Genomic DNA, 111,139 nt, shown 5'->3' on the forward strand with positions numbered 1-111,139 from the left:
GTCAGGGTGGTGATGCGCCCGGCCGCCGTGGCCAGGTAGAGGCGGCTGTGCAGTTCCGGCTGATTGATCAGGCGGATGTGATAGCGCTCCGGGTGGGCGGTGGTCAGCACCGCGTGCTCGGTCAGGATGGCGTAGCCGATGCCGTCGGCCACCAGATCCAGAATGGCGGGCACGCCGTCGATTTCCAGGCGGATATTGGGGCGGCAGCCGATCTGAGCCATATGGGATTCCAGCAGCATGCGCACCGTGTGCGGCCGGTTGGGGATGACCAGGGGGATGCCCGCCAGGGCTTGCAGGGAGATCGGCTGGGTGGCGGGATGGGGCCCCCGGGGGCCCACCAGGTACAGCAGCTCGTTGGTCAGCGGGCCGAGATCCAGATCCGCCGAGGTGGACGGGTTGTACAGCAGGGCGATGTCCAGGCGGCCCGCCAGCAGGGATTCCTGCATCATCAGCGACAGGCCTTCGCTGATGGACAGGGTGGCGTTGGGCAGTTGCTTGCGAAAAGCCCGGGTCAGCGGCACGGTCAGCATCTTCGAGGCGCTGGGGGCGATCCCCAGGGCCACCCGGCCCGCCAGCGCCCCCTGCACCCTGGACATGTCTTCCTTGGCGCGCTCGATCTGGTGCAGTATCCCTCGGCAGTGTTCCAGCAGCAGCTTGCCGGCTTCTGTGGTGGTGACCCCCCGGCCATTGCGGTTCAGCAGGTTCTGGCGCAGTTCGACCTCCAGCAGCCGAACCTGGCGGCTGATGGCCGGCTGGGCCACGTCCAGCGCGTGCGAGGCCTGGGTGAAGCTGCCCAGTTCGGCCACCCGGGCGAAGTATTCCAGCTGTTTGAGGTCCATATTAGGGTTTACCCTTAAAACTGATATACGAGTCTTTTTATTATATCAATCTGGCATAACTGCTAGTGCCGTCTTTCGCTTATTCGCAGGCTCGCCCACGGCCATAATGGCTGCAATACAGCCCTGGGGTGATGAGATGCAAACACCTGTCCCAACTTTATTCATGCGCGGCGGCACGTCGCGTGGTCCGTTTTTCCTGGAATCCGACCTGCCCGCGGAGACAGCGGCCCGCGACCGGGTTCTGCTGGCCGCCCTGGGGTCGCCCGATCCGCGCCAGATTGACGGTCTGGGCGGCGCGCATCCCTTGACCAGCAAGGCGGGCATCGTCCGGGCGGGAACCGCCGCCGGGGTGGATCTTGAATTCCTCTTTGCCCAGCTGCAGCCGGCCAACGACACCGTGGACACCACGGCCAACTGCGGCAACATGCTGGCGGCCGTGGTGCCCTTCGCCCTGGAGCGCGGGCTGATCCAGGCCCAAGGGGATGAAACCACGGCGCGTGTGCTCACCCGCAACACCGGCATGCTGTGCGACATCACGGTGCGGACGCCCCGGACGCCCGAGGGCCGCCGGGTCAGCTACGACGGCGCGGCGCGCATCGACGGGGTGCCCGGCACGTCCGCCCCGATCACCATCAATTTTCTGGATACGGCCGGCTCGGTGTGCAGCGGCCTGCTGCCGACGGGCCGGGTGCTGGACCGGCTGCGCGTGGAACCCCCGGCAACGGCGGATTTCGCCGCTTTCGACATCGAGGTCACCTGCATCGACAACGGCATGCCGCTGGTGCTGTTCCGCGCCGAGGATCTGGGCTGCACCGGCCGGGAGACCCCCGCCCAACTGAACGCGGACGCGGCGCTGAAGGCCCGGATCGAGGCCCTGCGTCTGGTGGCCGCCGAACGCATGGGCCTGGGCGACGTCAGCGGCCGCAATTATCCCAAGATGACGCTGGTATCCGCCCCGGAGGCGGGGGGGGCGATCAACACGCGCTGCTTCATTCCGCATGTCTGCCACGAAGCCATCGGCGTGCTGGCCGCAGTGACGGTGGGGACGGCCTGCGTGCTGGAAGGCAGCGTGCCGCACGCTCTGGCCCGCTTGCCGGACGGCCCGCGCAAGGCCGTTTCCATCGAACACCCCAGCGGTGAATTCACCGTCGAACTCGAACTCGACCCGCGCGATCCGCAGAAAGTCGTCCGCGCCGCCCTGTTGCGCACGGCGCGCCTGATCATGCGCGGCGAGGTCATGGTGCCCGCGGCGGCCTGGCCCGCCGATGCCGCCCCGGCCAACCGCTGATGCGGACAACTTACTAGGAGAATCTGTTTCCATGACTCGAAACCCCCTGATCATTGATTGCCATGGGCATTACACGACGGCCCCGCAGGCCCTGGCCGATTGGCGCGAGCGCCAGATCGCCGGCATCCAGGATCCCGGCCAGCGTCCGCAGGTGTCCGACCTGAAGATCAGCGATGATGATTTGCGCGAAAGCATCGAGACCAACCAATTGCGCCTGATGCGCGAGCGCGGGTCGGATCTGACGATTTTTTCGCCCCGGGCCAGCTTCATGGCGCACCACATCGGCGACTTCCAGGTCTCCAGCACCTGGGCGGCTCTGTGCAACGAACTTTGCCACCGCGTGGCCACCTTGTTTCCCGAACACTTCGCCATGGCGGCGATGCTGCCGCAGTCGCCCGGGGTCGATCCCGCCACCTGCCTGCCCGAGCTGCGGCGCAGCGTCGAGGAATACGGCGCCGTGGGCATCAACCTGAACCCGGATCCCTCCGGCGGCCACTGGACGGCGCCGCCGCTGTCGGATCATTCCTGGTATCCGATCTACGAGAAGATGGTGGAATACGACATCCCCGCCATGATTCATGTCTCGACCAGCTGCAATCCGTGCTTTCACACCACCGGCGCGCACTATCTGAATGCCGACACCACGGCGTTCATGCAGTGCCTGACTTCCGACCTGTTCAAGGATTTTCCCACCCTGCGCTTCATCATCCCGCACGGCGGCGGCGCGGCGCCCTACCACTGGGGGCGGTTTCGCGGCCTGGCCCAGGCGCTCAAGAAGCCCCTGCTGGACGAGCACCTGCTGAACAATATCTTTTTCGATACCTGCGTCTATCACCAGCCCGGCATCGACTTGCTGACGCGGGTCATCCCGGTGAAAAACGTGCTGTTTGCGTCCGAGATGATCGGCGCCGTGCGCGGTATCGACCCGGAGACCGGTCATTATTTCGACGACACCAAGCGCTACATCGAAGCCGCCGGCGTGCTGTCGGATGCCGACCGCTTCCAGATTTACGAAGGCAATGCCCGGCGCGTCTTCCCGCGCCTGGATGCCGCTTTGAAGGCCCGGGGCCTTTGAACCAGAGAGGATAATGGAAATGAGCAATCCCTTGAATCAGCTGGGTGTGGTGCACCGCAACATCCAACGCGCGGATGCCGCGGCGGTTCAGCACTTGTCGCAGTTCGGCGTCGCCACCATCCATGAAGCCATGGGGCGGGTGGGCCTGATGAAACCGGTCATGCGGCCGGTCTGGCGCGGGGCCAAGCTGTGCGGCACCGCCGTGACGGTGCTGCTGCAGCCGGGCGACAACTGGATGCTGCACGTGGCGGCCGAGCAAATCCAGCCGGGCGACGTGGTGGTGGCCGCCTGCACCGCCGACAGCACGGACGGGTTCTTTGGCGATCTGCTGGCCACGTCCTTCAAGGCGCGCGGCGCGGCGGGCCTGATCATCGACGGCGGGGTGCGCGACATCGACACGCTGGAATCCATGAATTTCCCCGTGTTCGCAAAGGCCATCAGCGCCCGCGGCACCATCAAGGCCACGCTGGGCTCGGTGAATATCCCGGTGGTGTGCGCCAGTGCGGCCGTGTCGCCCGGCGATGTGGTCGTCGCGGACACCGACGGCGTGGTCGTGGTGCCGGCCGCCCTGGCGGCGGCCGTGGCCGCCAAGGCCCAGGCCCGTGAAGACAACGAAGTCAGCAAGCGCGAGATTTTCGCGTCGGGCGTGCTGGGCCTTGATTACTACAAAATGCGCGAGGGCCTGCAGAAGGCGGGCCTGCAGTACCTGGATTGAGGATCGCCATGAGCGCCGTTCAAGATTTCGTGAAAACGCCGGGCTGGCTGGATTATTACGCCGACCCCAGCCGGCCCCGCTTTGGCCTGCCGCCCGATGCCGTGGATGCGCATTGCCATGTCTTTGGGCCCGGGGCCCTGTTCCCCTACGCGCCGCAACGCAAGTACACCCCGTGCGATGCGCCCAAGGAAGCCCTGTTCGCCTTGCGCGACCACCTGGGCTTTGCCAAAAATGTGATTGTGCAGGCCACCTGCCATGGCACGGACAACCGCGCCCTGGTGGATGCCTTGCAGGCGTCCGGCGGCCGCGCGCGCGGGGTGGCCACCGTCGCGCAGGACATCAGCGATGCCGAGTTGCAGGCGCTGCATGCCGCCGGCGTGCGCGGCACGCGCTTCAATTTCGTCAAGCGCCTGGCGGATTTCACGCCGCGCGAAGTGCTGGCCGATATCGCGGCGCGCATCGCGCCGCTGGGCTGGCACGTGGTGGTGTATTTCGAAGCCAAGGATTTGCCCGAGCTGTATGATTTCTTCACGGCTTTGCCCACGATCGTGGTGGTGGATCACATGGGCCGTCCCGATGTCACCCAGCCGGTGGACGGCCCCGAGTTCCAGCGCTTTGTCCAGTTGATGCGCGAACATCCCAATATCTGGTCCAAGGTCAGCTGCCCGGAACGCCTGAGCCAATCCGGCCCGCCGGCCCTGGACGGCCAGCGGCACGCCTACCAGGATGTCGTGCCGTTCGCCCGGCATCTGGTCGAGACCTTCCCCGACCGCGTGCTGTGGGGGACGGACTGGCCGCATCCCAACCTGAAATCCCACATGCCCGACGATGGCCTGCTGGTGGATTTCATTCCGCAGATTGCCCCGACCGCCGCGCTGCAGCGCCAGTTGCTGGTCGACAATCCCAACCGCTTGTACTGGAGTTGAGCCATGTCCTTGAACAAGCCCTATGCCGATATTCCCGGCACGACGATCTTCGATGCCGATCAGTCGCGCCTGGGCTATCACCTGAACCAATTTTGCATGTCCTTGATGAAGGCCGAGAATCGCCAGCGCTTCCTGGCCGACGAGCGGGCCTATCTGGACGAATGGCCCATGAGCGAGGCGCAGAAGCAGGCCGTGCTGGATCGTGACCTGAACCGCTGCCTCTCCCTGGGGGGGAATATTTATTTCCTGGCCAAGATCGGGGCCACGGACGGCCATTCGTTCCAGTACATGGCCGCCAGCATGACGGGCATGAGCCAGGAAGAATATGCCGCCATGATGCTGGCCGGCGGGCGTTCGGTTCAGGGTAATCGCAAAACCGGAGAACACTCATGAGCAATCCCCACGCCCGCATTACCGCCAGCGTGTATACGTCCCACGTGCCGGCCATCGGCGCCGCCCTGGATCTCGGCAAGTCGGGCAATGAATACTGGGCGCCGCTGTTCAAGGGCTATGAGTTTTCCAAGCAATGGCTGCGGGACAATACGCCCGACGTGATCTTCCTGGTCTATAACGACCATGCCACGGCCTTCAGCCTGGACATGATCCCGACTTTCGCCATAGGCTGCGCCGACGCCTTCCAGCCCGCCGACGAGGGCTGGGGCGCCCGTCCGGTGCCCACGGTGGTCGGGCACCCGGAACTTGCCGCCCATATCGCCCAGTCGGTGATCCAGCAGGATTTCGACCTGACCATCGTCAACAAGATGGATGTGGATCACGGCCTGACCGTGCCCTTGTCGCTGATGTGCGGCCAGCCGCAGGCCTGGCCCTGCCCGGTGATCCCGTTCGCGGTCAATGTGGTGCAGTATCCCGTGCCATCCGGCCAGCGCTGCTTTCAGCTGGGCCAGGCCATACGCCGGGCCATCGAGACCTTCGATCGCCCCTTGAACGTGCAAATCTGGGGCACGGGCGGCATGAGCCACCAGCTGCAGGGCCCGCGCGCCGGCCTGATCAACCGCGAATTCGACACCGCGTTCCTGGATCGCCTGATCGCCGATCCGGCGGGCCTGGCGGCCGTCCCCCATGTGGACTATGTACGCGAGGCGGGCTCGGAAGGCATCGAGCTGGTGATGTGGCTGATCGCCCGGGGCGCCATGGCCGACGTGGCCGGCGGGCCGGCCCCCCGTGTCGCCCATCGTTTCTACCATGTGCCGGCTTCCAATACGGCCGTGGGCCATTTGATCCTGGAGGAACAATCATGACGCAAGACGTGAAAGTCGCACTGGTCGGGGCAGGGGCCTTCGGCATCAAGCATCTGGACGGCATCGCCCGGATCGACGGCGTCGAGGTGGTCGCCCTGGTCAGCCGCGATCTGGACAAGACGCAGGCCATCGCCGACAAATACGGGATCGGGCAGGCGAGCACCGAACTGGACGACGTCCTGCGGCGCCCGGACGTCGATGCGGTGATTCTGTGCACGCCCACCCAGATGCACGCGGCCCAGGCCATGGCCTGCCTGCGGGCGGGCAAGCACGTGCAGGTCGAGATCCCGATGGCCGATACGCTGGCGGATGCCCAGGCGCTGGTGGCCTTGGCCCATGAAAGCGGGAAAATCGCCATGTGCGGCCACACGCGCCGCTTCAACCCCAGCCACCAGTACGTGCACCAGCGTATCCAGCGGGGCGAATTCCAGATCCAGCAGATGGATGTGCAGACGTATTTCTTTCGTCGCAGCAACATGAATGCGCTGGGCGAGCCGCGCAGCTGGACCGACCATCTGCTGTGGCACCACGCGGCCCATACCGTCGACCTGTTCGCCTACCAGTGCGGCAGTCCGGTGGTCAAGGCCAATGCCCTCCAGGGGCCGATCCATCCCACGTTGGGGATCGCCATGGACATGTCCATCCAGCTGCAGGCGGCCAACGGGGCGATCTGCACCCTGTCGCTCAGTTTCAACAACGACGGCCCGCTGGGCACGTTCTTTCGCTACATCGGCGACAGCGCCACCTACATCGCCCGCTACGACGACCTCGTCACGGGCCGCGACGAAGTCATCGACGTCAGCCAGGTGGCGGTGTCGATGAACGGCATCGAACTGCAGGATCGGGAATTCTTCGCCGCGATCCGCGAGGGGCGCGAGCCCAACGCCAGCGTGGCGCAAGTGCTGCCGTGCTACCGGGTTCTGCACGATCTTGAGCAACAACTGTCCAGCTGAAATGGCTGGTTATCCGACAACACCAGGAGAGAGACCATGAAAGTCATCAAGACCCTCGGCGCCGTGGCATTGGCCATCGGTGCCATGACATTGACCCCCGCCCACGCCAAAGACTTGAAAATCGGCGTCGTCATGCCCATGTCCGGCCCCTTCGCCGCCCATGGCAAGCAGCTGCAACACGGCATCGACCTGTATCTGGCCGAGCATGGCGATGAAGTGGCCGGCCGTAAGGTGAAAGTCCTGATCAAGGACGACACCGGGATTTCGCCCGCCGTGGCCAAGCGCCAGGCCCAGGAGCTCCTGATCAAGGACAAGGTCGATATTCTGGCCGGTTTCACCCTGACGCCCAATGCGTTCTCGGTCGCGCCGCTGGCCACCGAGGCCAAGGTGCCGATGGTGGTGCTCAACGCCGCCACCTCGTCCATCACCGAGAAATCCCCCAACATCGTGCGGGTGTCCATGACCCTGCCGCAGGTGACGGCTCCGATGGCGCAATGGGCGTATGACAACGGCGTCCGTTCCGTCTACACGCTGGTGTCCGACTACGGCCCGGGGCACGACGCGGAGAAGCAGTTCCAGAAAAGCTTTACCGCGCTGGGCGGCAAGATCATCGGCGAAGTCCGCACCCCGGTGGCCACGCCCGATTACGCACCGTACCTGCAGCGCATCAAGGACGCCAAGCCCGACGCCGTGTTCCTGTTCGTGCCCAATGGCGAACAGGGCGTCGCCCTGGCCAAAGGCTTCAAGGAACGCGGCCTGGATCAGGCCGGCATCAAAGAACTGGCCACGGGCGACGTGACCGACGAAGACGTGCTGGACGCCATGGGCGAGGCCGCCGTGGGCATGATTACGTCGTTCCATTATTCGGCGGTGCATGATTCCCCCGAAAATAAGGCCTTCACCGCCGCCTATGCCAAAGCCTATCCCAATGACCGGCCCAACTTCATGGCCGCGGCGGGCTACGACGGCATGCACCTGATCTACGAAGCCCTGGAAAAAACCAAGGGCGATGCCGGTGCGGATGCCTTTATCGCCGCCGCCAAGGGCATGCAGTGGAACAGCCCGCGCGGCCCCGTGCAGATCGACCCCGAGACACGCGATATCGTCCAGGACGTCTACATCCGCAAGGTCGAAAAGGTCGACGGGGTGCTGCAAAACGTGGAATTCGACAAGATCGAAGCGGTCAAAGACCCGGGCAAGCAGGGTTGATCCCCAGGCCGGCGGCCGTCGCGCACCCCGCGCCGGCCGCCGGCCGGATTCCTGCCGGGGCGGCTTCACCCGAGGGCGCCGCCCGTCCCCCTCACCAGGATAAATCATGACTATATTGTTCGATGGGCTCGCCTACGGGATGCTGTTGTTCCTCATCAGCGTCGGCTTGTCCGTGACGCTGGGTTTGATGAACTTCGTCAACTTGGCGCATGGCGCGTTCGCCATGCTGGGCGGTTATGCCTGTGTCATTTTGCTGAATGACTACGGCGTGCCTTTTTTGGCCACGCTGCCGGCGGCGATCTTGGTGCCCGCCCTGGTCGGCATGGTGCTGGAACGCTTTCTGTACCGCCGCCTGTATGCGGCCTCGGAGCTCGACCAGGTGCTGTTTTCCATCGGCCTGGTGTTCATGGCCGTGGCCTCGGCGCACTTTTTCTTCGGCGCGCGCCAGCAGCCCTTGCATTTGCCCGAGTTTCTGTCGGGCCAGGTGCAGGTGATGCAGGGGCTCGATGTCGGCGTGTATCGCCTGTTCTTGATCATCGCCGGCCTGCTGGTGGCGGCCTTGCTGCAATTTACCGTGATCCGCACCTCGTTCGGCGCGCGTCTGCGGGCCGCGGTGGACAACCAGCGGGTGGCGCGCGGCATGGGGGTGGACGTCAATCGCGTCTTCAGCCTGACCTTCGCCCTGGGCTCGGCCCTGGCGGGGCTGGGCGGCGCCCTGGGGGTGGAAATGCTGGGTCTGGACCCGGAATTCCCCGTGAAATACCTGGTGTATTTTCTGATCGTGGTGTCGGTGGGGGGCAGCGGCAATATCCTGGGATCCCTGTACGCCGCGATATTGCTGGGCGTGGCCGATGTGGCGGGCAAGTATTACATCCCGCAAGTCGGCGCCTTCATTATCTATGCCGTGATGGTCGTGACGCTGATTTACCGCCCGCATGGCCTGTTTGGCCGCCCTCACCGATAGGAATCTGACATGAAAAGCGCTTTTCCAAGCGGGGCCGGCCGCGGCCAAGGGGAAAACCGGGCCGCCGTGCTGGCCGCCTATCGCCGCACGGCGCATTGGAAGCCCCTGGAATACCTCTTCTGGTGTTTGCCCGTCCTGGCTTATTTTGTATTTCCCGACAATTATCTGCTGCTCAGTCAGATTGTCATCACGGCCTTGTTCGCCCTGTCGCTGGATTTGATCTTCGGCTATGCCGGGGTCATTTCCCTGGGCCATGCCGCCTTTTTCGGCATCGGGGCCTATACCGTGGGCCTGCTGGGCTCGCACGGCCTGGGCGACCCCCTGCTGGGCCTGGTGCTGGCCGCCTTTTTCGCTGCCGTCATCGGGTTTTTCAGCAGTTTCCTGCTGCTGCGCGGCAATGATCTGTCGCGCCTCATGGTGACGCTGGGCGTCGCCTTGATGCTGTACGAGCTGGCCAATAAATTCACCGACATCACCGGCGGCGTGGATGGCATGCCGGGCATCGAGATCAAGCCGATTCTGGGCTTCCTGGATTTCGATATGTTTGGCCGCGTGGGCTATGTGTATTCCACGGTCGTGCTGTTTGTGCTGTTCTGGCTGGCGCGCCGCCTGGTGTATTCGCCGTTCGGTCAGAGTCTGCGCGGCATCCACATGAATGCCCTGCGCATGCCGGCCCTGGGGGTTCCGGTGAACAACCGGCTGGTGCGGGTGTACACCATCGGCGCGGCCTATGCCGGGGTGGCGGGGGCCTTGCTGGCCCAGACCAATCAATTCGTGTCCCTGGACGTGCTGGGCTTCCAGCGTTCGGCCGACTTGCTGCTGATCCTGATCCTGGGCGGCGCGGGCCATCTGTACGGCGGCCTGGTCGGCGCCATCGTTTTCGTCATGATCAACTATTTCCTGTCTGATATGAATCCGCAATATTGGCAGTTCTGGCTGGGTCTGATCCTGGTGCTGGTCGTGTTGTTCGCCCGGGGCGGCATTCTGGGCACCGCGCAGCAATGGATTCGGGCCTCCCGGCATCGGGCCAGGGCGCAGGCCGACAAGGCGGGCGCCGGCAAGCGTTCGGAGGCCGCATCATGAATCCCGTTTTGCAAACGCATGATCTGGTGCGGAACTTCGGCGGCTTCGTGGCCACGGACAAGGTCAACCTGGCGGTCGCGCCCGGCGCCCGGCACGCCCTGATCGGCCCCAACGGGGCCGGCAAGACCACGCTGATCAATCTGCTGACGGGGTATCTGGAACCCACGTCGGGCCGGGTCAGCCTGCTGGGGCAGGACGTCACGCAGATGCCGCAGCATGCGCGCTGCCGTCAAGGGCTGGTGCGCACGTTCCAGATCAACCAGTTGTTCATGGGCATGACCGTTCTGGAATCCGTGGCGCTGGCGGTGGCGGAGCACCAAGGCATCGGCACCCAGTGGTGGAAACCGCTGGCGTCCCATGGCGAAGTCCTGGACGAGGCCGCCGCCATTCTGGAGCAGCTGCACTTGCTGGACGATGCCTACGAACTGACGCGCGATCTGGCCTATGGCCGCCAGCGCCTGATCGAGATCGCGCTGGCCCTGGCCCTGCGCCCCAAGGTGCTGCTGCTGGACGAACCCGCCGCCGGGGTGCCCACGGGCGAATCCCGCGAGCTGTTCGAAACCATTGCGCAACTGCCGGCGGACGTCAGCATCCTGTTGATCGAGCACGATATGAACCTGGTTTTCAGTTTCGCGCAGCGCATCTCCGTGCTGGTGTCCGGCGCCCTGCTGCTGGAAGACACCCCGGAGGTCATCGCCCGCCACCCGAAGGTCAAAGAAGTCTATCTCGGAGAATCCCATGGCTGAAATGCTGCGTATGGAACACGTCTGGGCCGGTTATGGCGACGCGGTCATCCTCGAAGATGTGTCGTTTTCCCTGGCGGCGGGCGGCAGTCTGGCCTTGCTGGGGCGCAACGGCATGGGGAAAACCACGCTGCTGGCCACCTTGATGGGGGCCACGCGCCTGCGCCAGGGGCAGATCGTTTTCGAAGGCGCCGACATCGCCCGCGTGCCCAGCCATTTGCGGGCGCGCCGGGGCCTGGGCTGGGTGCCCCAGGAGCGCGACATCTTCCGCTCGTTGACGGTAGAGGAAAACCTGACCGTGGTGGCCCGGCCCGGAGAATGGACGCTGGCGCGTGTCTACGAGATGTTCCCCAGGCTGCACGACCGCCGCCAGAACCTGGGCAACCAGCTTTCGGGCGGCGAACAGCAGATGCTGGCCATGGGCCGGGCGCTGATGCTGAACCCCAAGGTGCTGCTGCTGGACGAGCCGCTGGAAGGCCTGGCCCCCCTGATTGCCCAGGAATTGCTGCATATCATCAATCGCATGGTGTCCGAAGGCCGCCTCGCGGTGATTCTGGTCGAGCAGCACGCCCGGCAGATTCTGCCGATCACCCACCATGCGCTGGTGCTGGAACGCGGCAGGGTGGTGTATTCCGGCGAGAGCGCCGCGCTGCTGCGGGATGCGGAGCAACTGGATCGTTTGCTGGGGGCCGGCTCCACCGAAACGTCGGCCCCGAAGCCCCAGCGGGAGATGATCCCGGCCATTGCGGCCATCCAGGAGGAGCATCGCGCCATCGCCGCGCTCCTGAGCGCCTTGACCCATATTCTGGCCGGCATCGAATCGGGACGGCTCCAGCCGGACTTCACCCTGCTGTCCAGCATGATCGAATACATTGCCGAAATGCCCGATAAGCTGCACCATCCCAAGGAAGATCGGATTTTCGCCCTGTTGCGCGGCAAGACCCGCGAGGTCGACGCCCAACTCGACATGCTGGAGGCCGAGCACCGCGATACCATTGCCGCCACCAGCCGCCTGGATCGGGCCCTGGTGCATTACATGCAGGGCGGCGCGCCGGCCTTTGCCAGTTTCCGGGATGCCGTGCGCCTGTACATCGCCGACGAATGGCGCCACCTGAACACCGAGGAATCCAGCATCCTGCCCGTGGCGCGGCGCTTGTTCACCCCGGAGGACTGGCAGGACATCAATGCGGACTTCGCCCGCAACGGCGACCCCTGGTCCGGGCCGGACAACCGCTATGCATCGCTGTTCAAACGGATCACCAACCTGGCGCCCGCCCCGGTCGGGGTGGGGCCGGCCGCCGGGGCGGATTGAAAAACAGGGCTCGTATTTGCGCGATAATGAGCGCCATGGATACGACTTTGATTTCTGTTTTGGTGGCCGGCAAGACAACCGTGGCCCGGGACACGGTTTGCTTTGAGTTCACCCCCATGAGCGGGACGGCGTTGCCCGCCTATGCGCCCGGGGCGCACATCGACGTGCACTTGCCCGGCGGGCTGATCCGCCCTTATTCCCTGCTGGACGCCGGCGCCGAGGCGCCGCCGGCCCGCTATCGCATCGCGGTGCTGCGCGAGACCGCTTCGCGTGGCGGGTCGGTGGCCCTGCACGACCGCGTGCGGGTGGGGGACATCCTGCAGGTCACGGCCCCGCGCAACCGCTTTCCGCTGGTGCCCGCCGCCCACAGCGTGCTGTTCGCCGGGGGCATCGGGGTCACGCCCCTGTGGTGCATGGGGCAGCGGCTGCTGGCCCAGGGGGCCAGCTTCGCCTTGCACTACAGCAGCCGCACCGCCGCGCGGGCGGCGTTCCTGGCGGACATCCGCCAGGGGTTCGCGGGTCATGCGCACTGCTACTTCGACGATCAGCCCGACCGGGCGCTGGACGTCGCCGCCATTCTGGCCGGCTGTCCCGCCGATACCCAGGCCTATATCTGCGGCCCGGCGGGCTATATCGATGCGGTGCAGTCGCGGGTGCGGGCGGCGGGGCTGGCGGCCGACCGCATCCACATCGAGCAATTCGCCCTGGATGCGGCCGACCGGCCCGCGATCACCGCCACGGACGTGGCGTTTCAAGTGCAGTTGGACAGCACGGGCGAAATCTTCGATATCCCGGCGGACGAATCCATTACCTCGGCCCTCGACCGGCAAGGGGTGTTCATCCCGGTTTCCTGCGAAGAAGGCATTTGCGGCACCTGCCTGACCGGCCTGAAAGGCGGCATCCCCGACCACCGCGACACCTACCTGACCGACGAGGAACACGCGGCCAACGACCAGTTCATGCCCTGTTGTTCGCGTGCAAAAACCCCACTGCTGATCCTGGATCTTTAACCTGGGTCAAGTTTTGGTCAAGTCCCTATTGGCAGTGTGGTTTTGTTCGATTATAAGTTTTCTCTTGTGCTTGAAAACAAGGGAAAATCCATGCGAAATTTGCGTGTCAGTACACGGTTGATCATCGGGTTCGGGTTCATCCTGACGCTGATGCTGTTGATGTCGGGCATCGGCGCCTGGAAAATGCTCGACATCAAAAGCGGCAGCGAATTCCTGCAAACGCGCCAGGCCGTCAATGCGCTCATCGGCGATTGGGCGCGGCAGGTCGAAGTCAATGTCAATCAGGCCCAGGCCCTCAACCTGGTGCCCGACGAAAAAGCCAAGGCCCTGTTTCGCCATGGGATGGAAGCCTCGTCCGCCCGGGCCAGCCAGATTCAGCGCGATTTGCAGGCCCAGCTGATCCTGCCTGCGGGCCAGGCCCTGTTCGATGAGGTCGTGGCCGCCCGGCAGGCGTACCTGGCGGGCCGGGGCCAGGCCCTGGCGGCGCAGCAGGCGGGCGACCTGGCGGCGGCCACCACCTTGTTCTTTACGACGCTGCCCCAGCTGGCGGCCGATTATCAAACCCGCATCGCCAAGCTTGCCAAATACCAGGATGAATACAGCAGCGGGGTCTTTGCCGACAACCAGCACAGCATCCAGATGGGGCTGACCGCCTTGGCGCTGGCGACCGGGCTGGCCCTGATCCTGGGGCCGCTGCTGGCCTGGTTCATCGCGCGCGGCCTGGTGCGTCAACTGGGGGGCGAGCCCGCCGCCGCAGCCGCCGTGGCCCGGCGGATTGCCGCCGGCGACTTGTCCGCCGTGATTCAAACCCGCCCCGGCGATCACGACAGCCTGCTGTTCGCCATGCGCCAGATGCAGGATAATCTGGCCGCCGTGGTGGCCGACGTGCGCCACGGCGCCCAGTCGGTGGCTTCGGCCTCCACCCAGATCACTGCGGGCAACCTGGATCTTTCCGCCCGCACCGAGCAGCAGGCCAGTTCATTGGCGGAAACCGCCGCCACCATGGAAGAACTGACCGCCACGGTGCGCCAGAACGCGGACAATGCCGTCCTGGCCAACGAGCTGGCCGATACGGCGTCGCGGGCGGCGGCGCAGGGGGGCGTCATCGTCGGTGAACTGGTCGGCACCATGGCCGAAATAGACACCCGCTCCGGCCAGGTGGCCGACATCATCGGGGTGATCGACACCATTGCTTTCCAGACCAATATCCTGGCCCTGAATGCGGCGGTGGAAGCCGCCCGGGCGGGTCAGCAGGGGCGCGGCTTCGCCGTGGTGGCGGCCGAAGTGCGGGCGCTGGCGCAGCGTTCGGCCTCGGCGGCCCGGGAGATCAAAGCGCTCATCGAGACCTCGGCGGATTCCACCCACCGGGGCAACCAGCAGGCCGCCCTGGCCGGCCAGGCCATGCAGAAAATCGTCGACAGCATCCATCGGGTCACGGACATCATGGGCGAGATCAGCGCGGCCAGCCGCGAGCAATCCTCGGGCATCCAGGAAGTCAGCACCACGGTGATGCAAATGGACGACGTGACCCGCCAGAACGCCAGCCTGGTCGAGGAATCCGCCGCAGCGGCCACCAGCCTGAACGATCAGGCGACCAGCCTGGCCCAGCTGGTCACGCATTTCCGCCTGGGCGACCTGCTGGAAATGCCCGCTGCGGCTCACGGGGCCGCGGTGCGTATGATCGCCGGCGACCAGCCGATGGTGCGGGCGGCCTGAGGCTTTCGAGGGGCGGCCGGGCCTCAGTGGCGCGGCTTCAGGGCGGCATGGCAGATGCCGCCCAGCACCAGCCCCCAGAACGCGCTGCCGATGCCCAGCAGGCTCATGCCGGAGGCCGTGGCCAGGAAGGTCACCAGCGCCGCTTCGCGGTGGGCCGGCGCCTGCAGGGATTCGTGGATGCTGGCGCCCAGGGTGCCCAGCAGCGCCAGGCCCGCGATGGCGGCCACCAATTCTTGGGGGAAAGCGGCGAACAGGGCCACCACGGTGGCGCCGAAAATCCCGGTCAGCAGATAGAACAGGCCGGCCCATACCGACGCCTTGTAGCGTTCCCGGGCGTCCGGGTCGGCGTCCGGGCTCATGCAGATCGCGGCCGTGATGGCGGCCAGGTTATAGGCGTAGCCCCCGAACGGGGCCAGGATCAGGCCCGTGACGCCGGTCCAGGAGATCACGGGCGACGCGGGCACGTGGACGTAGCCATTGGCCCGCAGCACAGCCAGGCCGGGGACGTTTTGCGAGGTCATGGTCACGATGAACAGCGGCAGGGCCACCCCGATGAGGGCGGGCCAGGAAAACGCCGGCGGCATCCAGACCGGGTGGGCCGGAGTCCAGTCCAGCCCGCTGAGATCGAGGCTGCCCTGCAGGACGGCCACCACGATGCCGGCCAGCAGCGCCAGCGGCACGCTGTAGCGGGGCAGCAGGCGGCGGGCCAGCAGGAAGCAGGCGAACATGGCCAGAACCAGCAGCGGCCGGCCCTGCATCGAGCCGAAAAGATCTGTGCCGAAGCGCAGCAGAATGCCCGCCAGCATGGCGGAGGCCAGGTGGCGCGGCACCCAGTCCATGATTTTCTGAAACCAGCCGGTCAGCCCGCACAGGGTGATCAACGCAGAGCTGGCGATGAAGGCCCCGATGGCCTGGGCCAGACCGATGTCGCCCAGGCTGGTGGCCAGCAGGGCGGCCCCCGGCGTGGACCAGGCCGTCAGCACCGGCGCGCGCCAGGCGAGCGACAGGCCGATGCAGGTGACCCCCATGCCGATGCCCAGCGCCCACATCCAGGAGGCCAGCTGGGCGTCTTGCGCCCCGGCGGCGTTGGCCGCCTGGAAGACGATGGCCACCGAACTGGTGTAGCCCACCAGGACGGCGATGAAGCCGGCGGAAATGTGTGAAATGCGCAGCCAGCCGGCCAGGCCGGCGCGAGCGGAGGGGCTTGTCATGGGGTGGTTGGGCTAAGGAGGGCGGCGGCCGCGTGCGTCATGGCGCAGCCCGGGTAATGCCGTGTGCCCAGGCGAACGCGGCCTGGATCAGGGGTTCGATTTGCCCGGCGTCCAGCCCGACGGCCCGCAGCAGGGGGGCGGGGTCTTCGGCCTGGTCGCGGTCCGAGGGGAAGATCAGGGTGGCCAGGCGCAGGTCGGGCCCCAGGGGGCCTTCGCGGCGCAACAGGGCGTCGCGCACCGGCACGTCCACCTGCACCTGGCCCAGCAGGTCGGCCATGCTGCTGCCGAACAGCTGATCCATGATGGACAGCATGCCCGTGGTGAATGCGGTTTCGGCCCGCACGGATTTATCCGGGTGGCTGAGTTTGGACAGGTTTTCCATCAAGTGGGCGCGGGCGCTGGCCTGGATCAGGATGGGGGACAGATACCCCGCCGGGCGGCCCGACTCGGTGTACATCAAGATCTGAATCCAGCGTTGCAGCTGGCGGCGCCCCAGCAACATGATGGCCTGGTTCAGGGAGGCGACTTCCTGGCTGAGTCCGTAGGCCGGGGTATTGACCATGTCGAGCAGGGTCTTGACCAGCTCGGCGTCTTGTTGCAGGCAGGCTTGGATTTCCGGGGCCTCGCCCTCGCCCATGATCAGGGTGACCAGGCGCAGCAGCGTCTTTTGGCGCAGGGTCAGGGCCACCGATGCGGCCTGGTCTCTGGGCCACTGCCCCCGAATCAGGCTGAAGCCCAGCAGCAGGAAATTGTCCAGGCTGATTTTGTCGGGCGGATTGAGGGCCAGCAGCAGGCGGGAGGCCTGTTTGTGCTGGAAGCTTTGCTTGAAGATTTCGGCCTTGGTGCTGTGGGCGAGATCGAACCCCACGATCTTGACGAAAGGCAGCAGCTGGCTGCGTTCGGGCTGGGCGGCCAGATCGCCGCGCAGGGAGAACTTGATGCCGCCGTGGGCCAGCTGCTGCAGGGATTTGACGAGTTCGGGGGTGATGTCGAGCGCCTCGGGAAATTCGAGGTGGCAGCGGTTGCGCGGCAGGGTGGCGGCGAAGGCGTTGTTCAGCAGGTTGGGCGTGGCATCCACCCAGTGGGGGACGTAGGCCAGGAATGCATTGACGCCGTGGGTGCGCGCGGACTGTATGAAGGCATCGGCGGGGTCGGCCGATTCGTCCCCGGCCCACAGGATTTTCAGGCGGTATCCGGCCAGGCCCCGGTTGGCGTCGAAAATGGGCTCTCGGCGGATGAGATACGGCGGGATGATGACGGGTGTTTCATCAGCCGCTTCGGTGTTGCCTGGTTCGGCTGCTGGATTTGACTGCATAAGGGCTCCTTTGTGTGGTGCCATTGGGGGCCGCCGAAGCGTCCGCATGGCTTATTTTGTGTTTTATGTCACGCGCAGCGGGCTGAAGCCGCCTGCGCGCATGACATTATAGGGAAGTCTACAATCAGAAAGTCCTTTAAACCGGAGAAAGTTATGCCAGGCTTGCTACCCCAGGTCGACCCCGACGGCCTGCTGGAATACTCCGTGGTCTATACCGACCGCGCCTTGAACCATATGTCCCAATCTTTCCAGACCGTCATGCGGGACATTTCGCGCACGCTGAAAGCCGTTTATGGCGCGCAATCCGCCATTGTGATCCCGGGCAGCGGCACCTTCGGCATGGAAGCGGTGGCGCGCCAGTTCGCCACGGGCAAGCGCTGCCTGGTCATCCGCAATGGCTGGTTCAGCTATCGCTGGACGCAGATCTTCGAGACCGGCAATATCCCGTCCGAGGCCCGGGTGCTCAAGGCGCAGCCGACAGAGCCCGGGCCGCAGCCCCATTTCGCCCCGCCGCCGCTCGATGACGTGCTGGCTGCCATCCGTGAATTCAAGCCCGAGGTCGTCTTTGCCGCGCACGTCGAGACCGCGTCGGGCATTCTGTTGCCCGACGACTACATCCGCCGGGTCGCCGATGCCGTGCATGCCGAAGGCGGCTTGTTCGTGCTGGATTGCATCGCCTCGGGCACGCTTTGGGTCGATATGCGCGACGTGCGCGTCGATGTGCTGATCTCGGCGCCGCAAAAGGGCTGGACGTCGTCCGCCTGCTGCGGCCTGGTCATGCTGGGCGAAACCGCGCGCCAGCGCATCGAGTCCACGCAAAGCACCAGTTTCGCCTGCGACCTGCGCAAATGGCTGGGCATCATGGAAGCCTACGAAAAGGGCGGCCACGCCTATTACACGACGCTGCCCACGGATTCGCTGGCCGTGCTGCGCGACGTCATGCTGGAAACCGATACCTACGGCTACGACAAGGTCAAGGCCGAGCAGCGGCAGTTGGGCGATGCGGTGCGGGCGTTGCTGCGCGAACGCGGCTTCAAGAGCGTGGCGGCCCCGGGGTTCGAGGCCCCCGGCGTCGTCGTCAGCTATACCGTCGACGACGGCATCCAGTCCACCCGGAAATTCGCCCAGGCGGGCTTGCAGGCCGCCGCCGGGGTGCCGCTGGCCTGCGACGAGCCCGAAGGCTTCAAGACCTTCCGCATTGGCTTGTTCGGGCTGGATAAACTGCATAACCCGCAGCGCACCGTCGAAACCCTGGCCCGGGCCCTGGACAAAATCGGCGCCGACGCCTGAGGCCCGCCTTGCGTTCCAGTATTGCGTTCAAGCTGTTCCTGACCATCCTGGCCAGCTGCATCGTGGTGGCGCTGGCCATGGGGATGGCGGTTCGCTTCAGCTTCGACAGCGGCTTTGACGACTACGTCGAAAAGCGCGAACAGCAGCAACTGGACACCCTGTCCCAGTTGCTGGCCGCCGATTATGCCGAAGCTGGCCATTGGGGGTTTCTGGCGGATCGCCGCGATCGCTGGTGGCGCAGCCTGCGCCTGGCGCGCCGCGACCTGCCCAGCGAGCGCCGTCATGGCGAACCGCCTTTGCGCGTCACGCTGGTGGATCAACAGGGCCGCTGGCTGGCTGGCCCGCCGTTGCGGCCGGGCGCCGAAGTGCGCCGCCTGCCGGTCATGGTGGACGGCCGGCCCGTGGGCTGGCTGTTGAGCCCGCCGTTCTTTCCCCAGGTGGTCAGCGACGACATCGACCAGCAGTTCCAGGCCCGGCAACTGCGGGCCACCTGGGTGATCGTCGGTCTGTCGGTGCTGCTGGCGGCCCTGGTCAGCCTGCTGTTGGCCCGGGTTTTGCTGGTGCCCGTGCGCCGGCTGGCGCAGGCCACCCACCGCCTGGCGGGCGGGGATTACCAGGCTCGGGTGCGGGTGGGCGCCCCGGACGAACTCGGCCGCCTGGCGCAGGATTTCAACCGGCTGGCCCACAGCCTGCAGCGCCACGAACAATGGCGCCGGGAATTGCTGGCCGATGTCTCGCACGAGCTGCGCACGCCACTGGCCGTTTTGCGCGGCGAGATCGAAGCCCTGGAAGACGGCCTGCGGCCGCTGGACGCGGCGGCACTGGCTTCGCTGGCCCATGAGGTCGCGCGACTCAGCAGCCTGATCGACGACCTGTACGAACTCTCCCTGGCCGACGTGGGCGCGCTGGACTACCACATGACGGCGCTGGATCTGGCCGATATCGTGGCCCAGGCCAGCGCGGCGGTGCGCGAACGTTTCGAGCGGCATGGCCTGTCGCTGCGGGTCCAGGCCGCGCCCGGTCTGGCACTGCGGGGGGATCGGCAGCGCCTGCTGCAGCTGGCGGGCAATCTGCTGGAAAACAGCCTGCGTTATACCGATGCCCCGGGGCGCGTCGAAGTGCGCGCCCTGCGCCAGGGCGACGACGTGGTGCTGCAGGTCGCCGACAGCGCGCCCGGGGTCTCCGCGGACCAACTGCCGCGCCTGTTCCAGCGGCTTTACCGGGTCGAGGCGTCGCGCAGCCGCCAACATGGCGGCGCGGGCCTGGGCCTGGCCATCTGCCTGCGGATCGTGCAGGCCCATGGCGGCCAGCTGCTTGCGCAGGCGTCCTCCCTGGGCGGCCTGCTGATCGAGGCGCGTTTCCCCCGGGCACAGAAAGCAAGCAAGGATCGACATGAACATACTGGTGGTTGAGGACGAGGCCAAGCTGGCGGAGATTCTGCGCGCCTACCTGGAGGCGGCCGGGTATGCCGTGCGTTGCGTGGACAACGGCTTGGCGGTCATGCCGGCGGTGCGCGACTGGCGGCCCGACCTGATCCTGCTGGATTTGATGCTGCCCGGGCGCGATGGCCTGGATGTCTGCCGCGACATCCGGGCGCAGACCGCCATTCCGGTCATCATGGTGACGGCGCGCACGGACGAGATCGACCGCCTGCTGGGCCTGGAGCTGGGGGCGGACGACTACATCTGCAAGCCCTACAGCCCGCGTGAGGTCGTCGCCCGGGTCAAGGCTGTCTTGCGGCGTCTGCAGGGGCCGGCCTTGGCGCCGGATCAGCCGGAGCCGGCGGGCCTGGTGATCCGGGCCGAGGCCTGGCAGGCCAGCCTGGATGGCAAGCCACTGGATCTCACCCCGGTGGAATTTCGCCTGCTGACCTTGCTGGCCAGCCAGCCAGGGCGGATATTCAGCCGGGATCAGCTGCTCGATGGCCTGTATGATGACCATCGGGTGGTCACGGACCGCACGGTGGACAGTCACATCAAAAACCTGCGCCGCAAATTGGCCGATATCCGGCCCGGCCAGGATTTGATCCGGTCGGTGTATGGCGTAGGCTATCGGCTGGAAGCCCCTTAGCGCCCTGGGTGTCCGGCCCCGGGAGGATGCATGCGATTCGTTTATCTACTGGTTTGTTGTCTGTTGCTGGCGGCGTGCGCGGGCCCCGGCGGGCCGCCGCAATCCGGGCGCGCCGGGCCGCGGATCGACCCGGCCCAGCGCGCGGAGGTCGTCATGACGGCGCTGAGTCTGCTGGAAACCCAATACCGCTACGGCGGTTCGCGCCCGGCGCAGGGCTTTGACTGCAGCGGCCTGGTTCAGTATGTCTTCAGCCAAGCCACGCGGACGGCGCTGCCGCACAACACCGGCCAGATCGCCCGACTCAGCCGTCCGGTGGCCCGCAGCCGCCTGCAGCCGGGCGACCTGGTGTTCTTCGATACCCTGGGCCGGCCCAATTCCCACATGGGGATCTACCTGGGGGAGGGGCGCTTCATCAACGCGCCCTCCACGGGCGGGCGGGTGCGGGTGGATTCCCTGGAAAATCCCTACTATCGCAAGCATTTCCAGTCGGTGGGCACCTTGTTCGGCGGATGAGGCGGGCTTGAAAACGGGGTTGCGTGCTAAAAGGTGCCCCCAAAAGCGGGACGTCGTCCTGGCTTTTGGGGTGTTTTTCAGCGCGCCGCGTGCTTAGGACTTGGCCTTGGGCGTGCCTTTTTTGCCGTGCCGCTCGGCCAGTTTCTTTTGCTGCTCGGGGGTCAGCACCGCGTGGATTTGGGCCATGGATTGGGCTTGCAGCAGGGCCAGCTGGCCTTTGGCCTGACCCAGGGACTCGGCGGCTTGCTTGGCCTTGTCCTGATCGAAAGGCTGCGCGCGCTGGGCGTCGCGCAGCGCGGCGGCCGCGCTGCCCAGCGCCTTTTTCTGCTCGTATGCCGCTTTTTCCTGGTCGTGGCGGATTTTGAAGATCTGGTCTTTTTGATCCTGGCTGAGATCCAGCCCGCGCAGCCAGTGGTCGCCATGGTGTTTGCCGTGGTGCTGTTCGGCTTTCTGGTGATGGCGCGGGCCGTTGTCCGGGCCCGTCCCCGGGGCGGCCGACGCCGCCAGCGGCGCCGCCGCGAAGGCGGCGGCCAGGGCCAGGGCGGACAGGGTGCGAGTCGTTTTGAGGGCGGTCATGATGGGATTCCTATGTGGTTGGCCTGCCCCGGGATGTCCGGGAGGTCGGCATAGGGGTCAGATTACGCACCGACTGCGGCGGAAAAATGGATGGAATATGAATAAATTGTGGACGCCGCTTATTTGGGCTGGCCGCCTTCGGGCCAGTAGTAGCTGTCGGGCAGGGCGCGCGACCCGAAAATAGCCTGGCCGACCCGCACCGTGGTGGCGCCTTCTTCTATCGCCCATTCAAAGTCTCCCGACATCCCCATGGAGAGCTCGGCGAAGGCTTCGCCCTGGGGCGCGTCCTGGCGCAGTTGGTCGCGCAGCGTGCGCAGCAGCACGAAGCAGGGCCGCACATGGCTTTCGTCGGAAGAAAACAAGGCCAGCGTCATCAGGCCGCGCACGCGCAGGGCGCTGAAGGCGGACAGGGCGCGGGCGAATGCCAGCACCTGGCTGGGGGGCAGGCCAAACTTGCTGTCTTCCTGGGACGTGTTGACCTGCACGAACACATCCAGGCTGCGGCCGGCCGCTTGCAGGCGGCGATCCAGGGCCTCGGCCACCCGCAGATTGTCCAGCGCCTGGAATTCCTGCGCGAAGCGCGCCACGAATTTCGCCTTGTTGGTCTGCAGGTGGCCGATGACCGCCCAGTGCAGGTCGGACAGATCGGCCATGGTTTCCCATTTGCCATAGGCTTCCTGCACCTTGTTTTCGCCCAGCAGGCGGCAGCCCGCCGCGTAGGCCATGCGGATGCGGGCTTCGTCCACGGTCTTGCTGACGGGCAGCAGGCGCACCTCGGCGGGGCTGCGCCCGGCGCGCCGGCAGGCGGCGTCGATGCGCTGCTGGATGTCGACCAGGTTGGCCTGGATTTCCGCCTGCGAAGCCGCAGTGTCGTAGGCGGGGCGAAGGGGAGGGGTGGTGCGCATGGACAGCCTCGGGTCAAGCAATATGGATCGCTAAAGGATAGCGCGAATCGGGGCGGCGCGAATCGTGTCCGCCGCCTTGCGGACGCCTCGGCCCGGGCCCGTCGTGGCGTCCGGGCCGCCTTGCCCGGCGCGTGAATCCCGTATCATTCAAGCTTGGATACGGAGGGCAGGGATGCGGGATGACGCCATGGAATTGACGCCGGGCCTGGTGCTGGTGCATGGCAATCGGGCCGAACAGTTGCGGGATGTGCTGGTGGCCTGGATGCGGCATCAACCGCTGGCCCCCCTGGAAAACGAATGCCTGCTGGTGCAAAGCAATGGCATTGCCCAATGGCTGCGCCTGGCCCTGGCCCAGGACGCGTGCGGCGGGGTGGCGGCGGCGCTGGATTTTCTCCTGCCGTCGCGGTTCATGTGGCAGGCTTATCGCAGCGTGCTGGGGGCGGCGGCCGTGCCGGAGGACTCCCCCCTGGACAAAGACGCGCTGGTGTGGCGTCTGGTGCGCCTGCTGCCCGCCTTGCTGGATCAGCCCGCCTATGCCGTGCTGCGCCGGTTTCTGGCCGGCGATGACGATGCGCGCAAGCGCTATCAGCTGGCAAGCCGCCTGGCCGATCTGTTCGATCAGTATCAGGTGTATCGCGCCGATTGGCTGCAGGCCTGGGCCGAGGGCCGGACGGGGCTGCCCGACGACCGGGGCGGGCTGCGGGAAATGCCGCCCACCCAGGCCTGGCAGGCCCATTTGTGGCGGGCTTTGCTGGCGGATTTGCAGGCCGGCCGGCCGTCGGGGCAGGCCGCGGCCCAGGCCATTGGCCGGGCGGCCATCCACGAGGCGTTCATGGCCCGGGTCGCCGCCGGCCCCGACGGGCCCAGGCCCGCGGGGCTGCCGCGCCGCATCCTGGTGTTTGGCGTTTCGGCCATGCCCCGGCAGACCTTCGAAGCGCTGGCCGGCCTGTCGCGCTGGGTGCAGGTGCTGGTCTGCGTGCATAATCCGTGCGCCCATTACTGGGCCGATATTCAGGGGGATCGGGACGTTCTGCGCGCCCGGTTCCGCCGCCAGGCGCGCCGCCCCGGCATGCCGGATTTCCTGGATGAGGCCGCCCTGCACCAGCAGACCCATCCCCTTCTGGCGGCCTGGGGGCGTCAGGGACGGGATTACATCGGCCTGCTGGATGAATTCGACGATCCGGCCGCGCGCGGCCATTGGGCGACGCGGCTGGCGGCCTTGCACCAGCGTATCGACGCGTTTGAAACGCTACCCGGCGACAGCCTGTTGCAGCAATTGCAGGAAGACATCCGCGACCTGCGGCCTCTGGCCGAAACGCGTGCGCAGTGGCCGGCGGTCGATCCCCTCCGGGACGATTCCATCCGCTTCCAGGTGGCGCACAGCCCCCAGCGCGAGGTCGAAATCCTGCAGGATCAGCTGCTGGCCGCCTTCGAGGCCGATCCCGCCCTGCAGCCGCGCGATGTGATCGTCATGGTGCCCGACATCGAAGCCTATGCGCCGCACATCCAGGCGGTGTTCGGCCTGTACGGCAAAAACGATGCGCGGCACATCCCCTACACCCTGGCCGATCGCAGCGTGCGCCATGCCGATCCCCTGGCCGTTGTCCTGGAACAATTGCTGACCCTGCCGCAGCGTCGCCTGGGGATCAACGAAGTCCTGGAATGGCTGGCCTTGCCCGCCTTGCGCCAGCGCTTCGACATCGACGCGGACGATGTGCCGGCGCTGCAGGCCTGGGCGCGGGAATCCCAGGTTCGCTGGGGGCTGCATGCGGATCACCGAGCCGGCTTCCAGCTGGATCAGGACCCGCGGGCCGCCCATGCGCATACATGGCGGTTCGGTCTGCAGCGCATGTTGCTGGGGTACGCGGCGGGCCCGGATGCGCCGGCCTGGCATGGGATCGAACCCTATGCCGAACCGGCCGGGCTGCAGGCGGCGGCCCTGGGGGGGCTGGCGCGCCTGCTGGACGCGCTGGATCATTACTGGCGGGCCTTGTCCCAGCCGGCCTCGCCGGCCCAATGGGGGGCGCGGCTGCAGGCCCTGCTGGATGATTTTTTCCTGGTGCGGGCCGACCAGTCCGTGCCCCTGAATCAGTTTCGGGAACGTCTGCAGGACTGGCTGCGGGATTGCGAAGCGGCTGGCCTGCGGGAACCCCTGCCTTCGGCCATCGTGGTCGAGCATTGCCTGGCGGGCCTGGATCAGGGCGGCCTGTCGCAGCGTTTCTTTGCCGGGGCGGTCACTTTCGCCACCCTGATGCCGATGCGCGCCATCCCCTTCCGGCAGGTCTGCCTGCTGGGGATGCACGATGGCGCGTTTCCCCGGGTGCGGCCGCCTTCGGACATGGACTTGATGGCCTTGCACCCCCGCTCGGGCGACCGCTCCCGCCGCGAGGATGATCGCTATCTGTTCCTGGAAGCCGTGCTGTCGGCGCGGGATCGGCTGTTGATCTCCTGGGTGGGGCACAGCGTCCTGGACAACGCCGAGCAGCCCCCTTCGGTGCTGGTCGCGCAGTTGCGCGACCACCTGGATCGCGGCTGGCGTCTGGCCGGCGGCGCGGGCTCGCTGGCGCAGGCGCTGACGTGCCATCATCCGCTGCAGCCCTTCAGCCCGCGCTATTTTCCCTTGCAAGCGGCCGAGGGGCCTCAGGGGCTGTTCACCTATGCCGCCGAGTGGCGCGCGGCGCATGGCGCGCGCCATGCGCCCGGCGCGGCCGCCGATCTGCCGCCGATGGCGCCATCGGACACCCCCCTGACGCTGCAGGCCCTGGCCGCGTTCCTGGCCCAGCCTGTGCGGGCGTTCTACCAGCAACGCCTGCGCGTCGATTTTCATGAAACCGAGCGGGCGTTCGCGGACAGCGAACCCTATGTGCACGATGGGCTGGAACAATGGCAACTGAAAGATGCGCTGCTGGCGGCGGCGGCCCGGGCGCTGGGGCGGCTGCCTGCCGGGGCGGCGGGGCCGCAGGCCATGCTGGACTGCGCCGACCAGACCGTGCAGCATCACTTGGATCGTCTGCAGGGGGGCGGATCCCTGGTGTCCGGCGCCTTGGGGGGCCTGAGCCGGCAGGACTTGACCGCGCAGTTGCAAAAACCGTTGCGGGATTACATCCAGGCGTGTCAGGACTGGCCCGTGGCCGTGGCTGGCCCGCAGCGTCTGGCGGATCGGATCGCCGACCCCTGGGGCGGGCAGTGGCTATTCCAGGATGATTTGTCCGGCTGGCGCCAGGACAGCGCCGGCCGGCGCTGTCGCCTGCTGTTGCAGGCCGCGCACTTGCTGGATGACAAAAATCATTACCGCTTCAAGAACTTGCTGGCGGCCTGGCTGGAACACGTGGCGGCGCATGCCCAGGGGCTGGTGCTGACGACCTTGCTCTGGACCCCCAAGGGCGGCCAGGTGTTCGAGCCGCTGGATCGGGACGCGGCCCGGGCGCTTTGGCAGACGTGGTGGCAGGCTTATTTTCAAGGCCTGCGCGGCCCCTTGCCGATGGATATCGGCGCGGCGGGGGCGTGGTTGCGCAGCGGTGGCCGGCCGGCCGATGCGCCCGCCAGCCCCGGGGCAGTGCAGGCCGCCCGGGACGCCTATGAAAAATCCCTGCAATACGACCCGTACCTGGCCCGCAGCTACCCGGATTTCCAGGCGCTGCTGGCGGATCAGCGGTTTTATGCGCTGGCCGATGCCTGGTACGGCGGTTTGAACCAGCAGTTGCCCGCGAAAAAAACCGCTCGAAAGGCCGACGCATGACCGACTCCCCGCAAGCCCTGCCGATCCCCGAGGTCGATCCGCTGGCTTTTTCGCTGCCCGGCAGCCACCTGATCGAAGCCAGCGCCGGCACCGGCAAGACCTGGACGATTGCCGCCCTGTATGTCCGCCTGGTGCTGGGGCATGGCGAATTGCCCGCCTTGCTGCCCGGGCAGATTCTGGTGCTGACCTTTACCGAGGCCGCCGCCCAGGAACTGCGCGACCGCATCCGCAGTCGCCTGTCCGAGGCCGCCGCCGGGTTCGCGGCGGGCCTGACGGCGGACGATCCGCTGGACGACCCGTATCTGCACGCCTTGCGCGCCGCATACCCGCCCGCGCAGTGGGCGGCCTGCGCCCGTTTGCTGGACTTGGCCGCGCAAGCCATGGACGAAGCCGCGATTTCCACGATCCACGCCTGGTGCATGCGGGTATTGAAAGAGCATGCCTTTGACAGCGCCATGCTGTTCGAGCAGGACATGCTGACCGATCTGACGGATCTGAGCCGCGAACTGGCCTGGGACTACTGGCGCGGCTGCGTGGCGGGGCTGGATATCGCCGTTTTGCCGGAAGTGCTGGCCATCTGGCGCGACCCCGACGCCCTGGCCCGGGATTACGGCGGGATTCTGACGCAGGAAGGCTTGCCCGAGCAGCCCGAGCAGCCGCTGGCGGCGCTGTGCGCGCAGGCCTTGCGGCAACGGGCGCAGGCCCTGGCCGACCTCAAGGCTGACTGGCGGCCGCGGATCGACGCCCTGGCGGCGTGGGTCGAAGCGCACGGCGCCGGGCTGAAGCGCCTGAATGACGTGAAGCGGTGGCTTCAGGCCCTGCAGGACTGGTTGGCGGCCCCTGACCAGACCTGGCCGGCGATGAGCGATACCGCTTGGGCGGGCCTGTCCGGCGCCGGCTTGGCCGCGCGCTGGAAAGACGCGCGCCCCCGGCCGGATCTGCCCGAGGCCGAGTTTGCCCTGGATCCGTTGCGCCAGGCGCTGAACGCGCTGCCGCAACTGGCGTCGGTGGTGCGCCCGCATGCCCTGGGCTGGCTGGCGGCCCGGCTGCAACAGGCGTTCGCCCGCCGCGGCGCGCTGGGGTTCGACGGCTTGCTGAGTGGGCTGGCGCAGGCGCTGGAAGGGCCGCAGGGCGAGACACTGGCGTTGCGGCTGCGCCAGCAGTTTCCCGTCGTGCTGGTGGATGAATTCCAGGATACCGATCCGGTGCAGTACCGGATTTTTGACCGCATCTACCAGGTGGCGCAGCCCGGTGCGGAAACCGCTTTGATTTTCATCGGCGATCCCAAGCAGGCCATCTATCGGTTTCGCGGGGGGGATGTGCAAACCTATCTGCGGGCGGCGCGGGCCTGTCGGGGCCGGGTGCAGACCCTGGCGCGCAACTACCGATCCGCCCGGGCGCTGGTGCAGGCGGTCAATCATGTCTTCGAGCGCGAGGACGGCGAACCGGCCTTTCCCACCGGCCTGGCGGGCCAGTCGATTGCCTTCCATCCGGTTCAGGCGCGGGGGCGGGATGAATCCTGGTGCGTCGAGGGGCGGGCGCCCGCCGCCCTGGTGGCCTGCCGGATCGCCGACGCGGACAAGGACACCATCGGGGTCGAAGCGCTGCGGGCACGGGCGGCGCAGGCCTGCGCCCGCGCCGTGGCCGACCTGTTGCGGCAAGGCGGCCAGGGCCGGGCCGGGTTTGCCTCGCCCCAGGGGTTTCGCCCCGTGCGCGCCGCCGATATGGCGGTGCTGGTCAATCAGCGCAAAGAGGCCGCGCTGGTGCGCGAGGCCTTGGCCGCGCACGGGGTGCGCAGTGTGTACTTGTCCGAACAAGGCACCGTGTTCGACGCCCCGGTGGCCCAGGATCTGGGCTTCATCCTGGCCGCCTGCGCCCACCCGGACGACGAGCGGGCCATCCGGGCGGCCTTGGCGACGCCTTTGCTGGGGCTGGAAATCGCCCGCCTGGCCGACCTGGCGGACAATGAATGGGCCTGGGACGACCAGGTCGAGCGTTTCCAGCGCTATCGGCAGCGCTGGCGCTGGCGGGGCGTGTTGCCCATGCTGCGCCAGCTGCTGCACGATTTCTCCGTGCCGGCGCGTCTGCTGGCCCAGGGGGCGGAAGGCGAGCGGCAACTGACCGACTGCCTGCATCTGGCCGAGCTGTTGCAGCAGGCCAGCGGGCAGCTGGATGGGGAAGACGCGCTGCTGCATTACCTGGCCCGCCAGCGGGATTTCCATTTGGCGGACGTGGATGCCGAAGGCAGCCGGCGGCTGCGCCTGGAAAGCGACGAAGCCCTGGTGCGCGTGGTGACCGTGCATAAGTCCAAGGGGCTGGAATATCCCTTGGTGTTTCTGCCGTTTGTGTCGTGCGGTCTGTGGGAAAAACCCCCGGCCGGCCCCCAGACCCTGCAGCTTGATGGCCGGCGGCAGTGGCTGCTGCAACTGGACGAGGCCCAACAGGCGCAGTTGCGGGCCGAACTGCTGGGCGAGGAAGTGCGCAAACTCTATGTGGCGCTGACCCGCGCCCGGCACGCCGTCTGGCTGGCGCTGGCGGATACGGGGCGTCCCAGTGGCATTGCCCATGTCCTGGCGGATGCGCGGGCGCGGACGGCCGCGCGGGACGCGCCGGCTGGCGTGCCGACTGGCGTGTCGGCCGCCGATCCGGCCCCGGGGGCGGCGCTCTTTGCCGCCTGGGCGGCGCGTTGCCGGATGTATCCAGATCAGTTCGCCTGGGCGCCGGAGGACGCCGTCGCCGCTGGCCCCACCGGCGTCACCAGCACCACCGGCACCACCGGTGTGGCGGCGACGGTGTCCGGCCCGGCATCCGACTCGGCGGGCGGGGTGGCGGCCGCCGACGAAGCCGATCGGGCCGCTGACCTGCCCGCGCTGGGGCCGGCCCGGCGCCTGGCCGGCCCTTTGTTCCCCCGGCCTTGGGGCATCGCCAGTTATTCCAGCCTGCAGCTGCGCGAGGCTTGGCCGGGCGGCCCGGTGCGCGCGGCCGCGCCGCCCGAGACAGCCGCCGAGGACGTCCTGCGCGAGGATGCGCCGCTCTGGGCCCCCGCGCCCGAGGACGGCCCGGACGATTCGCCGGCCGCCGACCTGGCGGATTTTCCCCGGGGCAGCCAAGCGGGGACGTTTCTGCACGGCCTGCTGGAATGGGCCGCCCGGCGCGGGTTTTGTCATCTGGAAGATGCCCGCGACATGATTGCCCGGCGCTGTGCGGTGCGCGGCTGGGAAACCCATATCGACGGGCTGCATCAATGGCTGCTGACCATGGCCGCCACCGCGTGGCGCCCCCAGCTGCCGGGCGCGCCGGTCTTCCGGCTGGCCGACGTGCCGGCCTGCCTGGCCGAAATGGAATTCTGGCTGCCGGCCACGCAGGTGTCCGTGGCGGCGCTGGATCGCTGCATCACGGATCAGACCTTCGACGCGGCGTCCCGGCCCGCCTTGGCCGACGATTGCCTGGATGGCCTGTTCAAGGGCTTCATCGACCTCACCCTGCGGCTGGACGATGGCCGCTACTATGTGGTGGACTATAAATCCAATGACCTGGGGCCGACCCTGGCGCACTATCGGCCCGCCGCCCTGCGGGCGGCCCTGTGCGCGGCCCGCTATGATGTGCAGATGCTGATGTATGTCCTGGCCCTGCATCGCCAGCTCCGGGCGCGCCTGCCGGATTATGCGTATGCGCGTCACATGGGCGGGGCGATCTACATGTTTTTGCGCGGCCGGGAGGCCCCGGGGCAGGGGCTGTTGTCCCTGCGGCCCCCGCAGTCCCTGATCGACACCCTGGATGCGTTGTTTGCCGGAGCCCCCGAACCATGAATGCGCCTGTCGAACCCACCAGTCTGGCCGTGGCGTTTGGCCGCTTTCTGGCGCGGCAAAGCCCCCAGGCGGCGCCGTTGGCCGCGCATCTGGCCGGCCTGTGCAGCGATGCCCTGGCCCAGGGCCATACGCGCCTCGATCTGGCCGATCCCGGCCTTGCGTTGCCATGCCCGCTGCCGGAGGCCTTGAGCGTCCTGGCGGCGGCCGATTTTGTGGGCGACGGCACGGGCCCCGAGCCGCTGGTGCTGCGGGGGGCGGATCTTTATCTGGCGCGGTATTGGCGCGCCAGCCAGCGTATCCGGCAGGCCATCGAGTACCGCCTGGTGTCTCCCACGGAAGCCCTGGGCCAGCCTGAGCTGGCCCGCCAGTGGCTGGATCGCGTGTTTCCCCCCGAGACAGAGGATGCCGCCCTGGACTGGCAGAAGCTGGCGTGCGCGGTGGCCTTGCGCCAGCGCTTCAGCATCATGACGGGGGGGCCGGGCACGGGCAAGACCACGACGGTGGTGCGTCTGCTGGCGGTGCTGCAGGGGCTGGCCCAGGCGCGTGGGCTGGATCAGGGCCTGCGCATCCGCCTGGCCGCGCCCACCGGCAAGGCCGCCGCGCGGCTCAATGAGTCCATCGCCGGCCGCCTGCAATCCCTGGCGCAGCCGGGGGATGCGCCGCTGCGGGCCGCGCTGGCCTGCGTGCCGACGCGGGTCGTCACCTTGCATCGTCTGCTGGGCAGCCGCCCAGGCACGCGGCGCATGGCCTATCACGCCGAGCGCCCCCTGGATCTGGACGTGCTGGTCATTGACGAGGCGTCGATGATGGACGTCGAGATGATGGACGCCGTGCTCGCGGCCCTGCCGTTGTCGGCGCAACTGATCCTGCTGGGCGACAAGGATCAGCTGGCTTCGGTCGAAGCCGGGGCCGTCCTGGGCGAACTGTGCGCGCGCGCCGAGGCCGGGCACTACACCCCGGACACTTGCCGGCAACTGCGGGCACTGAGCGGCCAGGATCTGCTGGCGGCCGCGGGGCGGCCCGACCGCGGCGGCGTGGCGGCGGCGCTGGCGCGCTGGCCCGATCCCGCCGGCACGCCGTTGGATCAGGCCGTGGTCATGCTGCGCCGCAGCCGGCGCTTTGGCGCGCACAGCGGGATCGGGCGTTTCGCCGAAGCCGTCAACCAGGGCGATGTGTCGCGGGTGCGCCGCCTGCTGGCGGCCGGCTTGCCGGATTTGGTCTGCCTGGTGCGCGGGGACGATTTTCTGCGGCAGGCCGGCATCCTGGCCAATGACGGCTACCCCGCCTTGTTCGCGGCCCTGCAGGCCCAGCGCCCCGCCGAGGACGCGGCGCGGGCCGACTGGGATGTCTGGGCCTGGGGCCTGCTGCAGCGCCAGGTCCAATTCCAGGTCTTGTGCGCGCTGCGCCAGGGCGCGTGCGGGGTCGAGGGCCTGAACCGCCTGATCGAGGCCGGCTTGCGGGCGCGGGGCGTCATCCCCGGCCTCCCCGGCGCGTGGTATCCCGGCCAGCCGGTGCTGGTGCGGCGCAATCAGCCCGGCCTGGGCCTGGCCAACGGAGACATGGGCCTGGTCTTGCCCGTGCCGGCGCCGGGCCGGCCGGCGGGGCGCTTGCGGGTGGCGTTCGCCGGCGCGCAGCCGGGCCAGGTGCGCTGGGTGTCGCCCGCCCGCCTGGCCGCCGTGGAAACCGCCTATGCCCTGACGGTGCATAAATCGCAAGGGTCGGAGTTCGACCGGGTGGTGCTGGTGCTGCCCGACCAGCCCGGGCCGTTGATGACGCGTGAATTGCTGTATACCGGCGCGACCCGGGCGCGCCGGGTTCTGACGCTGGTTCAACCGGCCGATCGTCGTATGATTGAGCAGGCGGCGCGCCGTCCGACGCGGCGCGCGGGCAGTATCTGGACGCCGCCCGTGCCGGCGGCGCCTGGAAACGGCTACCCGGCCGGGCCTGGGTAAAGGCCGTCCTGGCGTTGAAAACCTTATCGTGCCGCCGCCTTCGCACGGCGCGGCTGGCCTCATGGAATGATGAACGAAGACACTGATTGCGCGAATCCGCATGTTTTGCTGGATCCCGTCCAAATGGGGCGGGCCGATCGCGCCGCGATGGCCTTGGGGGTGTCGGGCTCCCGCTTGATGGAAGCCGCCGGCCAGGCCGTGGCCCGGGCCATCATGTCCCGCTGGCGGCCCATGCCGGTGCTGGTGCTGTGCGGGCCGGGCAACAACGGCGGCGATGGCTTCGTGATCGCCCGCTGCTTGCAGGCGGCCGCTTGGCCGGTGCGCGTGGCCTTGTGGGGGGACGCCGCTGCCTTGCGCGGCGATGCGGCGTGGGCGGCCGGCACTTGGCCCGGGCCGGTCGAGTCCGCTCGGGCGGTTTCTTTGCGCGGTGCGCGCCTGGTGGTGGATGCGCTGCTGGGCGCGGGCCTGAACCGGCCGCCCGGCGCCGACATGGCCGGCTTGATCCAGGCCGTCAATGCCGCCCGGCAGGCGGGCCGTGTGGCAGACGAGGCGCAGGCTGGGGGCCGGCCCGCCGCCGTCGCCGGCCGGGCCGCTCAGGCGGGCCTTCCGGCGACGGCAAGCCGGTGGGGCGGGCCGCATGGGTCGTTGGGCGGCACGGGGCCGACGGATCATGCGGCGGTGGACGGCTTGCTGGGGGTTTGCGCCGTCGATGTGCCCACCGGCCTGGATGGGGCCACCGGACAGTGCCCGGGGGCCGCGATCCAGGCCGACCTGACCGTCACGTTCTTTCGCTGCAAGCCGGGCCATGTGCTGTGGCCCGGACGGCGGTATTGCGGCGTGACGCAGTGCGCGGCCATCGGCATTCCCGACCAGGTGCTGGCGGAAATCGCGCCCCGGGCATGGGTCAACCATCCCGATCTGTGGCGGGCCGGGTTTCCCTGGCCGCAGCCGGGCGGGCACAAGTATCGCCGGGGCCATGCGCTGGTGGTCGGTGGCGACACCATGCTGGGGGCCAGCCGCCTGGCCTGTCTGGCCGCCGCCCGCGTCGGAGCGGGTTTGGTCACGCTGGCGACGCCGCCGGCGGCCTGGCCGGTGCAGGCGGGCGCGCTGACGTCCGTTCTGGTCGAGGCCTTGCCCGCCGATGGCGGCCTGGATCCGGCCCTGGCCGATGCGCGGCGCAATGCGCTGCTGATCGGCCCGGGGCTGGGGCGCACCGACCGCGCCCGGCGGCAGGTTCTGGCGGCGTTGGCCACGGGGCGGCCCTGCGTCCTGGATGCCGATGCGCTCAGTGCCTTTGCCGATGCGCCCGCCGATTTGCTGGATGCGCTGCATGCCCGATGCGTGCTGACGCCGCACGACGGTGAATTTGCGCGGGTGTTCCAGACCGATGGCGACAAGTGCCGCCGCGCGCGCGCGGCGGCGGCCCGCAGCGGGGCGGTCATCGTCCTGAAAGGGCCGGATACCGTGATCGCCGCCCCCGACGGGCGTTGCGTCATCAATGACAATGCGCCGCCCACCCTGGCCACGGCCGGCACGGGCGACGTGCTGGCCGGCTGCCTCGTCGGCCTGTTGGCGGCGGGCATGCCGGTTTTCCAGGCGGCGTGCGCGGCGGTCTGGCTGCATGGCCAGGCCGCCGGCCAGCTGGGCTGGGGCCTGCTGGCCGAAGATCTGCCGGCGGTGCTGCCGGGCGCGCTGGCGGCGCTGGCGGCGCAGGCCGGGCCGGGGGTGTCCTGTGGATGATGCCGCCGCCATGGCCCTGGCGCTGCAGCAGGCCCGCCTGGCCGCCCAATTGGGCGAAGTGCCTGTTGGTGCCGTGGTGCTGGACGCCGCCGGGCAGCTGTTGGCCGTGGGCCACAACCGCACCATCCTGGATGCCGATCCCACCGCCCACGCCGAGATCGTGGCCTTGCGGGCCGCCGCCCGATCCCTGGATAATTACCGTTTGCCGGGCGCGCGCCTGTATGTCACGCTGGAACCCTGCACCATGTGTCTGGGGGCCTTGTTCCATGCCCGCCTGGCCGAGATCGTTTTCGGGGCGCCGGACCCCAAGACCGGGGCCTGCGGCGGTCTGCTGGATTTACGCCGCCAGCCCGGCCTGAACCACCACGCCACGGTGCGCGGCGGGGTCTGCGCCGACCCCTGCGGCGACTTGTTGCGCAGCTTCTTTCGGGCCAGACGCCAGGCCGCCCGCCGGCAAAGAGCGGCGGCCAACCCGGATTCCACTCTTTCACACTCAGACACTATGCCGACTCTCTCATCCCCTTCGACGCCGCCCGCCGGGCAGTCCGCCGGTCACGACGGCCACGACGGCCACAGCCATTGGGCCTGCCCCGGGGGCGAACACCACCATCACCACCAGGCCCCGTCCGGGATTTATCTGATTTCCCCATCGGGGGCCGTGCCGGATCCGGCCGTTTTGGATTTGTCCGTCGAGCGCCTGAAAGCCATGGGCTTCAAAGTGACGGTCGACCGCACCGTCCGCGCCGTGCACGAACGCTTTGCCGGCACCGACAAACAGCGCCTGGCCGGCATCCAGCGCGCCATCAAGCAAAGACACCCCGTGGTGATGGCCACCCGGGGCGGCTATGGCCTCAGCCGCCTGCTGCCTTTCATCGACTGGCGGGCCGTGGCCGACAGCGGCAAGACCTTCATCGGCCAAAGCGACTTCACCGCCTTCAGCCTGGCCCTGCTGGCCAGAACCGGCGCCGTCAGCCTGGCCGGCCCGACCGCATTGCACGACTTCGGCGCCAAGAAAGTCGACGATCTGACCCAGGCCCTGTTTCAGGAAACCCTGTCGGGCGAACTGGAAATCCTGAGCTTTGAATCCCCCGGCGCCGATCCCGTCGATGCCCGGGGCATTCTGTGGGGCGGCAATCTGGCCATGGTGGCCTCGCTGGCGGGCACCCCCTACCTGCCCGACATCCAAGGCGGCATCCTGTTTCTGGAAGATGTCGCCGAGCATCCTTTTCGCATCGAGCGCATGCTGACCCAGTTGTGGCATGCCGGCATCCTGGAAAAACAGCATGCCATTGTTCTGGGCCATTTCACCGACTACCGCCTGGCCGCGCACGATAACGGCTACACCCTGGATTCCGTGGTTCGCTGGCTGCGCGGCACCGTCAAAGTGCCCGTGATCACCGGCCTGCCCTATGGTCATGTCAAGGTCAAGGCCACCCTGCCTATCGGCGCCCCGGTGGGCATTGCCACCGAAGACGGGATGGCCCATCTGGTCTTGCAGGAGCATACGCACTGAGTCCCGGCCTGTGCGCCCGGGCGCACAGCCGGTTCTTTACGCCGAAGGGCAGTGTCCCTCCCAGGTGATCCGCTCGTAGCTCGCGGGGTCGGTATTGCCTTCGGTGTTGATGATCAGGACGCGGGCCTGGTCATCCAGCCGCAGGCGTTGCCGCAGCGCGGCGTGTTCGGGTTTTTGCATCAACGCCATCAGCACACCGAGGCCGACGGCGCCCGATTCGCCCGCAATGATGCGGGGGTCGCCCACCAGGGGCGCGCCCAGAACTCTGACGCCTGTCGCGGCGATGCTGTCGTCGCATGTGATGAATGTATCGCCGATCTGTTTCAGAACTTGCAAGCCGATGGTGCTGGGTTGTCCGCATGCCAATCCCGCCATGACGGTATTCAAATCGCCGGTGACTACTGCCGGGGCGTTTTGCCGGATGGATTGGAAAATGCAATCGGCGGCATCCGGCTCGACGATGATGAAGGTCATGTCGTGCCCTTGGTACTGCTGAGACAAGCTTGCGCCCACGCCGCCGGCAAACGAGCCGACGCCGGCTTGAAGAATCACATGCGTGGGGGGCGCTTCCCGGGCTTCACCCAGGGCTTCCCGGATTTCTTGGGCAATCGTGCCGTAGCCTTGCATGATCCAGAGCGGGATTTCTTCGTAGCCGCGCCAGGCCGTGTCCTGCATCAAAACCCACTGATGCGCGGCAGCCATATCCGAGGCATGGCGCACTGTCTCATCGTAGTTTTGATCTGTGACGGCGCATTCCGCGCCTTCCTGCCGGATGCGTTCCACCCGGATGGCCGCGGAGCCTTGCGGCATGTAGACCACTGCCCGCTGCCCCAGCAGGCGGGCCGCCCGGGCGACGGCGCGCCCGTGGTTTCCATCCGTGGCCGTGACGAAAGTCTTGGGCGCGAACGCCCCCGAGCGCAGGCCGTCCATGAGGGTCGAAAACAGCGTCCCGTCCTCGGCCAGCCCATATTCGCGTGCCAGATATTTTGATATTGCGTAGATGCAGCCGAGAATCTTGAACGCGTTCAGGCCCAGCCGTTCGGACTCGTCTTTGACCAGCACGGCGCCGACTTTCAGTTTGGCCGCCAGCTTGGGCAGGCGGTGCAGGGGGGGTCTGTCGTAGTTTTCCAGACTGCTGTGAAAGGCATGGACGGCGTGGATTTTCTCTTTGGAAAATTCGTTCATCCATGGCGTGATCCGGCTGGCGCGCGGTTGACTGTTGTCGGTGATGCTGATGCCCATTTTGCTTCTCTCTATGGTCAATTCTGCCGTTTCAGGCTGATTTTCAGGATTTCATGAAACATGCGCGCGCCGATGATCAGATTCGAGTCGACATAATCGAACCGGGCATGGTGCAGAGGAAAGAATTCTTCGTTGGATGGCCTGCCGCCGAACTGAAACGCATTGCCTGCGAATGGCATGCTGAAAAAAGCGGATAATATCGACATGAGTTCTGGTCTCCTGTTTTTGAATGTCTGAATATCCAAAATATGATATAGACCGGCGGCAAAAAGGAATTGCAATGAACCCAAGGCTTTTGCAAGAATCTTGCAATCACAGGCAAAGCATGTACTGGAGCAATTGGAAATGAGTGATTTGGACATGACGGATCGTCGGTTGCTGGATTTGCTTCAGTCCGATACCCGGCAATCCCTGGAAGTGCTCGCGGGGAAAGTTCATTTGTCCGGGCCCGCAGTACAAAGACGCATCAGCCGTTTGCGCGCGGACAACGTCATCAGCCGAGAGGTCGCCGTGGTTGATGCGAAGGCGGTCGGGTTGCCCATGACGTTCATCATCAGCGTCGAGCTGATGCAAGAACGGGCGGATCAGGTGGATGCGTTCAGCCAGTCGGTCGCTGCGGAGCCCCTTGTACAGCAGTGCTATTACGTGACCGGGGAGACTGATTTCATCATCATTGCCGTCGCGCCCGACATGGAAGCCTTCGAGGGCATGACGCGCCGTCTTTTCTTTGAAAACCACAATGTGCGGCGGTTCACAACGTCGGTTGTAATGGGGGCTTCGCACAGGACGCTGTCCGTCCCTGCGACCTATGTGCTGGAACAGGGCTGATTGCCCCCTGTCTTCAAACGGCTTTGGCAAGGCGGCGCTGTACGACGTCGAGCAATACTTGTGCGCCCTGGATAAGCTGGTCGTCGTCGGTGTGCTCGCGCGGGTTGTGGCTGATGCCTTCGCGGCTGGGCACAAAGATCATGGCGGCCGGCGCGATGCGCGCAATCATTTGAGCATCGTGACCGGCGCCTGATGTCATGCGCCGGTGCGCGAAGCCGAAGCGTTTGGCGGATGCCTGGATCTCGTCCGCCAGCCCAGCGTCGAATGTCACGGGTTTGAAGCGTACCAGACGCTCGGTTTCGACCTGCACGCCTTCACGTTCGGCTATCTCCGAGAGAAAGTCGGCCAGGCGCTTTTCGGCGGCCTGTAGACGGCCTTCGTCGGGGTCGCGCAAATCCACGGTGAATGTCGCCTTGCGCGGGATGACGTTGACGACGTCCGGCTCGAAGCGCAGCGTCCCTGTGGTCGCCAGCGTGGTTTCCGGCGCGGCGGCGACGACGCCTTCGCGCAAAAAGGCAATGATGGCGGCCGCCGCATAGCCGGCGTCATGGCGCAGCCGCGTGGGTGTGGTGCCGGCGTGGTTTGCGGTGCCGTGAATGGTCAGCCGCTGCCAGGAAATGCCTTGCAGGTTCTCTACCACACCGATCAACTGGCCTTCGGCTTCCAGCACCGGGCCTTGTTCGATGTGCAGTTCCAGATATTCGTGCGGCACGATGCTGCCGGGTTCCATGTCGCCGGCATAGCCGATGCGCGCCAGTTCATCGCCCAGGCGCGCGCCATCCGTGCCGGTGGCGTCCAGCGCTTCCTCCACGGACAGGCCGCCCGCGTAGACGAGCGATCCCATCATATCGGGCTGAAAGCGCACCCCTTCTTCGTTGGTGAAGGCGCCAATCATGATGGCGCGGGCCGGCAGCACGCCGGCGGCCCGGTAGGCACGAACCACGGCCAGGCCCGCAAGCACGCCATAGCATCCATCCAGTGCGCCGGCATTGCGCACGGTGTCGATGTGCGAACCGATCATCAGCGGCCGCTCGTCGCCCGCCGCTGTGGCGGCGTGCAGGATGCCAAAGAGATTGCCGATGCGGTTCACCCGCACGTCGAGCTGCAGATCGCGCATCCATTGCGCGACCTGATCGCGGCCCGCTTTTTCGTCATCGCTCAGGGCGATGCGGGTGCGTCCGCCGGCGGCGGGATCGGCGCCGATGGCGCCGAGTGTCTGGATTTGTTCAAGCAGTTTGGTGGTGTCCAGGGAAAGAGATGCGGTGTGCATGGCGTGTCATGTGAGGGTCGATAAACTGTCATCGTACTTTCCCAGGCGGTTGTTTTTTTCTCATAATTTCAGCTTGAAGCTGAAGAATTGCTCGTTTTCAGTATCATTCAGCATCAAAGCGTCATGTGGCCCGGCTGTCCCGCATACGAGAGGCCGGCCGCCCTCCCTGTCGTGCGGGGCGGGCCGGGTGGATGCCAATGAATCACCTGCTAAACTAGCAGGTTGTTTTGACTTCCCTCTATCAAGCCCACCACCGTGATCTCCACCAATAACCTCACCATCCAGTTCGGCGCCAAACCTCTGTTTGAAAACGTCAGCGTCAAATTCGGCGACGGCAACCGCTATGGCCTGATCGGCGCCAACGGATCCGGCAAATCCACTCTGATGAAGATCATTGGCGGCGACCTGGAAGCCTCGGCCGGCAACGTGGCCCTGGATCCCGGCGTGCGGTTGGGCAAACTGCGCCAGGATCAATTCGCCTTTGAAGATCAGCGCGTGCTGGACGTCGTCATGATGGGGCACGTCGAAATGTGGCAGGCCATGAGCGAACGCGACGCCATCTACGCCAACCTGGACGCCACCGAAGACGACTACATGCGCGCCGCCGAGCTGGAAGGCAAATTCGCCGAATACGACGGCTATACCGCCGAATCCCGCGCCGGCGAGCTGCTGCTGGGCCTGGAAATCCCCGTGGAACAACACGAGCTGCCCATGCGCGAAATCGCCCCGGGCTGGAAACTGCGCGTGCTGCTGGCCCAGGCCCTGTTCTCCAATCCCGACGTCCTGCTGCTGGATGAACCCACCAACAACCTGGACATCAACACCATCCGCTGGCTGGAAAACGTGCTGAACGGCTACGACAGCACCATGATCATCATCAGCCATGACCGCCATTTCCTGAACCAGGTCTGCACCCACATGGCCGACCTGGATTACGGCGAGCTGCGCGTCTACCCCGGCAACTACGACGACTACATGCTGGCCTCCACCCAGGCGCGTGAGCGCCAGGTGGCCGCCAACGCGCGCGCCAAAGAGCGCGTCAGCGAGCTGCAGGATTTCGTGCGCCGCTTCGCCGCCAACAAGTCCAAATCGCGCCAGGCCACCTCGCGCCTGAAGCAGATCGACCGCATCAAGTCGGAGACCGTCCAGGTCAAGCCGTCGTCGCGCCAGAATCCCTATATCCGCTTCGAGGTCAACAAGATCCTGCACCGCCAGGCCGCGCACATCGAAGACCTGTCCAAGGCCTACGACCGGCCCATCATTCAGGGCCTGACCACCATGATCGAGGCTGGCCAGAAGGTCGCCATCATCGGCGCCAACGGGGTCGGCAAAACGACACTGCTGCGCCTGCTGGCCGGTAACCTGCCGCCCGACGACGGCGCGGTGCGCTGGTCGGAAAACGCCGACGTCGGCTATATGGCGCAGGACGTATCCGACCAGTTCGATTCCGACCGCGATCTGTTCGACTGGCTGACCGACTACCGCCAGCCGGGCGATGAAGACCAGTCGATCCGCTCGGTGCTGGGCCGGCTGCTGTTTTCGGGCGACGAAATCGGCAAGGCCGTGCGGGTGCTGTCGGGGGGCGAAAAAAACCGCATGAGCTTTGGCCGCCTGATGCTGGGCCGGCATAATGTGATGCTGATGGACGAGCCCACCAACCACCTGGACATGGAATCCATCGAATCCCTGCAGTACGCGCTGGAGCAATACCAGGGCACGCTGGTGTTTGTCTCGCACGACCGCCAGTTCGTTTCGGGCGTGGCCACCCGCATCATCGAAATCCTGCCGGATGGCCGCTTGAACGACTATCCCGGCACATATGACGATTACCTGGCCGCGCAGGGGATCGAGGTCTAGTTTCAAGTGACCGAACCAACCAGGCAGGACACCAGGCCGACGCCCGCTTCCCGGCCGCCGTGGGCCGGGGCCGTCCTATGTCCAGCACCCTGATTGCACTGAGCCGCCACGAGGCGGAGATCCGTAAAAGCCGTTTCGTGGCCCTGGCCGCGCCCATCGCCGATGCCCGGGCCGCCCAGGATTTCCTGGCCGCGCAGCACGACCCCCAGGCGACGCACAATTGCTGGGCCTGGCAATATGGGGATCAGTATCGTTTTCATGACGACGGCGAGCCCGGCGGCACGGCGGGGCGGCCGATTCTGCAGGCTATCCAGTCCCAGGGCTGCGACCGGGTGGCCGTGCTGGTGATCCGCTGGTTCGGCGGCATCAAGCTGGGGACGGGCGGGCTGATCCGGGCGTATGGCGGCACGGCGGCCGAGTGCCTGCGCCTGGCCGATAAGACCGTATTGCGGGAGGAAATCCTGGCGCGCTGTACCTGCGCGTATGCGGACATGGATCGGGTGCAGGCGCGCTTGGTGGCCGCCGGGGCGCAGGTGGAGTCGGCGGAATTCGACGCCCAGGGGGTGATCTGGGTGTTGCGCTGCGCCCGCGCTCAGGCGTCTGCGCTGGAAGCCCTGTACATGGATCAGACCCGGGGACGGGGCGGCTGGGCCGTGTTGTCCGAGCGCCCCGGCGACGTCCCGTCCTAATCGGGGATTTTCCCCTTGGAGCGCTGCTCGCGGTCGCGCAGGTCTTGGACGGCGACCCACAGGGCGACCAGCACCACGGCGATGATGACCCCGAAGCCGGTCATGGTGGCTACTGGCCAGGACGCATGGCCCAGCGACCAGAATACGGCCGCCGTGATCATGGCGATGCCCACCGAGGTGCCGATGCGCTGCCCGGTCTGCATGATCGCCCCCGAACTGCCGGCGTAATCCAGGGGCACGTCCATCAGGGTCAAGGCCTGGTTGGGGCTGATGACCGCCCCCTGGGCCAGGCCGATGAAAGACAGGGTCAGCAGCAGCCACCACGCGCTGATCCTGCCCAGGCTTTCCAGGTGGATGACCAGGATGCTGAGGGCCAGGCCGGCCAGGGCCAGCAGCAGGCCGCCGATCACGATCTTGCGCCCGTAGGCCATGACGCGGCGGCCCGCCCAATCGGCCGCCCAGGAGGATAGCAGGGCGGCCGGTATGCCGAACAGGCCCGATTGCAAGGCGCTCATGCCCAGGCCTTCCTGGACGTACAAGGCCACCAGCACCCAGATGCTGGTCATGCCCAGGAAATACAGGGCCATGATCAGGACGCCATTGCTGAAGCTGGCCGTGGAGAATATCCGCAGGTTCACCATGGGGCTGCCGCCGCGCCGGGTGACGCGGCGCTCCCATTGCACCCAGGCCAGGGTCAGCAGCAGCCCGGCGGGCAGCAGCAGCCAGGTCAGGGGGGCCGTGCGCGATTCGACGAAGGGGTACAGCACGGCCAGAACCGCCAGGCCCAGCAGCACGGAGCCGAGGGGATCAAGAGAACGCCAGCCCAGCCGGGCGGCGTCCTGGGCGTCCGGCGCTTCCGCCGAGGCATCCGCCCGCCGCGCCGCGGCCGAGCCCGGCCATTGGATCAGGGGTCGGGGAAACCACTTGAACCCCAGGATCAGGACGACGAAGCCGATGGGGACGTTGACCAGGAAAGTCAGGCGCCAGCCGATGTCCAGCCCGCCCAGTTCGATGAGCAGCCCGCCCAGCACCGGCCCGATCGCCACGGAAAACCCCACCACCGTGCCGAAATAACCGAAGGCGCGCCCCCTTTCGGCCCCCCGGAAATAGTGCTGGATCATGCCCAGCCCCTGGGGGTTGAGCAGGCCCGAACCCACCCCTTGGATGAAGCGCGCGCCGTTCAGCCAGTTGGCATTGGGGGCCAGGCCCGCCGCGATGGACGACAGGGTGAAAATGCCGACCCCGATCAGGAACAGCCCGCCGCGGCCCATGAGGTCGCCTGCGCGGCCCGCGGCCACCAGGACGACGCCGAACGTCAGGGCGTAGCCGGACAGCACCCACTGGATGTCCGCCCGGGAGGCCTGCAAGGCGACATGGATGGAGGGCAGGGCGACGTTGACGATGCTGACCCCGATCAGGGACATGAAGATCGTGGCCAGCAGGATGGCCAAAATGCGCCACCGACCGGGATCCGGTCGGTGGCTTGGCCTGGATGAGGAGGATGCGGTCAATGGGACGTGGAGGAAGCCTTTTCCTGCTCGGCGATCTGGGCGTGCACCTGGGTCATGTCGACGGCCTTGACCTGGGTGATGAGTTCTTCGAGCTGCGAGGCCGCCAGGGCGCCGGCCTGCTGGAACAGCAGGACGTTTTCACGGAACACCATCAGGGTCGGGATGGAGCGGATGCGCAGGGCGGCGGCCAGTTCTTGTTGTTCTTCGGTGTTGATCTTGGCGAAGGTGACGTCGGGGTGCTGTTCGGCGGCGGCCTCGAAGGTGGGGGCGAACTGCCGGCAGGGGCCGCACCACGGGGCCCAGAGGTCGATGATCAGGGGTTTTTCGGCTTTGGTGGCTTCCTGGAAGGTGTCCTGGGTGAGTTCGATGATGCTCATGGTGTCTCCGGTCGGTGGGGCGGCAACATGCCGCCCGGGTTTCGATCCATATGGGGACAGTGTACCCGTTGTGCAAGGCGCGGACGGGAAACCGGCCGAAAATCGCCCGCCCCGGACAGGGCGGACGATGGCGGGATCAGTCGGGGAACAGGGCGTATTTGATGACGAACAGGACGGCCACCAGCAGGGTGGCGGGGTGGATGTCGCGGAAGCGCCCGGACAGCGCCTTGATGACGACGTAGCTGATGAAGCCGAACGCCAGGCCGTTGGCGATGGAGTAGGTCAGCGGCATGGCCACGGCGGTCATGGCGGCCGGGACGGATTCGGTGATGTCTTCCCATTTGACGTCGACCAGTTCGCGCAGCATCAGGCAGGCCACGTACAGCAGGGCCGGGGCGGTGGCGTAGGCGGGCACGATGGCGGCCAGCGGCGAGAGGAACAGCGCCAGCAGGAACAGCACGGCGATGGTCAGGGCCGTCAGGCCGGTGCGCCCGCCCGCCTGCACGCCCGAGGCGCTTTCGACGTAGGCCGTGGTGCTGCTGGTGCCCAGGAAGGAACCCGCCACGATGGCGCAGCTGTCGGACAGCAGGGCGCGGCCCAGGCGGCCCGGATTGCCGGGGCGCACCAGGCCGGCGCGCGTGGCCACCCCGATCATGGTGCCGGTGGCGTCGAAGACCTCGACCAGCACGAACACCAGGATGATGTGGAAGAAACCGGTGTTCAGCACCCCGGCGATGTCCAGTTTGAAAAAGGTGGGATCCAGGCTGGGCGGGGCGGAGAAAATCCCCTGGAACTGCGTCAGCCCCAGCACGATGGACAGCAGGGTGACCGCCAGAATGCCGATCAGGATGGCCCCGCGAATTTGCAGCGCCCCCAGGGCGGCGATCAGGAAAAAGCCCAGGATGGCCAGCAGCGTGCTGGGTTGGGTGAGATCGCCCAGGCCCACCATGGTGGCTGGATTGGGCACCACGATGCCCGCGGTCTTCAGGGCGATGATCCCCAGGAACAGGCCGATCCCCGCGGCGATGGCGGCCCGCAGCGATGCGGGGATGCCCGCCACCAGCCATTCTCGGGCCCCGGTGATGGTCAGCAGGACGAACACCACCCCGGAAATGAAGACCGCCCCCAGGGCTTGTTCCCAGGTGTAGCCCATCTGGGCGACGACGGTAAACGCGAAAAAGGCATTGAGCCCCATGCCGGGCGCCATGCCGATGGGCCAGTTGGCCAGGAATGCCATGATGAGGGAGCCCAGGGCGGCCGCCAGGCAGGTGGCCACGAAGACCGAGCCTCTGTCCATGCCGGTGCTGGACAGGATGTCCGGGTTGACGAAGATGATGTAGGACATCGTCAGGAAAGTGGTGAGGCCCGCCAGCAGCTCGGTGCGCGTGCTGGTGCCGTGGTCTTTCAGCTTGAACAGGTTTTCGAACATGGGATCCCCTTCGGAGGTGGTGTTTTGTTTTCAGCTTATTGTCCGCGTCTATTCTACGACCAGCCTAATGGGTTTGTGAACATTGTAAAATCAGGGTCTATGCTGATTATCGGATTCGAAAGCTCGTGCGACGAGACCGGTGTGGCCATCGCCTGCACCGAGCGCGGCCTGTTGGCCCATGCCCTGCACAGCCAGATCGCCATGCACCGCGAATACGGCGGGGTCGTGCCCGAGCTCGCTTCGCGCGACCACATCCGGCGCATCGTGCCGCTGACCCGCCAGGTGCTGCAACAAGCGGGGGTGCGCTCGTCCGACCTGGGGCTGGTGGCCTACACGGCGGGCCCGGGTCTGGCCGGGGCGCTGCTGGTGGGGGCGGGCTTTGCCCGCGCCTATGCCTGGGGCCTGGGCCTGCCGGCCTTGCCCATCCATCATCTGGAAGGCCATTTGCTGTCCCCCCTGCTGGCCGATGACCCGCCGGATTTTCCCTTCGTGGCCTTGCTGGTGTCGGGGGGGCATACCCAACTGATGCGGGTCGACGGGGTGGGGCGCTATGCCTTGCTGGGCGAAACCCTGGACGACGCCGCCGGCGAGGCTTTTGACAAAAGCGCCAAGCTGCTGGGCCTGGGCTATCCCGGGGGGCCCGAACTCTCCCGCCTGGCGCAGGCGGGCGATCCGACGGCGTGCCGGCTGCCGCGGCCCATGCTGCACAGCGGCGACCTGGATTTCAGTTTCAGCGGCTTGAAAACCGCCGTGTTGACGCGCATGCGCGCCTTGCAGGCGGATGGCCGGGCGGCCGATCCGGCGGCGCGGGCCGATCTGGCGGCCGCCACCGAAGCCGCCATTGTGGATGTCCTGGCGGCCAAGTCTTTGCAGGCCTTGCGCCAGACGGGCCTGAAAACCCTGGTCGTGGCGGGCGGCGTGGGGGCCAATCAGCCCCTGCGCCGCCGTCTGCAGGCGGCCTTGTCCGACCAGGGGGGGCAAGTGTTTTTCCCGCCCCTGCATTTGTGCACCGACAATGGCGCCATGATTGCCTGGGCGGCCGCCTTGCGGATGCGGGCCGGACTGGTGGATTTGCCCGGCTTGATGGACGCGGGGTTTACCGTGCGCCCCCGTTGGGATTTGCAGGCCGTGTGCGTGGCCGATTGAGGCCCCGCCCCTTGGGCCGTCAAGGCTTTTTCTTTGCCCCCAGGCGGCTTTCGGTGCCTTTCAGCAGGCGGCTGATATTGGCTTTGTGGCGGTTGATCACCAGCACGCTGATCAGGACGATGACGATCGCCGTGGGCGCGTTGGCGCGCCAGGCCACGTTGTCGCCCAGAACATAATAGAAGGGGGCGAAGACGGCCGCCAGAATGGACGCCAGCGACGCATAGCGGGTGGCGAACACCACGACCAGGAAGGTCAGGACGGCGGCCAGCGCCAGCCCGGGCTGCAGCGCCAACAGCACCCCCAGGGCGGTGGCGACGCCCTTGCCCCCGCGAAACTGCAGGAATACGGATAGCATGTGACCCAGCACCGCGCCCAGGCCGGCCAGCGGGATGACCAGCGCGGGCAGCCCGCCCTGGCGCACGCACCAGGCCGCCAGCGCGACGGCGGCCCAGCCTTTGGCCGCATCCCCCAGCAGGGTGAGCACGGCGGCCGTCTTGCTGCCGCTGCGCAGCACATTGGTGGCGCCCGGGTTGCCCGAGCCGAAGCTGCGCGGGTCGCGCAGGCCCATCAGGCGGCTGACGATCACGGCAAAAGGCAGGGAACCCAGCAGGTATCCCCCGATCAGGGCGAGAACGGGGCTCAGGGTCGAAAGCAAGTCAGGCATGTGTTTTACGATGGCCCGTGGCAGGCCATATCTATCCGAATGGGGGTCATTCTAAAGCCGGCGGGCCTCAGCGTCATCCAGATCAGGGTATCCCCGGGTACAATTCGCTTCATTCTTCGGTTTCCCATAGGCGGACGGCAATGCGCATTCTGGTCTCAAACGATGATGGTTACAACGCGGCGGGCATCGAAGCCCTGGTGGCGGCGTTGCGCCCTTTGGCGGACGTTACTGTGGTGGCGCCCGAGACCAACTGCAGCGGGGCGTCCAATTCCCTGACGCTGCGCCGGCCTCTGTCGGTGCGGCAGGCCGCCAACGGGTTTTTCTTTGTCAACGGCACGCCTTCGGATTGCGTCCACGTGGCGCTGACCGGCTTGCTGGATTTCCGCCCGGATCTGGTGGTGTCCGGGATCAACAACGGCGCCAACATGGGCGAGGACACGCTGTATTCCGGGACGGTGGCGGCGGCCTCCGAAGGCTATCTGTTCGGCCTGCCCTCGATCGCGCTGTCTTTGTTGAGCCGCGATTGGCAGCACCTGGAGACCGCCACGCAGGTGGCCCAGGAACTGGTCGCCCGGTTTCGTGATCGGCCCTGGCAGGGCCCCATGCTGCTGAATGTCAACATCCCGTCCATCCCGTACCGCGAACTCACCGGGTTTCGGCCCACGCGCCTGGGCCGGCGGCATCCGTCCGAGCCCGTCATCCGCAGCACCACGCCGTATGGCGAGACCGTCTACTGGATCGGCCCCGTGGGCCGCCCGCTGGACGGCGGGATGGATACCGATTTCGGCGCCACGGAAGCGCTGGCGGTCTCCCTGACCCCGCTGCGCCTGGATCTGACGGATCATGCCCAGGCCCAGCCCCTTGCCCAATGGATATCGGCCTGATGATCAAATCGCGTCCGCCTAAAGGCCAGCCGGCCCCAGCGCGGCGCAGCCCGGTGCGCAGCGCCGCGCTGGGGCCCGGATATTCGGTGGCCAACAGCAATACCCGGATACTGGGGCCCAAGGCGGGGGCGTCCAGCCCGCTAACCCTGGCGCCCGTCGCCGCGCCCGCCAACCTGGGGCTGAACTCGGATCGTCTGCGCATCCAGATGGTGCGTCGTTTGCGCGACCAGGGCATCCGCGACGAGCGGGTTCTGGCGGCCATGCAGGCGGTTGCCCGGCACGATTTCGTGGATCAGGGCCTGGCCAGCCGGGCCTACGAGGACGCCGCGCTGCCCATCGGCTATGGCCAGACGATCTCCCAGCCCTGGGTGGTGGCCCACATGCTGGCCACCATGGCGCAGGATCGCAGCCCGCAGCGGGTGCTGGAGATCGGCGCCGGCTGCGGCTACCAGGCGGCTGTGCTGGCGCAGTTCGTGCCCGAGGTCTACGCCGTCGAACGCATCCGCGGCCTGTACGACCAGGCCCGGCTCAATCTGTCGCATGGCAAGGCCAGGGGCCGGGTGCGGCTGTCGTTTGGCGACGGCATGCAGGGCCTGGAACATCGCGCGCCGTTCGACGGCATTGTCGTGGCCGCCGCCGGGGTTAAAATCCCAGAAGTCCTGTTGCACCAATTGGCCGTCGGCGCCCGCCTGATCGCCCCCGAGGGTGCGGCGCACCAAAAACTTATACTTTTCGAGCGCACGGGCCCGGCCTCCTGGCACCGGGTCGAACTCGAAGATGTCCGATTTGTACCACTGCGTCCTGGCACGCAGGCCTGAGTAGGAGAACCACATGCACGAAGGGACGCTGGTGACAGTTGCTCCAACCCCCAGATCCATGCGCCCCGGGCGCATGCTGCTGTTGGCCGCTGCGTTGTCTGCCCTGGCATTGGCAGGCTGCGCCTCGCGTTCGCAGCGCGCGCCGGTGGCGGATCACTCCAGCGGGTCGGCTACCCAGGCCGCCACGGGCACCTATGTGGTGCGCGCCGGCGACACCTTATATAAAATCGCCCAGGCCCACGGCATGGAAGTCTCCCGCCTGGTGCAACTGAACGGCATCACCGACCCCGCCCAGCTGGCGATCGGGCAGGTGCTGCGCCTGGATGGCGGCACGCCCAAGCCCGCCGGCGGCTCGACCCCGGTGGCCACGCCGGTCGCCCCGCCGGGCGGCGGCACGTCCTCCAGCGCCACGGGGACGGCTTCGGCGCCGGTCAGCACCAGCGCCGCGCGCGCCAGCGATGCCGGCCTGGTATCGTGGGCCTGGCCGGCCAGCGGCAAGATCATCCAGGGCTTCAGCAGCACCACCAAAGGCATCGACATCGAAGGCGCCGCAGGTACGCCCGTGCAGGCCGCCGCCGATGGCAAGGTCATGTACGCGGGCAACGGCGTGCGCGGCCTGGGCAATCTGATCCTGCTGGGTCACAGCAACGGTTTCATTACGGCCTATGCCCATAACCAGACCCTGCTGGTCAAGACCGGCGGGTCGGTCAAGAAAGGCGAAAAAATCGCCACCGTGGGCCAGACCGACACCACGTCGCCGCGCCTGCACTTTGAAATCCGGCGCAATGGCAATCCCGTCAACCCCTTGTCCTACTTGCCTGCCCGATGATTCCCATTCTGGTCTTCGACCTGGAAACCATCCCGGATGCCGCCGGTTTGCGGCGGCTTAACCCGCAGTGGGCCGATTTGCCCGATGCCGACCTGATCGAAACCGCCCTGGCCCAGCGGCGCGAAACCCACGGCACCGATTTCCTGCCCCTGCATCTGCAGCAGGTGGCGGTGGTGGGTTGCGCCTTTCGCGACGACAGCGGCTTTCGGGTGCGCACCATCGGCCAGGCGGACGACCCGGAGGCCGCCCTGCTTTCCGGGTTTTTCAAGACCATCGGCCACTACACCCCGACGCTGGTCAGCTGGAACGGATCCGGCTTCGACCTGCCCGTGCTGCATTACCGCAGTCTGATCCACGGGGTGGCCGCGCCCCGCTACTGGGACACCGGCGAGGACGACCGCGATTTCCGCTTCAACAATTATCTGAACCGCTACCACACCCGCCACGTCGACCTGATGGACGTGCTGGCCAAGTTCAATGGCCGCGCCAATGCGCCGCTGGACCAACTGGCCAAGCTGTGCGGTTTTCCGGGCAAGCTGGACATGGACGGTGGCCAGGTCTGGCAGGCCTGGCATGCGGGCCAGCGCGACGCCGTGCGCAACTACTGCGAAACCGACGTGGTCAACACCTGGCTGGTGTACTGCCGCTACCGCCTGATCAAGGGCGAACTGGATGCGGTGTCGTATGCCGCCGAACTGGACTTGGTGCGCGGCACGCTGGCCGCCATCGACGCCCCCCACTGGAAAGAATTTCTCGCCGCCTGGACCCATGCCTGAAACCCGCTCGTACACTCTGGATATCGAATCGCTGGATCTCGACGGGCAGGGCATTGCCCACCATGACGGCAAAGTCGTCTTCGTCGACGGGGCCTTGACCGGCGAACGCGTGGTGGCGCGGGTCACGCGGCGCAAGCCGTCCTACGACAAGGCCCAGGCGGAAACCATTCTGCGGGCGTCGGCCCAGCGCACGACGCCGCCCTGTCCGCATTTCGGCGTGTGCGGGGGCTGCGCCATGCAGCACCTGGACGTGGCCGCCCAGATGGCGGTCAAGCAGCGCGCCCTGGAAGACGCCCTGGCCCATCTGGGCAAGGTCAGGCCAGATCAGATCCTGCCCGCCATGCAGGGGCCCGCCTGGGGCTACCGGCACCGCGCCCGCCTGTCTGTGCGTCTGGTTCCCAAAAAGGGCGGCGTGCTGGTGGGGTTTCGTGAAAGGCGCAGCAGCTATGTGGCCGATATCCGCGAATGCCGGGTGCTGCCGCCGCATGTGTCCGCCCTGCTGCTGCCGCTGCGCGGCCTGGTGGGCGGCTTGTCGCGCCCGGATCGCATCCCGCAGATCGAAGTCGCCGTGGGCGACCAGGCCACCGCGCTGTGCCTGCGGCACCTGGAACCCCTGACCGACGCCGATCTGCGGCGCCTGCGCGATTTCGGAGAACAGCACCGGGTGGTCTGGTGGCTGCAGCCCAAGGGCCCGGAAACCGCCCATCCGCTGGATCCGGCCCAGGTTGATGCCCTGGCCTATGCCTTGCCCGCCTATGGTTTGCGCATGCATTACCGGCCGGCGGATTTCACCCAGGTCAACCCCTTCATCAACCAGGCCTTGATCGCCCGCGCCTTGACCCTGCTGGCGGTGCGGCCCGAAGACCGCGTGGCGGATCTGTTCTGTGGCCTGGGCAATTTCAGCCTGCCGCTGGCCACCCAGGCGCGCCGGGTGGTGGGCATCGAAGGCAGTGAAACCCTGGTGGCCCGCGCCCGCGAGGACGCGGCCCGCCAGGGCCTGGCGGATCGCACCGAGTTCACGAAGCTGAACCTGTTCGAGGTGGACGCCGAGTGGCTGCGCGGCCTGGGTTATTTCGACCGCATGCTGATCGACCCGCCGCGCGAGGGGGCCTTTGCCGTGGCGCAGGCCCTGGCCGCGTTGGCGCCCGCCGAACGCCCGCGCCGGGTGGTGTATGTGTCCTGTAATCCGGCCACCCTGGCCCGGGACGCGGGCTATCTGCATCATGTGGGCGGCTGGGTCCTGAAGGCGGCTGGCGCGGTGAACATGTTCCCGCACACCGCGCATGTGGAGTCCATCGCGGTGTTCGAGCCCTCGGCCACGGCGGCCTGAGCCGCCTGCCCAGCCAATCGCGTAGGGCAGACAAGCCAGTCAATCGAGCTGGGCAGGGAAGCCAGTCAATTGAGTAGGGCAGGCAAGCCGGACAGGCCGCCGGGGCCGATCCCGCCCGGTTGTCCGGCCGCTGTCCGGCGGCCGGATCGGGGCGGCGGAGCGGTCAGCCCTCGCCCGCGTCCAGGATGCGCCGCGCTTCAAGACGCACGCGCTCGGGGGCGGTGCCGCCGATGTGCTTGCGGGCGGCGACCGAGCCTTCCAGGGTCAGCACCTGGAAGACGTCTTCGCCGATGTCCGCGTGGAAGCCGCGCAGTTCGTCCAGGGAAAGATCGGCCAGATCGCAGCCGCGTTGTTCACACGACCGCACCGCCAGGGCCACGGTTTCATGGGCGTCGCGGAAAGGCACGCCGCGCTTGACCAGGTAGTCCGCCAGGTCGGTGGCGGTGGCGTAGCCCTGCAGGGCGGCGGCCCGCATGGCGTCGGGCTTGACTTGCACCCCGCCCATCATGTCCACAAAGATGGTCAGGGTGTCGCGGATCGTGTCGGCGGTGTCGAACAGGCCTTCCTTGTCTTCCTGGTTGTCTTTGTTATAGGCCAGGGGCTGGCCTTTCATGAGCGTCAGCAGGGCCACCAGATGGCCATGCACGCGGCCGGTCTTGCCCCGGGCCAGTTCGGGCACGTCGGGGTTTTTCTTTTGCGGCATGATCGAGCTGCCCGTGCAGAAACGGTCGGCCAGGTCGATGAAGCCCACGCGGGGGCTCATCCACAGCACCAGTTCTTCGGACAGGCGCGAGATGTGCGTCATGATGAGCGCGGCGGCGGCGCAGAATTCGATGGCGAAGTCGCGGTCGGACACGGCATCCAGCGAATTGCGGCAGACGTCGTCGAACCCCAGGCTGCGGGCCACGCGTTCGCGGTCGATGGGATAGCTGGTGCCGGCCAGGGCGGCGGCCCCCAGGGGCAGGCGGTTGGTGCGGCGGCGGCAATCGGCCAGACGTTCGGCGTCGCGGCCGAACATTTCGGCGTAGGCCAGCAGGTGATGGCCGAAGGTGACGGGCTGGGCGACCTGCAGGTGGGTGAAGCCGGGCAGGATGGTGTCGGCGTGCCGCAGGGCCAGGGTGGCCAGGCTCTGGCGCAACTGCCCCAGCAGGTCGATCGCCAGGTCGATTTCGTGGCGCAGCCACAGGCGGATGTCGGTGGCCACCTGGTCGTTGCGCGAACGCCCGGTGTGCAGGCGCTTGCCCGCGTCGCCGATCAGTTCGACCAGGCGTTTTTCGATATTCAGGTGCACGTCTTCCAGATCGAGCGACCACTGGAATTGGCCGTCCTGGATTTCCTGCAGGATCTGGGCCATGCCGCGCTGGATGTCGGCCAGGTCGGCGGGGCCGATGACCCCCACGGCGGCCAGCATGTCGGCGTGGGCCAGGGAGCCCTGGATGTCGAAGCGCGCCATGCGCTGGTCGAAGTGAACCGAGGCGGTATAGCGCTTGACCAGATCGGACACCGGTTCGGAGAAGCGGGCCGACCAAGCCTGGGATTTGTTGTCGAACTGATTGTGGGAGGCGGGGGTATTGGACATAGTGCGGGAATTATAGACGAGGCGGAACCTGCGCTATATTAAAGGTTTTCAGTGGAAACCGGACACCATGGCGCAGTCAGACATGAAGCAGATCACGGCGATTGTCAAACCCTTCAAACTGGACGAGGTGCGCGAGGCCTTGTCGGATTTGGGCGTCAATGGCCTGACGGTGGCCGAGGTCAAGGGCTTCGGGCGGCAGAAAGGCCATACCGAGCTGTATCGTGGCGCCGAATACGTCGTGGATTTTCTGCCCAAGATCCGCATCGACGTCGTGGTGGCCGCCGACCAGACCGAAGGCGTCATCGACGCCATCATCCGGGCGGCGCGCACCGGCAAGATCGGCGACGGCAAGATCTTCGTCACGCCGGTGGAACAGGCCGTGCGGATTCGCACCGGGGAAAGCGGCGTCGAGGCCCTATAGCGCCCGCCTGTCCGGCCAGTGCCCAGAAGGCGGGCAGGAAATACTCCGCCACCAACAGCGGCTGGCCCAGCCGGGTGAACACCGAATGCCGGGCCTCGATGGGGGCGTCCGCTTCGGGCACCGCCCAGGGCGCGCCCGCCTGGCGGGCGCGCAGCCGCCCAAAGCGAAATGCGCTGCGCTCAATGCGCGGGTCTTGGTACAGGATGTCCGCCAGCGGGTGGCGGCCCAGGCCGCGCATGGCCTTCCAGGCCCCCAGGCCGGCCGGCCAGGGGGTGAAGCTGCAGGCCTGCACGCCGGGGCAGCCGTCGATGGTCATCAGGATTTCGCGCCACCAGACGCAAGTGCCGGCGGGCAGGCCGGATTCCGCGGCCCAGCAGGCGGGCAGCGCCAGGGGGGTCTCGCGGCGCACGAACAGCTTGACCCGGCCCAGGCGGCGCAGGCCGGCGGTCAGGGCGCCGGGCTGCTGCAGCCAGGCCTGCTGCGCGGCATCCAGGCAGGGGGAGGGAATATCGCGCCATCGGCGCGGGCTGGCGGTTTGCGGGGTCATCGGGGCGACACGATAGCATGCCCGATCCGGTGTGCGGCGAGCCGCCGCTCCCGGGGGGATCAAGCTACAATGCGTTTCATCATGGAACCAGTCAGAATATCAAAATTAATGGCTCAGCGCGGCCTGTGCTCGCGGCGCGAGGCCGATGCCTACATCGAACGCGGCTGGGTGCGCGTCGACGGCCATATTGTCCGCGAGCTCGGCACCAAGGCCCTGCCCAATGCGCGGATCGCCCTCGAACGCCAGGCGGCCCGGCGGCAGACCGACAAGGTCACCATTGTGCTCAACAAGCCCGTGGGCTATGTGTCGCACCAGGCCGATCACGGCTACCGGCTGGCCGCCTCGCTGGTGCGCGCCGATACCCAGTTTCATGCCGACAAGGCCCGCCGCCGCTTCGAACCCGGCCACGTCCGCGGGCTGGCCCCGGCGGGCCGCCTGGACATTGATTCCCAGGGGCTGCTGGTGCTGACCCAGGACGGCCGGGTGGCGCGTCAGCTGATCGGCGATGATTCCGGCATCGAGAAAGAATACCTGGTGCGGGTCGAAGGCCGTTTGTCGGCGGGCGGCCTGGCATTGCTGAACCACGGCCTGACGCTGGATGGCCAGGCCCTGCGGCCCGCCAAGGTGCACTGGCAAAACGAAGACCAGCTGCATTTCATCCTGCGCGAGGGCCGCAAGCGCCAGATCCGCCGGATGTGCGAACAGGTCGGCTTGAAGGTGGCGGGCCTGAAACGCGTGCGCATGGGCCAGGTCGTGCTGGGCGACCTGCCGCTGGGCCAATGGCGCTATCTGCGTGAGGGTGAACGGTTTTAACGTTCTTTTTTGCCGGCGGCCCCGTCCGCCACAGGGGGCTGCTTGCGTGGCGCCGGACGTTTTTGGCCCCCGATGCCGCCGGGGACGCGGCGGCGGTTGCCGGGTTTTTCTCTGGCCGGGGCCAGGCTGGCGCCGGGGCCGAACTCAGCCGGGCGCGCACGCTGGCTGGTGTTTAAACTGAATCTGGCGTGCTCGTCCTGGCCCAGCGCGGTTTTCAGCCAGGGCAGGGCGGTGCGCAGCTCGGCTTCCAGCGTCCAGGGCGGGTTCACCACGAACAGGCCGCTGCCGTGCATGCCCAGGCCGTCGGCCGCGGGCTTGCGCACCGTCAGGCTGGCGTTCAGCCAGTCCACCGGCAAGTGTTCCAGCGCGCGCACCATGTCGTGCGCCTGCATCCGCTGGATCAAGGGATACCAGACGATGAAACAGCCCTGGGCGAAGCGCTGCAGGCCGTCGCGCAGCGCCTGCAGGACGGCGCGGTAGTCGTGCTTGTTTTCGTAGGACGGGTCGATCACGATCAGCCCGCGCCGGGGCGGCGGGGGCAGCAGGCGCTTCAGGCCCGCGAAGCCGTCGGATCGGGATACGGCCACCTGGCGGGGCGAGGCCCTGACCTGCCGGCGCAGCGTGTCTTCCAGCACCTGGCCTTCGGTGGGGTGCAGCTCGAACAGCCGCAGGCGGTCTTGCGGGCGCATGGCGTGCAGCGCCAGGCAGGGCGACCCCGGATACAGGTTGGCCACGCCATCGGGGTTGAAGTCCTGCACCGCCCGCAGATAGCGCTCGACCAGGACCGGCGGCTGGGCCCGGCCCAGGATGCGATCCAGCCCTTCGGTGACCTCACCGCTTTGGCCGGCCCATTCGCCGTTCAGGGCATACAGCCCGGCCCCGGCGTGGGTGTCGATCACCCAGTAGGGTGTGTCTTTTTGGTTGAAGTAATCCAGAATTTGCGCCAGGATGGCGTGCTTCAGGACGTCGGCGTGGTTGCCGGCGTGAAAGGCGTGTCGGTAACTGAACATAAAGGCGGGCCTAGCGGGTGAGGGCGGTGTCCGTGGGCCGGATCGCATCCAGCGCGTCGGTGAAAATGGCCTGGCAACCCCAGTCCAGCAGTTCGCGGGCGCGGGCGGGGTCGTTGACCGTCCAGACCGCCAGGGTGGCCCCTTGATCCAGCACGTCGCGCACCAGGGCCTGGTCGGCATGCCGGGTGTCGATGTTCAGGCCGATGCAGCCCAGGCCCAGTTGGCGCGCCCGCCAGTCCGTGGGCACCGGGCCTTCGATCAGCAGGGCGCGGGGCAGGCCGGGCGCCGCCGTGCGGGCGGCTTCCAGGGCGGTCTCGGAAAACGAGGACAGCAGGGGGGGCAGGGCGGCCCCGGCCCACAGCCGGGCGGCCGCCCGGGCCACGGCTTGCCCGGTGGCGGCGTCGTGTCCGGTGACGGGCTTGATCTCGATGTTGCTGTGCATGCCGTGCGCCTGGGTATAGCGCGCGACGGCGGTCAGCGCCGGGGCGGGTTCGCCGGCAAAATCGGGCCCGTGCCAGCTGCCGAAATCCAGCGCGGCCAGCGCGGCCCAGCTCAGTTGGCTGGCCAGGCCGTGGCCGTCGCTGGTGCGGTCGACCTGGTCGTCGTGCAGCAGGAAGACCAGCCCGTCCTGGCTGAGTTTGGCGTCGTATTCGGCCATCTTGTAGCCGTGGGCCACCCCGGTGCGCAGGGCGGCCAGGGTGTTTTCCGGGGCCAGCCGTCCACCGCCCCGGTGGGCGATCAGGGCAGGCCAGGGCCAATCGGGGTGGGAGGTGCGCATGAAAACTGCCCATGAGACAAGATAAAGCGCCATTCTACCGTCTGCCGAGGCGCGCCCGGAACCTTTTGGGCTGCGCAGCCTGTGTGCCGGAATGGTAAACTGCGGGTCACTTTCGGCTGTCAATCCGGTCAGCCGGTCTGGGCGGCTGTGTTCGCCTTTTTTGTTTCGGACGCGGCTGGCCGCCTGCCAGCCGCCTTCAGCAGGACCTTCGCCCATGTTCGATTTCATTCGCACGCACCAACGGCTGATGCAGCTGATTCTCCTGATTCTGGTGGTGCCGTCCTTTGTGTTTCTCGGGATCAGCGGCTATTCCGTGGTCACGGCCGATCCGGCCATGGCCGAAATCGGCAAGCTGACCGTGACCAAGCAGGAATTCACCCAGGCGCAGCGCAACCAGCTGCAGCAGATGCAGGAAAGCAGCCAGGGCCGCTTCGATCCGGCCCTGCTGGACAATCCCCAGGCGCGCCAGGCCTTGCTGGATCAACTGATCGACCGCAAGGTGCAGATCGCCCTGGCCACGGACGAGCACTTCAGCGTGTCGGACAATGCCCTGCGCCGAGCCATTGCGGCCATGCCGCAATTGCAGGTGGATGGCCAATTCTCCGCCGACCGCTATCATGAAGTCCTGGCGTCGGTGGGCATGAATCCGCGCGACTTCGAAGCCGGCCAGCGGGCCGAACTCGCCCTGGATACCGTGCTGGGGCCGGTGCGCGACACCGCCACGCTGCCCGCGCCGGTGCTGGATCGCCTGAAACGCGCCCTCAGCGAAGAACGCACGGTGCGGCTGCGGATTTTCCCGGCGGCGGACTACGAAAAAAGTATCCAGATCACCCCCGAAGACGTTCAAGCCTGGTACGACGGCCATCAGGATGCCCTGCGCCTGCCCGATCAGGTGTCCATCGACTACCTGGTGCTGGACGAAGCCGCCGCCGTGGCCAGCGTGCCCAGCATCAGCGACGATCAGCTGAAAGAATATTACGAGCAGAACAAGACCCGCTATGTGGTGCCCGCCCGCAGCAATGTCAGCCATATCCTGGTCAAGCTGCCCGCCGGCGCTTCGGATGAGGCCACTCAGGCGGCCCTGGCCAATGCCCAGGAAATCGCCCGGCGGGCCCGGGCCCATCCCGATCAGTTCGCCGAGCTGGCCCGCAAAGAATCCCAGGATGCCGGCACGGCCCGCGATGGCGGCAAACTGGGCTGGGTGCAGCGTGGCACCCTGCCGTTGGACATGGAACAATCCGTCTTTGCCTTGAAGCAGGGCAGTGTCTCCGACCCGGTCAAAGGCCCCGAGGGCTATCACGTGTTCATGGCCAATGAAGTCCAGCCCGAAAAAGGCGAGACCTTCGACGAAGCCCGCCCCAAGGTCGAGGCCGAAGTCCGCCGCCAGTTGGCGGCCGACCAGTTCGCCGACATGGCCACGAAGCTGACCGGCCTGGTCTATGACAATCCATCCAGCCTGGATCCCGCCGCCAAGGATCTCGGCCTGTCGGTGCGCCAGGCCCGGGGCATTGCCCGGGATCGTCTGCTGAACGCCGATGAAATCGGCCCCGATGCCGCCGCGGCTTCGCCGGATGCCGCCATTCTGGGCGATGTGCGCGTGCGCCAGGCCCTGTTCAGCAGCCAGGTTCTGACCGACAAGCAGAACTCCGGCGTGATTGAAATTTCCCCGGACACCATGGCGGTGGTGCGGGTAAACGAGGTCAGCCCGTCGCACGTGCCGCCGCTGGATCAGGTTCGCGCGTACATCGAAGACCAGCTCAAAGATGAACGCGCCCTGGCGGCCGCCGTCGCGGCGGGCCAGGACGCCCTGGCCGCGATCAAGGCGCGGCCAGCCGCTGCGCCGGCGGGCGATGCGTCGTCCGCGTCCGCCGACCCGGCCGCTTCGGCGGACGCGGCGGACGGCTTCGAGGCGCCCATGACGATCAGCCGTCTTGATCCCGGCGGCCTGAACAAGCCCGTGATGGATGCGGTGTTCGCGGTGGATGCCAAGGCGTTGCCCGCTTATGGGGGCGTGTCGGTGCCGCAGGCCTATGTCGTGATCCAGTTGGATCATGTCACCCCCGGGGTCACGGACAAGCCCGCGCTGGAAGGCTTGGGCGCCCAATTGGCGCGTGTCTGGGGCGGTGTCGAGGAACAGGCCCTGAAGACCGAGCTGCGCCACGCCCTGGGCGCGCAGTTGACCGAAGACGGGAAAAGGCTGGTCGCCGAAGGCGATGGCGGCAGTCGTTGAGGCAAAGGGCGCGGGGCAGTCCGAGCGGGCTGTCCTGTGCGGCGGGCATTAAGCGTCTGCGTGAGGTCTTGATGTTTTGGCCAGCTGGTCTTTGTCGGGTGGAGATTACGCGATGGAAAGTCAGCAAGACGCGGCACATCATTTTGGCGTTTCCGCGTTTCCGCGTTTCCGCGTTTCCGCGTTAACGATCAGGGCGTTGCTGGTGAATCATGATCGCATCAGTCGTAGTGAATTCGACGAGATTCTCTAATGGCTCCGGGCTTGTCCACGTCGCGGGCCTGCAGGCCGCTCCGGTGAAATAGGCGGAAAAGGGTCTGCGGTTGCTTAGGGCTGAGGCGTCAGTCCACGTCGTCGCCTGCAGGCGACTCCGATTCGATAGGCACAAAAGGATTCTCAGTTGCTTAGAGCCGGAGCGTCAGTCCACGTCGCGGCTTGCAAGCCGCTCCGATTCGACAGGCACAGAACAGTCCGCAGGGACTGTTCTGTGTCCGGTCTCATCCCTTCGCCCTGATGATTTTTTGGACTTGGGGGACGTGCCGGATGGCGCGGATGACCTGGGCCAGGTGCTTGCGGCTGTCCACCTGCACGGTCAGGTGCAGCAGGGCGGTGGCAGCGGCTTCGTCGGGCATGGTCAGCTGGGTGATGTTGGAGTCGGCTTCGGTAATTTCGGCGGCCAGGCGGCCCAGGACGCCGCGTTCGTTGAGTACCGTGACGTCCAGCCGGGTGGACAGGTGGCGGGCGGTGTTGGTGTCCCAGATGACGGGAATCCAGCGCTCGGATTCTTTGGCCTGCTGACGCAGGGCGACGGGGCAGTCGGCCATGTGGATCACCAGGCCGTGGCCCAGGCGGATGCCGCCGATGATGGCATCGCCGGGCAGGGGGCCGCAACAGGGGGCCAGCTGCACTGCTTGGCCTTCGTTGCCGTGGATGACGATGGGGGCGCTGGTGACCGAGGTGAATTCGTCCACCGCCATGGCGGTGGTTTCCAGCATCGGGTTTTCGGGGGCGAAGCGGCGCGCCACCACGGCGGCCAGACGCTTGCCCAGGCCGATGTCGGCCAGGATTTCGGTGCGCGAGGCCCCGCCCGAGCCCTTGGCCAGGCGTTCCCATTGCGGGTCGTCATCCTTGGGATAGGGAATGGCCAGCTGGTCGAAGGCCTGGTTCAGCAGGCGGCGGCCGAAGGCGATGGATTCTTCGTAGCGCTCGGTGCGCAGGTAATGGCGGATTTCGGATCGCGCCCGCCCGGTGCGCACGTAATTGAGCCACTGGGCGCTGGGCCGCGAGGCCGACGAGGTCATGATTTCGACGGCGTCGCCGCTGTGGAGTTCGGTGCGCAGGGGCGCGTAATCGCCGTTGATCTTGCAGGCCACGGCGTGGTTGCCGACGTCGGTGTGAATGGCGTAGGCGAAATCCACCGGCGTGGCGCCCCGTGGCAGGGATAGGATTTTCCCCTGGGGCGTGAAGACATACACCGCGTCCGGGAACAGATCGACCTTGACGTGTTCCAGGAATTCGCCCGAGTCGCCGGTCTGGCTTTGGATGTCCAGCAAAGATTGCAGCCACTGGTGGGTGCGTTTTTGCAGGTCGTTGAGCGACGTGCCTTCTTCTTTGTAGAGCCAGTGCGAGGCCACGCCTTCTTCGGCCACGTGATCCATGTCGCGGGTGCGGAACTGGAATTCGATGGGCGTGCCATAGGGCCCGATCAGGGTGGTGTGCAAGGACTGGTAGCCGTTGATTTTGGGGATGGCGATGTAGTCTTTGAATTTGCCCGGCACGGGGCGGTACAGCTGGTGCAGCGTGCCCAGGGCCAGATAGCATTCGGGCAGGGTGTGCACCACCACCCGGAAACCATAGATGTCCAGCACATCCGAAAAGGATTTTTTCTGCTGAACCATTTTCTTGTAGATGCCGTACAGGGATTTTTCGCGCCCGCTGACTTCGGCGTCCAGGCCGGCGGCGGGCAGCGCCGTGCGCACGGCCTCGGCGATTTTCGTGATGACCTCGCGGCGGTTGCCTCGGGCGGCCATCATGGCCTTGTGCAGAACCACGTAGCGGTTGGGGAACGCGGCTTTGAAGCAGCGATCCTGGAGCTCGCGGAACAGGGCGTTCAGGCCCAGGCGGTGGGCGATGGGCGTATAGATGTCCAGGGTCTCGCGGGCCACTCGCCGGCGTTTGTCGGGGGGCACCGCGTCCAGCGTGCGCATATTGTGCAGGCGGTCGGCCAGCTTGATCAGGATGACGCGCACGTCGCGTGCCATGGCCAGCAGCATCTTGCGGAAGGATTCGGCTTGCTGCTCGGCCTTGGTGGCGTATTCCAGGCGTTCGAGCTTGGTCAGGCCGTCGACGATATCGGCGACGTCCTGGCCGAATTTCTCGGCCAGTTCTTGTTTGGTGATGTCCTGGTCTTCGATGACGTCGTGCAGCAGGGCCGCCATCAGTGAGTCGGCGTCGAGTTTCCAGCCCGCGCAGATTTCGGTGACCGCGATGGGATGCGAGATGTAGGGTTCGCCGCTTTCGCGGAACTGGCCCAGGTGGGCGTTGTCGGCAAAGCGGTAGGCCTCGCGCACGCGCTCGATGTCGCGCGGGGGCAGGTAGGTGGAAATGATCTGGTGCAGCCCCGCCAGCGACGCGATGGGGCTGGGCGCGGCGGCGGGCACGGAGGCCGGGGCATTGTTGGGTTTTCGGCGGCGCAGGCGGGGGCCCTTGCGTAAAACTGCAAGCAGGCCGGATGATGCGCCGCGTATCCCGGGAAATGCCATGAAACCCCCTGTGGTGTTTAGGTTGGAACCTTGCGCAGCATCTCGGTGCCCACTTGGGCCTGGGCGATTTCGCGCAGGGCGGTGACGGTGGGCTTGTTGTGGCTTTCGATGCGGGACTCGTGGCCCTGGGCCAGTTCGCGGGCGCGGTACGTGGCCGCCAGGGTCAGGTCAAAACGATTGGGGATCTGCTGCAAGCAGTCTTCTACGGTGATACGAGCCATGAAGGGGTTTCCTGGTCAGCTAGCGTTGGTAAGGGGTTTGCGGATGCCTAGTTGCATGAAAAGATCGGCGTGACGGGCGGCTTGCGCCGTGTAACGCAGACGCGCTGCGGCAATAATGTGCCGCAGCTGTTGTAATGCAAGGCTAAAGTCTTGATTAATAATAACATATTCGCAGTCGGATGCATGCGCCATTTCGCCCCCGGCGGCCAGCAGGCGGCGGGCGATGACCTGGGGCGCATCCTGGCCGCGTTTGTTCAGGCGGGATTCCAGGGCTTCGATGGAGGGCGGCAGGATGAAAATGCCCAGGGCCTGCGGATAATGCTGGCGCACCTGGCGCGCGCCTTGCCAATCGATTTCCAGAATGATGTCGGTGCCCGCGGCAATCGCCTGGGCCACGCGGTCGCGGGGGGTGCCGTAGAAGTTGCCGTGAACCTCGGCCCATTCCAGCATGTCGCCGCGTTCGCGCAAGGCCAGGAAGCTGTCGGCCGACAGGAACCGATAGTGCTTGCCGTCGACTTCGCCGGGGCGCGGCGGGCGGGTCGTGCTGGAAATCGACAGGCTCAGGCCGGAGTCCTGATCCAGCAGCGCATTGACCAGACTGGACTTGCCGGCCCCGCTGGGGGCCACCACCATGAAGATATTACCGGCTTGAAGCGTTGTCATCGAGGATACCTGGATCAGGAAATCAGGGGGGAATCCGCCCCTTGGCCGAATTCGGCCAGGACGTTGGCGTAGGCTTGCGGCCCGGTGCACAAAAAGACGACGGTGTCGCCCGGGCTCAGGTTGAACAGCACATCCTGGATTTGCTCGGCCGCATCGTCGGCATCGTGGATGGCGGCCACGTGCACGTTGCCGTCGCCCTCGAAGCGCTCGGCGGGCACCAAGCCGGCGACCTGTTCGACATCCGCCGGGCGCTGCGCCACGTAGACGCGAAACGGCAGGTCTTCCAGGGTGATGTCCAGCACCATGCCTTGGTCTAGCAAAGAGATGATTTGGCTGTTCAGGGGCATAAAACGCTTGATGGGGTTGATCCCGTCATTATAGACGGTCGATGGCTTCGTCGCGGATGGGGGACGCGGCTTCGGGCGTCCCCGGGATCGCTTGGAACCGGGCCACCACGGGGGCGTGGTCGGACGGTTTTTCCCAGCCCCGGGGGATTTTGTCCACGGCGCAGGCGGTGCAGCGCGCCGCCAGATCGGCCGTCGCCAGGATGTGGTCGATGCGCACCCCCGCGTTGCGCCGGAAGGACATCTGCCGGTAATCCCACCAGCTGAAGGTTTTGGGGGCCTGGTCGAACAGGCGGAAAGTGTCTTGCAGGCCCAGATCCAACAGGCTCTGCAGGGCGGCGCGTTCGGCGTCCGACACCAGGATGCCGCCGGCCCAGGCCTCGGGGTCGTGGACGTCGGCGTCGGTGGGGGCGACGTTGTAGTCGCCCAGAATGACCAGATCGCCGTGGCGGGCGATTTCCTGATGCAGCCATTGCCGCAGGGCGGCGAACCAGTCCAGCTTATAGGTGTATTTGTCGCTGCCCACCGCCTGACCATTGGGACAGTAGGCGCTGATGACCCGCACCGGGCGGCCGTCCGGCCCGGGCAGCGTGGCGGCGATGAGGCGCTGCTGCGGGTCGTCGTAGCCGGGGATGTTGCGCTGCACGTCCAGCGGGGCCGCCTTGCTGACGATGGCCACCCCGTTGTAGGTCTTTTGTCCCGCCCAGCAGGCCTGGTAGCCAATGTCTTGCAAGGCCTGCTGCGGGAATTTTTCATCCGGCAGCTTGAGTTCCTGCAGGCACAGGGCATCCACCGGGTTGGCCCGCAGCCAGTCGATGACGTGCCCCAGACGGACATTGAGGGAGTTGACGTTCCAGGTGGCGAGTTTCATACAGTTGATATTTCTGTTGTTAATCAGATGGTTATCACACTGCCAGAAGCCGCATTTTCGGTCTAGTGTTCTGTTTGGTTAGTTCGTGTATTCAGATTCGGATGCCTGGGCTTGTCAGACAAGGCGCAAACCGCAGCGATAGCCAGTGCTATCGCGAGGATTTGCAACGCGGTATGGCGAGCCCAGGCGCCGAAGATGAGTATTTGAATTAGCCAAACAGGACACTAACTACCCACCTAGCTACCCAATTCGGGCCTGGTGGGCGTTGTTCTTCTGTGTTGCGTGAATACGACTATGGTAACCGACGGGCCGCGATCAGATCTGGCCGCCTACGCCTTTGAATTTTTCCACGAAGGCGGCGATCCTCTGAAATACACCTTGCTTTTTCGTCAGGTATTGCGGGTTCAGTGGGCTCATCTTAGGCACCTCGGCCAGCATGTTGAGCACCAGTTCGGTGTTGGTCATGTTGTCGCGCAGGTTTTCTTTTTTCAGCCCTTTGTGCTGTTTATATTCGCGCGTGCTCATGCCGCTCCAAACGCGGCTCATCAGATCGGTGAGGACAGCGTATTCTTGCCCCTGTTTGACGCCGGCCTTGTCCCATTCATCGGTGAGCGCCTTGCGCACCTCGATGGACTTGATGCGCTGGTTGATCCAGTTCGCGCTGTAGCCCAAACGGCGGTAGTTTTGAATAGCGCGATCGATGGAGAGTGCTGGATCAACAGTTTCATCCAGTCGTTCACTTCCCACTTGTGCCAACCAGCGTTTAAAGGGTTCGGCACGTTTGCTGGGGATGGACTGGATCAGCCGCAGGATTTGTTCGGTATCCACCACGTCGGTCAGGCGCTGCTTGCCATCTGGTGCACGCATTTTCAACTGGTTAGTGTGACTAACCAGTTCGCTACCTTCTTGATTTAGCTTGGCTTTTAACCACTTCCAGTAATTGCGTGCCTTAGTAGTGTAGTCAGGCTGATCCGTCAGAATGATGATGATATCCAGCACGAAAAACCACCATTTGTCATGCTCGACATCCCACTCTGTCGCGTCCGCTCTCGTCAGATCGGATCATCGGCGCTGCATCATTTCACTTTTTAGGAGGGTAAAGTATGATCAAGTATGAAATACCACCGAGGTACAGCACCATGTCTACCATTGAACGATTGACTGTCACGATGCCTGCCGAAATGGCAGCTACGCTCAAAAGCGCTGTCGACGCGGGTGAATACGCGTCTACTAGCGAAGTCATCCGCGAAGCCTTGCGCGACTGGTCCTTCAAACGTCAGCTGATGCTGGATGAACTGGCAACGCTCAAACAGGATATCGACAAGGGGCTCGCAGATGTCGCGGCCGGCCGCGTCCATGAATTCAATGCGCAGCGCATTGCTGAACGCGGGAGAAAGCTATTAGCCGCACGCTCTTCCTGACCGACAACGCAGAAGCCGACCTGTCGGAAATCTGGTCCTATGTCGCCGAGGATTCCAGCGAGGCCACGGCGAACCGCCTGATTGCCAAGCTGCAAGCCACCTGCGAAAAAATTCTGCCCTTCCCCGAAAGCCAGCCGGCACGTCCGCTCATCGCGCCAGGCATACGCGTGACCTTCCACGGGGCCTACGCAATCTACTACACCCACACCAGTGAGGCCGTCACCATCATCCGAGTCCTCCATGGGGCGCGTGACATCTGGCGGTTGGTTGCAGACGGGGGCTTCCACTAGCCCCTTATATGAGCAGGAGCGCGGCACCCATGTCGCGGTGCCGGCGCCGGAGGGCGTGAAAGTCAGCCCATCCCCGTCAGAGCGGGCTACGCACTTGCGTTGAGCCACCCGGTTGCGAAGCTGGATGTTGTTGCGGGCTTGCCGCCCGCCGCCCAGGCTTCTTCAACGAGAAATGATCAGATCGAAATCGTCCTGGGCGGCAAAGCAGGCGGCGCGCACTTTGCCTATCTTGCTCTGGTCGACCACCAGGTATTTTTTGACCGCTTGCTGGAGCGCCATCTGCTTGATGGGGACTTCATGGAAATGGGAACAGGTCACCCCGTGCGTCTGGTCTACGCCGCCGGCGGACAGGAACGCCTTGTTGAGGTTGATGCGCTTGAGGGTCTCGATGCTTTCGAGGCCGGAGAACGAGGCGGCTTCGGGGTGGTACAGCCCGCCCAGGACGATCAGGCGGATGTCGTCGCGGGCGGCCAGGATTTCGGCGACATTGAGTGAATAGCACACCACCGTCACGTGCTGGTGGAGGGGGATTCTTTGCGCCAGGTAGGGGGTGGTGGTGCCGCAGTCGATGAAAACGGTGTCGTGCGCCTCGATCAGCTGGCTGGCCGCCTGGCAGGCCAGATCCTTGGCGGCGGCGTGGAAGTCTTTTTCCTGATCCAGGCTGTAGTCGCTGTGGGCGGCTTGGGGCTGGCTGGAAACGATGTAGCCGCCCAGGCATTGCAGCGGGGCGTCCCCCTTGGCCATGTCGCGGCGGACGGTCATGGCCGACACCCCCAGCAGCGCCGCCGCATCGCGCAGGCGCAGGATTTCGTGCGTGTCCATCAGGGCGGCCAGCCTGGCGAGCCGCTGATCCCTTTGGCTGGTTCTGGCCATGATGTGCTCCGGTGTGTTGGATGGGCGAGCCTGCGCATGAGGCGCAGTCTTGACAGTACAGGATAAAGTATGAAACGATCATAACAAAAATATGTTTTGATCATCACATTATAAATATTCGATCAGGAGACCATGCCCCCCAGACTGTTCCGCTGTCCGGCTGTCGATGCCGTTCTGGAACCCAATGCCTTGACCGGCTGGCGATTCCGCCGTCCGCCGACGGCATGGGTTTTTGAGGCCCGGGCGGCTTTCGCCCCGAGGCTTCGAGATTTTCAAGAGAGGAAAGATCAATGAAAAAATTGCTTGTCTCCGCCGCCCTTGCTTTGTCTTTCGCGGCGCCCATGGCGTTTGCCGCCGACGTGGTCGATACGTCCGCGCTCAACAAGGATTTGATTGCCAGCACCCAAGGCAAGAAATATACGATTGCCACAGTGGTGAAGGTCGATGGCATCGCCTGGTTCGACCGCATGCGCGACGGCGTGGATCAATTCAAGAAAGACACCGGCCATGACGTCTGGATGGTCGGCCCCAGCCAGGCGGACGCGGCCGCGCAGGTGCAGCTGGTGGAAAACCTGATTGCGCAAGGGGTCGATGCCATTGCCATCGTGCCGTTTTCCGTCGAAGCGGTCGAGCCCGTGCTGAAGAAGGCGCGAGACCGGGGCATCGTGGTCATCAGCCACGAAGCGTCCAACATCAAGAATGTGGATTACGACATCGAAGCCTTCGACAACAAGGCCTATGGCGCCAACCTGATGAAAGAGCTGGGCAAGTACATGGGCGGCCAGGGCAGCTATGTGGCCACGGTCGGCAGTCTGACGTCGAAATCGCAGATGGAATGGATCGACGGCGCCGTGGAATACCAGAAGGCCCATTTCCCCGACATGACCCAGGTGGCCGGCCGCCTGGAAACCTATGACGATGCCAGCACGGATTACAACAAGCTCAAGGAAGCCATGGCGGCCTACCCGGACGTCAAGGGCATTCTGGGTGCGCCGATGCCGACATCCGCGGGCGCCGGCCGCTTGATCGCCGAACGCGGCCTGAAGGACAAGGTCTATTTTGCCGGGACGGGGCTGGTGTCGGTGGCCGGCCAATATCTGGCCAATGGCGATATTCAGTACATCCAGTTCTGGGATCCCGCCGTGGCGGGCTATGCCATGAACATGCTGGCCGTTGCCGCCCTGGAGAAAAAACAGGATCAGATCAAGCCGGGCCTCAACCTGGGGTTGCCCGGGTATGAAGATCTGATCGCCCCGGATGCATCCAAGCCCAATCTGCTGTATGGGGCTGGCTGGGTGGGGGTCACCAAGGAAAACATGGATCAATACGACTTCTGATCCTGTTCGGGCGGGTTTGTCCCGTCGTTGGCTTGCCGGCCCGCCGGCAGGCCAATCACTGCAAGCGGCACCATGAGCGAATACCTGATCGAACTGCGGCACATCAGCAAGCATTTTGGCGGCGTGCAAGCCCTGAAAGACGTTTCCCTGGCCATCCGGCCGGGGGAAATCCATTGCCTGGCGGGGGAGAACGGCAGCGGGAAATCCACGGTCATCAAGGTGATCTCGGGGGTTTACCAGCCCGACCAGGGGGAGGTTCTGATCGATGGCCAGCCGGTCAGCCGCCTGGATCCGGTCAAGTCGGTGCGCCACGGCATCCAGGTCATCTACCAGGATTTTTCCCTGTTCGGCAATCTGTCGGTGGCCGAAAATCTGGCGCTGAATGCCTTTTTGCAAGAAGAACGAAAAATCATCCGCTGGCGGCGCGTGCGCCAGCTGGCCGAGGCGGCGCTCGGGCGGCTGGGGGTCGGCATGGATCTCGATGCCCTGGTGGACACGCTGCCGACGTCCGGCAAGCAGACGGTCGCCATCGCCCGCGCCATGATGGCGGATGCCCGGCTGCTGATCATGGATGAACCCACCACGGCCTTGACGCGGCACGAGGTGGATGCGCTGTTCGCCATGGTGCGCGATATCCAGGCGCAAGGCGTTGCGGTGCTGTTCGTCAGCCACAAGATGCGGGAAATGCTGGAAATCAGCGAACGGCTGACCGTGTTTCGCAATGGCGGCAAAGTGGCCGAGGGGCCGATCCGCGATTTCGATGAACCCGCCATCACGCATGCGATGACGGGCCAGCATTTGTCGGCCGACCGCTATCAGTGGCGGCCTCCGGCGAAGGCCGATGCCGGCCCGGTGCTGCAGGTGCGCGGCCTGAGCGTGCCGGGCGCGGTGCAGGCGGCCGATCTTTCCCTGGCGGCGGGGGAAATCGTCGGGATTTCCGGGCTCATCGGATCGGGCCGGACCGAACTGGCCTTGGCCCTGTTCGGCATGAAACCCGGCTTTTCCGGGGAAATCCGCCTGGCGGGACAGGCGGTTCATCCGCGCAGTGTCCAGCAGGCCATCCGCAGCGGCATCGCTTATGTCCCCGAGGACCGCTTGACCGAGGGGCTGTTCGCCACCCAGTCGATCGAGCGCAACATGATCGTGACCTCGATCGAACGGTTCGTGCGCGGCGGCTTTGTGGATCGGCAGCGGGCGGATGCCACGACGCGCGAAATGTTTGCCGGCATGCAGATCGCCGCGCCGGGGCCGCATACGCCGGTCAACCATCTTTCAGGGGGCAATGCGCAGCGCGTCGTGCTGGCGCGCTGGCTGCTGACGCAGGCCAGGGTGCTGATCCTCAATGGGCCGACGGTGGGCGTCGATGTGGGCTCCAAGGCCCAGATTCACGCCATCATCCGCAGCCTGGCCCGCGACCAGGGCCTGGCGGTGCTGATGATCTCGGATGACGTGCCCGAACTGGTTCAGAACTGCAACCGCATTCTGGTGATGCACCGGGGCCGCTTCGTCGATGAACTCAGCGAGGCGGACATGGACGAGCAGATCGTCAATGACCGCCTCAAGGCCCTTGTCTAGGTCTTTTCGCACTTCAGGGAACTGCATGAAATTCTTACGCAGCACGGAATTCATCATCGCTTGCGTGCTATTGGCGGCGATGATCGGCATCGGCTGGATCAATCCGGCCTTCTGGTCGCTGGACAACCTGTTCGGCCTGCTTCGCTCCAACGTGGTGATTGGCATCATGGCCCTCGGGGTGCTTTTGGCCATGATCACGGGCGGGATCGATGTCTCTTTCACGGCGTTTGCGATTGCCGCCATGTACTTGACGGTTCGCGCCATGGTCTATCTGGGCTACGACGGGGTATTCATTCCCTTCGTGGCGGCGACCTTGATCGGCTTGCTTCTGGGGGCCTTCAATGGCTTCGTCATCCATCGTTTCAGGATGATTCCGCTGATCGTCACCCTGGGAACCGGATCCATCGTGCGCGGCCTGGTGTTGGGCCTGGTGGGCACCAGCGTCGTCAATATCAACAAAATGCCGCCGTCCCTGATCGAATTCGGCAAGACCAATGTGGTGTCGATGAGCTCACCGGCCGGGATCACCTTCGGGCTGACCGCCATGGTGCTGATCTACTTCGGCTTGGCCGTGCTGGTGCATGTGGTGTTGCGGCACACCATGATGGGCCGCAGCATCTATGCCTACGGGGGTTCGCCCGAGGCCGCCAAGCGCGTGGGTTTCAACACGCGCCGCACCATTTTCTTCGTCTACTGCGCGGCGGGGGCTTTGTCCGGTTTTGCGGGCTTGCTGCATGCCTCCATGTCATGGTTGGCGAACCCGCGCGATTTTTCGGGCCTGGAACTCGATGTCATCGCCGCCGTGGTGCTGGGCGGGGCGTCGATCTTTGGCGGCCGGGGATCGGTGCTGGGCACCTTGATGGGTGTTTTCATCTTGGTGATGGTCAAGAATTCACTGATTCTGATGCATATCGACACCACCTGGCAGCGCGTGGTGGTCGGCGTCATTATCGTTGCGGCAACCGCGATCACCGCCTGGCGCGATCGCAAGAGCCTGGTCTGAAGGAGAACCCCGCATGAAACTGTCTTTCGATACGCGGCGTCTTTTGGGCAATGACCGCAATATCGCGCAGCTGCTGGTCATTACCGTGCTGGTGTTCGTGCTGATGAGCTGGATGAATCCCGATAAGTTCCTCAGCTATTACAACTTCGAATCCATCAGCTACATCATGCCGGAATTGGGCATCCTGTCCATCGCCATGATGATTTCGATGCTCACGGGGGGCATCGACCTGTCCGTCGTGGGGATCGCCAACCTGGCTGGCGTGACGGCCGGGGTGTATTTCCACTCCGCCATGGTGCAGTCCTCGCAGATGAGCGGCCCGGAGGCCTTGTTCTATACCCTCGGGGGCTTGGTTCTGGCCTTGCTGGTCGGTTTGGCAGCGGGCCTGCTGAATGGCCTGCTGATCGCAAAGTTGCGCATCACGCCCATCCTGGCCACGCTGGGAACGGGCCAGATCCTGATCGGACTGTGCCTGGTGCTGACGGGCGGGCCCGCCATCGTGGGTTTTCCCGAGGCTTGGAGTTTCATCGGCAACGGCAAAATCTTCGGCATGGCCACGCCCTTTGTCCTCTTTGTCCTGACGTGCCTGATCGTGGGCATTTTGCTGACCCGCACCACCTTGGGCATTCACCTCATGCTGATCGGCACGAATCCGAAAGCGGCCGTGTTCGCCGGTATTCGCAAGGATCGCATGATTCTGTATTCCTACATGATGACGGGCGTGCTGGCGGCGCTGGCGGGGGTGATCCTGTCGGGGCGCATCAATGCGGCCAAATCGGATTACGGGGCGTCGTACCTGTTGCAGGCCGTGCTGATCGCCGTGCTGGGCGGGACCAACCCCGCGGGGGGCAAAGGCCGCGTGTTCGGGATTTCCATTGCCTTGCTGGCGCTGATGCTGCTGTCGTCCGGCTTCCAGATGATGCGCGCCTCCAACCACCTGATCGACTTTATCTGGGGCGCATTCCTGATCCTCGTCATTGCCATCAATGCGTCCCGCAACCCGGAGCGCTGACACCATGATTTCCGCCACCGTACACCTGCGTCGGCAGGATTTTGCCGCGCTGCCCCATCCGCTTCTGGATTGCGGGCCGATCCGCGCCACGGCCTTTCGCTACCCCAGCGGCGTGGAAGCGCTGCGCCTTGAGAACGCGCGCGGCCATGTGATTGTGCTGCCCTACATGGGGCAGATGATCTGGCATGCCGAGTTCGATGGCGTGGCCCTCACCATGGGCAATGGCTTCGACATGCCCCGGCCGGCCACCTCGATTGTCCAGACCTACGGCTGCCTGGCGTTTCACAGCGGCTTGCTCGGCAACGGCTGCCCTTCGCCGCAGGATACGCATCCCCTGCATGGCGAGATGCCTTGCGCGCCCATGGACGCGGCCGCCTTGGCTGTGGGCGCCGATGCGGACGGGCCTTTCGTCGAAGTGCAGGGCCAGTATGAATACATCATGGGTTTTGGCGCGCATTATCTGGCCCGCCCGTCTGTGCGGCTGTACGCGGCGGATACCCGCCTGCGGGTCGGCATGACGGTGCGCAACCGATCCTCGGCCCCGATGGAATTGATGTACATGTGCCATGTCAATTTCGCCTACCGGCCCGGGGCGCGCATCGTCCAGCCCGCGCCGTTCACCGCCGAGCACGTCCAGGTGCGCCAGTCCGTGCCGGGGCACGTGCGGCCCACGCCGGATTATCTGGCCTTCATTGATGCGCTGACGGCCGATCCGTCGCTCATGCAGGTGTTGGATGCGCCGCGGCGCTACGACCCCGAGCAGGTTTTTTACGTGCGGGGCCTGGCGGCGGATGCGGCGGGCCGCACCCATGCGCTGATGCAGCTTCCCGAGGGCGGCGGGTTTTTCATGTCGTATCCGGTGCGGGGTTTTCCCAAGACAGTGCGCTGGATTCTGGTCAATGGGGATGCCCAGGTCGCCGCCTTTGCCTTGCCCTCGACTTGCGAGCCCGAAGGCTATCTGGCTGAAAAGGCCAAGGGCAACGTGCGGGTGCTGGCGCCGGATGAGCAGGCCGTTTTTTCGGTGGATCTGGGCTATCTGACCCCGCCGCAGGCGGCGGATCGGGCGCGGATGATCCAGTCTTTATGATGTTTTGAATTCAAGCGTGCGTGCGCCCTGCCGCGATGGGCGGCAGGGCCAATCAGAAGGTAATGGCATGGCAAGCAAAATAGGCGTGGTGGGCTCCAATATGGTGGATCTGATTACATACATCGACCGGATGCCCGGGCCGGGCGAAACCCTGGAGGCGCCGGTCTTTGAAATAGGCTGCGGCGGCAAAGGGGCCAATCAGGCCGTCGCGGCCGCCTTGCTCGGGGCCCGGGTCATGATGGTCACCCGGGTGGGCGATGACGTCTTTGCGGACAATACCGTGGCCAACCTGGGGCGCTACGGCATTGATACCCGCCATGTGCGCAAAGTGCCCGGCCGCTCCAGCGGGGTGGCGCCGATCTTCGTCGACCCTTCCGGCGAGAATTCGATTCTCATCGTCAAGGGGGCCAATGCCGACCTGCTGCCTGCCGCCGTGGATGAGGCGGCCGCTGATCTGGCGGCCTGCCGCCTGATCCTGATGCAGATGGAAGTGCCTGTCGAAACGGTGTATCACACGATAGACTGGGCCGCGCAGCGCGGCATTGAAACCTTGCTCAATCCCGCCCCGGCGGCCGCCGATCTGCAGCTCGAACGCATCCGCCACGTCACTTTCCTGGTTCCCAATGAAAGCGAGCTTGCCTTGCTGTCGGGCATGCCCACGGGATCCCGCGAGGAGATTGTCGCGGCGGCCCGCTTCCTCGTTCGTCAGGGGATACGGGTGGTCATTGTCACCCTGGGGCGGCGTGGGGCCTGCCTGGTGACCGCCGATACGGCGGTGGAGATCGCCCCGGTGGCCGTGGCGGCGCGCGATACCACCGGCGCGGGGGACGCTTTTATCGGCGCGTTCGCCCATTTTTACGTCAAGACACAGGACGTGCTGGCGTCGTTGCGCCAGGCGGCGGTCTATGCCGCCCATTCCATTACCCGGGCGGGAACGCAAAAAGCCTATGCCAACGCGCAGGAATTTGCGTCGTTCCGCCAGACCCATGCGCCGGATTTGCCGGTTGTCTGACCTCACAGGTTGTATTGCCATGAATTTTTCTTCTGCTTCCAACCCGGGCGTGCCCTTGCAGCCCGATTGGTTTGAATCTGTCTCGGTCAATCGCTCGGCCGCCGAGCGCCGGGCGGCGACGCTGACCGCGCGGCGCGCCGTCAAAAAAGAATTCCAGGCCGCCTGGCTGATCCGGGCGATCCAGTGCATGGATCTGACCACCCTGTCGGGCGACGACACGGCGGGCCGCGTCCGCCGCCTGTGCGCCAAGGCGCGCCGCCCGGTGCGCGCCGATCTGCTGGCCGCGCTGGGTCTGGCCGATATGCGCCTGACGACCGGGGCGGTGTGCGTTTATCCGGCCATGGTCGGGCACGCCGTCCAGGCCCTGGCGGGCAGCGGGATTCCTGTGGCGTCCGTGGCCACCGGCTTTCCCGCCGGCCTGGTGCCGCGTGCGCAGCGGTTGGCGGAAATCCGCTATGCCCTGGATGAAGGGGCGTCGGAAATCGACATCGTCATCACGCGAGAATACGTGCTGACGCAAAACTGGCCGGCGCTGTATGACGAGATCGCCGAGATGCGTGCCGCCTGCGGCCAGGCCCACATGAAGACCATCCTGGCCACGGGCGAACTCAATACCCTCAGCAATGTCTATCGGGCTTCCATGGTGGCCATGCAGGCGGGCAGTGATTTCATCAAGACGTCCACGGGCAAGGAGGCCGTCAACGCCACGCTACCGGTGAGCCTGACCATGGCGCGGGCGATCCGCGACTATGGCGCGCACACGGGCATGCGGGTCGGTTTCAAGCCGGCGGGCGGCTTGAAATCAGCCAAGGATGCGCTGAACTGGCTGGTGCTGATAAAAGAAGAATTAGGCCATGATTGGCTGGCGCCCGGGCTGTTTCGGATCGGGGCCAGTTCTTTGCTGGGGGATATCGAGCGTCAATTGGAGCATTTCGTGACGGGACACTATTCGGCGGCCGCTCGGCATGCCTTGGCATAAGGAGTCATGACGTGCAACACGCCATCAAGGATATTTTGAACACCATGGAATACGGACCTTCCCCCGAGAGCAATGCCGACGTTGTGCAATGGCTGGATCGGCACGGCCGCCGCTTCGGGCACTTCATCGAAGGCCGCTTCGTGACGCCCGACGGCCGGCCGGCGATCCCGGTGCGGAATCCGGCGACCGGAGAAGACCTGGCCACCGTCGTGTGCGGTTCGGCCGAGGATGTGGATCAGGCGGTGCGGGCGGCGCGCAAGGCGTTTGGCGCCTGGTCGCGCCTGCCGGGGCATGAACGCGCGCTGCACCTGTATGCGATTGCCCGGCACATCCAGAAGCGCAGCCGTTTCCTGGCTGTGCTGGAAACCATGGACAACGGCAAGCCCATCCGCGAGACCCGCGACCTGGACATCCCGCTGGCCGCGCGGCATTTCTATCATCACGCGGGCTGGGCGGCGGTGCTTGAGGACGAATTTCCGGGATACGGCCCATTGGGGGTTTGCGGCCAGGTGATCCCCTGGAATTTCCCGCTCTTGATGCTGGCCTGGAAAATCGCCCCGGCACTGGCCGCGGGCAATACCGTGGTGCTGAAACCCGCCGACTTGACGCCATTGAGCGCGCTGGCCTTTGCCGAAATCTGCCAGGAGGCCGGCCTGCCCGCCGGCGTCGTCAACATCGTCCAGGGGGATGGCGGCACCGGGGCCTGGTTGTGCGGGCATTCGGGCGTGGACAAGGTGGCTTTTACCGGCTCGACCCGGGTCGGGCGGCTGATCCGCGAACAGATTGCCGGGTCGGGCAAGCGCCTGTCGCTGGAATTGGGCGGAAAATCGCCCTTTATCGTGTGTGAGGATGCCGACCTGGACGCCGCCGTCGAAGGGGTGGTGGATGCCATCTGGTTCAACCAGGGGGAAGTCTGCTGCGCAGGGTCGCGCCTGCTGGTGCAAGAGGGGATTGCCGGGCGTTTCTACCAGCGTCTGCGCCAGCGCCTGGACACCCTGCGGGTGGGCGATCCCCTGGATAAATCCACCGATGTGGGGGCCATCGTGTCGGCCGCCCAATTGCAACGTATCCAGGGGCTGGTGCAACAGGGCCTGGATGAAGGCGGCGTGCTGTGGCAAAAGGCGGGCCCGTTGCCCGCGCAAGGGCATTTCATCACGCCCGGTTTTTTTACCGGAACCGATGCGTCGGCCACGGTGTGCCAGGAAGAAATCTTCGGCCCGATTGCCGTTTCCATGACCTTTCGCACGCCCGACGAAGCCGTCTTGCTGGCCAACAATACGCGCTATGGCCTGGCCGCGTCGATCTGGTCCGAGAACATCAACGTGGCGCTGGACATGGCGGCGCGGGTCAAGGCCGGCGTGGTGTGGGTCAATGCCACCAATCTGCTGGATGCCGGGGCCGGCTTTGGCGGATACCGTGAGAGCGGTTTCGGGCGCGAAGGCGCGCGGGAGGGGATGTACGAATACCTGGCCGCGTCCTGGGAAGCTGCGCCCGATGTTGGTGCTGGTGCTGGTGTCGATGCTGGTGCCGATGCCGCTGGTGCTGGTGTCGGTGCTACCGATGCCGGTGCTGCCGGTGCCGGTGCTGAGATCGAAGCCGGTGCCGGGCCGGTTGCGGCGCTTTGCGCCGCCCCCGCCGGGCTGGCGCCGATGGCGGGGCCCGCCGTCGACCGCACGGCCAAGCTGTATATCCATGGCAGGCAAGTGCGCCCGGACGGCGGGCACTACTACAGCGTCCTGGGGCCCCAGGGCCAGGTCGTGGGCCAGGCGGGGCTGGGCAATCGCAAGGATATCCGCAATGCCGTCGAGGCGGCGGCCAAGGCGGGCGGCTGGTCGGCCATGGCGGCGCCGGCACGGGCGCAGGTGTTGTATTTCCTGGGTGAGAATCTTGCCGCCCGCTCGGAAGACTTCGCCCGGCGGCTGGTCGGGGATGCGGGCGCGTCCCCGGACCGCGCGCGTGAAGAAGTGCGGGCAGCCATCCGCCGCACGTTCTACTATGCCGCCCAGGCCGATAAATTCGATGGCGCCGTGCATGCGACGCATTCACGCCATGTGACGCTGGCCATGCATGAGGCCTATGGCGTCATGGGCCTGGTTTGCCCGCAAGCGGCCCCTTTGCTGTCGCTGGTGTCGCTGATATTGCCCGCCATCGCCATGGGCAACCGGGTCGTGGCGGTGCCGTCGGCCGCCCTCCCGCTGTTTGCCATGGACTTCTACCAAGTCCTGGATACCTCCGATGTGCCGCCCGGGGTCGTCAATCTGGTGACGGGCGATGGCGCGTCATTGGCTGGGACGCTGGCCGGCCACGCGGAGGTCTCCGCCCTCTGGTACGCGGGTTCGGCGGCGGACTGCGCCCTGGTCGAGCGCGCCGCTGCGGGGAATCTCAAGGCATGCTGGGCGGTCGGATCCCGGGATTGGCTGGATCTCCAGCAAGGGCAGGGGCGCGCCTATCTGCGCCATGCGGTGCAGGTCAAAAACATCTGGATTCCCTACGGGGCTTGAATGAGGACGCCCGCATGCCGCCGTGTGTACTGGGAATCGATATCGGGACATCCGCCTGCAAGGCGCTGTTGCTGGCGGAAAACGGCCAACTGCTGGGCAGCGAGACCATCGCCTACGGCTTGATGCAGCCGCGCCCGGGCTGGGTCGAGCAAGACCCGGCGTCGTGGATCAACGGCGCGCAGATCGCCGTGCAGCGCCTGCTGGCCGCGCAGCGCCCGGTTCGGGTGGCGGCGGTGGGCTTGACCGGGCAGATGCATGGCCTGACGCCGCTGGATGCTTCGGGCCGGGTCTTGCGGCCCGCCTTGCTGTGGAACGACCAGCGGAATGCCGAAGAATGCGCCTGGGCGGTGGATGCGGCCGGCGGGCCCCAGGCGCTGCATGCCTATACCGGCAATGGCATGTTGCCGGGTTATACCGGCGGCAAGCTGCTGTGGATGCGGCGGCATGAGCCCGCGTTGTTTCGCCGCCTGCGCCACGCGCTCAATCCCAAGGATTATCTGCGCCTGGTGCTGACCGGGGAAATCGCCACCGAGGTGTCCGATGCGTCGGGCACCGGGCTGTTCGATGTGCGCCGCCGCGTCTGGAGCCAGCCTTTGATGGATCGCCTGGATCTCGATCCCGCCTTGTTCGCGCCTTGCCACGAGTCTCCCGAGATCACGGGGCGGGTCAGTGCCCGGGGCGCGGCGCTGTTCGGTTTGCCCGCCGGGATTCCCGTGGTGGGGGGCGGGGGCGACAGCATCATCCAGACGCTGGGTTCCGGCGTGCTGGCGCCGGGGGCGGTGCAGACCATTATCGGAACCGGCGGCATCGTGGCTTCCACGCTGGACGAGCCGTTGGACGATCCCGCCCATCGCCTGCAGGTGTTTTGCCATGTGCTGCCGGAAAAATGGCACGCCATGGGCGTGACCCTGAACGCGGGCTTTGCCATGAGCTGGGCCCAGCGCCTGCTGCGCGGGTTTTCCGACGAAGCGCACTGGTCTTACGATGACATGGCGGCCATCGCCGCCCATAGCCCGGCGGGCAGCCGAGGCCTGATTTTCCTGCCTTACCTGAACGGCGAACGGGCCCCCTATGCGGATCCGGCGTTGCGCGGCGGTTTCATCGGGCTGATCTCCCTGCACCAGCCCGCCGATATCGTGCGCGCGGTGATGGAGGGCATCGTCTATGCGCTCTACGATATTTACACCCTCATGGCGGCGGCGGGAATCCAGGCCGACACGCTGCGGGCCTCGGGGGGCGGGGCGCGTTCCGCCCTGTGGCGCCAGATGCAGGCCAGCCTGTTCGATTGCCAGGTGGTGACCACGCAAGGGGCCGCCGAAGGGGCGGCTTTCGGAGCGGCCCTGGTGGCCGGCCTGGGCGTGGGTCTGTATGCGGATCCGGCAGAGATTGCCCGGATTTGCCGGCCGCTGACCATCGAGGTCGTCGACCCGGCCATGCGCGAGGGCATGCAGGCGGGCTTTTCTGTCTACCGCGCCTTGCATGCCGCGCTGGCAGAACACTTGCATGGGCTTTCGCGCACTTTTGGCGGGCCGCCGCCGTAGTGCGGCGGGCGGGCCAGGCCATCGGGTTGCCGCCGCGTGCCATCCAATCGCTGACATTGCCGACGCGGATCGCGGCCTTGCGCCATCGGGGCGGCCGCTTTGGGGCAGGCGGCCCGCCCCCGCGCCGTTCAACGCGGCATGCCGCATACAAGGCGGTGTGTTTGATCTGTGTTAAGGCGGGTTTTTTCTGGATGAAATACTATATGTTGTGTTTAAAAATAAATTAAACACAATATTTAGCTTTCTAAGCAGCTTTCCATTCATTTTCCTTTCTTGCGCCGGCCGCCATCGGGCGTGCCGCCGTGGGTTTCCTATTCCTTTTCAAACCGCCATCGCCCATGCAAACCCCTCCCGTTTCGTCCGCCATCGGCCAGCAGATGCTGGCCCAAAGCAAATTCTTCATGGGCTATGCCCGCTGGGATGATTCCCGCGATGCCTACGAAACCTGGCCTCGGGCCGTGGCGCGGGTGATGCGCATGCACCGGGAAAAATACGCCCGCCGCCTGACGCCCGAACTATCGGCGCTGATGGCGCAGGCCCGGTCGGCCTACGAAAACCAGCTGGTTCTGGGGGCGCAGCGCGCCTTGCAGTTCGGCGGAGAGCAAATCCGCAAGCACGAGGCCAAAATGTATAACTGCAGTTTTTCCTATGCGGATCGGCCCGCGTTTTTCCAGGAGGCCATGTATCTGCTGCTGTGCGGCTGCGGGGTCGGTTTTTCGGTGCAGCCGCGCCATGTCCAGGCGCTGCCGCCGATTGCCGCCCGCGCCGCCGGCCAGGCCCGTATTTTCCAGATTCCCGATTGCATCGAGGGCTGGGCGGATGCCTTTGGCGTCCTGCTGTCGTCGTATTTCGTCCGGGGCGGCCCCTTTCCCGCTTATCAAGGGACGCCTGTGCATTTCGACTACAGCCGCATCCGCCCGGCGGGGGCCATGATCAGCGGGGGGTTCAAAGCCCCGGGCCCCGATGGGCTGCGGCGGGCGCTGGAACGCTGCGAGGCCCTGCTGGAAACCGTGCTGGCCCGGGGGCAACAGACGCTGTCCCCCATCGTGGTGTACGACTTCGTGATGCACATGGCCGATGCCGTGTTGTCGGGCGGGGTGCGGCGTTCCGCCACCATCTGCCTGTTCGATAAAGACGACGAGGCCATGCTGGCCGCCAAGACCGGCAATTGGTACGTGGACAACCCGCAGCGCGGGCGCAGCAATAATTCGGTCATCATCCAGCGCGACCGGCTGACCCGGGCCGAATGGGCGCGCATCATGCGCTCGGTGCGCGATTATGGCGAGCCGGGTTTTGTGTTTACCGACAATCTCGACTTCGGTTTCAACCCCTGCGTGGAAATCGGCCTGTATCCCGTGGCCGAAGACGGCCGCACCGGGTTCCAGTTCTGCAATCTGTCCGAAATCAATGGCGCGGCCTGCGCCACGCGGGACATTTTCCTGCAGGCGTGCCAGGCGGCGGCGGTGCTGGGCACCTTGCAGGCGGGCTATACGGATTTTCATTACCTGGATTCGGCTTCGCGCCATATCACTGAACGCGAGGCCCTGATCGGGGTGTCCATCACCGGCTGGATGAACAATCCCAAGGTTTTGTTCGACGAGGCCCTGCTGCGCGAAGGCGCCGATCTGGTGCGGGCCACCAACCGGCGGGTTGCGCGCCTGCTGGGCATACGGCCGGCGGCCCGCACCACCTGCGTCAAACCCAGCGGCAATGCCTCGGTGCTGCTGGGCACGGCGTCGGGCATTCACGGCGAACACGCGCCGCGCTATTTGCGGCATGTGCAGATGAATGCCCAGGACGAAGTCGCCCGGCTGCTGCTACAGGAAAACCCCGCCATGTGCGAGCCTTCAGTCTGGAATGCGCAGGACATCGGGGTGGCGTTTCCCGTGATTCCCAAGGCCGGGTCACTGTACAAGGATCAGCTTCTGGGCGTGCGGCAGCTGGAATACGTCAAACGGGCGCAGCGCAGCTGGGTGGCGCAGGGCACCGACCCCGCCCTGTGCCGCGATCCGCGCCTGCGCCACAATGTGTCCAACACCGTCACGGTGGACGACTGGGATCAGGTCGAGCAATACCTGTTCGACAATCGCTCGTGTTTTGCCGGGGTGTCCTTGCTGGCGCAGCACGGCGACCGCGCCTATCCGCAGGCCCCGTTCACGCAGGTCTATACGGCGGAGCAGATCATCGCCCGTTATGGCCAGGGGGCGATGTTCGCCTCGGGGCTGATCGTCGATGGCCTGCACGCCTTCAATGGCAACATCTGGCTGGCCTGCGACACCGCCCTGGGGCGGGGGCTGACGCTGTCCGATGGCGCCGGCGATTTGCTGAAACGCGATTGGGTGCGCCGTTTTGAGAAATTCGCGCACAACTATTTTGGCGATGATGTCCTGCAGACCTCGTTTTGCCTGAAAGACTGCCACAACCTGCACAAGTGGCACGGGGTGCTCAATGCCCTGACGCCCATCGACTTCGCCCAGCGGCTGGGCGAGCCGCGCTACACGGATGCCGACCAGTTGGCCAGCCAGGCTTGTGTCGGCGGGGCTTGTGAAGTGGCGTTTTAAAGGGGGTTATTTTGCCAGAAACCGCTGCGTCAAATGCACCCAATAGGCGGCGCCGATCCCGATGTTGTCATCGTTGAAATCATAGCCCGGGTTGTGCACCATGCAGGCGCCAGGCTGTTCGCCCGCGCCGTTGCCGATCAGCAGGTAGCTGCCGGGACAGCGTTCCAGCATATAGGCGAAATCCTCGCTGCCGGTCAGGGCGGGCCCCTGATCGGTCATTTGGCCGGCCCCGACAAGCTCAAGCCCCACTTGTCGCGCCAGGGCGGTTTCGGCGGGGCTGTTGACCAGCACGGCATAGCCTCGACGGTAATCCACGGTGGCTTTGACCCCATAGCCTTCGGCCTGCGCATGGGCCAGCGTGGTGATCCGTTGCTCGACATCCTGGCGGACTTTGGAATCCAGCGTGCGCACGCTGAGTTCCAGCCTGGCGCTTTGTGGAATGACGTTGTTGGCCTGGCCGGCTTGCAGCACCCCCACGGAAATAACGGCGGTGGCCAGTGGATCGACATTGCGCGACACAATGGTTTGCAGGGCCATGACCAGGCTGGCGGCGGCGACGACGGGATCGGCCGCCTTATGGGGCAGGGCGCCATGGCCGCCGGTGCCCTCCAAGGTGATGTACACCTTGTCGGACGAGGCCATCATGGGGCCTTCTCGAAACACCAGATGCCCTTGCGGCCAGCCGGGCATGTTGTGCATGGCGAAAATGGCATCGCAGGGGTATTTTTCAAACAAGCCGTCCGCAATCATCCGCATGGCGCCGCTGTCGTCCGTGCCGTATTCTTCGGCGGGCTGGAAAACAAGATTCAAGGTGCCCGAAAATTCGTCCGATTGCGCCAGCGCGCGCGCCGCGCACAGCAGCATCGCCGTGTGGCCGTCATGGCCGCAGGCGTGCATGACTCCCGGGCGACGGCTGGCGTAATCCAGCCCCGTGGCTTCTTCGATGGGCAGGGCGTCCATGTCGGCCCGCAGTCCAAGGCGGCGGGGGCTGGCGCCCCGGCGCAGCTGGCCCACGACACCGGTGCCGCCCAGGCCGCGTTCGACGGTATAACCCCAGCTTTCCAGCTTGTCGGCCACAAGATCGCGGGTGAGATGCTCTTGAAAGGCCAATTCGGGTTGTTGGTGGATGTCTCTGCGCAGTTGGATGAACAGGTCGGTGTGTGGTGCGATCAATGCAAATGCGTGGGCTGGAGATGCGGTCATCATGGTCGAGGTTTCGTGAAAGGTTGACAGCTTGGGCGGGCGGGCCGCCGTCGGGGGCGGCGGGGTTCAATCGGCCAGTGCTTTGTCCTGTCCGGTTTCAGGGATCAGCAATACGCCGAGAATGGTGGCCAGGCTGGTGATGATGACGTAGAACGCGGGCGCCGCCGGGTTTTGCATGGTTTCAATCAGCCAGGTCACGACAAACTGGGTGGATCCGCCGAAAATGGCGACCCCCACCGCATAGACGACCGACAGCCCCAGGGCGCGTATATGGCTGGGGAAAAGCTCGGGAATCGCCACAATGGATGGGGCGCCGCTCATGGCGGTCAGGCTGGCCAGCACCACCGTGGCTAGGGCCAGCGTGCCCAGGCTGGTATGGTTGATCAGCAGCATGAAGGCGGGATAGGTCAGCACCAGCAGGGCGATACGGGGCCATAGAATCACGGGTTTGCGCCCATAGCGGTCGGACAGCCAGCCGCCGGCCAGGGCGCCCAGTAGGGTCAGCAGGCCGAACGTGATGGTGGCCATCATGCCGATGGTGGACGAGAGCTTCAGGGTGGTGATCGCATAGCTGGTCATGTACATGGCGACATAGGTGGAGACCGTTCCCCCGATGACGACCAGAATGCCCAGGACGACCGCCCGCCAGTGATTGCGCAAGCGGGACGATGAGGATCGGCCTTGCGAGGCGGCTTTGTCGATGTCCAGCGATTCCGGCATGTGGCGGCGCATGTAGATGGCCACGAAAATCAGCACCGAACCCAGCAGAAAGGGGATGCGCCACCCCCAGGCCAGCATTTGCGCTTCGGTCAGCACCAGCGTCAGCGTCACCCCGATCAAACCGGCGGCCAGGGCGGCCAGCCCCTGGCTGGCCAGTTGCCAGCTGCCATACAGGCCTCTTTTTCCAGGGGGCGCGACTTCGATCAGGTATGACGTGGACGGGCCCACTTCACCGCCCAGGGCCAGCCCCTGGATCAGCCGGCACAGAACGACGAGGATGGGCGCGGCGATGCCGATGCTGGCATAGGACGGCGTGATGGCCAGCCCCAGCGTCCCCACCACAATCAGCGCAATGGTGAGCAGCATGGCTGGCTTGCGCCCGGCGCGGTCGGCAAAGGCCCCGATCAGGACACCGCCCAGGGGGCGGGTGACGAATCCGACGCCGAATACGGCCACGGACATCAGCAGACTCATGAAAGGCGAGGTGGAAGGGAAGAAGGTTTTTCCGATCAGGACGGCAAAAAAAGCATAGGTCGTGAAATCGTAGAACTCGATGGCATTGCCGGCGACCGTGGCCGCCACGATACGGCGTGTGCTTGCTTGCGCGGGGTCGCGGGTGGCCTGCGGGGCGCGGGCAACCGCGGGTGCGGCCATGGGATGGCCGCTGATGATGGGGCTCATGGATTTGTCTCCGGTCATGTCTTGGTGTTGTGGGTTTTTGATTTTTTTTGATAGTAGCGAGGGTGTTAAAATTCGTCCAATGCATAATTTTCTTTAATACAATGCAAATTACTCATTGATAAGCCGATGAATCTGAAACAATTGCAGCATCTGCTGGCGGTGGCCGATCTGGGCTCGTTCAGCCAGGCGGCCGAGCGGCACTACATCAGCCAATCGGCCTTGAGCCGAAGCATCCAGGCGCTGGAAAGAGAACTCGACGTCTGTCTGATCGACCGGGTGGGCAAGCACAATGAACTCACGCCGTTTGGCCGTGTCGTGGCGCAGCGGGCGCGGCGCATGGTGCACGATGCGGGAGAGTTGCGGCGCAGCGCGCAGTTTTTACAGGAAGGCAAGATCGGCACCTTGCGGCTTGGCCTGGGTTCCGGCCCCAGTGCGATACTCATGCGGCCGTTTTTACGTCATATGGCATGCCGCTATCCCGGGGTTGAGGTCAGCATCGCCCCAGGTTCCACCGAGCTTCAGATCCCGTTGCTGCGGCAGCGCGTGTTCGATGTGCTGGTGGTGGACATGCACCGGATCGCCCCCAGCCCCGACCTGATCATCGAAGACCTGGGCAGCATGCGGGCGGGTTTTTCCTGCCGGGCCGGGCACCCTTTGCTGGAACGCAATGGGCGGGTGTCTTTCGATGACATGCGGCGCTACCCTCTGGCGAGCACCCCCCTGAGCGCCGAAGTGGCGCGCGATCTCATGGCGCGCTATGGGGCGGGGGCCGACCCGCAAACGGCGGTGACTTTACGGTGCGATGATATTCCTGCCCTGCTGGATGTCGTCCGGCATAGCGACGCCGTCTTTTTGGGCATTCTGGCCGCCATTCGCCCCCACCAGGAAGCAGGGCATCTGACGGAACTGAGGCTCGCCCCCGCATTGGATGCCGTGGCGCGCTTTGCCTTTGTGACGCTGGCGGATCGAACCGAAGCGCCGGTCGTGGGCCTTTTACGCCAGTTCGTGATCGACGTGCTGCATGATTGATCGCCGGGCGCGTCCGCGTGATGTCACTGTCGCCACAGGGCCGCGGCGACAATGCCGGCCCCAATCGCCAGCAGCGGTTTTTTGGCCACCAGCATGATGACGGCCGTGGTCAGCAGCGCCAGCCGCGCGCCGTTGTCGCCTTCGACGGCCAGCGGCGCCAACAGCGCCACCAGCACAGACCCGGACATGGCGCTGATGAATTGCCGGACCCGGCGGCCGATGGGCACGAACGACATGATGAACAGCCCGCCCCAGCGCGTGGCCAGGGTGACGATCGCCATGATCAGGATGATGAGCAGCGTGCCGGCTGCGGATGTGTCGATGCTCATGCGTTTTGTTCCGTCCAGAATGCCCCCAGGATGCCGCCCGCCACGGCGCCCACGACGATGTGGCTGTTTTCGGGCAGATAGCGCCAGGCCAGCAGCGCGGCGCCGGCCGCCACGGTCCAGATGACGAACAGGCGCAGGTTTTTTTGTCCGCTGATCACCATCGCCAGGAGAAAGCAGCCCATTACCATGTCCAGCCCCAGGCTGACCGGATCCTGGATGGCGTTGCCGAAGTACAGCCCCAGCCAGGAGCCGAACACCCAGGTGACCCACAGGGCGATGCCCCCGCCCAGCAGCAGGCCCAGGCCGGATTCGCCGCGCTCGAACGCCTGCATGGACATGGCCCAGTTGGCGTCGGAAACGACCAGCATTGCGCCGTAGCGCTGGGTGGCCGGCAGATGGCGTATCCAGGGATAGAGCGTGGCCCCCATCAGCAGGTGGCGGGCGTTGACGGCAAAGACTGTGATCACCAGCGGGATGATCGGCACCTGAGCGCCCCAGAGATCCAAGGTGGCGAACTGCGACGCGCCGGCAAAGACCAGCGCGCTCATGATGACCGTCGAGACCCCGTCCAGCCCCGATTGCGTGGCGGCCAGCCCGAAGGCCAGGCCGAACACAATGACGAAAAGGGAAATGGGCAGCAGCTGCTTGAAACCCAGCCATACCTCATGGGGATGCAGGGCACAGGCGGCGATGGGCGGGCGGTTTTCTGGGTTGTTCGGGTTCATACATCGGTGAAGGTGTTGCGGTTTATGTCCAGTCTGCCATATCTGTCCGCAGTGGCGGGGCTTGTTCCTGCGTACAATGAAAATATCCGCTTTGTTCTGGATTGATCCCATGCTGATTTACAACGTGCGCAGCCCCGCGCAAAGCCAGTCGCCGCTGGCGCAGGCCTGATATGGCGTCCGTGGTGGCTTCCCGTTTCGTTCGGGGCGGGGCGGCCTTGCTTCTGGCGCTTGCACTGGGCGCTTGCGACAGCCTGGGCGGCAAGCCGCCCGCGTCGATGCAGATTGCCCTGCTGGGTTTCAATGATTTCCATGGCAACCTGGATGCGCCCCATCTGGCCGTGCCCGTCAAGACACCGGATGGCGCCCTGGCGTCTGTGCCCGCAGGTGGGGCGGCGTACTTGGCCAGCTTGGTGCGGCAGCGCCGCCAGCAGCATCCCCACACGGCTTTGGTGGCGGCGGGCGACCTGATCGGTGCCTCGCCCATGTTGTCTTCCTTGTTCCTGGACGAGCCCACCATCGAAGCCTTGAATGTCCTGCGGCTGGACTTTGCCGCTACCGGCAACCACGAATACGACCAGGGCTGGCGCGAACTGCAGCGTATGCAGCGCGGCGGCTGTGACGCCTGGACCAGCAAGCCGCCTTGCCGCTTGGGCCATCGCTTTGCCGGAGCCGATTTCAGCTACCTGACGGCCAATACCCTGGGGCCTGACGGCCAGCCCTTGTTCGCGCCCACGGGAATCAAGTTTTTCCGGGAAAACGGCTTGGAAATCGGGGTGGGCTTCATCGGCCTGACTCTGCGCGAAACGCCCGCCATGGTGCGCCAAAGCGGGGTGGAAGGCCTGCGGTTCACAGACGAGGCCGCCGCCGCCAATGCCCAGATCGCTCCTCTGCGGGCCCAAGGGGCCGATGTCATCGTGCTGCTGATCCACCAGGGCGGCAGCAAGCCGGGGGGAGATTTGCAAAGCCAGGATTGCGACGGGCTGTCCGGCGACTTGCTGCCCATTCTGGCGCGTCTGTCGGATCAGGTGGATGTGGTGATCTCAGGGCATACGCATCAGGCCTACCTGTGTGATTACGGGCAAATCAACCCGGACAAGCCGTTCATGGTGACCAGCGCGGGCCTGTATGGCACCTTGTTGACGGAAATCGTGCTGACGGTGGATGGCCGCTCGCGCCGGGTGGTGGACAGGCAGGCGCGCCAGCATATCGTGCAGGGCGAACCTCATGGCGACCAGGCGGGGGCGGTTCCCCTGGTGCCGATGTTTCCGGTCTATCCGGCCGATCCCCGCATCCAGCAGCTGCTGGCCCCATATCGTGCGGTGGCCGACACGCTGGCGGCCGAACCCGTCGGCCAACTGGCCGGCCTGGCAACGCGCCAGCTGCTGCCCAATGGCGAGAGCGTGGCCGGCCGCCTGGTGGCCGATGCCCTGCTGGCCGCCACCCAGGCTCCGGCTGATGGCGCCGCCCAGATCGCTTTTATGAATTCCGGCGGTATCCGGGCGGACATGGTCCCCGATGCCCACGGGCGGATCAGCTACGGTCAGTTATATGCCGTGCAGCCTTTCGGCAATACCTTGATGAGCATGACCTTGACCGGCGCCCAGATCCAGCAACTGCTGGAACAGCAGTTCGACAGCGGCACCAACACGGTGGACCAGCCTCGTATCCTGCAGGTATCGGAAGGTTTTGTTTACCAGTATGATCGCCGCGCACCGACGGGCAGGCGCATCAGCCGGATGCAACTGCACGGCCAGCCGCTGGACCCCGACCGGGACTATCGGGTGGGGGTGCAAAGTTATCTAGGCGGGGGCGGCGATAATTTCAGCGTATTTCGCGGCGGCCGCGATATCCAGGGCGGCGGGCTGGATCTGGATGCCTTGGTGGATTACATTCGCAGCCGCAGCCAGGCTGGGCCCGTGTCCTTGCCCATGGCGGCACGCATCCAGGATGCGGGCCGAGCATCCGAAGGGTTTTAATGCTGGCTTTGGCGATTTTCGTGTTTACCCTGGTGTTGGTCGTCTGGCAGCCCAAAGGCCTGGGAATCGGCTGGAGCGCCCTGGCGGGTGCCGCGCTGGCCCTGTTGGCCGGGGTGGTGCAGCTTGCGGATATCGCCGTCGTTTGGCAGATTGTCTGGGATGCCACGTTTACCTTTGTGGCCCTGATTGTTATTTCGCTGATTTTGGATGAAGCCGGTTTTTTTGCCTGGACTGCGTTGCATATTGCACGTTGGGGCAACGGCCGGGGGCATAGGCTGTTTCCGTTGCTGGTGCTGCTGGGCGCGGTGATCTCTGCCTTCTTTGCCAACGATGGTGCGGCGCTGCTGCTGACGCCCATCGTCATTGCCATTTTGGTGCGCCTGAAATTCACCCCCCAAGCCACCCTGGCCTTCATTATGGCCACCGGGTTCATCGCCGATACCGCCAGCTTGCCGCTGGTGATTTCCAATCTGGTGAATATCGTCAGCGCCAATTATTTTGGCGTGTCGTTTACGCGTTATGCGGCCGTCATGGCGCCGGTCAATCTGGTGTCCATTCTGGCGACCCTGGCCGTGCTGTGGCTGGCGTTTGGCCGCCACATTCCGCGCCGCTATCCGGTGGACGCGCTGGAAGATCCGGCGGCGGCCATCGTCGATGCGCAGGTGTGTCGGCTGGCTTTTCCCTTGCTGGCCGTCTTGCTGGTGGCCTATTTCGTGCTGTCCGCCTGGCGGGTGCCGTTCAGCCTGGTGACCGGGGCGGGGGCACTGGCGCTGCTGGGGGTGGCGGGGCGCGTGGGCCAGCGCCAGCCGGGCGTGGTGCCCCTGGCCAAAGTCATGCGCCATGCGCCCTGGCAAATCGTGTTGTTTTCCCTGGGTATGTACCTGGTGGTCTATGGGTTGGGGCAGGCGGGCCTGGCGGCGCTGGGGGCCGCCGCCCTGGAATGGCTGAGCCAACTGGGGCCGCTGGCCGCCACGGTGGGGGCCGGGTTCCTGGCGGCGGTGACGGCCTCCGTCATGAACAACCTGCCGTCCACGCTGCTGGGCGCCCTGGCCGTGGATCATGCCCAGGTGCCTGACTTGACGAGGCAGTTGATGGTGTATGCCAACGTGATCGGGAACGATCTCGGGCCGAAATTCACGCCCATCGGCAGCCTGGCGACCCTGCTGTGGCTGCATGTGCTGGCCGCCAAGGGCTATCGCATTGGCTGGGGGCAGTACATGAAGATCGGCCTGCTGATTACGCCGCCTGTGCTGCTGGCCACGTTGTTGGCCCTGGCCTGGTGGCTGCCGCGAGTGGCCGCGTTGTGATGGGTCGGGTCTTGGATAAGACCGGTTTTTGACGAGGCCGGCTGGCCCTTGGGCGGCTGGTGCCATGTTTTTTTGTGGGATGATGGCGGGTCGTGGCCTATTTGTGGTTTCCTGTGCTAGAATTGCTGTCTTTCGGGGACGTAGCTCAGCTGGGAGAGCGTCGCGTTCGCAATGCGAAGGTCGGGAGTTCGATCCTCCTCGTCTCCACCAAAACATACGCCTGACAGGTCTCTGTCGGGCGTTTTGTTTTGGTGGATCCCCGCGTGGCCTGCCACTCTCGCGGTTGTGCGTGTGCCACGGAGATCTAGCCGCTGTTGTCATTTCTGGCGGTTCGGCCCTCTTTCCCTCTCTGTTTCTCAGAAAAATATCGCGAACCCATCGCCAATAGCACAGGCAAAAGGGTTGCTGGATCAACAAGATAGGCGTGACAAAAATATCGCAGTTCGTCTTATCTCCTGCCCAGGCAAAAGATAAGATCACGATCATCACGCCATCGGAAACCCGCCATGCCCCTTCTTGTTGCTCTTGATGAGTACGACACCACCCTTCGCGCCATTGCTTCTCATGCAGAGATCGGGCTTCAAGACCCATCTAGTCAAACAGCAGCACTACGGATTATTTTGGGTCTATGCCACAAGGCTGATGAATCCGTGGCCGACACGATGACCCACGCCACCAGGCAGATCGCCGGACTTCTGAATACGACTGAGGCTCTGACATAGGCCAACGCTTCAGCATCAAGCATGTGGGGACTGCGCCGCGTCCGCATACCCAGGCCTCGCACACTGCATAGCGTACAGCCCTTCTCTGTTGTTGACTTCCACCAGAACACCGAACACTCGACGAGCCTGTTCATGGTTCGGATGTTTGAACAGATCCCCAGGCTTAGCACTTCCACTACCAGCCGCCCGCATCACTCGCAAGGCAGGCACGGGTTGCCCTTTCAACTGCCAGAGCGCCCTGAACACCGCCGCCTGCATCGGTGTCAGTCGGATCGGAGCCTCCAGGATCTCGGGCACAGTCACCCATCGAAAATCTTCCGAGAATGGCCCACAAACCGGCAAGGTGGGATCTACTGATACCGCCACATCCACAGAAGGGGTCATTGGCGAACCTTCGGGCTGGCCAATGGCCGATATCCCATCCCCGTACAGAATAAATCGCTCCTGTAACGGCAGCCACTGCACGCTGCCACCAAAAGGCAGCCCTTGGACATCGTATGCAGTTGGCGTGATCAAACGTGTGACGCCACCTGCAACACGCACACGCTCCAGCAGGCCCGGGGTCTTCCACACACGCATGAGATCCCTGGAGAGAACAACCGGACTCTGCCGTACATCACCGATACGCCACACACCATCGGCCAACTGATCGACCCCGTCACGGCTCTGTATGCCTAGCGCGAGCCTCAGTGATTGCTGCATCCAGACATCATTAATCACCCACGCGTCGAAGTCGTGGGCACCCACCTCCACGATTCCGCATCCCGGACAACGGCCTACGCTCCCTGCCGCAGAACCGAGCACCGAAATACTATGCTCACCGCAATAGGGACACAGAACCATACCGTGGCCAGCAACCGCGCGCCCGACCGCCTTGCCCAGGGTGCTAAGCGCTACCCGATCTGCTTGAGACAACAAAGCAGATCGGACAGGTTGCCCACACTCGAACAGGCGACAAACCAGAGCCCAGGAGTCATGAACCGACACGACGACAGCCTCAGGTCAGATCTTCATCTGCACCAATAGGATCATCCTGCCCGTCCCTCACGACGTTGGCAGTCAGAGTTTGCCCTTCATCCAAGATGCCTGCCAGCACCAAGTAGCTCTCCAACTGCTGCTTCAACGACTCATCGTACTTGTGCAGATTGAGACGGCCTCGATGTGTTACTTCGATTTTGACGGCCTTGCGCCGAATCTTGCTAGGCTCCGGCGGATAGTACAGATCAACCTGAGCGGCGGTCACGGTCCAGTCACTCCCCAGGAGACCTGATGTCGCAGGATTGCCCCGCAACAGATCGGTAATGCTTTCATCATCGCTTCGCCCCATGGCGCTGGCAGCAATCTTCATCTTGCCCTGCACATCCTGTAGCGTGATCGACTTCACTCGTGCCGAAACGAAACCGTCCGCGTAAACCTCTGGCACATTGAAACCCAGACGCAAGGACGACAGATCCAAATGAGGTGGGCGCAGTCGTTGAGGATCGATATGATCACAGTGAAGGATATGTTTGGCGAACGCTGTCAGAAAAGCCTTCTGATACTGAACACCGCCGGTGACGATACTCTGTGTCACCCCCGTCCTCGGGCAATACTCGATGGCCGGAACAAATTCCGGATTGCCAACGCGTTGCTTGAGGGTCGGCCCTACAAACTCTACCCTCAACATGGGCAGGTCTTTGAGATGCAAAGTCACGAGCACATTGCCGGAGCTGCGCACCATCCCATACGCCACCCCAAACTCACCATTGCCCTGTTTCTCTCGGTAGTAATCCCCCACAGCTACTCGAAAGGCATCCAACGCAGCAGGACCGAGATCAGGCATCACCTTGATACCCAGGTCATGCCTATAAGCACGGGGCTCGTAGCCATCGAAATACAGCAAGTCCATGGCCTGATCAAAGAGACCTCGGTGATGGACATACAGCCAGAATGCTCGATGCAGGTCACTGTACTTTGACGTGAGCTGCACCATTACCGCCACGTTGGTCAGCGTAGCCGCCTCATAGGCGGCCTCACGACCTGCAGGATGTGAAAGTGCCGCCACACGCGAGAGGTCCGCCAACAAGGCATCCCTGGCCGCTGTATCTGTCCAGGAATTCACTGCTGTCACTACAGCAGCGGGAGCCGTGTCGGCGTCACTCCAATCCAGTCCGGCAGGCAGTGGCACAGACCTGTCGGCCAGGAACTTACGCATTGTGGCGTCGGGAGGGAGACTCAGCAAAACTACATCATGATTGTGCTTCACGGAACAGCTCCTGCAGGCGAGGGTTCAAGGCGGCTTTGGCAATCCAGATTGTTATTTCAACCAACAAATTCACTTGGATGTAAAGCCAGTAAGAACAATTGTATCTTTTCCAGCCATTATGTCAAACAGGAAAGTAATCCTGTCCCGTTCATGTACTTACTTGCTATACTTCCGGGTTGAGTTAATGTGAACTACTGACAGGAGAGAGCCATGGGTACTACCGCGTTCGGTCAGCGACTGCGGAAGTTCCGTCAGGCCAGAGGCCTGACCTTGCAACAAGTTGCTGATGACGTTGGCTGCACAAAAGCCTACATATGGGAGTTGGAAATGCGCGAAGGCCCCCGCCCAACAGCGGAGCGCCTGAACGCCATTGCCAAAGTCCTTCACGTCACGCTGCCAGACCTCATGGGCGAATCGCCTGAGGGGGTGCCACAGGCCAGTCCAGATGACGTCGTGTTCTTTCGCAACTACGTCGGCAGGACCGAGGCTCAAAAGCGGCAGATCAAGGAGATGGCCAATCTGCTGTTTGCGGTACAGGACACGGCTAAAGACCAAGACCAATGACCGACGCGAGCACCCTGACACCGTTTCGTGCAGCGAGTGACTTGATCAAGGTGATCCGGGCATTTCACGGCGATCCTCACCTGGCACGAATTGATCTTGAAGAGTTGCGCAACATCCTGCCGCAGACTACACATGGCAAAGGCATCAGCGAGATCGTGGCACCGTTGCCCACCACCGACAGGGAGTTCGAAGGCGCTCTTATGCGCGATTCAGCCGACGCCTCCCGCTGGGGCATCCTCTATAACAGTCACGCCAGCCGAGAACGCCAGCGGTTCACCGTCGCTCACGAATTTGGGCACCTCGTTTTGCACCGCCATCTGCAATCGACCTTTAATTGCAGCAAAGAGGACGTTTACGCCAGCCTAGACGGCGCTCGAGATATCGAACGTGAGGCCGATGACTTCGCAGCCAACTTATTGATGCCTGGCGATCAAGTCAAAACCATCCTGGATCGCACAGACCTCAACTTCCACCACCTGAGCGAAGCCGCCACAGAGTTTGGCGTGTCCCTCGAGGCCATGTGCCTGCGATTCATCAAATACACCACTCAGCGCGCGATCCTGATTCACTGGGACAGCGGGTTCATGAAATACCATTGGCGCAGTGACAAGGCCGTGCGCACCGGGACTCGCCTCACTCATCGAGTGGGCACCGTAGCTGCCGACCGATATCTCAACACGGTGGCCAGCGACGAACTGACCATGCAGCATTGGGAAGGCGAAACCATCCCGGCACACCTCTGGTGCTCAACAGAAGCACCCTACATGAAACTGCGTGAGTGTAAACACAGCCACCCGGATCGGGATCGAGTGCTCACTTTGCTGTTTTTCGAAGGTGCCGAACCGCGCTGGTAAAGGCGCCTTCCCCACCTATCAGTAATTATCAACGCTGAAACCGCCGTCATTCGTGGACTCAATGGACCCAAAGCTACCTGTACCGTAGTCATAGGTGTCATAACCACCTCGACCATTCGGCGTCACCTCGCCAAATGTCCCAGTACCGTAGTCATAAGTGTTGTAACCACCACCAGAGCGCGGCGTGGCATCGCCATACGATCCAGATCCATAATCGTACGTCTGATAGCCGCCACCGGCCTTCGGGGTGACATCGGTATAGCTGCCGGTGCCATAGTCATAGACGCTATATCCGCCATTTCCCGTCGGTGATACATCGGAAAAAGTACCGCTGCCATAGTTAAAACAGGAATACCCTCCATTGCCATCTGGACTGCACTGGGTTTGTGCCACGGCGGTTACTTGGAACAACGCCAGAGCCGACAACACGATGAGCCGCTTCATGATCATCCTCTTCCGAGCACTACCAAACATATTACAGCAAGTAACGGCACACCGTAGCATAGATTGAGTTCCCTATATCCGGACAACCGTCTATGTCGAAATCAAACTCATCTAATACCAGTACTCAATCTGCCACGCCCCGGCACACGCAACAGGAAATCGCCGACGCCCTTGCCTTCGGCGTGCTGCGCCTCTTGGCGCAAGGCCAAAATCAGCCATCTACGGACACAGACTTGGTTTGCCTTGGCTTCTGCCCACCACAGAGCGTTACTACGAACCCCGGCGACCAGAACGGAGTTCAGCCATGACGACACAGGCACAAGCGACGCAGCAAGCATCGGTAGCAGCCAGGATTGCAGCCCTTCCCCAACTCCCGATGGAGGCCCTTTGGGCGCTATGGGACGAGCATTTCAAAGACCGACCCGGCCACCATCACCGATTATGGTTAGAGTCCCGTCTGGCGTACAAAATCCAGGAACTGGCTTTCGGTGGCCTGAAACCCTCCACCCGGCGCAAGCTCGAAAAGATCGGTGAAACAGGTCTGTTGCCCAGCCGCCTGCAGCGTGACGCTGACCAGTTGCTGCCTGGCACCGTGTTCACCCGAATCTACGATGACGTGGAGCACCGTGTGACGGTCTGCGGGGTTCGCAGCTTTGAATATCACGGTCAGCGTTTCAAAAGCCTCTCGGCGGTCGCACGGACGATTACCGGCACCAACTGGTCTGGCCCCGCCTTCTTTGGCCTCAAACCCACCAGTCGCAATAAAGAGGCGACGCAATGAACACCTCCACCATGGTCATCAAAAAACGCTGCGCTGTGTACACGCGCAAATCCACGGATGAAGGGCTGGGTCAGGAGTACAACAGCCTGGAGGCCCAGCGCGATGCGGGCCTGGCCTACATCACCAGCCAACGCCACGAGGGGTGGGTGGCCTTGGACGACACGTTTGACGATGGCGGCTACTCAGGCGGCAACATGGAACGCCCCGGCCTTCAGCGCTTGATGCGACAGGTGGAGGCAGGCCAAATCGACATCATCGTGGTCTACAAAATCGACCGCCTGACACGTAGCCTCTCAGACTTTGCCCGCCTGGTGGATGTGTTCGACCGCACTGGCGTGTCCTTTGTGTCGGTCACTCAGCAGTTCAATACCACCACCAGCATGGGGCGACTGACGCTCAATATTCTGCTGTCTTTTGCACAATTCGAACGTGAAGTCACTGGCGAACGGATCCGCGACAAGATCGCCGCCAGCAAAGCCAAGGGCATGTGGATGGGCGGCATGCCCCCGCTGGGTTACGACGTTGTTGACCGCAAGCTCGTCGTGAACGAACGCGAGGCAGACCTCGTGCGTGACATCTTCCGCCGGTACGCCGAACACGGGTCTGCCGCCCGCCTGGTGAGGGAATTAGCTATCGAAGGCCACACCACCAAAGTCTGGACTACGCAGGCAGGCAAGCACCGACCGGGACGCTACATTGATCAGCAGTACATCTTCAAGCTGATCCGCAATCGACTTTTTCTGGGTGAAATCACGCACAAGGGCAAGGCATACCCCGGCCAGCATCAGGCTGTTGTGCCTCAACCGTTATGGGACGCGGCGCATGCTGTCATTGATAGCCGCAAGACAGGGCCACGCGAGCATTACAGCACTCACCCTGCACTGCTTGCCGGAATCCTATTTGCAGCCGATGGTCAGCGCATGCTGCCCACCTTCACACGCAAGAAAAACGGTCGGATGTACAGATACTACGTCCCGTACCAGCACAAAAAACGTCATGCGGGCGCAACCGCCAATCCAGCCGCCTCTGATCTTGGACCTTTGCCTGCCGCCGATCTTGAAATCGCAGTGTTGGAGCAGGTCCATTTGGCCTTGCAGACACCCGAGATGCTGGTCGCCGTCTGGCAGTCAGCACAGCGGCAAACCGCGCAGCCCATCGACGAAGCGCAGGTCGTGCTCGCCATGAAGAACATTGGGTACGTATGGGATCAGCTTTTCCCCGCTGAGCAGCAGCGCATCGTACGCCTGCTGATTGACCGGGTGCAGCTTCACGATCAAGGCCTCGACATCCATTGGAGCGAGGACGCTGGGGCGGGCTTTGCAAACGGAGTCACCGATCATCCACTCATTGATGAGATGGCGCAGGAGGCTGCGGCATGATCACCAACCCTCGCTTGCAGGCAGTACGCATCACTGCCAGTGGCGCATCCCGGAATTATATCCAAGATCAGCATCGGGTCACAGCGGTACCGCTGGCAATTCGACGCCGTCAGAACCGCAAGGTACTCACCCCACCTTCCGGATCCAGTTCTGCGCTGGCTGCAGGTGGCCTGGACGCCCCCATGATTAAAACCCTGGGCAAAGCCTTTTACTGGCTACGCCAACTGGAAAGTGGCAAATACCACACCATAGCCGAGCTTGCCAGATCACAGGGGCTTGAACCTGGGTGGGTCGCTGAGGTATTGCGCCTGACACTTTTAGCGCCTGATATCATCGAATCAATCCTTGCTGGCCAGCAGGCTCGACATTTAAATCTACAATCGTTACGAGGTCGAGGCCAAGACTGGCCACGAAACTGGATGGAGCAGCAGAGTGCTTTATACGCAAATGTCGACGATTGACGTTACCCAATGCCCGACTGAGGAACTGCTGAAGCTCCATTCCGCAATCCTTCAAGAAATGCAACAACGTGGTGTGCTTCGTACACGAAATAATATCGTCGGGGACTACACGGAATGGCTTGTGGCAGACCGCCTGAATTTGCAACTCTGTCCCAACTCCATGAAGGGCTACGATGCTACTGACGCCGACGGCCTGCGATATCAGATTAAAGGCCGCAGAACCTCCGCGACGAACAAGTCTCGGAAGCTCGGTGTGCTCCGTGATCTGGATACAGAACCGTTTGACGTTCTGGTTGCTGTGATTTTCGATGAAAACTGGGCCGTCCTCTCGGCCTTCCGCATTCCATTTCAGGCTGCAAAAGACCTCTCAAAGCCCAGCGCCCATCAAAATGGGCATCTGCTGCACGCTTGGGCCAGCCTTCTCAATCATCCGGAAGTCACGGACCTTCGAGAACTGCTTTCCGGACAAGGCACCACACTGAAGTCAGCGCAGTAGTCTTTTCCCGCCAGGGAAAACATCACCCACACCTTCCTCTAGCGGTTTCCATCGCGATCTGAAACTGACCTCCCACACGGTCAGTCGAGTCGCGTGCGCCCGTACGATTCTGCTCACCGAACACGCCCCGTCAACAGCCAGGTGACCTCTGCGGCTGGGCCGACACCAGCAGGGAAAACGAAGTTTCGCGTTTTTTCCCCGCTGCGTCCATCGTGATTTCCCCGCCAAAAATTTGAAATGACACCCATTCCTCAACGACTTCATGGGAGTCATTCATGCCTTATCAAGCACCCACATTCGGCAGCAATCCGCCGCCGTCAGACACCACCCACCTCTCGCCCGGGGACCGCCGGGTCCTCAACGAAAACGAACTCGCGCAACGCTGGGGCCTGAGTCCCAAGACGCTGCAACGCTGGCGCAGCGAAGGGTCCGGCCCTCGGTATCTGAAGCTCTCCCGGCGCGTGTCCTACCCCATCGAAACCATTCTGGAATTCGAGCAGCGCATCTTGCACCGCTCGACCTCCGAGCGTGTGGGCTAAGGGGGATCGACATGCACGACATCACAATTCTGCCCGCTGATCTGATCCGGCTACTCCAGACCGATCTCACCCGGCTCGATGTCCACCGCCTGCAGGAGCTGATCCTTGGCGTGGATTACGAGATCGCCATGCTGAAAAAAGCCAAATCCCAGGTCGATGCGGCACTCACCAAACGCTACGGCGAGCAGGCCCAGACCGCCCTTGCCGCCACAGGCCGCGATTTCGGCACCGCCCACCTCACCGATGGCGACGTGGCCATCAAGGCGGAATTGCCCAAGCGCGTGCGCTGGGATCAGGAAAAACTGGCCGAAATCGCCCGCCGCATCACAGCCGCAGGGGACACCGTCGAGGACTTCATCGACGTGAAATTGTCTGTCTCCGAGTCTCGCTACAACGCCTGGCCTCCCACCCTGCGCGATCAATTCACCCCCGCCCGCACTGTCGAAGCCGGAAAACCCACCTTCACCTTGACCTCCGGGGAGGACTGACCATGTCCGCAATCATGCCCTTTGCCTTCGAAAATCACAATGTTCGCATCCGATTGGATGATGCTGGTAACCCATGGTTCGTCGCCGCAGACGTGTGTGCAGCATTGGAATTGCCCGAAACTCATAAGGCTGTCGCACGCCTCGATGAGGACGAAAAGGACCGGAATTCAATTCCGACCCCTGGTGGCAGTCAAGATATGACCGTCATCAACGAGCCTGGGCTCTACAGCCTGGTGCTCGGCAGCCGCAAGGCAGCCGCCAAACGCTTCAAACGCTGGATCACTCACGACGTGCTGCCCGCCATTCGGCAGACCGGTCACTATGCAGCACCGGGATCGTTTGCCGCACTGCCCACTCCCACCCAAGACCAAGTCCAGGCCTTGCTGCTCGTAGGCGAGGCCGTGGCCAAAGTGCCTGGGGTCAAACAGGGTATCGCGATGGCGGCGACCTTGACCTGCATCTCGGAAAACACCGGCCTCACCGTTGAAACTCTGCGCCGTGCGCTGCCCGCGAACGACGAGCCGATCTGCGCATTAAACGCCACGCAGTTGGGCAAGCTGATCGGCAAATCGGCCAAAGCCACCAACCAGCTGCTCGCGGCCAACGATCTGCAATTTCGCAATGACCGTGATGAATGGGAGTTGACTGACTACGGCCAAGAATGGGCCGAAGCCATGCCGTACTCCCGCAACGGCCATTCTGGATACCAGATTCTCTGGAACCCGGCGGTCGCGGGTCTGTTTGTGGAGGTGGCGTAATGGCACTTCCCATCATTAGCGCTGACCAACGCATTGCAGAGCATTCCGGCGCAAAAATTGCGCTGTTTGGCAAAGCTGGAATCGGCAAAACCACGCTACTCAAAACCTTGCCGGAAGGCTCCACCTTATTCGTCGATCTCGAGGCGGGCGACCTGGCGGTCAAGGACTGGCGAGGCGACTGCGTGCGCCCTGCAACCTGGCCCGAGTTTCGGGATCTGGTCGTGTTTCTGGCTGGGCCAAATAAGGCACTGCCCGCCGATGCGGCCTTTTCCGAAGCCCACTACGCAGCGGTCTGCGAACGATTTGGCGACCCGGCGCAACTTGCCAAATACACCACGTATTTCGTCGACAGCCTGACCGTGCTCTCGCGTCTGACCATGGTCTGGGCCAAGACCCAGCCGCAGGCATTCTCCGAACGCACCGGTAAGCCTGACAGCAGGGGCGCGTATGGCTTGCTTGGCCAGGAGATGATCACCGCACTCACGCACCTGCAGCACGCCCGAGGCAAAAACGTGGTGTTCGTGGCCATTCTGGACGAACGCACAGATGACTTCAACCGCCGCATTTTCGTGCCGCAGATCGAAGGCAGCAAGACCGCAAGCGAGCTTCCCGGCATCGTCGACGAAGTCATCACCTTGGCCGAAATCAAGGCCGAGGACGGGTCCTCCTATCGGGCCTTCGTCTGCCAAACGGTCAACCCCTACGGTCTACCCGCCAAAGACCGATCCGGCCACCTGGATCTACTTGAGCCGCCTGACCTCGGTGCCTTGATCACCAAATGCACCGGCACCGCCCTGCCTGCCCAATCTACTGAAATCCAGGAGTAATCCGCCATGACGACCAACAATACCACCAGCTGGAATGATTTCAACGACGCCGAAGGCCAGTCTGGTGCCTTTGATCTGATTCCCAAAGGCACCATCGTGCCGGTACGCATGACCATCCGTCCAGGTGGTTACGACGATCCCGCCCAGGGCTGGACCGGGGGCTATGCCAGTGAGACGTTTGAAACCGGGTCGGTTTACCTCTCCTGCGAATTCGTTGTGCTCGCAGGGGAATTCGCCAAACGCAAGGTCTGGTCATTGATTGGTCTGCACTCGCGCAAAGGGCCGACCTGGGGCCAAATGGGCCGATCCTTTATTCGAGCAGCACTGAACTCCGCTCGCAACATTCACCCCAAGGACAACAGTCCGCAGGCCGCCGCTGCCCGCCGCATTCAGGGTTTTCAGGATCTGGACGGCATCGAGTTTCTTGCCCGAATCGACATCGAAAAAGATGGCCGGGGCGACGATAAAAACGTCATTCACACGGTCATCGAACCCGATCACCCACAGTACGCCAAAGTGATGGGCGTGCCCGCCAAGGCGGCCCCCAGCGGCCAAGTTGCAACGGCCACGCCTGCGCCTGCCGTGACACAGGCTCCAGCGACGACCGTGACCTCGACACCGGCACCAGCGCCTTCCACTGGCAGGCCCACCTGGGCGCAATAAGGGAGGTGGCGTGAAATGTTGGATTTGTTCACGGTCTACGCGTGGCTACGGTCACGCGGATGGCAGGTTTGCGCCAGGCGAGTCCAGGCGCTACCCCATCGATTGGGTGTTCTGCTCAAAGCGCTGTCAGGACATTTTTCATGGACTCTACGGCAACTGGCTGAGGGTGCAGGACGGCTCGGTAAATCCCAAGGAGGTGATGATGGAAAACGTCACTGAGATGGAACGTGCCGCCATGCGCGAGTGCCTCAAACCCTTTGGTCAGGCGGCGTCAGCCATCGGTTTTGATCGACCCTTGGGGTCGTATTCAGAGGCCGAAGCCCTGCAGGTGATTGAGGCCATCGTCGGTGGCTGGGCAGCTGCGATGGCAGCACACCATGCGGCCAGCAAGTACCCACCGGTGCGCGGCATTGCCCCGGCTGCTGATCCGCTGGATGACAACCCTTTCGCGGGCATGACTGACGATTTACCGTGGACGGAGGGCCAGTGATGTTGGACTTTAATTCTTCAGCCACGCTCTCCGAACGGCTCCAGGCCTTGGTCGACGCAGCACTCGAAGCCAAAGATGTGGCCACGCCTGCTCGGGATTATCTGGGCGCATCGCGCCTTGGCGTGGTCTGCGAACGCGCCTTGCAGTACGAGTACGCCCACGCCTCAGTCGATCACGGTCGGGGATTTTCGGGGCGCATCCTGCGTATTTTCGAGCGCGGTCACGTCATGGAAGACATGATGATCCGCTGGCTGCGGCTGGCTGGTTTCGTCCTCAAAACCGAGGGTAAGGACGGCCAGCAGTTCGGTTTCGCGGTCGCGGGCGGTCGTATGCGCGGTCATTGCGACGGTGTCCTCGTGGGCGGGCCTGAAGGCTTTGCGTACCCAGCCCTCTGGGAGAACAAGGCCTTGGGCAATAAGTCATGGACAGATCTGGTCAAAAAAGGTCTGGCCATCTCCAAACCTGTGTATGCCGCCCAGGTCGCCGTCTACCAGGCGTATCTGGATCTGCACGCAAACCCGGCGATCTTCACCGCGATCAACGCCGACACGATGGAGATTTATACCGAGGCCGTGCCATTTGATGCGGCGCTTGCGCAAAAGATGTCGGACCGTGCCGTGAAGGTGATTTCGGCCACCGAAGCGGGCGAACAGCTGCCACGCGCCTTCCACGACCCCACCCATTTTGAATGCCGGATGTGCCCCTGGCAGGACCGGTGCTGGAGCAAGCCATGACAGATCCCTTCTTTGTAAACCAACTGCTGCGTGAACGGTTCATCGATGCACAGGAAGCCTCGCACTGCCTGAACCTGCCGCTGTACTGGCTCACCCACGTCAAGGAACGCCGTGCTCGCGGCATCCCCCACTATCGGGTGGGCAAGCTGCTGCGCTTCAAGTTACAGGAACTCGAAGCCTGGATGGCCAGCCAGCAGGTCGGCACCGCCAACGTCCCGGAGGGCCGCGATGCTGGACTTCAATGATGCTGTGGCACCCGAGGCAGTTCAACCACTGGATCGAAACGCCATTCACAGCGATTTGATGGCTCGCCTGGAATCTGTGCTGGGCACGCTGTTCCCTGCTGGAAAAATCCGTCAAGGGCGATTTTGTATTGGGGACACCTTCGGCTCCGAGGGTGAAAGCCTGGAGGTCGTACTCGCGGGCGAAAAGGCAGGCCTGTGGACAGATCGGGCCACGGGAGATGGCGGCGATATTTTCGATCTCATTGCCCTGCAGGCCGGAGTCAACGCCAGTGTCGATTTCGGGGCGGTATTAAGCCTTGCAGCAGACCTTGCGGGTCACATCCCAGTGAGTCCGACCACGCCAGCACGGCGTGAGCCACCGACGGATGACTTGGGGCCGGTCACAGCCAAGTGGGATTATCAAGACGCAGATGGCAGGCTGATCGCCGTGGTCTACCGCTACGACCCGCCCGGGCGCAAGAAGGAGTTTCGTCCCTGGGATACCGTGCGGCGCAAGATGATGGCCCCAGATCCGAGGCCACTCTACAACCAGCCAGGGCTGCTGGCCGCAGATCATCTGATCCTGGTCGAGGGTGAAAAATGCGCTCAGGCCTTGATCGATTCCGAGTTTGTGGCCACCACCGCCATGAACGGAGCCAAGGCTCCGGTCGAGAAAACTGACTGGACTCCGCTGGCGGGCAAAGCTGTGGTGATTTGGCCCGACCGCGATAAACCGGGCTGGGAGTACGCCACGGCAGCCGCCCAGGCGGCACTGTCAGCCGGTGCCACCTCGTGTGATGTGCTCTTGCCCCCTGATGATCAGCCCGATGGCTGGGATGCGGCTGACGCACTGGCTGAAGGGTTCGATGTGGCAGGCTTCATCGCCAATGGGCCACGCATGAACATGAAGCCCATGACCTCTACGCCTACGCAAGAGGCCAGTGTCTGGGCCACCGACGATGCGCTGGCCTTGGCTTTCACAGAAACCTACGCCGAGGACTGGTGCTATGTCGCCGCCTGGGGCAAGTGGCTGGTGTGGGATGCCCGACGCTGGCAGGCAGACGACACACTCTTGGTCAGGCACCTCATCCGGGCGGTTTGCCGGGACGCCGCCACAGCAGCCAGCTCACACCGCCTCGCCGCGAAACTGGCTGCCAGCGGCACCGTGGGCGGCGTGGAAGCGCTGGCTCGCACCGACCGACGTCACGCCGCGACGGCCAACGAATGGGATTCTGACCTCTGGCTTTTAAATACGCCAGGCGGCATGGTGAACTTGCGCACCGGATGCATTCAAGCGCACGACCGAGCCGAGCGCATGACCAAGATTACGACAGCCACCCCGAAGGGCGACGCACCCCTTTGGCGGTCATTTCTGGACGATGTTACCGGTGCTAATCGAGACCTTCAGGACTATCTGCAGCGGATCGTGGGCTACTGCTTGACGGGAGCCACATCAGCACACGCACTGTTCTTTTTGTACGGCACCGGTGCCAATGGCAAGTCCGTCTTTGTGAACGTAATTTCCACGATTCTCGGTGATTACGCAGCCAATGCAGCCATGGACACCTTCATGGATACCCGAGGGGATCGCCACCCGACCGATCTGGCAGGCCTTCGTGGCGCACGGTTCGTGTCATCCATCGAGACCGAACAGGGGCGTCGCTGGAACGAGTCTAAGGTCAAAGCCATCACGGGTGGCGACAAGATCTCGGCACGGTTCATGCGCCAGGATTTTTTCGAGTACACGCCGCAATTCAAGCTCGTCATCGCGGGCAACCACAAGCCTTCCATTCGCAACGTCGATGAGGCCATGCGTCGTCGCCTGCACCTGATCCCGTTCACGGTCACGGTGCCCCCGGATCGGCGTGATGGCCAGTTGACCGAAAAGCTGCTTGCCGAGCGCGACGGCATTCTTGCCTGGGCCGTGGCCGGGTGCCTAGCCTGGCAACGAGAGGGATTAAAGCCCCCGGCGGTGGTCGTTCAGGCCACGGATGAATACTTCGAAGCCGAGGATGCCATGGGTCGTTGGCTGGATGAAAGGTGTGCGCTTGCGGTCAGTGAAAAATCGCTCACCGCTGAACTATTTTCCGACTGGAAGCGCTGGGCCGATGACGCTGGTGAGTTTGTCGGCTCCCAGCGCAGGTTCTCCGAGCAGCTGATCGCCAAGGGCATCCAGAAGTGGCGCAACCCCAATGGCATTCGTGGCTTTCAGGGTATTGGCCTGAAGTACCCGCCAGCACCCGCGTACACCCCCTATGCCGATAACTGACGAGCCAGACACATCGGTCTGACGCAGCTGACGCTGCTACTGATTTACTCGCTACGCCTGCGCGTATACACGCACGTAAGTGGGTTAACCGGGAACTGTGTCATCTGCGTCAGGCAACACAAGGACACGACCATGATCACTACAATCCTCGCCCTGGATTTGGGCACTACCACCGGCTGGGCACTGCGCCTGCCAGACGGCACGACCACCAGTGGCACCGAGTCGTTTCGCCTGCAACGCTTTGAGGGCGGTGGCATGCGCTACCTGCGATTTCGCCGCTGGTTATCCGAACTGCTGCAAACAGCCGATGCTATCCACGCGATCTACTTCGAGGAAGTCCGGCGGCATGCCGGAGTGGACGCCGCCCACGCCTACGGTGGGTTTCTGGCCCACTTAACTGCCTGGTGCGAACACCACAACATCGCCTATGCGGGTGTGCCGGTGGGCACCATCAAAAAACACGCCACCGGCAAAGGCAATGCAGGCAAGGCAGCGGTCATTGCCGCCACCCGGTCGTGGGGCTTTGATCCGGCAGACGACAACGAAGCCGATGCGCTGGCCATTCTGCACTGGGCACTTGCCACACAGGAGGGCTGATGTGGCAGATCAATGGACCGTAGAACAGGTTGCGCTGCTCCTTGAGCAGGCCGCCGATACCGCGAGGCGCCTGCCTGCAGTACGGGTGCAAGGACACTTCAGCGTGTGGCCAACCATCGTTCGCACCGCCTGGGAGGCGCTCGCCGCAGACGATCCACCCGAGCGTCACTTTCCACCGTCGCCTGCCGCCATCGATCAGATGCTGGAGACTATGCGCTGGGTGCAGTGGCTCGAACCTGCTGCCCGTCATCTCGTGTGGATGCGTGCCCGGGGCACTGTCTGGTCGGTCATCTGCAAACGCACCGGATACAGCCGAACCACAGCATGGCGCAAATGGCAGGCGGCGTTGATGATCATCGCAAACAATCTCAACGAACAAAATCGGAATTGTGCGTGAAGCGCAGTAGATGCCGCACTCTCTGCGCGATTATGAGTATTTATACGGCAATCTGGCAGCGAAACACTTTCGGGTTTTTTGCGTAGAATTTCAGCTATCTTCTGGACAGAATTGCGGGTGGCAAGGAAACCGCGTCACTCGCACTGTTCAGAAGTCCAAATTCAAGTGCGGCGGCACTATTCCACACGACTTGGCTTTTTCACGGTCAATGCCATACTGGTTAAAACTCGACACCAAGAGATCAAGCCAGTGACCATGCCGCACTATATCCAATGCCCTGACGATAACGCCGATATCCCTGCTGGCGTAGACCATGTTCCGGCGTTGATGCTAAACCCTGATGCCCCACCCGAAGTCATCTTGGCCGCAGCGAGTGCCAGGGTATTGCGGATGATGCAGACCCTTGAAACCTACACCATGATCCCGACCGACGAAATCGAATCCGCGCTCGATCTCACAGCCATGCATGCCAGCATGACGGCATTGCACAATCAGACAAGCGAGGTACATCAAATTCTCGCGGGCTGCATCCAGCAACTGGCAGATCAAGCGCCGTAGCGCAGATCTATACCAACTCCCCACATCGCACCCACCCAGACACTGTCTCGGTGGGTTTTTTTATGCCCACTGAATCCGCCACCATGTCTGACCTAAAAATCGAATACCGTCGCACCGAATCGCTGATTCCATACGCCCGTAATGCCAGAACGCATAGTGACGCACAGGTGGCGCAGATCGCGGCCTCCATCCGAGAGTTCGGGTTCAACAATCCAGTGCTGGTCGACGGGCGCTACGGCATCATCGCAGGTCACGGTCGGGTGCTCGCGGCACGAAAACTCAACATGGAGGAAGTCCCAGTCATTGAACTCGCACATCTGACTGATAACCAGCGCCGAGCCTATATCCTGGCCGACAACCAGCTTGCACAAAACGCGGGCTGGGATGAAGAACTGTTGAGTCTGGAACTGGCTGAACTGAAGTCGCTGGACATGGACCTGGATCTGCTTGGCTTTGCCAATGAAGAAATCGACCGCCTGCTTAATGGCACCGATGAAGACAAGCAAGGTCTGACAGACGATGATGCAGTCCCCGAGGTGGCCGAGGACACCATCACAAAGCTGGGCGATATTTGGGTCTTGGGCAACCACCGCGTGCTATGCGGGGACGCAACCAAGCCAGAAGCCTACAAGGCTCTGCTGGGCGATGAACTTGCAGACATGGCCTTCACTGATCCGCCATATAACGTGAACTATGCCAACTCCGCCAAAGACAAGCTGCGTGGCAAGAACCGCCCGATCCTGAACGACGACTTAGGCGATGATTTCCAAGGGTTCCTAACAGCTACCTGCACGAATCTGCTGTCCGTAACCAAGGGCGCTGCCTACATTGCCATGTCCTCATCGGAACTGGCCACCCTGCAAGCGGCATTTCGGGCGGCAGGCGGCAAGTGGTCGACGTTCATCATCTGGGCCAAGAACACTTTTACCCTGGGCCGCGCTGACTATCAGCGTCAATACGAACCGATCCTCTACGGCTGGAAGGATGGCACTGACCACTTCTGGTGCGGTGCCCGCGATCAAGGGGACGTCTGGCAGATCAAAAAACCCGCCAAAAACGATCTGCACCCGACGATGAAACCGGTGGAACTGGTCGAACGAGCCGTGCGCAACAGCAGCAAAACCCGAGACGTCGTGCTCGATCCCTTCGGAGGCTCCGGCACCACGGTCATTGCCTGCGAGAAGGCGACACGCCACGCTCGCGTGATTGAACTGGATCCGAAGTACGTGGACGTGATCGTGCGTCGCTGGCAAGACTTCACAGGCGAGAAAGCCACCCGCAAAGCGGATGGCATGGTGTTTGATGACCTGACGGTGGACGCAGTCGGCCAGGCGTGACCAAGGGTCAGGCGCTGCGGTACACCCGGTCTTGCCCCTGCTGCTTCTCTGAAACGACGGTGATGCCCCGCTTTCTGAGCGCTCCGGCAAAGGTGCCGCGCACCGTGTGTGCCTGCCAGCCGGTGGCATCCATGATCTGGGCGATGGTCACACCCTCTGGGCGGCAGAGCAAAGCGATCACCATCTCCTGCTTGGTGGTCTTGCGCAGGGGTTGCAGTGCCGCTGTCTGGGCACCTTGGGTCGGAGCGCAGCCCAGCGCGACGTAGCCCGCCTCGGTGATGATCCACCGGTTCTCAGTCGGGCAGATGATGTCTCGCGCAGCCAGGCTCGCCAGCACCTTTTGGCGGGCACCACCTTTGATGTTGTCAGGAAACCAGTCGATCTTGCCACCGCCGAAATTGATGGCGTGGGCCAGGACGGCGTGTTGTGTGGGGGTCAGTTTGCTGTTCATGGTGTGCTCCGTGTCTGTTTCGTGGGGGCTTAGTTCGCGTATTCGCCCTGGCCGGTGATCCTGTCGGCAATGTCGGTCAGCTGGTTGAGGGTGAGGGTCAAGTCCCCCACGTTGGCCCAGTCGATGCGATCTGGGTCTGCCCCAAAGTGATCGTTTGCGGCCCCTTGCAAGATGGCCAGCTTTTCCTGGATGCTGATGACCAGTTCCACGTAGGCGTCAGTGGCTTGGGTGTTGGGGGTGCGGCTTTTCATGGTGTGCTCCGTGGGTGGTGTGTTTCGACACCTCCATGAACGCTTCTTCTGATTGAGAAGCCAAGCCGATTCCGATTGTTTTTCAGAGAGTTTCGATTGCCCCGTGCAGCACCATTGCCCTGCCGCCATCCCAGGTGCGGAAAGTTAGTCCAGGGCAGCGGCTTTTGCCCGCTGCACCAGGCAGATCGGCGTCAGTGGGACAATGCCCAGCAGGCGAGAGCGCGACGCAACCGACGTGGCCTGTCGACCAGCACGGCCCGCTGGCAGCGGCTGCGTCAGGTTGTATTGGGACGCGAACCACTATGCCGGATGTGTGTTGAGCAGGGCCGCGTCACGCTGGCCCGCGCAGTCGATCATATCGATGGAGACTCGGGCAACAACGATTTCTCGAACCTGCAACCGCTGTGCCTGTCGTGCCACGCCCGCAAGACCAATCGCTTCGATGGTGGCTTTGGCAATCCGAAACGCCCGATGCGGCCCTGATCTCAGCCTGATGGGGGCCTATAAACCCTACAACCGGGTTGCCAGAGACCGGCTGCTCAATCAAATTTTTGTGGCCGCGAAATAAACCATAGGGGGTTATCAGCATATTCGTTGGAAACCACCAGGAAACACTTGGAAAAAGCGGTGGCCTCGGTAATATGAACCTATCCAAAACCAATCAGTGATAGGGATAGGTATGCCAAACATCGTTCTCATCAACGAGCCAAGGTACCAGGATGGCGTGCTTGAAGATCTGTCGGACGGGATGCTCCTATCTCTATGGACAAAACCTGACTTACGTCAGATCAATGCATACGTCCGGGGTTCAATTGGCGGACAGGGACTCGCGTTCTCGACATTCAAAGATCAGAATCCGGTGTTGGCAACTGCCATGGAGGGGGGGTTGAGACCTGTCGCCCAGGTCTGCCGAAACGCAAATGGCCAGATTCACATCGAAGCAATCTGGCCCACCGAACAGGAAATAGAGGCGGAGCGTCTCCAGAGAGAACACGAGATTGCCGAGCACAGACGGCAATTTCTTAACGATATCCGCAAACCCTACAAGCCCAAAAGCACTCTGAAGGCCTGGGTCAGAACCACCGGCGACAAACCACTGCCGCTGTCAATGACAATGAGCCTGGTAGACCAGCCCATAGGCAGTTATGAAAAACACGGTAGCGACGCCATACAGTTCGTGGCAGACGGCTTTGACCAGCCCATCTCTATATATGGGGATAAGGCCTACGCGACCAAGATCATTCGAGCATCGTTATCCGGATTTAGGGTTACAGCGACCGTCATCACATCCATCGAAAAGCCGCAGTGGCTCAACGCATCGCCAACCTTTGAGGGCATCAAAACTTACCCTGCCGAGGTGGAGGTGTCGTACCACTCTCGTGATTCAACGTAATTCAGCACCCAGCAATCACCCATGCGAGGACGCAAACCCACCCCCACCGCACTGAAGATCATCGCAGGCAACCCAGGCAAACGCCCGATCAATGCCCACGAACCCCAGCCTCGGTCAGACCTGGCAGCTGTGCCAGAATGGATGACGGAGCACCAGAAGGATATTTGGCGCGAGGTGGTCGAGCTCTCGCCACCAGGACTTCTGAAAGATGTCGACGCCTCAGTGTTCACGATCTGGGTGGTGGCCTTCGATCTATACCAGGAGGCCAGCGAAAAGCTCGCCCGCACAGGCATGCTCATCAAGGCTCCCAATACCGGCGTGCCCATGCAATCACCCTATCTGGCAATCGTGAACAAACAGGCACAGCTCATGCTCAAAGCTGCCGCCGAGATGGGATTTACTCCGGCGTCACGGTCACGCGTCGTGGTCAAGCGTGACGCAGCCAAGGCCGATGATCCATGGAGCGCCATTGCGGGTGGATAGCCATCACCCCCAAAAGCAGCCACACGGGTCCGCATCGACCTCGGCCACAAACTCCTCAAGTGTCCTGACCTGCGGCAACGGCTGATAGCCGTGCCATTTGAGGTCAGCCCGCATCCAGTAGATTTTCCACACCCGCTGAGTCTTCACCCATGTGGTCTTGGCAACCGGCTCCAAGAGCCGTGAACCGTCGTAGATCACCCGATCCTCCTGAATAATCACGGACTGCCCCTCGACGGTATAGACGATATCAAGCTCGTCGCGGATCTCAGGTCTGGGCCTGCGGCTCTCTACAAAGTCACCCACCACGCGCTTGACGCGCTGCATCTCCAATTCACTAAACGCCACAGCCTCTCCTTGCTTCCTGGCGCTGCAGCCTATGCTGCGGCGCCCATTACCGTGCCCAAATATACCGAAATCGCCCGCCGCTATGCTCAATCCGTGGTGGCGGGGGAGATTGCTGCCTGCCAATGGGTAAAAAAAGCCTGCACGCGCCAACTGGCAGACCTCGAACGTTTCAAGGGCCGGGGGGCCGCATACCGCTTCAATCCACTACTGACTGATGGACAGGGTCGTAAATACCGTCCCGCTGATAATCTATGCGCCTTCGTTGAATTACTGCCGCACATCAAAGGGCCGCTGGCCGGTACGCCCATCGGGCTTGAACCTTGGCAGGTGTTCGTGCTCACCACCATCTTTGGCTGGGTCGACCGCGCAGGCCGCCGACGTTTCCGACGCGCCTATATTGAAGTGCCACGGGGCAACGCCAAATCGACCCTGTCCTCTGCGGTTGGACTCTATATGCTGACCGCTGATGGCGAAGGCGGGGCCGAATGCTATTCACTGGCCACCACGCGCGACCAGGCTCGGATCGTCTTTGGCGACGCACAGGCCATGGCCCGCAAGTCTCCCGGCTTTCGGACGCGTTACGACGTGACGGTCGGTGCCCATAACATTCACGTCCTGTCCTCTGCCAGCAAGTTCGAGGCGCTGTCTGCCGAAGGCTCCACGCTCGATGGCTTGAACATCCACTTTGGCTGCATCGATGAGCTGCATGCCCACAAAACCCGCACCGTGTACGACGTGGTGGAGACCGGCACCGGCAAACGCGACAATTCCTTGCTCTGGGTGATCACCACCGCCGGGTCCGACCGTGCGGGCATTTGCTTTGAAATTCGCTCCTTTATCACGAAGGTCTTGGACCGAGTGATGGAGGACGACAGCCAGTTCGGCATCATCTATGGGCTGGACGACACAGATGATTGGGGTGCCGAAGAATCCCTGGTGAAAGCCAATCCCAACTGGGGCATTTCGGTACGCCCCGAGGTCATCTTGCCGCTGCAGGCCAAGGCCCTGCAACTGCCTTCGGCCACCAACAATTTTCGGACTAAGCACTGCAACGACTGGGTGAGCGTGGACACCGCCTGGATGGACATCCGGGCCTGGGATCGGTGTGCTGATGCTGCCCTTACGCTGGACACCTTCGAAGGCAAGCCCTGCTGGATCGGCATCGATCTGGCCAGCAAGGTCGATATTGCCTCCATGGCTGTGCTCTTTGAGCACGGAGAGAAGGTGGCCGTGTTCGTGCGCCACTTCCTGCCCGAGGATACGGTGTTTTCTGCCGCCAACAGCCAGTACCAGGGGTGGATGAATGCAGGCAGGCTTCTGGCCACCCCTGGCAACGTGACGGATTTTGGCCTCATCGAATCGGAGTTACTGGACTGGACCTCGCGCTTTGAAGTCAAGGCCGTGGCCTTTGACCCTTTTCAGGCCACGCAATTCTCCACCCGGATGCTTGCCGAGGGCCTGCCCATGATTGAGGTTCGGCCCACGGTGCTGAATTTCTCGGAACCCATGAAGCTGCTGGAAGCCCAGGTACTACAAGGCAAGTTCACCTTTGATGGCGATCCGGTGCTCACCTGGATGGTCAGTAACGTCGTCTGCCATCGGGATGCCAAAGACAA

General features: G+C 64.3%; 107 protein-coding genes, 1 tRNA gene and 3 pseudogenes (2 of these 111 only partly in view). 77 read left to right on the forward strand and 34 right to left on the reverse strand.

Annotated elements, in window-relative coordinates; translation table 11 throughout:
- On the reverse strand, positions 1–839 hold the 5' portion of the coding sequence (locus ACMHYJ_RS05735; protein WP_414245252.1) for a LysR substrate-binding domain-containing protein. Its footprint begins 76 nt before the window's first position; the window shows 839 of its 915 coding nt (coding positions 1–839); the start codon lies at positions 837–839; its stop codon lies beyond the left edge, outside the window.
- 136 nt (positions 840–975) lie between these two features.
- On the opposite strand from ACMHYJ_RS05735, the gene ACMHYJ_RS05740 reads away from it, so the two are divergent.
- From ACMHYJ_RS05740 to ACMHYJ_RS05810, 15 genes and pseudogenes are all read left to right on the forward strand, one after another.
- Positions 976–2,127, forward strand: coding sequence for a 4-oxalomesaconate tautomerase (locus ACMHYJ_RS05740; protein ID WP_414245253.1), 1,152 nt, complete (start codon positions 976–978; stop codon positions 2,125–2,127).
- A 46-nt stretch (positions 2,128–2,173) separates the two neighbouring features.
- Complete coding sequence (locus ACMHYJ_RS05745) at positions 2,174–3,202, forward strand: amidohydrolase family protein (protein WP_414245487.1); 1,029 nt, start codon at positions 2,174–2,176, stop codon at positions 3,200–3,202.
- 19 nt (positions 3,203–3,221) lie between these two features.
- Positions 3,222–3,917, forward strand: a complete 696-nt coding sequence (gene ligK / locus ACMHYJ_RS05750) for a 4-carboxy-4-hydroxy-2-oxoadipate aldolase/oxaloacetate decarboxylase (RefSeq protein WP_414245254.1) — start codon at positions 3,222–3,224, stop codon at positions 3,915–3,917.
- A gap of 8 nt (positions 3,918–3,925) precedes the next feature.
- Entirely contained in the window at positions 3,926–4,843 is a 918-nt protein-coding gene (locus ACMHYJ_RS05755; RefSeq protein WP_414245255.1) for an amidohydrolase family protein, read from the forward strand.
- Positions 4,844–4,846: 3 nt separating this feature from the next.
- Complete coding sequence (gene ligA, locus ACMHYJ_RS05760; protein ID WP_414245256.1) at positions 4,847–5,236, forward strand: protocatechuate 4,5-dioxygenase subunit alpha; 390 nt, start codon at positions 4,847–4,849, stop codon at positions 5,234–5,236.
- Complete coding sequence (locus ACMHYJ_RS05765; RefSeq protein WP_414245257.1) at positions 5,233–6,102, forward strand: class III extradiol dioxygenase subunit beta; 870 nt, start codon at positions 5,233–5,235, stop codon at positions 6,100–6,102. Before ligA ends, ACMHYJ_RS05765 begins: the two co-directional genes overlap by 4 nt.
- Positions 6,099–7,055, forward strand: coding sequence for a Gfo/Idh/MocA family oxidoreductase (locus ACMHYJ_RS05770; protein WP_414245258.1), 957 nt, complete (start codon positions 6,099–6,101; stop codon positions 7,053–7,055). The genes ACMHYJ_RS05765 and ACMHYJ_RS05770 overlap by 4 nt, the downstream gene beginning before the upstream one ends.
- Positions 7,056–7,091: 36 nt before the next feature.
- Entirely contained in the window at positions 7,092–8,264 is a 1,173-nt protein-coding gene (locus tag ACMHYJ_RS05775; protein ID WP_414245259.1) for an ABC transporter substrate-binding protein, read from the forward strand.
- 106 nt (positions 8,265–8,370) lie between these two features.
- The gene (locus ACMHYJ_RS05780) at positions 8,371–9,228 is read left to right on the forward strand and encodes a branched-chain amino acid ABC transporter permease (RefSeq protein WP_414245260.1); all 858 of its coding nucleotides are present in this window, start codon (positions 8,371–8,373) and stop codon (positions 9,226–9,228) included.
- Between the two features lie 9 nt (positions 9,229–9,237).
- On the forward strand, positions 9,238–10,311 hold the full coding sequence (locus ACMHYJ_RS05785; protein WP_414245261.1) for a branched-chain amino acid ABC transporter permease: 1,074 nt from the start codon (positions 9,238–9,240) through the stop codon (positions 10,309–10,311).
- Positions 10,308–11,057: an ABC transporter ATP-binding protein gene (locus tag ACMHYJ_RS05790; RefSeq protein ID WP_414245262.1), complete on the forward strand. Its 750-nt coding sequence runs from the start codon at positions 10,308–10,310 to the stop codon at positions 11,055–11,057. Before ACMHYJ_RS05785 ends, ACMHYJ_RS05790 begins: the two co-directional genes overlap by 4 nt.
- Positions 11,050–11,739 (forward strand): annotated as a pseudogene (locus ACMHYJ_RS05795) (ABC transporter ATP-binding protein); the annotation flags it as partial. The gene ACMHYJ_RS05790 and the pseudogene ACMHYJ_RS05795, both read left to right, overlap by 8 nt.
- A 45-nt stretch (positions 11,740–11,784) precedes the next feature.
- On the forward strand, positions 11,785–12,366 hold the full coding sequence (locus ACMHYJ_RS05800; RefSeq protein WP_414245488.1) for a hemerythrin domain-containing protein: 582 nt from the start codon (positions 11,785–11,787) through the stop codon (positions 12,364–12,366).
- Positions 12,367–12,401: 35 nt separating this feature from the next.
- Entirely contained in the window at positions 12,402–13,376 is a 975-nt protein-coding gene (locus tag ACMHYJ_RS05805) for a PDR/VanB family oxidoreductase (RefSeq protein WP_414245263.1), read from the forward strand.
- A 90-nt stretch (positions 13,377–13,466) separates the two neighbouring features.
- Positions 13,467–15,092, forward strand: a complete 1,626-nt coding sequence (locus ACMHYJ_RS05810) for a methyl-accepting chemotaxis protein (RefSeq protein ID WP_414245264.1) — start codon at positions 13,467–13,469, stop codon at positions 15,090–15,092.
- Positions 15,093–15,115: 23 nt separating this feature from the next.
- Here ACMHYJ_RS05810 and ACMHYJ_RS05815 read toward each other — a convergent pair whose 3' ends face one another.
- Both ACMHYJ_RS05815 and ACMHYJ_RS05820 read right to left on the reverse strand, forming a co-directional pair.
- Positions 15,116–16,303, reverse strand: coding sequence for a benzoate/H(+) symporter BenE family transporter (locus tag ACMHYJ_RS05815; protein ID WP_414245265.1), 1,188 nt, complete (start codon positions 16,301–16,303; stop codon positions 15,116–15,118).
- A 37-nt stretch (positions 16,304–16,340) separates the two neighbouring features.
- Entirely contained in the window at positions 16,341–17,618 is a 1,278-nt protein-coding gene (locus tag ACMHYJ_RS05820; RefSeq protein ID WP_414245266.1) for an EAL and HDOD domain-containing protein, read from the reverse strand.
- 153 nt (positions 17,619–17,771) lie between these two features.
- Here ACMHYJ_RS05820 and ACMHYJ_RS05825 point away from each other — a divergent pair, with 153 nt between their 5' ends.
- The 4 genes from ACMHYJ_RS05825 to ACMHYJ_RS05840 are packed head-to-tail and all read left to right on the forward strand — an operon-like array spanning position 17,772 to position 21,491.
- On the forward strand, positions 17,772–18,908 hold the full coding sequence (locus ACMHYJ_RS05825) for an aminotransferase class V-fold PLP-dependent enzyme (RefSeq protein ID WP_414245267.1): 1,137 nt from the start codon (positions 17,772–17,774) through the stop codon (positions 18,906–18,908).
- An 8-nt stretch (positions 18,909–18,916) separates the two neighbouring features.
- Complete coding sequence (locus ACMHYJ_RS05830; RefSeq protein WP_414245268.1) at positions 18,917–20,320, forward strand: ATP-binding protein; 1,404 nt, start codon at positions 18,917–18,919, stop codon at positions 20,318–20,320.
- Positions 20,301–20,978, forward strand: coding sequence for a response regulator (locus tag ACMHYJ_RS05835; protein ID WP_414245269.1), 678 nt, complete (start codon positions 20,301–20,303; stop codon positions 20,976–20,978). The genes ACMHYJ_RS05830 and ACMHYJ_RS05835 overlap by 20 nt, the downstream gene beginning before the upstream one ends.
- 30 nt (positions 20,979–21,008) lie before the next feature.
- Complete coding sequence (locus tag ACMHYJ_RS05840; protein WP_414245270.1) at positions 21,009–21,491, forward strand: C40 family peptidase; 483 nt, start codon at positions 21,009–21,011, stop codon at positions 21,489–21,491.
- Positions 21,492–21,584: 93 nt separating this feature from the next.
- Here the strand turns inward: ACMHYJ_RS05840 and ACMHYJ_RS05845 are convergent, their stop codons facing one another.
- Both ACMHYJ_RS05845 and ACMHYJ_RS05850 read right to left on the reverse strand, forming a co-directional pair.
- Positions 21,585–22,067, reverse strand: coding sequence for a Spy/CpxP family protein refolding chaperone (locus ACMHYJ_RS05845; RefSeq protein WP_414245271.1), 483 nt, complete (start codon positions 22,065–22,067; stop codon positions 21,585–21,587).
- A gap of 119 nt (positions 22,068–22,186) precedes the next feature.
- Positions 22,187–22,972, reverse strand: coding sequence for a YggS family pyridoxal phosphate-dependent enzyme (locus ACMHYJ_RS05850; protein ID WP_414245272.1), 786 nt, complete (start codon positions 22,970–22,972; stop codon positions 22,187–22,189).
- Positions 22,973–23,159: 187 nt separating this feature from the next.
- Here ACMHYJ_RS05850 and recC point away from each other — a divergent pair, with 187 nt between their 5' ends.
- The 6 genes and pseudogenes from recC to ACMHYJ_RS05880 all read left to right on the forward strand — a co-directional run bounded on the left by recC (position 23,160) and on the right by ACMHYJ_RS05880 (position 35,725).
- Positions 23,160–26,711, forward strand: a complete 3,552-nt coding sequence (gene recC / locus ACMHYJ_RS05855) for an exodeoxyribonuclease V subunit gamma (protein WP_414245273.1) — start codon at positions 23,160–23,162, stop codon at positions 26,709–26,711.
- A complete protein-coding gene (locus ACMHYJ_RS05860; RefSeq protein ID WP_414245274.1) occupies positions 26,708–30,520 on the forward strand; it encodes a UvrD-helicase domain-containing protein in 3,813 nt (1,270 codons plus the stop codon). The genes recC and ACMHYJ_RS05860 overlap by 4 nt, the downstream gene beginning before the upstream one ends.
- Positions 30,517–32,472 (forward strand): exodeoxyribonuclease V subunit alpha, encoded by a 1,956-nt coding sequence (recD, locus tag ACMHYJ_RS05865; RefSeq protein ID WP_414245275.1) that lies wholly within the window; start codon positions 30,517–30,519, stop codon positions 32,470–32,472. Before ACMHYJ_RS05860 ends, recD begins: the two co-directional genes overlap by 4 nt.
- 66 nt (positions 32,473–32,538) lie before the next feature.
- Positions 32,539–34,212 (forward strand): NAD(P)H-hydrate dehydratase, encoded by a 1,674-nt coding sequence (locus ACMHYJ_RS05870; RefSeq protein ID WP_414245276.1) that lies wholly within the window; start codon positions 32,539–32,541, stop codon positions 34,210–34,212.
- A gap of 10 nt (positions 34,213–34,222) precedes the next feature.
- Positions 34,223–34,669, forward strand: a pseudogene (tadA, locus tag ACMHYJ_RS05875) (tRNA adenosine(34) deaminase TadA); the annotation flags it as partial.
- A gap of 45 nt (positions 34,670–34,714) precedes the next feature.
- On the forward strand, positions 34,715–35,725 hold the full coding sequence (locus tag ACMHYJ_RS05880) for an LD-carboxypeptidase (RefSeq protein WP_414245489.1): 1,011 nt from the start codon (positions 34,715–34,717) through the stop codon (positions 35,723–35,725).
- Positions 35,726–35,761: 36 nt separating this feature from the next.
- Here the strand turns inward: ACMHYJ_RS05880 and ACMHYJ_RS05885 are convergent, their stop codons facing one another.
- Positions 35,762–36,910 carry a diaminopropionate ammonia-lyase gene (locus ACMHYJ_RS05885; protein ID WP_414245277.1) on the reverse strand — a complete coding sequence of 383 codons (1,149 nt, stop codon included), beginning with the start codon at positions 36,908–36,910 and terminating at the stop codon, positions 35,762–35,764.
- Positions 36,911–36,984: 74 nt separating this feature from the next.
- Positions 36,985–37,329: a hypothetical protein gene (locus ACMHYJ_RS05890; protein ID WP_414245278.1), complete on the reverse strand. Its 345-nt coding sequence runs from the start codon at positions 37,327–37,329 to the stop codon at positions 36,985–36,987.
- On the opposite strand from ACMHYJ_RS05890, the gene ACMHYJ_RS05895 reads away from it, so the two are divergent.
- Positions 37,328–37,795 carry an Lrp/AsnC family transcriptional regulator gene (locus ACMHYJ_RS05895; protein WP_414245490.1) on the forward strand — a complete coding sequence of 156 codons (468 nt, stop codon included), beginning with the start codon at positions 37,328–37,330 and terminating at the stop codon, positions 37,793–37,795. The genes ACMHYJ_RS05890 and ACMHYJ_RS05895 overlap by 2 nt on opposite strands.
- 13 nt (positions 37,796–37,808) lie before the next feature.
- Here the strand turns inward: ACMHYJ_RS05895 and ACMHYJ_RS05900 are convergent, their stop codons facing one another.
- Positions 37,809–39,065: a Zn-dependent hydrolase gene (locus tag ACMHYJ_RS05900; protein ID WP_414245279.1), complete on the reverse strand. Its 1,257-nt coding sequence runs from the start codon at positions 39,063–39,065 to the stop codon at positions 37,809–37,811.
- 255 nt (positions 39,066–39,320) lie between these two features.
- On the opposite strand from ACMHYJ_RS05900, the gene ACMHYJ_RS05905 reads away from it, so the two are divergent.
- Together ACMHYJ_RS05905 and ACMHYJ_RS05910 are read left to right on the forward strand one after the other, a co-directional pair.
- Positions 39,321–40,922, forward strand: a complete 1,602-nt coding sequence (locus ACMHYJ_RS05905; RefSeq protein WP_414245280.1) for an ABC-F family ATPase — start codon at positions 39,321–39,323, stop codon at positions 40,920–40,922.
- Positions 40,923–40,999: 77 nt separating this feature from the next.
- Positions 41,000–41,611, forward strand: coding sequence for an IMPACT family protein (locus tag ACMHYJ_RS05910; RefSeq protein WP_414245281.1), 612 nt, complete (start codon positions 41,000–41,002; stop codon positions 41,609–41,611).
- Here ACMHYJ_RS05910 and ACMHYJ_RS05915 read toward each other — a convergent pair.
- The 3 genes from ACMHYJ_RS05915 to ACMHYJ_RS05925 form a co-directional block, all read right to left on the reverse strand.
- A complete protein-coding gene (locus ACMHYJ_RS05915) occupies positions 41,608–43,062 on the reverse strand; it encodes an MFS transporter (protein WP_414245282.1) in 1,455 nt (484 codons plus the stop codon). The genes ACMHYJ_RS05910 and ACMHYJ_RS05915 overlap by 4 nt on opposite strands.
- A gap of 56 nt (positions 43,063–43,118) precedes the next feature.
- A complete protein-coding gene (trxA, locus tag ACMHYJ_RS05920) occupies positions 43,119–43,499 on the reverse strand; it encodes a thioredoxin (RefSeq protein ID WP_414245283.1) in 381 nt (126 codons plus the stop codon).
- Positions 43,500–43,635: 136 nt separating this feature from the next.
- Positions 43,636–44,928, reverse strand: coding sequence for an NCS2 family permease (locus tag ACMHYJ_RS05925; RefSeq protein WP_414245284.1), 1,293 nt, complete (start codon positions 44,926–44,928; stop codon positions 43,636–43,638).
- A 99-nt stretch (positions 44,929–45,027) separates the two neighbouring features.
- On the opposite strand from ACMHYJ_RS05925, the gene tsaD reads away from it, so the two are divergent.
- On the forward strand, positions 45,028–46,074 hold the full coding sequence (gene tsaD, locus ACMHYJ_RS05930) for a tRNA (adenosine(37)-N6)-threonylcarbamoyltransferase complex transferase subunit TsaD (protein WP_414245285.1): 1,047 nt from the start codon (positions 45,028–45,030) through the stop codon (positions 46,072–46,074).
- 19 nt (positions 46,075–46,093) lie between these two features.
- On the opposite strand, the gene plsY is transcribed toward tsaD, so the two are convergent.
- Positions 46,094–46,738 (reverse strand): glycerol-3-phosphate 1-O-acyltransferase PlsY, encoded by a 645-nt coding sequence (plsY, locus tag ACMHYJ_RS05935; RefSeq protein ID WP_414245286.1) that lies wholly within the window; start codon positions 46,736–46,738, stop codon positions 46,094–46,096.
- A 140-nt stretch (positions 46,739–46,878) separates the two neighbouring features.
- On the opposite strand from plsY, the gene surE reads away from it, so the two are divergent.
- Genes surE through rlmD form a run of 5 tightly spaced genes read left to right on the forward strand, consistent with a single transcriptional unit; the run spans position 46,879 to position 51,375 of the window.
- Positions 46,879–47,622: a 5'/3'-nucleotidase SurE gene (surE, locus tag ACMHYJ_RS05940; protein ID WP_414245287.1), complete on the forward strand. Its 744-nt coding sequence runs from the start codon at positions 46,879–46,881 to the stop codon at positions 47,620–47,622.
- The gene (locus ACMHYJ_RS05945; RefSeq protein WP_414245288.1) at positions 47,622–48,440 is read left to right on the forward strand and encodes a protein-L-isoaspartate(D-aspartate) O-methyltransferase; all 819 of its coding nucleotides are present in this window, start codon (positions 47,622–47,624) and stop codon (positions 48,438–48,440) included. The genes surE and ACMHYJ_RS05945 overlap by 1 nt, the downstream gene beginning before the upstream one ends.
- A 13-nt stretch (positions 48,441–48,453) precedes the next feature.
- Positions 48,454–49,269: a peptidoglycan DD-metalloendopeptidase family protein gene (locus ACMHYJ_RS05950; RefSeq protein ID WP_414245289.1), complete on the forward strand. Its 816-nt coding sequence runs from the start codon at positions 48,454–48,456 to the stop codon at positions 49,267–49,269.
- Positions 49,266–50,045 carry a 3'-5' exonuclease gene (locus ACMHYJ_RS05955; RefSeq protein ID WP_414245290.1) on the forward strand — a complete coding sequence of 260 codons (780 nt, stop codon included), beginning with the start codon at positions 49,266–49,268 and terminating at the stop codon, positions 50,043–50,045. Before ACMHYJ_RS05950 ends, ACMHYJ_RS05955 begins: the two co-directional genes overlap by 4 nt.
- Positions 50,038–51,375 carry a 23S rRNA (uracil(1939)-C(5))-methyltransferase RlmD gene (gene rlmD, locus ACMHYJ_RS05960; RefSeq protein ID WP_414245291.1) on the forward strand — a complete coding sequence of 446 codons (1,338 nt, stop codon included), beginning with the start codon at positions 50,038–50,040 and terminating at the stop codon, positions 51,373–51,375. Before ACMHYJ_RS05955 ends, rlmD begins: the two co-directional genes overlap by 8 nt.
- A gap of 163 nt (positions 51,376–51,538) precedes the next feature.
- Here the strand turns inward: rlmD and argH are convergent, their stop codons facing one another.
- Positions 51,539–52,954 (reverse strand): argininosuccinate lyase, encoded by a 1,416-nt coding sequence (argH, locus tag ACMHYJ_RS05965; protein ID WP_414245292.1) that lies wholly within the window; start codon positions 52,952–52,954, stop codon positions 51,539–51,541.
- 82 nt (positions 52,955–53,036) lie between these two features.
- Here argH and ACMHYJ_RS05970 point away from each other — a divergent pair, with 82 nt between their 5' ends.
- Positions 53,037–53,375 carry a P-II family nitrogen regulator gene (locus ACMHYJ_RS05970; protein ID WP_414245491.1) on the forward strand — a complete coding sequence of 113 codons (339 nt, stop codon included), beginning with the start codon at positions 53,037–53,039 and terminating at the stop codon, positions 53,373–53,375.
- Here the strand turns inward: ACMHYJ_RS05970 and ACMHYJ_RS05975 are convergent.
- A complete protein-coding gene (locus tag ACMHYJ_RS05975; RefSeq protein ID WP_414245293.1) occupies positions 53,314–53,922 on the reverse strand; it encodes a chorismate--pyruvate lyase family protein in 609 nt (202 codons plus the stop codon). The genes ACMHYJ_RS05970 and ACMHYJ_RS05975 overlap by 62 nt on opposite strands.
- Before the next feature lie 81 nt (positions 53,923–54,003).
- Here ACMHYJ_RS05975 and ACMHYJ_RS05980 point away from each other — a divergent pair, with 81 nt between their 5' ends.
- Positions 54,004–54,735 (forward strand): pseudouridine synthase, encoded by a 732-nt coding sequence (locus ACMHYJ_RS05980; protein WP_414245294.1) that lies wholly within the window; start codon positions 54,004–54,006, stop codon positions 54,733–54,735.
- Positions 54,736–54,908: 173 nt separating this feature from the next.
- Here ACMHYJ_RS05980 and ACMHYJ_RS05985 read toward each other — a convergent pair.
- Both ACMHYJ_RS05985 and ugpQ read right to left on the reverse strand, forming a co-directional pair.
- A pseudogene (locus tag ACMHYJ_RS05985) lies at positions 54,909–55,745 on the reverse strand (23S rRNA (adenine(2030)-N(6))-methyltransferase RlmJ); the annotation flags it as partial.
- A gap of 10 nt (positions 55,746–55,755) precedes the next feature.
- On the reverse strand, positions 55,756–56,523 hold the full coding sequence (gene ugpQ, locus ACMHYJ_RS05990; protein ID WP_414245295.1) for a glycerophosphodiester phosphodiesterase: 768 nt from the start codon (positions 56,521–56,523) through the stop codon (positions 55,756–55,758).
- Between the two features lie 214 nt (positions 56,524–56,737).
- On the opposite strand from ugpQ, the gene ACMHYJ_RS05995 reads away from it, so the two are divergent.
- The gene (locus tag ACMHYJ_RS05995) at positions 56,738–58,753 is read left to right on the forward strand and encodes a SurA N-terminal domain-containing protein (protein WP_414245296.1); all 2,016 of its coding nucleotides are present in this window, start codon (positions 56,738–56,740) and stop codon (positions 58,751–58,753) included.
- A 494-nt stretch (positions 58,754–59,247) separates the two neighbouring features.
- Here the strand turns inward: ACMHYJ_RS05995 and ACMHYJ_RS06000 are convergent, their stop codons facing one another.
- The 6 genes from ACMHYJ_RS06000 to ACMHYJ_RS06025 form a co-directional block, all read right to left on the reverse strand.
- The gene (locus tag ACMHYJ_RS06000; protein WP_414245297.1) at positions 59,248–61,512 is read right to left on the reverse strand and encodes a RelA/SpoT family protein; all 2,265 of its coding nucleotides are present in this window, start codon (positions 61,510–61,512) and stop codon (positions 59,248–59,250) included.
- Positions 61,513–61,529: 17 nt separating this feature from the next.
- On the reverse strand, positions 61,530–61,733 hold the full coding sequence (gene rpoZ / locus ACMHYJ_RS06005; RefSeq protein WP_322995242.1) for a DNA-directed RNA polymerase subunit omega: 204 nt from the start codon (positions 61,731–61,733) through the stop codon (positions 61,530–61,532).
- Between the two features lie 15 nt (positions 61,734–61,748).
- The gene (gmk, locus tag ACMHYJ_RS06010) at positions 61,749–62,396 is read right to left on the reverse strand and encodes a guanylate kinase (protein WP_414245298.1); all 648 of its coding nucleotides are present in this window, start codon (positions 62,394–62,396) and stop codon (positions 61,749–61,751) included.
- Between the two features lie 14 nt (positions 62,397–62,410).
- Positions 62,411–62,743, reverse strand: a complete 333-nt coding sequence (locus ACMHYJ_RS06015; protein ID WP_414245299.1) for a hypothetical protein — start codon at positions 62,741–62,743, stop codon at positions 62,411–62,413.
- A gap of 28 nt (positions 62,744–62,771) precedes the next feature.
- Positions 62,772–63,611 carry an exodeoxyribonuclease III gene (xth, locus tag ACMHYJ_RS06020; RefSeq protein ID WP_414245300.1) on the reverse strand — a complete coding sequence of 280 codons (840 nt, stop codon included), beginning with the start codon at positions 63,609–63,611 and terminating at the stop codon, positions 62,772–62,774.
- A 315-nt stretch (positions 63,612–63,926) separates the two neighbouring features.
- Positions 63,927–64,667: a BRO family protein gene (locus tag ACMHYJ_RS06025; protein ID WP_414245492.1), complete on the reverse strand. Its 741-nt coding sequence runs from the start codon at positions 64,665–64,667 to the stop codon at positions 63,927–63,929.
- A gap of 83 nt (positions 64,668–64,750) precedes the next feature.
- Between ACMHYJ_RS06025 and ACMHYJ_RS06030 the strand changes: the two genes are divergently transcribed.
- A complete protein-coding gene (locus tag ACMHYJ_RS06030) occupies positions 64,751–65,032 on the forward strand; it encodes a ribbon-helix-helix domain-containing protein (RefSeq protein ID WP_414245301.1) in 282 nt (93 codons plus the stop codon).
- 29 nt (positions 65,033–65,061) lie between these two features.
- Positions 65,062–65,322: a type II toxin-antitoxin system RelE/ParE family toxin gene (locus ACMHYJ_RS06035; protein WP_414245493.1), complete on the forward strand. Its 261-nt coding sequence runs from the start codon at positions 65,062–65,064 to the stop codon at positions 65,320–65,322.
- A 162-nt stretch (positions 65,323–65,484) separates the two neighbouring features.
- On the opposite strand, the gene ACMHYJ_RS06040 is transcribed toward ACMHYJ_RS06035, so the two are convergent.
- The gene (locus ACMHYJ_RS06040; RefSeq protein ID WP_414245302.1) at positions 65,485–66,195 is read right to left on the reverse strand and encodes a DeoR family transcriptional regulator; all 711 of its coding nucleotides are present in this window, start codon (positions 66,193–66,195) and stop codon (positions 65,485–65,487) included.
- Between the two features lie 290 nt (positions 66,196–66,485).
- On the opposite strand from ACMHYJ_RS06040, the gene ACMHYJ_RS06045 reads away from it, so the two are divergent.
- The 10 genes from ACMHYJ_RS06045 to ACMHYJ_RS06090 all read left to right on the forward strand — a co-directional run bounded on the left by ACMHYJ_RS06045 (position 66,486) and on the right by ACMHYJ_RS06090 (position 80,803).
- Positions 66,486–67,532: an autoinducer 2 ABC transporter substrate-binding protein gene (locus ACMHYJ_RS06045; RefSeq protein WP_414245303.1), complete on the forward strand. Its 1,047-nt coding sequence runs from the start codon at positions 66,486–66,488 to the stop codon at positions 67,530–67,532.
- Positions 67,533–67,604: 72 nt separating this feature from the next.
- Positions 67,605–69,107: a sugar ABC transporter ATP-binding protein gene (locus ACMHYJ_RS06050; protein WP_414245304.1), complete on the forward strand. Its 1,503-nt coding sequence runs from the start codon at positions 67,605–67,607 to the stop codon at positions 69,105–69,107.
- 25 nt (positions 69,108–69,132) lie between these two features.
- The gene (locus tag ACMHYJ_RS06055; protein WP_414245305.1) at positions 69,133–70,110 is read left to right on the forward strand and encodes an ABC transporter permease; all 978 of its coding nucleotides are present in this window, start codon (positions 69,133–69,135) and stop codon (positions 70,108–70,110) included.
- Positions 70,111–70,123: 13 nt separating this feature from the next.
- The gene (locus tag ACMHYJ_RS06060) at positions 70,124–71,122 is read left to right on the forward strand and encodes an ABC transporter permease (RefSeq protein WP_414245306.1); all 999 of its coding nucleotides are present in this window, start codon (positions 70,124–70,126) and stop codon (positions 71,120–71,122) included.
- A 4-nt stretch (positions 71,123–71,126) separates the two neighbouring features.
- On the forward strand, positions 71,127–72,209 hold the full coding sequence (locus ACMHYJ_RS06065) for an aldose 1-epimerase family protein (protein ID WP_414245307.1): 1,083 nt from the start codon (positions 71,127–71,129) through the stop codon (positions 72,207–72,209).
- A gap of 67 nt (positions 72,210–72,276) precedes the next feature.
- On the forward strand, positions 72,277–73,221 hold the full coding sequence (gene rbsK / locus ACMHYJ_RS06070) for a ribokinase (protein ID WP_414245308.1): 945 nt from the start codon (positions 72,277–72,279) through the stop codon (positions 73,219–73,221).
- Between the two features lie 19 nt (positions 73,222–73,240).
- The gene (gene deoC / locus ACMHYJ_RS06075) at positions 73,241–74,200 is read left to right on the forward strand and encodes a deoxyribose-phosphate aldolase (RefSeq protein WP_414245309.1); all 960 of its coding nucleotides are present in this window, start codon (positions 73,241–73,243) and stop codon (positions 74,198–74,200) included.
- A 44-nt stretch (positions 74,201–74,244) separates the two neighbouring features.
- Positions 74,245–76,701, forward strand: coding sequence for an aldehyde dehydrogenase family protein (locus ACMHYJ_RS06080; protein WP_414245494.1), 2,457 nt, complete (start codon positions 74,245–74,247; stop codon positions 76,699–76,701).
- 14 nt (positions 76,702–76,715) lie between these two features.
- A complete protein-coding gene (xylB, locus tag ACMHYJ_RS06085; protein ID WP_414245310.1) occupies positions 76,716–78,242 on the forward strand; it encodes a xylulokinase in 1,527 nt (508 codons plus the stop codon).
- A gap of 338 nt (positions 78,243–78,580) precedes the next feature.
- Positions 78,581–80,803 (forward strand): hypothetical protein, encoded by a 2,223-nt coding sequence (locus ACMHYJ_RS06090; RefSeq protein WP_414245311.1) that lies wholly within the window; start codon positions 78,581–78,583, stop codon positions 80,801–80,803.
- A 6-nt stretch (positions 80,804–80,809) separates the two neighbouring features.
- Here the strand turns inward: ACMHYJ_RS06090 and ACMHYJ_RS06095 are convergent, their stop codons facing one another.
- Positions 80,810–82,009: a M20 aminoacylase family protein gene (locus ACMHYJ_RS06095; protein WP_414245312.1), complete on the reverse strand. Its 1,200-nt coding sequence runs from the start codon at positions 82,007–82,009 to the stop codon at positions 80,810–80,812.
- A 63-nt stretch (positions 82,010–82,072) separates the two neighbouring features.
- Entirely contained in the window at positions 82,073–83,380 is a 1,308-nt protein-coding gene (locus tag ACMHYJ_RS06100; protein ID WP_414245495.1) for an MFS transporter, read from the reverse strand.
- A 153-nt stretch (positions 83,381–83,533) separates the two neighbouring features.
- On the opposite strand from ACMHYJ_RS06100, the gene ACMHYJ_RS06105 reads away from it, so the two are divergent.
- Entirely contained in the window at positions 83,534–84,436 is a 903-nt protein-coding gene (locus tag ACMHYJ_RS06105) for a LysR family transcriptional regulator (RefSeq protein WP_414245313.1), read from the forward strand.
- A 23-nt stretch (positions 84,437–84,459) separates the two neighbouring features.
- Here the strand turns inward: ACMHYJ_RS06105 and ACMHYJ_RS06110 are convergent, their stop codons facing one another.
- The gene (locus tag ACMHYJ_RS06110) at positions 84,460–84,765 is read right to left on the reverse strand and encodes an AzlD family protein (RefSeq protein ID WP_414245314.1); all 306 of its coding nucleotides are present in this window, start codon (positions 84,763–84,765) and stop codon (positions 84,460–84,462) included.
- Positions 84,762–85,490, reverse strand: a complete 729-nt coding sequence (locus ACMHYJ_RS06115) for an AzlC family ABC transporter permease (protein ID WP_414245315.1) — start codon at positions 85,488–85,490, stop codon at positions 84,762–84,764. The genes ACMHYJ_RS06110 and ACMHYJ_RS06115 overlap by 4 nt, the downstream gene beginning before the upstream one ends.
- A gap of 170 nt (positions 85,491–85,660) precedes the next feature.
- On the opposite strand from ACMHYJ_RS06115, the gene ACMHYJ_RS06120 reads away from it, so the two are divergent.
- The 4 genes from ACMHYJ_RS06120 (at position 85,661) to ACMHYJ_RS06135 (ending at position 89,495) form a co-directional block, all read left to right on the forward strand.
- Positions 85,661–87,466 (forward strand): bifunctional metallophosphatase/5'-nucleotidase, encoded by a 1,806-nt coding sequence (locus ACMHYJ_RS06120; protein ID WP_414245316.1) that lies wholly within the window; start codon positions 85,661–85,663, stop codon positions 87,464–87,466.
- Entirely contained in the window at positions 87,466–88,773 is a 1,308-nt protein-coding gene (locus ACMHYJ_RS06125; RefSeq protein WP_414245317.1) for an arsenic transporter, read from the forward strand. Before ACMHYJ_RS06120 ends, ACMHYJ_RS06125 begins: the two co-directional genes overlap by 1 nt.
- Positions 88,774–88,907: 134 nt before the next feature.
- A tRNA-Ala gene (locus ACMHYJ_RS06130) sits at positions 88,908–88,983 on the forward strand.
- 296 nt (positions 88,984–89,279) lie between these two features.
- On the forward strand, positions 89,280–89,495 hold the full coding sequence (locus ACMHYJ_RS06135) for a hypothetical protein (RefSeq protein WP_414245318.1): 216 nt from the start codon (positions 89,280–89,282) through the stop codon (positions 89,493–89,495).
- A 15-nt stretch (positions 89,496–89,510) separates the two neighbouring features.
- On the opposite strand, the gene ACMHYJ_RS06140 is transcribed toward ACMHYJ_RS06135, so the two are convergent.
- Both ACMHYJ_RS06140 and ACMHYJ_RS06145 read right to left on the reverse strand, forming a co-directional pair.
- A complete protein-coding gene (locus ACMHYJ_RS06140) occupies positions 89,511–90,197 on the reverse strand; it encodes a hypothetical protein (RefSeq protein WP_414245319.1) in 687 nt (228 codons plus the stop codon).
- Between the two features lie 295 nt (positions 90,198–90,492).
- Positions 90,493–91,740: a hypothetical protein gene (locus ACMHYJ_RS06145; protein WP_414245320.1), complete on the reverse strand. Its 1,248-nt coding sequence runs from the start codon at positions 91,738–91,740 to the stop codon at positions 90,493–90,495.
- Positions 91,741–91,950: 210 nt separating this feature from the next.
- On the opposite strand from ACMHYJ_RS06145, the gene ACMHYJ_RS06150 reads away from it, so the two are divergent.
- Positions 91,951–92,304, forward strand: coding sequence for a helix-turn-helix domain-containing protein (locus ACMHYJ_RS06150; RefSeq protein WP_414245321.1), 354 nt, complete (start codon positions 91,951–91,953; stop codon positions 92,302–92,304).
- Positions 92,301–93,158, forward strand: a complete 858-nt coding sequence (locus tag ACMHYJ_RS06155) for an ImmA/IrrE family metallo-endopeptidase (protein ID WP_414245322.1) — start codon at positions 92,301–92,303, stop codon at positions 93,156–93,158. Before ACMHYJ_RS06150 ends, ACMHYJ_RS06155 begins: the two co-directional genes overlap by 4 nt.
- Positions 93,159–93,176: 18 nt before the next feature.
- On the opposite strand, the gene ACMHYJ_RS06160 is transcribed toward ACMHYJ_RS06155, so the two are convergent.
- Complete coding sequence (locus ACMHYJ_RS06160) at positions 93,177–93,602, reverse strand: hypothetical protein (protein ID WP_414245323.1); 426 nt, start codon at positions 93,600–93,602, stop codon at positions 93,177–93,179.
- A 304-nt stretch (positions 93,603–93,906) separates the two neighbouring features.
- Here ACMHYJ_RS06160 and ACMHYJ_RS06165 point away from each other — a divergent pair, with 304 nt between their 5' ends.
- The 4 genes from ACMHYJ_RS06165 to ACMHYJ_RS06180 are packed head-to-tail and all read left to right on the forward strand — an operon-like array spanning position 93,907 to position 96,719.
- A complete protein-coding gene (locus ACMHYJ_RS06165; RefSeq protein ID WP_414245324.1) occupies positions 93,907–94,383 on the forward strand; it encodes a DUF2924 domain-containing protein in 477 nt (158 codons plus the stop codon).
- On the forward strand, positions 94,380–95,762 hold the full coding sequence (locus tag ACMHYJ_RS06170) for a recombinase family protein (protein WP_414245325.1): 1,383 nt from the start codon (positions 94,380–94,382) through the stop codon (positions 95,760–95,762). Before ACMHYJ_RS06165 ends, ACMHYJ_RS06170 begins: the two co-directional genes overlap by 4 nt.
- The gene (locus ACMHYJ_RS06175) at positions 95,759–96,223 is read left to right on the forward strand and encodes a hypothetical protein (RefSeq protein ID WP_414245326.1); all 465 of its coding nucleotides are present in this window, start codon (positions 95,759–95,761) and stop codon (positions 96,221–96,223) included. The genes ACMHYJ_RS06170 and ACMHYJ_RS06175 overlap by 4 nt, the downstream gene beginning before the upstream one ends.
- A complete protein-coding gene (locus tag ACMHYJ_RS06180) occupies positions 96,210–96,719 on the forward strand; it encodes a DUF6998 domain-containing protein (protein ID WP_414245327.1) in 510 nt (169 codons plus the stop codon). Before ACMHYJ_RS06175 ends, ACMHYJ_RS06180 begins: the two co-directional genes overlap by 14 nt.
- Positions 96,720–96,849: 130 nt before the next feature.
- On the opposite strand, the gene ACMHYJ_RS06185 is transcribed toward ACMHYJ_RS06180, so the two are convergent.
- Positions 96,850–96,996, reverse strand: a complete 147-nt coding sequence (locus ACMHYJ_RS06185) for a hypothetical protein (protein WP_414245328.1) — start codon at positions 96,994–96,996, stop codon at positions 96,850–96,852.
- Here ACMHYJ_RS06185 and ACMHYJ_RS06190 point away from each other — a divergent pair.
- The 13 genes from ACMHYJ_RS06190 to ACMHYJ_RS06250 all read left to right on the forward strand — a co-directional run bounded on the left by ACMHYJ_RS06190 (position 96,995) and on the right by ACMHYJ_RS06250 (position 106,600).
- Positions 96,995–97,258, forward strand: a complete 264-nt coding sequence (locus ACMHYJ_RS06190) for a helix-turn-helix transcriptional regulator (protein ID WP_414245329.1) — start codon at positions 96,995–96,997, stop codon at positions 97,256–97,258. The genes ACMHYJ_RS06185 and ACMHYJ_RS06190 overlap by 2 nt on opposite strands.
- 11 nt (positions 97,259–97,269) lie before the next feature.
- Positions 97,270–97,746: a hypothetical protein gene (locus ACMHYJ_RS06195; RefSeq protein ID WP_414245330.1), complete on the forward strand. Its 477-nt coding sequence runs from the start codon at positions 97,270–97,272 to the stop codon at positions 97,744–97,746.
- A gap of 2 nt (positions 97,747–97,748) precedes the next feature.
- On the forward strand, positions 97,749–98,504 hold the full coding sequence (locus ACMHYJ_RS06200) for a Bro-N domain-containing protein (RefSeq protein WP_414245331.1): 756 nt from the start codon (positions 97,749–97,751) through the stop codon (positions 98,502–98,504).
- Positions 98,504–99,331: an ATP-binding protein gene (locus tag ACMHYJ_RS06205; protein ID WP_414245332.1), complete on the forward strand. Its 828-nt coding sequence runs from the start codon at positions 98,504–98,506 to the stop codon at positions 99,329–99,331. The genes ACMHYJ_RS06200 and ACMHYJ_RS06205 overlap by 1 nt, the downstream gene beginning before the upstream one ends.
- Positions 99,332–99,337: 6 nt before the next feature.
- Positions 99,338–99,994, forward strand: coding sequence for a hypothetical protein (locus ACMHYJ_RS06210; RefSeq protein ID WP_414245333.1), 657 nt, complete (start codon positions 99,338–99,340; stop codon positions 99,992–99,994).
- A 10-nt stretch (positions 99,995–100,004) separates the two neighbouring features.
- Entirely contained in the window at positions 100,005–100,484 is a 480-nt protein-coding gene (locus ACMHYJ_RS06215) for a DUF6511 domain-containing protein (protein ID WP_414245334.1), read from the forward strand.
- The gene (locus ACMHYJ_RS06220) at positions 100,484–101,218 is read left to right on the forward strand and encodes a hypothetical protein (protein ID WP_414245335.1); all 735 of its coding nucleotides are present in this window, start codon (positions 100,484–100,486) and stop codon (positions 101,216–101,218) included. The genes ACMHYJ_RS06215 and ACMHYJ_RS06220 overlap by 1 nt, the downstream gene beginning before the upstream one ends.
- Positions 101,215–101,463, forward strand: a complete 249-nt coding sequence (locus ACMHYJ_RS06225; RefSeq protein ID WP_414245336.1) for a helix-turn-helix domain-containing protein — start codon at positions 101,215–101,217, stop codon at positions 101,461–101,463. Before ACMHYJ_RS06220 ends, ACMHYJ_RS06225 begins: the two co-directional genes overlap by 4 nt.
- Complete coding sequence (locus tag ACMHYJ_RS06230; protein WP_414245337.1) at positions 101,447–103,711, forward strand: phage/plasmid primase, P4 family; 2,265 nt, start codon at positions 101,447–101,449, stop codon at positions 103,709–103,711. The genes ACMHYJ_RS06225 and ACMHYJ_RS06230 overlap by 17 nt, the downstream gene beginning before the upstream one ends.
- 132 nt (positions 103,712–103,843) lie before the next feature.
- Complete coding sequence (locus ACMHYJ_RS06235; RefSeq protein WP_414245338.1) at positions 103,844–104,308, forward strand: crossover junction endodeoxyribonuclease RuvC; 465 nt, start codon at positions 103,844–103,846, stop codon at positions 104,306–104,308.
- Complete coding sequence (locus tag ACMHYJ_RS06240) at positions 104,262–104,705, forward strand: DUF6362 family protein (protein WP_414245339.1); 444 nt, start codon at positions 104,262–104,264, stop codon at positions 104,703–104,705. The genes ACMHYJ_RS06235 and ACMHYJ_RS06240 overlap by 47 nt, the downstream gene beginning before the upstream one ends.
- A 255-nt stretch (positions 104,706–104,960) precedes the next feature.
- Positions 104,961–105,263 (forward strand): hypothetical protein, encoded by a 303-nt coding sequence (locus ACMHYJ_RS06245; protein ID WP_414245340.1) that lies wholly within the window; start codon positions 104,961–104,963, stop codon positions 105,261–105,263.
- A gap of 62 nt (positions 105,264–105,325) precedes the next feature.
- Positions 105,326–106,600, forward strand: a complete 1,275-nt coding sequence (locus tag ACMHYJ_RS06250; protein ID WP_414245341.1) for a site-specific DNA-methyltransferase — start codon at positions 105,326–105,328, stop codon at positions 106,598–106,600.
- 7 nt (positions 106,601–106,607) lie between these two features.
- On the opposite strand, the gene ACMHYJ_RS06255 is transcribed toward ACMHYJ_RS06250, so the two are convergent.
- Entirely contained in the window at positions 106,608–107,051 is a 444-nt protein-coding gene (locus ACMHYJ_RS06255; RefSeq protein ID WP_414245342.1) for a DUF3489 domain-containing protein, read from the reverse strand.
- A gap of 29 nt (positions 107,052–107,080) precedes the next feature.
- Positions 107,081–107,302, reverse strand: a complete 222-nt coding sequence (locus tag ACMHYJ_RS06260; RefSeq protein WP_414245343.1) for a hypothetical protein — start codon at positions 107,300–107,302, stop codon at positions 107,081–107,083.
- Positions 107,303–107,611: 309 nt separating this feature from the next.
- Here ACMHYJ_RS06260 and ACMHYJ_RS06265 point away from each other — a divergent pair, with 309 nt between their 5' ends.
- The 3 genes from ACMHYJ_RS06265 to ACMHYJ_RS06275 all read left to right on the forward strand — a co-directional run bounded on the left by ACMHYJ_RS06265 (position 107,612) and on the right by ACMHYJ_RS06275 (position 109,178).
- Positions 107,612–107,785 (forward strand): HNH endonuclease signature motif containing protein, encoded by a 174-nt coding sequence (locus tag ACMHYJ_RS06265; RefSeq protein WP_414245496.1) that lies wholly within the window; start codon positions 107,612–107,614, stop codon positions 107,783–107,785.
- A gap of 196 nt (positions 107,786–107,981) precedes the next feature.
- Positions 107,982–108,695, forward strand: a complete 714-nt coding sequence (locus tag ACMHYJ_RS06270; RefSeq protein ID WP_414245344.1) for a hypothetical protein — start codon at positions 107,982–107,984, stop codon at positions 108,693–108,695.
- 21 nt (positions 108,696–108,716) lie between these two features.
- Positions 108,717–109,178: a phage terminase small subunit P27 family gene (locus ACMHYJ_RS06275; RefSeq protein WP_414245345.1), complete on the forward strand. Its 462-nt coding sequence runs from the start codon at positions 108,717–108,719 to the stop codon at positions 109,176–109,178.
- A gap of 3 nt (positions 109,179–109,181) precedes the next feature.
- On the opposite strand, the gene ACMHYJ_RS06280 is transcribed toward ACMHYJ_RS06275, so the two are convergent.
- Positions 109,182–109,523 carry a DUF3024 domain-containing protein gene (locus tag ACMHYJ_RS06280; RefSeq protein ID WP_414245346.1) on the reverse strand — a complete coding sequence of 114 codons (342 nt, stop codon included), beginning with the start codon at positions 109,521–109,523 and terminating at the stop codon, positions 109,182–109,184.
- Between the two features lie 51 nt (positions 109,524–109,574).
- On the opposite strand from ACMHYJ_RS06280, the gene ACMHYJ_RS06285 reads away from it, so the two are divergent.
- Positions 109,575–111,139, forward strand: partial view of a terminase large subunit gene (locus tag ACMHYJ_RS06285; protein WP_414245347.1) — the 5' portion only. The gene runs 133 nt beyond the window's last position; the window shows 1,565 of its 1,698 coding nt (coding positions 1–1,565); it begins with the start codon at positions 109,575–109,577; the stop codon falls past the right edge of the window.

It is taken from the genome of Castellaniella hirudinis (assembly GCF_047468865.1).
GTDB lineage: Bacteria > Pseudomonadota > Gammaproteobacteria > Burkholderiales > Burkholderiaceae_B > Castellaniella > Castellaniella hirudinis_A.

Excerpts from the sequence above, each read along its gene's own strand:
- ACMHYJ_RS06060 (WP_414245306.1), top strand. The coding sequence starts at position 70,124 with ATGAAACTGTCTTTCGATACGCGGCGTCTTTTGGGCAATGACCGCAAT.
- ACMHYJ_RS05790 (WP_414245262.1), top strand. The coding sequence starts at position 10,308 with ATGAATCCCGTTTTGCAAACGCATGATCTGGTGCGGAACTTCGGCGGC.
- ACMHYJ_RS05925 (WP_414245284.1), bottom strand. The coding sequence starts at position 44,928 with ATGTTCGAAAACCTGTTCAAGCTGAAAGACCACGGCACCAGCACGCGC.
- ACMHYJ_RS05970 (WP_414245491.1), top strand. The coding sequence starts at position 53,037 with ATGAAGCAGATCACGGCGATTGTCAAACCCTTCAAACTGGACGAGGTG.
- ACMHYJ_RS06275 (WP_414245345.1), top strand. The coding sequence starts at position 108,717 with ATGCGAGGACGCAAACCCACCCCCACCGCACTGAAGATCATCGCAGGC.
- ACMHYJ_RS05805 (WP_414245263.1), top strand. The coding sequence starts at position 12,402 with ATGGATACGACTTTGATTTCTGTTTTGGTGGCCGGCAAGACAACCGTG.
- ACMHYJ_RS06195 (WP_414245330.1), top strand. The coding sequence starts at position 97,270 with ATGCACGACATCACAATTCTGCCCGCTGATCTGATCCGGCTACTCCAG.
- ACMHYJ_RS05950 (WP_414245289.1), top strand. The coding sequence starts at position 48,454 with ATGCACGAAGGGACGCTGGTGACAGTTGCTCCAACCCCCAGATCCATG.
- ACMHYJ_RS06140 (WP_414245319.1), bottom strand. The coding sequence starts at position 90,197 with ATGCAGCAATCACTGAGGCTCGCGCTAGGCATACAGAGCCGTGACGGG.
- deoC (WP_414245309.1), top strand. The coding sequence starts at position 73,241 with ATGAATTTTTCTTCTGCTTCCAACCCGGGCGTGCCCTTGCAGCCCGAT.
- ACMHYJ_RS06080 (WP_414245494.1), top strand. The coding sequence starts at position 74,245 with ATGGAATACGGACCTTCCCCCGAGAGCAATGCCGACGTTGTGCAATGG.
- ACMHYJ_RS06090 (WP_414245311.1), top strand. The coding sequence starts at position 78,581 with ATGCAAACCCCTCCCGTTTCGTCCGCCATCGGCCAGCAGATGCTGGCC.
- ACMHYJ_RS06105 (WP_414245313.1), top strand. The coding sequence starts at position 83,534 with ATGAATCTGAAACAATTGCAGCATCTGCTGGCGGTGGCCGATCTGGGC.
- ACMHYJ_RS05770 (WP_414245258.1), top strand. The coding sequence starts at position 6,099 with ATGACGCAAGACGTGAAAGTCGCACTGGTCGGGGCAGGGGCCTTCGGC.
- ACMHYJ_RS05780 (WP_414245260.1), top strand. The coding sequence starts at position 8,371 with ATGACTATATTGTTCGATGGGCTCGCCTACGGGATGCTGTTGTTCCTC.
- ACMHYJ_RS05775 (WP_414245259.1), top strand. The coding sequence starts at position 7,092 with ATGAAAGTCATCAAGACCCTCGGCGCCGTGGCATTGGCCATCGGTGCC.
- ACMHYJ_RS05825 (WP_414245267.1), top strand. The coding sequence starts at position 17,772 with ATGCCAGGCTTGCTACCCCAGGTCGACCCCGACGGCCTGCTGGAATAC.
- ACMHYJ_RS05895 (WP_414245490.1), top strand. The coding sequence starts at position 37,328 with ATGACGGATCGTCGGTTGCTGGATTTGCTTCAGTCCGATACCCGGCAA.
- ACMHYJ_RS06040 (WP_414245302.1), bottom strand. The coding sequence starts at position 66,195 with ATGGCCAGAACCAGCCAAAGGGATCAGCGGCTCGCCAGGCTGGCCGCC.
- ACMHYJ_RS05835 (WP_414245269.1), top strand. The coding sequence starts at position 20,301 with ATGAACATACTGGTGGTTGAGGACGAGGCCAAGCTGGCGGAGATTCTG.
- trxA (WP_414245283.1), bottom strand. The coding sequence starts at position 43,499 with ATGAGCATCATCGAACTCACCCAGGACACCTTCCAGGAAGCCACCAAA.
- xylB (WP_414245310.1), top strand. The coding sequence starts at position 76,716 with ATGCCGCCGTGTGTACTGGGAATCGATATCGGGACATCCGCCTGCAAG.
- ACMHYJ_RS06190 (WP_414245329.1), top strand. The coding sequence starts at position 96,995 with ATGCCTTATCAAGCACCCACATTCGGCAGCAATCCGCCGCCGTCAGAC.
- ligK (WP_414245254.1), top strand. The coding sequence starts at position 3,222 with ATGAGCAATCCCTTGAATCAGCTGGGTGTGGTGCACCGCAACATCCAA.
- ACMHYJ_RS06255 (WP_414245342.1), bottom strand. The coding sequence starts at position 107,051 with ATGAACAGCAAACTGACCCCCACACAACACGCCGTCCTGGCCCACGCC.
- ACMHYJ_RS05900 (WP_414245279.1), bottom strand. The coding sequence starts at position 39,065 with ATGCACACCGCATCTCTTTCCCTGGACACCACCAAACTGCTTGAACAA.
- tsaD (WP_414245285.1), top strand. The coding sequence starts at position 45,028 with ATGCTGATTATCGGATTCGAAAGCTCGTGCGACGAGACCGGTGTGGCC.
- ACMHYJ_RS06065 (WP_414245307.1), top strand. The coding sequence starts at position 71,127 with ATGATTTCCGCCACCGTACACCTGCGTCGGCAGGATTTTGCCGCGCTG.
- ACMHYJ_RS05845 (WP_414245271.1), bottom strand. The coding sequence starts at position 22,067 with ATGACCGCCCTCAAAACGACTCGCACCCTGTCCGCCCTGGCCCTGGCC.
- ACMHYJ_RS06270 (WP_414245344.1), top strand. The coding sequence starts at position 107,982 with ATGCCAAACATCGTTCTCATCAACGAGCCAAGGTACCAGGATGGCGTG.
- ACMHYJ_RS06245 (WP_414245340.1), top strand. The coding sequence starts at position 104,961 with ATGCCGCACTATATCCAATGCCCTGACGATAACGCCGATATCCCTGCT.
- ACMHYJ_RS06225 (WP_414245336.1), top strand. The coding sequence starts at position 101,215 with ATGACAGATCCCTTCTTTGTAAACCAACTGCTGCGTGAACGGTTCATC.
- ACMHYJ_RS05810 (WP_414245264.1), top strand. The coding sequence starts at position 13,467 with ATGCGAAATTTGCGTGTCAGTACACGGTTGATCATCGGGTTCGGGTTC.
- ACMHYJ_RS05910 (WP_414245281.1), top strand. The coding sequence starts at position 41,000 with ATGTCCAGCACCCTGATTGCACTGAGCCGCCACGAGGCGGAGATCCGT.
- ACMHYJ_RS06135 (WP_414245318.1), top strand. The coding sequence starts at position 89,280 with ATGCCCCTTCTTGTTGCTCTTGATGAGTACGACACCACCCTTCGCGCC.
- ACMHYJ_RS06110 (WP_414245314.1), bottom strand. The coding sequence starts at position 84,765 with ATGAGCATCGACACATCCGCAGCCGGCACGCTGCTCATCATCCTGATC.
- ACMHYJ_RS06205 (WP_414245332.1), top strand. The coding sequence starts at position 98,504 with ATGGCACTTCCCATCATTAGCGCTGACCAACGCATTGCAGAGCATTCC.
- rbsK (WP_414245308.1), top strand. The coding sequence starts at position 72,277 with ATGGCAAGCAAAATAGGCGTGGTGGGCTCCAATATGGTGGATCTGATT.
- ACMHYJ_RS05955 (WP_414245290.1), top strand. The coding sequence starts at position 49,266 with ATGATTCCCATTCTGGTCTTCGACCTGGAAACCATCCCGGATGCCGCC.
- ACMHYJ_RS06120 (WP_414245316.1), top strand. The coding sequence starts at position 85,661 with ATGGCGTCCGTGGTGGCTTCCCGTTTCGTTCGGGGCGGGGCGGCCTTG.
- ACMHYJ_RS06150 (WP_414245321.1), top strand. The coding sequence starts at position 91,951 with ATGGGTACTACCGCGTTCGGTCAGCGACTGCGGAAGTTCCGTCAGGCC.
- ACMHYJ_RS05980 (WP_414245294.1), top strand. The coding sequence starts at position 54,004 with ATGGAACCAGTCAGAATATCAAAATTAATGGCTCAGCGCGGCCTGTGC.
- ACMHYJ_RS06125 (WP_414245317.1), top strand. The coding sequence starts at position 87,466 with ATGCTGGCTTTGGCGATTTTCGTGTTTACCCTGGTGTTGGTCGTCTGG.
- ACMHYJ_RS06000 (WP_414245297.1), bottom strand. The coding sequence starts at position 61,512 with ATGGCATTTCCCGGGATACGCGGCGCATCATCCGGCCTGCTTGCAGTT.
- ACMHYJ_RS06185 (WP_414245328.1), bottom strand. The coding sequence starts at position 96,996 with ATGAATGACTCCCATGAAGTCGTTGAGGAATGGGTGTCATTTCAAATT.
- ACMHYJ_RS06165 (WP_414245324.1), top strand. The coding sequence starts at position 93,907 with ATGACGACACAGGCACAAGCGACGCAGCAAGCATCGGTAGCAGCCAGG.
- ACMHYJ_RS05880 (WP_414245489.1), top strand. The coding sequence starts at position 34,715 with ATGCCGACTCTCTCATCCCCTTCGACGCCGCCCGCCGGGCAGTCCGCC.
- ACMHYJ_RS05870 (WP_414245276.1), top strand. The coding sequence starts at position 32,539 with ATGATGAACGAAGACACTGATTGCGCGAATCCGCATGTTTTGCTGGAT.
- ACMHYJ_RS06160 (WP_414245323.1), bottom strand. The coding sequence starts at position 93,602 with ATGAAGCGGCTCATCGTGTTGTCGGCTCTGGCGTTGTTCCAAGTAACC.
- plsY (WP_414245286.1), bottom strand. The coding sequence starts at position 46,738 with ATGCCTGACTTGCTTTCGACCCTGAGCCCCGTTCTCGCCCTGATCGGG.
- ACMHYJ_RS05890 (WP_414245278.1), bottom strand. The coding sequence starts at position 37,329 with ATGTCCAAATCACTCATTTCCAATTGCTCCAGTACATGCTTTGCCTGT.
- gmk (WP_414245298.1), bottom strand. The coding sequence starts at position 62,396 with ATGACAACGCTTCAAGCCGGTAATATCTTCATGGTGGTGGCCCCCAGC.
- ACMHYJ_RS06045 (WP_414245303.1), top strand. The coding sequence starts at position 66,486 with ATGAAAAAATTGCTTGTCTCCGCCGCCCTTGCTTTGTCTTTCGCGGCG.
- xth (WP_414245300.1), bottom strand. The coding sequence starts at position 63,611 with ATGAAACTCGCCACCTGGAACGTCAACTCCCTCAATGTCCGTCTGGGG.
- ACMHYJ_RS06200 (WP_414245331.1), top strand. The coding sequence starts at position 97,749 with ATGTCCGCAATCATGCCCTTTGCCTTCGAAAATCACAATGTTCGCATC.
- ACMHYJ_RS06155 (WP_414245322.1), top strand. The coding sequence starts at position 92,301 with ATGACCGACGCGAGCACCCTGACACCGTTTCGTGCAGCGAGTGACTTG.
- recC (WP_414245273.1), top strand. The coding sequence starts at position 23,160 with ATGGAATTGACGCCGGGCCTGGTGCTGGTGCATGGCAATCGGGCCGAA.
- ACMHYJ_RS06235 (WP_414245338.1), top strand. The coding sequence starts at position 103,844 with ATGATCACTACAATCCTCGCCCTGGATTTGGGCACTACCACCGGCTGG.
- rpoZ (WP_322995242.1), bottom strand. The coding sequence starts at position 61,733 with ATGGCTCGTATCACCGTAGAAGACTGCTTGCAGCAGATCCCCAATCGT.
- ACMHYJ_RS05995 (WP_414245296.1), top strand. The coding sequence starts at position 56,738 with ATGTTCGATTTCATTCGCACGCACCAACGGCTGATGCAGCTGATTCTC.
- ACMHYJ_RS05755 (WP_414245255.1), top strand. The coding sequence starts at position 3,926 with ATGAGCGCCGTTCAAGATTTCGTGAAAACGCCGGGCTGGCTGGATTAT.
- ACMHYJ_RS06240 (WP_414245339.1), top strand. The coding sequence starts at position 104,262 with ATGCGCTGGCCATTCTGCACTGGGCACTTGCCACACAGGAGGGCTGAT.
- argH (WP_414245292.1), bottom strand. The coding sequence starts at position 52,954 with ATGTCCAATACCCCCGCCTCCCACAATCAGTTCGACAACAAATCCCAG.
- ACMHYJ_RS06210 (WP_414245333.1), top strand. The coding sequence starts at position 99,338 with ATGACGACCAACAATACCACCAGCTGGAATGATTTCAACGACGCCGAA.
- surE (WP_414245287.1), top strand. The coding sequence starts at position 46,879 with ATGCGCATTCTGGTCTCAAACGATGATGGTTACAACGCGGCGGGCATC.
- ACMHYJ_RS05785 (WP_414245261.1), top strand. The coding sequence starts at position 9,238 with ATGAAAAGCGCTTTTCCAAGCGGGGCCGGCCGCGGCCAAGGGGAAAAC.
- ACMHYJ_RS06250 (WP_414245341.1), top strand. The coding sequence starts at position 105,326 with ATGCCCACTGAATCCGCCACCATGTCTGACCTAAAAATCGAATACCGT.
- ACMHYJ_RS05800 (WP_414245488.1), top strand. The coding sequence starts at position 11,785 with ATGATCCCGGCCATTGCGGCCATCCAGGAGGAGCATCGCGCCATCGCC.
- ACMHYJ_RS05885 (WP_414245277.1), bottom strand. The coding sequence starts at position 36,910 with ATGAACGAATTTTCCAAAGAGAAAATCCACGCCGTCCATGCCTTTCAC.
- ACMHYJ_RS05975 (WP_414245293.1), bottom strand. The coding sequence starts at position 53,922 with ATGACCCCGCAAACCGCCAGCCCGCGCCGATGGCGCGATATTCCCTCC.
- ACMHYJ_RS06180 (WP_414245327.1), top strand. The coding sequence starts at position 96,210 with ATGTCGACGATTGACGTTACCCAATGCCCGACTGAGGAACTGCTGAAG.
- ligA (WP_414245256.1), top strand. The coding sequence starts at position 4,847 with ATGTCCTTGAACAAGCCCTATGCCGATATTCCCGGCACGACGATCTTC.
- ACMHYJ_RS05840 (WP_414245270.1), top strand. The coding sequence starts at position 21,009 with ATGCGATTCGTTTATCTACTGGTTTGTTGTCTGTTGCTGGCGGCGTGC.
- ACMHYJ_RS06230 (WP_414245337.1), top strand. The coding sequence starts at position 101,447 with ATGCTGGACTTCAATGATGCTGTGGCACCCGAGGCAGTTCAACCACTG.
- ugpQ (WP_414245295.1), bottom strand. The coding sequence starts at position 56,523 with ATGCGCACCTCCCACCCCGATTGGCCCTGGCCTGCCCTGATCGCCCAC.
- ACMHYJ_RS05945 (WP_414245288.1), top strand. The coding sequence starts at position 47,622 with ATGATCAAATCGCGTCCGCCTAAAGGCCAGCCGGCCCCAGCGCGGCGC.
- ACMHYJ_RS06030 (WP_414245301.1), top strand. The coding sequence starts at position 64,751 with ATGTCTACCATTGAACGATTGACTGTCACGATGCCTGCCGAAATGGCA.
- recD (WP_414245275.1), top strand. The coding sequence starts at position 30,517 with ATGAATGCGCCTGTCGAACCCACCAGTCTGGCCGTGGCGTTTGGCCGC.
- ACMHYJ_RS06265 (WP_414245496.1), top strand. The coding sequence starts at position 107,612 with ATGTGTGTTGAGCAGGGCCGCGTCACGCTGGCCCGCGCAGTCGATCAT.
- ACMHYJ_RS06170 (WP_414245325.1), top strand. The coding sequence starts at position 94,380 with ATGAACACCTCCACCATGGTCATCAAAAAACGCTGCGCTGTGTACACG.
- ACMHYJ_RS06220 (WP_414245335.1), top strand. The coding sequence starts at position 100,484 with ATGTTGGACTTTAATTCTTCAGCCACGCTCTCCGAACGGCTCCAGGCC.
- ACMHYJ_RS06115 (WP_414245315.1), bottom strand. The coding sequence starts at position 85,490 with ATGAACCCGAACAACCCAGAAAACCGCCCGCCCATCGCCGCCTGTGCC.
- ACMHYJ_RS06175 (WP_414245326.1), top strand. The coding sequence starts at position 95,759 with ATGATCACCAACCCTCGCTTGCAGGCAGTACGCATCACTGCCAGTGGC.
- ACMHYJ_RS05740 (WP_414245253.1), top strand. The coding sequence starts at position 976 with ATGCAAACACCTGTCCCAACTTTATTCATGCGCGGCGGCACGTCGCGT.
- ACMHYJ_RS05850 (WP_414245272.1), bottom strand. The coding sequence starts at position 22,972 with ATGCGCACCACCCCTCCCCTTCGCCCCGCCTACGACACTGCGGCTTCG.
- ACMHYJ_RS06050 (WP_414245304.1), top strand. The coding sequence starts at position 67,605 with ATGAGCGAATACCTGATCGAACTGCGGCACATCAGCAAGCATTTTGGC.
- rlmD (WP_414245291.1), top strand. The coding sequence starts at position 50,038 with ATGCCTGAAACCCGCTCGTACACTCTGGATATCGAATCGCTGGATCTC.
- ACMHYJ_RS05765 (WP_414245257.1), top strand. The coding sequence starts at position 5,233 with ATGAGCAATCCCCACGCCCGCATTACCGCCAGCGTGTATACGTCCCAC.
- ACMHYJ_RS06260 (WP_414245343.1), bottom strand. The coding sequence starts at position 107,302 with ATGAAAAGCCGCACCCCCAACACCCAAGCCACTGACGCCTACGTGGAA.
- ACMHYJ_RS06015 (WP_414245299.1), bottom strand. The coding sequence starts at position 62,743 with ATGCCCCTGAACAGCCAAATCATCTCTTTGCTAGACCAAGGCATGGTG.
- ACMHYJ_RS06095 (WP_414245312.1), bottom strand. The coding sequence starts at position 82,009 with ATGATGACCGCATCTCCAGCCCACGCATTTGCATTGATCGCACCACAC.
- ACMHYJ_RS05860 (WP_414245274.1), top strand. The coding sequence starts at position 26,708 with ATGACCGACTCCCCGCAAGCCCTGCCGATCCCCGAGGTCGATCCGCTG.
- ACMHYJ_RS05820 (WP_414245266.1), bottom strand. The coding sequence starts at position 17,618 with ATGCAGTCAAATCCAGCAGCCGAACCAGGCAACACCGAAGCGGCTGAT.
- ACMHYJ_RS06100 (WP_414245495.1), bottom strand. The coding sequence starts at position 83,380 with ATGGCCGCACCCGCGGTTGCCCGCGCCCCGCAGGCCACCCGCGACCCC.
- ACMHYJ_RS05815 (WP_414245265.1), bottom strand. The coding sequence starts at position 16,303 with ATGACAAGCCCCTCCGCTCGCGCCGGCCTGGCCGGCTGGCTGCGCATT.
- ACMHYJ_RS06055 (WP_414245305.1), top strand. The coding sequence starts at position 69,133 with ATGAAATTCTTACGCAGCACGGAATTCATCATCGCTTGCGTGCTATTG.